The organism is Gordonia sp. NPDC062954, assembly GCF_044543825.1.
GTDB lineage: Bacteria > Actinomycetota > Actinomycetes > Mycobacteriales > Mycobacteriaceae > Gordonia > Gordonia tangerina.
This window is the reverse complement of the sequence record NZ_JBITWL010000001.1, coordinates 401,972-514,008: the sequence shown is the minus strand read 5'-3', so window position 1 is coordinate 514,008 and position 112,037 is coordinate 401,972. Positions and strand designations below refer to the sequence as shown.

Annotated in this window: 112 protein-coding genes (1 of these 112 cut by a window edge); 71 read left to right on the top strand and 41 right to left on the bottom strand. The window is 67.4% G+C overall.

The annotated features are described in order from the left end of the window. On the bottom strand, window positions 1-282 hold the 5' portion of the coding sequence (locus ACIGKQ_RS02430; RefSeq protein ID WP_396572145.1) for a hypothetical protein. 180 nt of this gene lie to the left of the window's left edge; the window shows 282 of its 462 coding nt (coding positions 1-282); the start codon lies at window positions 280-282; its stop codon lies beyond the left edge, outside the window. Further along, window positions 275-964 carry an RNA polymerase sigma factor gene (locus ACIGKQ_RS02425; RefSeq protein ID WP_235722774.1) on the bottom strand — a complete coding sequence of 230 codons (690 nt, stop codon included), beginning with the start codon at window positions 962-964 and terminating at the stop codon, window positions 275-277. Before ACIGKQ_RS02425 ends, ACIGKQ_RS02430 begins: the two co-directional genes overlap by 8 nt. 167 nt (window positions 965-1,131) lie before the next feature. Here ACIGKQ_RS02425 and ACIGKQ_RS02420 point away from each other — a divergent pair, with 167 nt between their 5' ends. From ACIGKQ_RS02420 to ACIGKQ_RS02390, 7 genes are read left to right on the top strand one after another with little or no spacing between them, the layout of a single operon-like run. Beyond that, window positions 1,132-1,623, top strand: a complete 492-nt coding sequence (locus ACIGKQ_RS02420) for an Asp23/Gls24 family envelope stress response protein (protein WP_235722409.1) — start codon at window positions 1,132-1,134, stop codon at window positions 1,621-1,623. After that, window positions 1,620-1,940 (top strand): hypothetical protein, encoded by a 321-nt coding sequence (locus ACIGKQ_RS02415; RefSeq protein ID WP_266061801.1) that lies wholly within the window; start codon window positions 1,620-1,622, stop codon window positions 1,938-1,940. Before ACIGKQ_RS02420 ends, ACIGKQ_RS02415 begins: the two co-directional genes overlap by 4 nt. A 17-nt stretch (window positions 1,941-1,957) precedes the next feature. Next, window positions 1,958-2,140: a DUF2273 domain-containing protein gene (locus tag ACIGKQ_RS02410; RefSeq protein ID WP_266061799.1), complete on the top strand. Its 183-nt coding sequence runs from the start codon at window positions 1,958-1,960 to the stop codon at window positions 2,138-2,140. After that, window positions 2,133-2,636, top strand: coding sequence for an Asp23/Gls24 family envelope stress response protein (locus tag ACIGKQ_RS02405; RefSeq protein ID WP_266061797.1), 504 nt, complete (start codon window positions 2,133-2,135; stop codon window positions 2,634-2,636). Before ACIGKQ_RS02410 ends, ACIGKQ_RS02405 begins: the two co-directional genes overlap by 8 nt. Further along, window positions 2,633-3,235: a DUF6286 domain-containing protein gene (locus tag ACIGKQ_RS02400; RefSeq protein ID WP_235722413.1), complete on the top strand. Its 603-nt coding sequence runs from the start codon at window positions 2,633-2,635 to the stop codon at window positions 3,233-3,235. The genes ACIGKQ_RS02405 and ACIGKQ_RS02400 overlap by 4 nt, the downstream gene beginning before the upstream one ends. Continuing rightward, window positions 3,232-3,789: an alkaline shock response membrane anchor protein AmaP gene (locus ACIGKQ_RS02395; protein WP_235722414.1), complete on the top strand. Its 558-nt coding sequence runs from the start codon at window positions 3,232-3,234 to the stop codon at window positions 3,787-3,789. The genes ACIGKQ_RS02400 and ACIGKQ_RS02395 overlap by 4 nt, the downstream gene beginning before the upstream one ends. Before the next feature lie 28 nt (window positions 3,790-3,817). Next, window positions 3,818-5,170 carry a WS/DGAT domain-containing protein gene (locus ACIGKQ_RS02390; RefSeq protein ID WP_235722415.1) on the top strand — a complete coding sequence of 451 codons (1,353 nt, stop codon included), beginning with the start codon at window positions 3,818-3,820 and terminating at the stop codon, window positions 5,168-5,170. Here ACIGKQ_RS02390 and ACIGKQ_RS02385 read toward each other — a convergent pair. Next, window positions 5,137-6,060 (bottom strand): hypothetical protein, encoded by a 924-nt coding sequence (locus ACIGKQ_RS02385; RefSeq protein ID WP_396572141.1) that lies wholly within the window; start codon window positions 6,058-6,060, stop codon window positions 5,137-5,139. The genes ACIGKQ_RS02390 and ACIGKQ_RS02385 overlap by 34 nt on opposite strands. 64 nt (window positions 6,061-6,124) lie before the next feature. Then, window positions 6,125-6,691 carry an HhH-GPD-type base excision DNA repair protein gene (locus ACIGKQ_RS02380; protein ID WP_235722417.1) on the bottom strand — a complete coding sequence of 189 codons (567 nt, stop codon included), beginning with the start codon at window positions 6,689-6,691 and terminating at the stop codon, window positions 6,125-6,127. Window positions 6,692-6,725: 34 nt separating this feature from the next. Here ACIGKQ_RS02380 and ACIGKQ_RS02375 point away from each other — a divergent pair, with 34 nt between their 5' ends. Continuing rightward, window positions 6,726-7,268 (top strand): hypothetical protein, encoded by a 543-nt coding sequence (locus tag ACIGKQ_RS02375; RefSeq protein WP_235722418.1) that lies wholly within the window; start codon window positions 6,726-6,728, stop codon window positions 7,266-7,268. Between the two features lie 121 nt (window positions 7,269-7,389). Next, window positions 7,390-8,910, top strand: a complete 1,521-nt coding sequence (locus ACIGKQ_RS02370) for a sugar porter family MFS transporter (protein WP_235722419.1) — start codon at window positions 7,390-7,392, stop codon at window positions 8,908-8,910. Here the strand turns inward: ACIGKQ_RS02370 and ACIGKQ_RS02365 are convergent, their stop codons facing one another. The 4 genes from ACIGKQ_RS02365 to ACIGKQ_RS02350 form a co-directional block, all read right to left on the bottom strand. After that, window positions 8,911-9,618 (bottom strand): lysoplasmalogenase family protein, encoded by a 708-nt coding sequence (locus ACIGKQ_RS02365; RefSeq protein ID WP_396572139.1) that lies wholly within the window; start codon window positions 9,616-9,618, stop codon window positions 8,911-8,913. It lies immediately after the preceding gene. Then, the gene (locus tag ACIGKQ_RS02360) at window positions 9,615-10,814 is read right to left on the bottom strand and encodes a lipase family protein (protein ID WP_396572137.1); all 1,200 of its coding nucleotides are present in this window, start codon (window positions 10,812-10,814) and stop codon (window positions 9,615-9,617) included. The genes ACIGKQ_RS02365 and ACIGKQ_RS02360 overlap by 4 nt, the downstream gene beginning before the upstream one ends. A 49-nt stretch (window positions 10,815-10,863) precedes the next feature. Continuing rightward, window positions 10,864-11,700 (bottom strand): hypothetical protein, encoded by an 837-nt coding sequence (locus ACIGKQ_RS02355; protein WP_372474967.1) that lies wholly within the window; start codon window positions 11,698-11,700, stop codon window positions 10,864-10,866. Between the two features lie 299 nt (window positions 11,701-11,999). Beyond that, on the bottom strand, window positions 12,000-12,776 hold the full coding sequence (locus tag ACIGKQ_RS02350; RefSeq protein ID WP_235722423.1) for a hypothetical protein: 777 nt from the start codon (window positions 12,774-12,776) through the stop codon (window positions 12,000-12,002). 382 nt (window positions 12,777-13,158) lie between these two features. On the opposite strand from ACIGKQ_RS02350, the gene ACIGKQ_RS02345 reads away from it, so the two are divergent. The 4 genes from ACIGKQ_RS02345 to ACIGKQ_RS02330 are packed head-to-tail and all read left to right on the top strand — an operon-like array spanning window position 13,159 to window position 17,211. Next, a complete protein-coding gene (locus ACIGKQ_RS02345) occupies window positions 13,159-14,175 on the top strand; it encodes a thiamine ABC transporter substrate binding subunit (protein WP_396572134.1) in 1,017 nt (338 codons plus the stop codon). Further along, entirely contained in the window at window positions 14,151-15,776 is a 1,626-nt protein-coding gene (locus ACIGKQ_RS02340) for an iron ABC transporter permease (RefSeq protein ID WP_235722777.1), read from the top strand. Before ACIGKQ_RS02345 ends, ACIGKQ_RS02340 begins: the two co-directional genes overlap by 25 nt. A 17-nt stretch (window positions 15,777-15,793) precedes the next feature. Then, window positions 15,794-16,810: an ABC transporter ATP-binding protein gene (locus tag ACIGKQ_RS02335; protein WP_396572132.1), complete on the top strand. Its 1,017-nt coding sequence runs from the start codon at window positions 15,794-15,796 to the stop codon at window positions 16,808-16,810. Beyond that, the gene (locus ACIGKQ_RS02330) at window positions 16,807-17,211 is read left to right on the top strand and encodes a (deoxy)nucleoside triphosphate pyrophosphohydrolase (RefSeq protein WP_235722428.1); all 405 of its coding nucleotides are present in this window, start codon (window positions 16,807-16,809) and stop codon (window positions 17,209-17,211) included. Before ACIGKQ_RS02335 ends, ACIGKQ_RS02330 begins: the two co-directional genes overlap by 4 nt. Before the next feature lie 23 nt (window positions 17,212-17,234). Here the strand turns inward: ACIGKQ_RS02330 and ACIGKQ_RS02325 are convergent, their stop codons facing one another. Then, complete coding sequence (locus ACIGKQ_RS02325) at window positions 17,235-17,672, bottom strand: VOC family protein (protein WP_235722430.1); 438 nt, start codon at window positions 17,670-17,672, stop codon at window positions 17,235-17,237. A 77-nt stretch (window positions 17,673-17,749) separates the two neighbouring features. Beyond that, window positions 17,750-17,926 (bottom strand): hypothetical protein, encoded by a 177-nt coding sequence (locus tag ACIGKQ_RS02320; protein ID WP_235722432.1) that lies wholly within the window; start codon window positions 17,924-17,926, stop codon window positions 17,750-17,752. Window positions 17,927-18,065: 139 nt separating this feature from the next. Here ACIGKQ_RS02320 and typA point away from each other — a divergent pair, with 139 nt between their 5' ends. The 7 genes from typA to cofG all read left to right on the top strand — a co-directional run bounded on the left by typA (window position 18,066) and on the right by cofG (window position 27,150). Beyond that, on the top strand, window positions 18,066-19,976 hold the full coding sequence (gene typA / locus ACIGKQ_RS02315) for a translational GTPase TypA (protein WP_235722433.1): 1,911 nt from the start codon (window positions 18,066-18,068) through the stop codon (window positions 19,974-19,976). Between the two features lie 44 nt (window positions 19,977-20,020). After that, window positions 20,021-21,952 carry an ABC transporter family substrate-binding protein gene (locus ACIGKQ_RS02310; RefSeq protein ID WP_396572130.1) on the top strand — a complete coding sequence of 644 codons (1,932 nt, stop codon included), beginning with the start codon at window positions 20,021-20,023 and terminating at the stop codon, window positions 21,950-21,952. Further along, window positions 21,949-22,845, top strand: coding sequence for an N-acetyl-1-D-myo-inositol-2-amino-2-deoxy-alpha-D-glucopyranoside deacetylase (gene mshB, locus ACIGKQ_RS02305; protein WP_235722435.1), 897 nt, complete (start codon window positions 21,949-21,951; stop codon window positions 22,843-22,845). The genes ACIGKQ_RS02310 and mshB overlap by 4 nt, the downstream gene beginning before the upstream one ends. Continuing rightward, window positions 22,845-23,219: a facilitated glucose transporter gene (locus tag ACIGKQ_RS02300; protein ID WP_396572128.1), complete on the top strand. Its 375-nt coding sequence runs from the start codon at window positions 22,845-22,847 to the stop codon at window positions 23,217-23,219. Before mshB ends, ACIGKQ_RS02300 begins: the two co-directional genes overlap by 1 nt. Window positions 23,220-23,285: 66 nt before the next feature. Continuing rightward, window positions 23,286-24,407, top strand: a complete 1,122-nt coding sequence (locus ACIGKQ_RS02295; protein ID WP_396572126.1) for an FO synthase — start codon at window positions 23,286-23,288, stop codon at window positions 24,405-24,407. Continuing rightward, complete coding sequence (locus tag ACIGKQ_RS02290; RefSeq protein ID WP_396572124.1) at window positions 24,404-25,909, top strand: flavin-containing monooxygenase; 1,506 nt, start codon at window positions 24,404-24,406, stop codon at window positions 25,907-25,909. Before ACIGKQ_RS02295 ends, ACIGKQ_RS02290 begins: the two co-directional genes overlap by 4 nt. Further along, window positions 25,906-27,150, top strand: coding sequence for a 7,8-didemethyl-8-hydroxy-5-deazariboflavin synthase CofG (gene cofG, locus ACIGKQ_RS02285; RefSeq protein ID WP_235722442.1), 1,245 nt, complete (start codon window positions 25,906-25,908; stop codon window positions 27,148-27,150). Before ACIGKQ_RS02290 ends, cofG begins: the two co-directional genes overlap by 4 nt. A 52-nt stretch (window positions 27,151-27,202) precedes the next feature. Here cofG and ACIGKQ_RS02280 read toward each other — a convergent pair whose 3' ends face one another. Together ACIGKQ_RS02280 and ACIGKQ_RS02275 are read right to left on the bottom strand one after the other, a co-directional pair. Beyond that, window positions 27,203-27,571, bottom strand: a complete 369-nt coding sequence (locus tag ACIGKQ_RS02280) for a rhodanese-like domain-containing protein (RefSeq protein ID WP_235722444.1) — start codon at window positions 27,569-27,571, stop codon at window positions 27,203-27,205. Window positions 27,572-27,576: 5 nt separating this feature from the next. Next, window positions 27,577-28,122 (bottom strand): cysteine dioxygenase, encoded by a 546-nt coding sequence (locus ACIGKQ_RS02275; protein ID WP_396572122.1) that lies wholly within the window; start codon window positions 28,120-28,122, stop codon window positions 27,577-27,579. Between the two features lie 295 nt (window positions 28,123-28,417). Here ACIGKQ_RS02275 and fdxA point away from each other — a divergent pair, with 295 nt between their 5' ends. After that, window positions 28,418-28,747 carry a ferredoxin gene (fdxA, locus tag ACIGKQ_RS02270; RefSeq protein ID WP_235722448.1) on the top strand — a complete coding sequence of 110 codons (330 nt, stop codon included), beginning with the start codon at window positions 28,418-28,420 and terminating at the stop codon, window positions 28,745-28,747. Between the two features lie 9 nt (window positions 28,748-28,756). Further along, complete coding sequence (gene dapC / locus ACIGKQ_RS02265; protein WP_235722449.1) at window positions 28,757-29,878, top strand: succinyldiaminopimelate transaminase; 1,122 nt, start codon at window positions 28,757-28,759, stop codon at window positions 29,876-29,878. Window positions 29,879-29,913: 35 nt separating this feature from the next. Here the strand turns inward: dapC and dapD are convergent, their stop codons facing one another. Then, window positions 29,914-30,882, bottom strand: a complete 969-nt coding sequence (gene dapD / locus ACIGKQ_RS02260) for a 2,3,4,5-tetrahydropyridine-2,6-dicarboxylate N-succinyltransferase (protein ID WP_235722450.1) — start codon at window positions 30,880-30,882, stop codon at window positions 29,914-29,916. 38 nt (window positions 30,883-30,920) lie between these two features. Here dapD and ACIGKQ_RS02255 point away from each other — a divergent pair, with 38 nt between their 5' ends. Then, on the top strand, window positions 30,921-31,598 hold the full coding sequence (locus ACIGKQ_RS02255) for a DUF6597 domain-containing transcriptional factor (RefSeq protein ID WP_266061770.1): 678 nt from the start codon (window positions 30,921-30,923) through the stop codon (window positions 31,596-31,598). An 8-nt stretch (window positions 31,599-31,606) separates the two neighbouring features. Here ACIGKQ_RS02255 and ACIGKQ_RS02250 read toward each other — a convergent pair whose 3' ends face one another. Further along, window positions 31,607-32,017 (bottom strand): VOC family protein, encoded by a 411-nt coding sequence (locus tag ACIGKQ_RS02250; RefSeq protein WP_235722452.1) that lies wholly within the window; start codon window positions 32,015-32,017, stop codon window positions 31,607-31,609. Between the two features lie 104 nt (window positions 32,018-32,121). Between ACIGKQ_RS02250 and dapE the strand changes: the two genes are divergently transcribed. The 9 genes from dapE to ACIGKQ_RS02205 all read left to right on the top strand — a co-directional run bounded on the left by dapE (window position 32,122) and on the right by ACIGKQ_RS02205 (window position 40,365). Beyond that, entirely contained in the window at window positions 32,122-33,225 is a 1,104-nt protein-coding gene (gene dapE, locus ACIGKQ_RS02245) for a succinyl-diaminopimelate desuccinylase (protein ID WP_396572119.1), read from the top strand. Window positions 33,226-33,243: 18 nt separating this feature from the next. Beyond that, window positions 33,244-34,077, top strand: coding sequence for a TIGR00730 family Rossman fold protein (locus ACIGKQ_RS02240; protein WP_235722453.1), 834 nt, complete (start codon window positions 33,244-33,246; stop codon window positions 34,075-34,077). Further along, entirely contained in the window at window positions 34,074-34,610 is a 537-nt protein-coding gene (locus ACIGKQ_RS02235; protein WP_235722455.1) for a TIGR00730 family Rossman fold protein, read from the top strand. Before ACIGKQ_RS02240 ends, ACIGKQ_RS02235 begins: the two co-directional genes overlap by 4 nt. 113 nt (window positions 34,611-34,723) lie before the next feature. Next, a complete protein-coding gene (locus ACIGKQ_RS02230) occupies window positions 34,724-36,520 on the top strand; it encodes a long-chain-acyl-CoA synthetase (protein ID WP_235722456.1) in 1,797 nt (598 codons plus the stop codon). A gap of 160 nt (window positions 36,521-36,680) precedes the next feature. Beyond that, on the top strand, window positions 36,681-37,544 hold the full coding sequence (gene folP / locus ACIGKQ_RS02225) for a dihydropteroate synthase (protein WP_235722458.1): 864 nt from the start codon (window positions 36,681-36,683) through the stop codon (window positions 37,542-37,544). After that, window positions 37,541-38,608, top strand: coding sequence for a glucosyl-3-phosphoglycerate synthase (locus tag ACIGKQ_RS02220; RefSeq protein ID WP_235722460.1), 1,068 nt, complete (start codon window positions 37,541-37,543; stop codon window positions 38,606-38,608). Before folP ends, ACIGKQ_RS02220 begins: the two co-directional genes overlap by 4 nt. A gap of 102 nt (window positions 38,609-38,710) precedes the next feature. After that, window positions 38,711-39,088, top strand: a complete 378-nt coding sequence (locus ACIGKQ_RS02215; protein ID WP_235722461.1) for a DivIVA domain-containing protein — start codon at window positions 38,711-38,713, stop codon at window positions 39,086-39,088. Window positions 39,089-39,277: 189 nt separating this feature from the next. Beyond that, a complete protein-coding gene (locus ACIGKQ_RS02210) occupies window positions 39,278-39,445 on the top strand; it encodes a DUF3117 domain-containing protein (RefSeq protein ID WP_076479797.1) in 168 nt (55 codons plus the stop codon). A 47-nt stretch (window positions 39,446-39,492) separates the two neighbouring features. Then, window positions 39,493-40,365, top strand: coding sequence for a putative RNA methyltransferase (locus tag ACIGKQ_RS02205; protein WP_372474969.1), 873 nt, complete (start codon window positions 39,493-39,495; stop codon window positions 40,363-40,365). Here ACIGKQ_RS02205 and glgA read toward each other — a convergent pair. Further along, window positions 40,344-41,510, bottom strand: a complete 1,167-nt coding sequence (glgA, locus tag ACIGKQ_RS02200; RefSeq protein WP_235722463.1) for a glycogen synthase — start codon at window positions 41,508-41,510, stop codon at window positions 40,344-40,346. The two genes, ACIGKQ_RS02205 and glgA, sit on opposite strands and share 22 nt — an antisense overlap. A gap of 113 nt (window positions 41,511-41,623) precedes the next feature. Between glgA and glgC the strand changes: the two genes are divergently transcribed. Continuing rightward, a complete protein-coding gene (gene glgC / locus ACIGKQ_RS02195) occupies window positions 41,624-42,838 on the top strand; it encodes a glucose-1-phosphate adenylyltransferase (RefSeq protein WP_235722465.1) in 1,215 nt (404 codons plus the stop codon). Between the two features lie 54 nt (window positions 42,839-42,892). Here the strand turns inward: glgC and ACIGKQ_RS02190 are convergent, their stop codons facing one another. The 3 genes from ACIGKQ_RS02190 to cofD are packed head-to-tail and all read right to left on the bottom strand — an operon-like array spanning window position 42,893 to window position 45,911. Continuing rightward, on the bottom strand, window positions 42,893-43,462 hold the full coding sequence (locus ACIGKQ_RS02190) for an NUDIX hydrolase (protein WP_235722467.1): 570 nt from the start codon (window positions 43,460-43,462) through the stop codon (window positions 42,893-42,895). Then, window positions 43,459-44,817 (bottom strand): coenzyme F420-0:L-glutamate ligase, encoded by a 1,359-nt coding sequence (locus tag ACIGKQ_RS02185; RefSeq protein ID WP_235722469.1) that lies wholly within the window; start codon window positions 44,815-44,817, stop codon window positions 43,459-43,461. Before ACIGKQ_RS02185 ends, ACIGKQ_RS02190 begins: the two co-directional genes overlap by 4 nt. Continuing rightward, window positions 44,814-45,911, bottom strand: coding sequence for a 2-phospho-L-lactate transferase (gene cofD / locus ACIGKQ_RS02180; protein WP_396572116.1), 1,098 nt, complete (start codon window positions 45,909-45,911; stop codon window positions 44,814-44,816). Before cofD ends, ACIGKQ_RS02185 begins: the two co-directional genes overlap by 4 nt. A 749-nt stretch (window positions 45,912-46,660) precedes the next feature. On the opposite strand from cofD, the gene ACIGKQ_RS02175 reads away from it, so the two are divergent. Continuing rightward, window positions 46,661-46,918, top strand: coding sequence for a WhiB family transcriptional regulator (locus tag ACIGKQ_RS02175; RefSeq protein WP_171011557.1), 258 nt, complete (start codon window positions 46,661-46,663; stop codon window positions 46,916-46,918). Window positions 46,919-47,007: 89 nt separating this feature from the next. Here ACIGKQ_RS02175 and ACIGKQ_RS02170 read toward each other — a convergent pair whose 3' ends face one another. Then, on the bottom strand, window positions 47,008-47,454 hold the full coding sequence (locus ACIGKQ_RS02170) for a metallopeptidase family protein (RefSeq protein ID WP_235722780.1): 447 nt from the start codon (window positions 47,452-47,454) through the stop codon (window positions 47,008-47,010). A gap of 255 nt (window positions 47,455-47,709) precedes the next feature. On the opposite strand from ACIGKQ_RS02170, the gene ACIGKQ_RS02165 reads away from it, so the two are divergent. The 3 genes from ACIGKQ_RS02165 to manA all read left to right on the top strand — a co-directional run bounded on the left by ACIGKQ_RS02165 (window position 47,710) and on the right by manA (window position 50,687). After that, entirely contained in the window at window positions 47,710-48,195 is a 486-nt protein-coding gene (locus ACIGKQ_RS02165; protein WP_396572114.1) for a DUF3499 domain-containing protein, read from the top strand. A gap of 121 nt (window positions 48,196-48,316) precedes the next feature. Continuing rightward, complete coding sequence (locus ACIGKQ_RS02160; RefSeq protein WP_266061751.1) at window positions 48,317-49,426, top strand: hypothetical protein; 1,110 nt, start codon at window positions 48,317-48,319, stop codon at window positions 49,424-49,426. A 4-nt stretch (window positions 49,427-49,430) separates the two neighbouring features. Next, entirely contained in the window at window positions 49,431-50,687 is a 1,257-nt protein-coding gene (gene manA / locus ACIGKQ_RS02155; protein ID WP_266061821.1) for a mannose-6-phosphate isomerase, class I, read from the top strand. Window positions 50,688-50,705: 18 nt separating this feature from the next. On the opposite strand, the gene eccE is transcribed toward manA, so the two are convergent. Continuing rightward, entirely contained in the window at window positions 50,706-52,409 is a 1,704-nt protein-coding gene (eccE, locus tag ACIGKQ_RS02150; RefSeq protein WP_266061748.1) for a type VII secretion protein EccE, read from the bottom strand. Between the two features lie 214 nt (window positions 52,410-52,623). Here eccE and eccB point away from each other — a divergent pair, with 214 nt between their 5' ends. Continuing rightward, window positions 52,624-54,117, top strand: a complete 1,494-nt coding sequence (eccB, locus tag ACIGKQ_RS02145; RefSeq protein ID WP_235722476.1) for a type VII secretion protein EccB — start codon at window positions 52,624-52,626, stop codon at window positions 54,115-54,117. Window positions 54,118-54,215: 98 nt separating this feature from the next. Here the strand turns inward: eccB and hpxO are convergent, their stop codons facing one another. Beyond that, window positions 54,216-55,376 carry an FAD-dependent urate hydroxylase HpxO gene (gene hpxO, locus ACIGKQ_RS02140; protein ID WP_235722782.1) on the bottom strand — a complete coding sequence of 387 codons (1,161 nt, stop codon included), beginning with the start codon at window positions 55,374-55,376 and terminating at the stop codon, window positions 54,216-54,218. A 129-nt stretch (window positions 55,377-55,505) separates the two neighbouring features. After that, on the bottom strand, window positions 55,506-56,147 hold the full coding sequence (locus ACIGKQ_RS02135) for a TetR/AcrR family transcriptional regulator (protein WP_235722478.1): 642 nt from the start codon (window positions 56,145-56,147) through the stop codon (window positions 55,506-55,508). A 108-nt stretch (window positions 56,148-56,255) separates the two neighbouring features. Between ACIGKQ_RS02135 and ACIGKQ_RS02130 the strand changes: the two genes are divergently transcribed. The 6 genes from ACIGKQ_RS02130 to nrdF all read left to right on the top strand — a co-directional run bounded on the left by ACIGKQ_RS02130 (window position 56,256) and on the right by nrdF (window position 62,264). Then, complete coding sequence (locus tag ACIGKQ_RS02130; protein WP_266061744.1) at window positions 56,256-56,825, top strand: NAD(P)H-dependent oxidoreductase; 570 nt, start codon at window positions 56,256-56,258, stop codon at window positions 56,823-56,825. A 555-nt stretch (window positions 56,826-57,380) separates the two neighbouring features. Further along, window positions 57,381-57,614, top strand: a complete 234-nt coding sequence (locus ACIGKQ_RS02125; RefSeq protein WP_235722481.1) for a redoxin NrdH — start codon at window positions 57,381-57,383, stop codon at window positions 57,612-57,614. Window positions 57,615-57,717: 103 nt separating this feature from the next. Further along, on the top strand, window positions 57,718-58,224 hold the full coding sequence (gene nrdI / locus ACIGKQ_RS02120; RefSeq protein ID WP_235722483.1) for a class Ib ribonucleoside-diphosphate reductase assembly flavoprotein NrdI: 507 nt from the start codon (window positions 57,718-57,720) through the stop codon (window positions 58,222-58,224). A 58-nt stretch (window positions 58,225-58,282) separates the two neighbouring features. Beyond that, complete coding sequence (nrdE, locus tag ACIGKQ_RS02115; RefSeq protein ID WP_235722484.1) at window positions 58,283-60,478, top strand: class 1b ribonucleoside-diphosphate reductase subunit alpha; 2,196 nt, start codon at window positions 58,283-58,285, stop codon at window positions 60,476-60,478. A gap of 33 nt (window positions 60,479-60,511) precedes the next feature. Then, window positions 60,512-61,288, top strand: a complete 777-nt coding sequence (locus tag ACIGKQ_RS02110; protein ID WP_308203667.1) for an NUMOD3 domain-containing DNA-binding protein — start codon at window positions 60,512-60,514, stop codon at window positions 61,286-61,288. 1 nt (window position 61,289) lies between these two features. After that, window positions 61,290-62,264, top strand: coding sequence for a class 1b ribonucleoside-diphosphate reductase subunit beta (gene nrdF, locus ACIGKQ_RS02105; protein WP_235722486.1), 975 nt, complete (start codon window positions 61,290-61,292; stop codon window positions 62,262-62,264). Window positions 62,265-62,310: 46 nt separating this feature from the next. On the opposite strand, the gene ACIGKQ_RS02100 is transcribed toward nrdF, so the two are convergent. From ACIGKQ_RS02100 to ACIGKQ_RS02085, 4 genes are read right to left on the bottom strand one after another with little or no spacing between them, the layout of a single operon-like run. Further along, the gene (locus ACIGKQ_RS02100) at window positions 62,311-63,108 is read right to left on the bottom strand and encodes a hypothetical protein (RefSeq protein WP_266061738.1); all 798 of its coding nucleotides are present in this window, start codon (window positions 63,106-63,108) and stop codon (window positions 62,311-62,313) included. Beyond that, window positions 63,105-66,050: a DEAD/DEAH box helicase gene (locus tag ACIGKQ_RS02095; protein WP_396572110.1), complete on the bottom strand. Its 2,946-nt coding sequence runs from the start codon at window positions 66,048-66,050 to the stop codon at window positions 63,105-63,107. Before ACIGKQ_RS02095 ends, ACIGKQ_RS02100 begins: the two co-directional genes overlap by 4 nt. A gap of 60 nt (window positions 66,051-66,110) precedes the next feature. Beyond that, window positions 66,111-66,869 carry an isocitrate lyase/phosphoenolpyruvate mutase family protein gene (locus tag ACIGKQ_RS02090; protein WP_396572108.1) on the bottom strand — a complete coding sequence of 253 codons (759 nt, stop codon included), beginning with the start codon at window positions 66,867-66,869 and terminating at the stop codon, window positions 66,111-66,113. Then, complete coding sequence (locus ACIGKQ_RS02085; protein ID WP_396572182.1) at window positions 66,856-67,818, bottom strand: ABC transporter substrate-binding protein; 963 nt, start codon at window positions 67,816-67,818, stop codon at window positions 66,856-66,858. The genes ACIGKQ_RS02090 and ACIGKQ_RS02085 overlap by 14 nt, the downstream gene beginning before the upstream one ends. A gap of 357 nt (window positions 67,819-68,175) precedes the next feature. On the opposite strand from ACIGKQ_RS02085, the gene ctaD reads away from it, so the two are divergent. From ctaD to ACIGKQ_RS02065, 4 genes are read left to right on the top strand one after another with little or no spacing between them, the layout of a single operon-like run. Beyond that, entirely contained in the window at window positions 68,176-69,960 is a 1,785-nt protein-coding gene (ctaD, locus tag ACIGKQ_RS02080; protein WP_396572107.1) for a cytochrome c oxidase subunit I, read from the top strand. A gap of 23 nt (window positions 69,961-69,983) precedes the next feature. After that, complete coding sequence (gene serB, locus ACIGKQ_RS02075) at window positions 69,984-71,213, top strand: phosphoserine phosphatase SerB (RefSeq protein WP_396572105.1); 1,230 nt, start codon at window positions 69,984-69,986, stop codon at window positions 71,211-71,213. 8 nt (window positions 71,214-71,221) lie between these two features. Next, complete coding sequence (locus ACIGKQ_RS02070; protein WP_396572103.1) at window positions 71,222-71,983, top strand: peptidyl-tRNA hydrolase; 762 nt, start codon at window positions 71,222-71,224, stop codon at window positions 71,981-71,983. Beyond that, window positions 71,980-72,441 (top strand): cupin domain-containing protein, encoded by a 462-nt coding sequence (locus ACIGKQ_RS02065; protein WP_235722503.1) that lies wholly within the window; start codon window positions 71,980-71,982, stop codon window positions 72,439-72,441. The genes ACIGKQ_RS02070 and ACIGKQ_RS02065 overlap by 4 nt, the downstream gene beginning before the upstream one ends. Window positions 72,442-72,452: 11 nt before the next feature. Here the strand turns inward: ACIGKQ_RS02065 and ACIGKQ_RS02060 are convergent, their stop codons facing one another. Next, entirely contained in the window at window positions 72,453-73,448 is a 996-nt protein-coding gene (locus ACIGKQ_RS02060; RefSeq protein ID WP_235722504.1) for an LLM class flavin-dependent oxidoreductase, read from the bottom strand. 151 nt (window positions 73,449-73,599) lie between these two features. Here ACIGKQ_RS02060 and ACIGKQ_RS02055 point away from each other — a divergent pair, with 151 nt between their 5' ends. Together ACIGKQ_RS02055 and ACIGKQ_RS02050 are read left to right on the top strand one after the other, a co-directional pair. Then, the gene (locus ACIGKQ_RS02055; RefSeq protein WP_235722785.1) at window positions 73,600-74,430 is read left to right on the top strand and encodes an ABC transporter ATP-binding protein; all 831 of its coding nucleotides are present in this window, start codon (window positions 73,600-73,602) and stop codon (window positions 74,428-74,430) included. Between the two features lie 62 nt (window positions 74,431-74,492). Beyond that, a complete protein-coding gene (locus ACIGKQ_RS02050; RefSeq protein ID WP_235722506.1) occupies window positions 74,493-75,308 on the top strand; it encodes an NUDIX domain-containing protein in 816 nt (271 codons plus the stop codon). A gap of 21 nt (window positions 75,309-75,329) precedes the next feature. On the opposite strand, the gene ligD is transcribed toward ACIGKQ_RS02050, so the two are convergent. Then, the gene (gene ligD / locus ACIGKQ_RS02045) at window positions 75,330-76,313 is read right to left on the bottom strand and encodes a non-homologous end-joining DNA ligase (RefSeq protein WP_396572101.1); all 984 of its coding nucleotides are present in this window, start codon (window positions 76,311-76,313) and stop codon (window positions 75,330-75,332) included. A 57-nt stretch (window positions 76,314-76,370) separates the two neighbouring features. Between ligD and ACIGKQ_RS02040 the strand changes: the two genes are divergently transcribed. Both ACIGKQ_RS02040 and ACIGKQ_RS02035 read left to right on the top strand, forming a co-directional pair. After that, entirely contained in the window at window positions 76,371-77,159 is a 789-nt protein-coding gene (locus ACIGKQ_RS02040; protein WP_235722509.1) for an enoyl-CoA hydratase/isomerase family protein, read from the top strand. Window positions 77,160-77,199: 40 nt separating this feature from the next. Beyond that, window positions 77,200-78,177: a class I SAM-dependent methyltransferase gene (locus tag ACIGKQ_RS02035; RefSeq protein WP_235722511.1), complete on the top strand. Its 978-nt coding sequence runs from the start codon at window positions 77,200-77,202 to the stop codon at window positions 78,175-78,177. A gap of 69 nt (window positions 78,178-78,246) precedes the next feature. Here the strand turns inward: ACIGKQ_RS02035 and ACIGKQ_RS02030 are convergent, their stop codons facing one another. Continuing rightward, window positions 78,247-78,606: a hypothetical protein gene (locus ACIGKQ_RS02030; protein ID WP_396572098.1), complete on the bottom strand. Its 360-nt coding sequence runs from the start codon at window positions 78,604-78,606 to the stop codon at window positions 78,247-78,249. A gap of 67 nt (window positions 78,607-78,673) precedes the next feature. Here ACIGKQ_RS02030 and ACIGKQ_RS02025 point away from each other — a divergent pair, with 67 nt between their 5' ends. After that, a complete protein-coding gene (locus ACIGKQ_RS02025) occupies window positions 78,674-79,897 on the top strand; it encodes a class I SAM-dependent methyltransferase (protein ID WP_396572097.1) in 1,224 nt (407 codons plus the stop codon). A 44-nt stretch (window positions 79,898-79,941) separates the two neighbouring features. On the opposite strand, the gene ACIGKQ_RS02020 is transcribed toward ACIGKQ_RS02025, so the two are convergent. Next, window positions 79,942-81,297 (bottom strand): PQQ-binding-like beta-propeller repeat protein, encoded by a 1,356-nt coding sequence (locus ACIGKQ_RS02020; protein ID WP_235722516.1) that lies wholly within the window; start codon window positions 81,295-81,297, stop codon window positions 79,942-79,944. A gap of 97 nt (window positions 81,298-81,394) precedes the next feature. Between ACIGKQ_RS02020 and ACIGKQ_RS02015 the strand changes: the two genes are divergently transcribed. After that, entirely contained in the window at window positions 81,395-82,141 is a 747-nt protein-coding gene (locus ACIGKQ_RS02015; RefSeq protein ID WP_235722518.1) for an acyltransferase, read from the top strand. Window positions 82,142-82,158: 17 nt separating this feature from the next. On the opposite strand, the gene ACIGKQ_RS02010 is transcribed toward ACIGKQ_RS02015, so the two are convergent. From ACIGKQ_RS02010 to ACIGKQ_RS01995, 4 genes are read right to left on the bottom strand one after another with little or no spacing between them, the layout of a single operon-like run. Then, window positions 82,159-82,824, bottom strand: a complete 666-nt coding sequence (locus ACIGKQ_RS02010; RefSeq protein WP_235722520.1) for an AIM24 family protein — start codon at window positions 82,822-82,824, stop codon at window positions 82,159-82,161. Window positions 82,825-82,833: 9 nt separating this feature from the next. Next, complete coding sequence (locus tag ACIGKQ_RS02005) at window positions 82,834-84,135, bottom strand: glycosyltransferase family 4 protein (RefSeq protein ID WP_235722522.1); 1,302 nt, start codon at window positions 84,133-84,135, stop codon at window positions 82,834-82,836. A 19-nt stretch (window positions 84,136-84,154) separates the two neighbouring features. Next, a complete protein-coding gene (locus ACIGKQ_RS02000) occupies window positions 84,155-85,729 on the bottom strand; it encodes a glycoside hydrolase family 57 protein (protein WP_235722786.1) in 1,575 nt (524 codons plus the stop codon). 17 nt (window positions 85,730-85,746) lie between these two features. Further along, window positions 85,747-86,514 (bottom strand): bifunctional 2-polyprenyl-6-hydroxyphenol methylase/3-demethylubiquinol 3-O-methyltransferase UbiG, encoded by a 768-nt coding sequence (locus tag ACIGKQ_RS01995; protein ID WP_235722524.1) that lies wholly within the window; start codon window positions 86,512-86,514, stop codon window positions 85,747-85,749. A gap of 198 nt (window positions 86,515-86,712) precedes the next feature. Between ACIGKQ_RS01995 and ACIGKQ_RS01990 the strand changes: the two genes are divergently transcribed. From ACIGKQ_RS01990 to ACIGKQ_RS01955, 8 genes are all read left to right on the top strand, one after another. Continuing rightward, window positions 86,713-87,498, top strand: a complete 786-nt coding sequence (locus ACIGKQ_RS01990; RefSeq protein WP_235722526.1) for an electron transfer flavoprotein subunit beta/FixA family protein — start codon at window positions 86,713-86,715, stop codon at window positions 87,496-87,498. Window positions 87,499-87,556: 58 nt separating this feature from the next. Next, window positions 87,557-88,513: an electron transfer flavoprotein subunit alpha/FixB family protein gene (locus tag ACIGKQ_RS01985; protein WP_235722527.1), complete on the top strand. Its 957-nt coding sequence runs from the start codon at window positions 87,557-87,559 to the stop codon at window positions 88,511-88,513. A 178-nt stretch (window positions 88,514-88,691) separates the two neighbouring features. Further along, window positions 88,692-89,573 carry a 1-acyl-sn-glycerol-3-phosphate acyltransferase gene (locus ACIGKQ_RS01980; RefSeq protein WP_266061714.1) on the top strand — a complete coding sequence of 294 codons (882 nt, stop codon included), beginning with the start codon at window positions 88,692-88,694 and terminating at the stop codon, window positions 89,571-89,573. Window positions 89,574-89,665: 92 nt separating this feature from the next. Beyond that, window positions 89,666-90,151: a DUF4334 domain-containing protein gene (locus ACIGKQ_RS01975; RefSeq protein WP_235722530.1), complete on the top strand. Its 486-nt coding sequence runs from the start codon at window positions 89,666-89,668 to the stop codon at window positions 90,149-90,151. A 6-nt stretch (window positions 90,152-90,157) separates the two neighbouring features. Further along, the gene (locus tag ACIGKQ_RS01970; RefSeq protein WP_235722532.1) at window positions 90,158-91,243 is read left to right on the top strand and encodes an NAD(P)-dependent alcohol dehydrogenase; all 1,086 of its coding nucleotides are present in this window, start codon (window positions 90,158-90,160) and stop codon (window positions 91,241-91,243) included. A 132-nt stretch (window positions 91,244-91,375) separates the two neighbouring features. Beyond that, window positions 91,376-92,584 (top strand): cysteine desulfurase family protein, encoded by a 1,209-nt coding sequence (locus ACIGKQ_RS01965; RefSeq protein ID WP_235722533.1) that lies wholly within the window; start codon window positions 91,376-91,378, stop codon window positions 92,582-92,584. Next, window positions 92,584-93,729, top strand: coding sequence for a tRNA 2-thiouridine(34) synthase MnmA (mnmA, locus tag ACIGKQ_RS01960; RefSeq protein ID WP_235722535.1), 1,146 nt, complete (start codon window positions 92,584-92,586; stop codon window positions 93,727-93,729). Before ACIGKQ_RS01965 ends, mnmA begins: the two co-directional genes overlap by 1 nt. After that, complete coding sequence (locus ACIGKQ_RS01955) at window positions 93,726-94,748, top strand: vitamin-B12 independent methionine synthase (protein ID WP_266061712.1); 1,023 nt, start codon at window positions 93,726-93,728, stop codon at window positions 94,746-94,748. Before mnmA ends, ACIGKQ_RS01955 begins: the two co-directional genes overlap by 4 nt. 46 nt (window positions 94,749-94,794) lie before the next feature. Here ACIGKQ_RS01955 and ACIGKQ_RS01950 read toward each other — a convergent pair whose 3' ends face one another. Further along, window positions 94,795-95,181, bottom strand: a complete 387-nt coding sequence (locus ACIGKQ_RS01950) for an MmcQ/YjbR family DNA-binding protein (RefSeq protein ID WP_235722536.1) — start codon at window positions 95,179-95,181, stop codon at window positions 94,795-94,797. A gap of 61 nt (window positions 95,182-95,242) precedes the next feature. On the opposite strand from ACIGKQ_RS01950, the gene ligA reads away from it, so the two are divergent. Next, window positions 95,243-97,321 carry an NAD-dependent DNA ligase LigA gene (gene ligA / locus ACIGKQ_RS01945; RefSeq protein WP_235722538.1) on the top strand — a complete coding sequence of 693 codons (2,079 nt, stop codon included), beginning with the start codon at window positions 95,243-95,245 and terminating at the stop codon, window positions 97,319-97,321. Between the two features lies 1 nt (window position 97,322). Here ligA and ACIGKQ_RS01940 read toward each other — a convergent pair whose 3' ends face one another. Beyond that, window positions 97,323-97,991 (bottom strand): amino acid-binding protein, encoded by a 669-nt coding sequence (locus tag ACIGKQ_RS01940; protein WP_396572094.1) that lies wholly within the window; start codon window positions 97,989-97,991, stop codon window positions 97,323-97,325. A 140-nt stretch (window positions 97,992-98,131) separates the two neighbouring features. On the opposite strand from ACIGKQ_RS01940, the gene ACIGKQ_RS01935 reads away from it, so the two are divergent. The 3 genes from ACIGKQ_RS01935 (at window position 98,132) to gatA (ending at window position 100,599) form a co-directional block, all read left to right on the top strand. Further along, complete coding sequence (locus tag ACIGKQ_RS01935) at window positions 98,132-98,722, top strand: antibiotic biosynthesis monooxygenase (RefSeq protein ID WP_235722547.1); 591 nt, start codon at window positions 98,132-98,134, stop codon at window positions 98,720-98,722. Between the two features lie 78 nt (window positions 98,723-98,800). Then, complete coding sequence (gatC, locus tag ACIGKQ_RS01930; protein ID WP_235722549.1) at window positions 98,801-99,115, top strand: Asp-tRNA(Asn)/Glu-tRNA(Gln) amidotransferase subunit GatC; 315 nt, start codon at window positions 98,801-98,803, stop codon at window positions 99,113-99,115. Then, window positions 99,112-100,599: an Asp-tRNA(Asn)/Glu-tRNA(Gln) amidotransferase subunit GatA gene (gatA, locus tag ACIGKQ_RS01925; protein WP_396572092.1), complete on the top strand. Its 1,488-nt coding sequence runs from the start codon at window positions 99,112-99,114 to the stop codon at window positions 100,597-100,599. Before gatC ends, gatA begins: the two co-directional genes overlap by 4 nt. A gap of 4 nt (window positions 100,600-100,603) precedes the next feature. Here gatA and ACIGKQ_RS01920 read toward each other — a convergent pair whose 3' ends face one another. Then, window positions 100,604-101,794, bottom strand: coding sequence for an alpha/beta-hydrolase family protein (locus ACIGKQ_RS01920; protein ID WP_235722553.1), 1,191 nt, complete (start codon window positions 101,792-101,794; stop codon window positions 100,604-100,606). Further along, window positions 101,791-102,435 carry a hypothetical protein gene (locus ACIGKQ_RS01915; RefSeq protein WP_235722555.1) on the bottom strand — a complete coding sequence of 215 codons (645 nt, stop codon included), beginning with the start codon at window positions 102,433-102,435 and terminating at the stop codon, window positions 101,791-101,793. The genes ACIGKQ_RS01920 and ACIGKQ_RS01915 overlap by 4 nt, the downstream gene beginning before the upstream one ends. Window positions 102,436-102,615: 180 nt before the next feature. Between ACIGKQ_RS01915 and ACIGKQ_RS01910 the strand changes: the two genes are divergently transcribed. From ACIGKQ_RS01910 to ACIGKQ_RS01900, 3 genes are all read left to right on the top strand, one after another. Then, on the top strand, window positions 102,616-103,881 hold the full coding sequence (locus ACIGKQ_RS01910) for a sensor histidine kinase (RefSeq protein ID WP_235722556.1): 1,266 nt from the start codon (window positions 102,616-102,618) through the stop codon (window positions 103,879-103,881). Between the two features lie 10 nt (window positions 103,882-103,891). After that, complete coding sequence (locus tag ACIGKQ_RS01905) at window positions 103,892-104,548, top strand: response regulator transcription factor (RefSeq protein WP_235722558.1); 657 nt, start codon at window positions 103,892-103,894, stop codon at window positions 104,546-104,548. 121 nt (window positions 104,549-104,669) lie between these two features. Then, a complete protein-coding gene (locus ACIGKQ_RS01900) occupies window positions 104,670-105,704 on the top strand; it encodes a 6-phosphofructokinase (RefSeq protein WP_235722560.1) in 1,035 nt (344 codons plus the stop codon). A gap of 9 nt (window positions 105,705-105,713) precedes the next feature. Here the strand turns inward: ACIGKQ_RS01900 and ACIGKQ_RS01895 are convergent, their stop codons facing one another. Beyond that, window positions 105,714-105,977, bottom strand: a complete 264-nt coding sequence (locus tag ACIGKQ_RS01895; protein WP_235722561.1) for a PspC domain-containing protein — start codon at window positions 105,975-105,977, stop codon at window positions 105,714-105,716. 145 nt (window positions 105,978-106,122) lie between these two features. Here ACIGKQ_RS01895 and gatB point away from each other — a divergent pair, with 145 nt between their 5' ends. After that, window positions 106,123-107,625: an Asp-tRNA(Asn)/Glu-tRNA(Gln) amidotransferase subunit GatB gene (gene gatB / locus ACIGKQ_RS01890; RefSeq protein ID WP_235722563.1), complete on the top strand. Its 1,503-nt coding sequence runs from the start codon at window positions 106,123-106,125 to the stop codon at window positions 107,623-107,625. A 65-nt stretch (window positions 107,626-107,690) separates the two neighbouring features. On the opposite strand, the gene ACIGKQ_RS01885 is transcribed toward gatB, so the two are convergent. Next, on the bottom strand, window positions 107,691-108,791 hold the full coding sequence (locus tag ACIGKQ_RS01885; RefSeq protein WP_287016791.1) for a PQQ-dependent sugar dehydrogenase: 1,101 nt from the start codon (window positions 108,789-108,791) through the stop codon (window positions 107,691-107,693). A 160-nt stretch (window positions 108,792-108,951) separates the two neighbouring features. Between ACIGKQ_RS01885 and ACIGKQ_RS01880 the strand changes: the two genes are divergently transcribed. Beyond that, window positions 108,952-110,139 carry a DoxX family membrane protein gene (locus ACIGKQ_RS01880; RefSeq protein ID WP_396572088.1) on the top strand — a complete coding sequence of 396 codons (1,188 nt, stop codon included), beginning with the start codon at window positions 108,952-108,954 and terminating at the stop codon, window positions 110,137-110,139. Between the two features lie 18 nt (window positions 110,140-110,157). On the opposite strand, the gene ilvD is transcribed toward ACIGKQ_RS01880, so the two are convergent. Then, entirely contained in the window at window positions 110,158-112,002 is a 1,845-nt protein-coding gene (gene ilvD, locus ACIGKQ_RS01875; RefSeq protein WP_235722571.1) for a dihydroxy-acid dehydratase, read from the bottom strand. Between the last annotated feature and the right edge of the window lie 35 nt (window positions 112,003-112,037).

The following is a 112,037-nucleotide window of genomic DNA, read 5'->3' as shown; positions in this document are numbered from 1 at the left end:
CACGTCGTCGTCCCCGTCGACCGTGACGAAGACCACGAGTCGCCCGATCGTGGATCGGATGCGGATGGACAGCAGCTGCTTGATGATTCGATCGCTCACCCGGACGCCGGGCTCATCGGTGGCGAGGGTGCGGGCCGGCCGTCGGACCCGGTCGAGGTTGGTGGAGATCGCGTCGATCAGACGGGTCACGTCCTCGTCGGGTTCGTCGAGGTCTCGACTCGCCTCCACCAGCCACGCGTCCGTCTCGTCGGAGTGCCCACCGTCGACGAATATGTCATTCACGGTTGCGCTCCTTCCCGGATGTTGTCGATCGGTCTGTGTTCCGTGGCGGTCTGGTTGTCGGGGGTTTCTCCGCATCGGGTGGGCCGCCGGGGCGCCAGGGTCGCAGCCGGATGGACAGATACCTCCTGCTGCGCTGCAGATGACCGCGGACGGACCCGGTGCTGGTCTGCAACACCCGGGCGATCTCGTCGAGCGACATCCCCTCGTTCTCGCGCAGCCACCACGCCGTGCGCGAGGTGGGCGGCAGGTTGCCGAGTTCGGTGCGCAATGCCTCGACCAACGAGGAGTGTTCGGCGACATCTGCGGGGAGGGGGCATGGGTCGGCGAGCGCCGCGAACTGCTCGTCGGCGGTGGGCAACTCGCGACGCCTGCGTCGGTAATCGGTGGTCCGACGGTGAGCGATGGCGAACATCCAGGTGCGAAAGGAACTGCGGAATGCGAAATCCGGCAGGCTCTTCCACGCATGCATCAAGGTCTCCTGGGCGAGATCCTCGGCGGTCTGGGGGTCGGGCACCATGCGTCTCAGATAGCGCAGCAGGCCGGGAGGGACGCGCGCCACCAACAGGCCGAAGGCCTCACGATCACCGACCGCGGCGGCTGCCGCCAACTCGTCGTCGGACATCGCCGTCAGTTCCAGCGGCGACGATGCGGGCCGGTGTGCCGTCGGCCCATGGCCATCCATGCCGGCCACTCGTGGGAACCTTGAACCATTCATGTGACCGGCATCACCAGAACTCGTGCGTGCACTTTCCGTTTCCACTGCGACTGACTCTATACACGGGCCACCGCCCGGGTACGCAGGTCGCGCACCGAAGAACGTGGTGGCCCCCGGAGAACGAAGGAGTTCGCATGTCCGACACGACCAGCCGCACCCAGTCCGCCACCATCGAGCGGGAGCGGCCGTCGGCCGCCACCGGCGGTGTCGGCACCAGCCTGGTGCACAAGGACCCGGCCGGCGATCGCGGGAGGACATCGATCTCCGACATCGTCGTGGCGAAAATCGCGGGTATCGCCACCCGCGAGATCGACGGCGTCCAAGATGTCGGCGGCGCTGCTGAGCGGGTGGTCGGCCGGGTCCGGGAAGCTTTGCCGGGCGCGACCACCAGCACCACTCAGGGGATTGCCGTGGAGGTGGGGGAACGGCAGGCAGCCGTCGACGTGTCGATCGTGGCCGACTACGGCGTGGCGATCCACCAGCTGGCCGCCGCCATTCGGCGCAACGTCATCACCGCCATCGAGCAGATGACCGGACTCGAGGTGACCGAGGTGAACGTCACGGTGCACGACATCCGCTTCGAGGACGACGACGAGGGCGTCGACGAGACCCCGCGCGTCCAGTGAGCACACCGGACGCGCAGGCGACAACCGCGGCCGGTGTGGTGGATGCCGTGACCGCCGTGCCCGGGGTCGCCGGATTGTACGGCGGGATCTTCGGCGAGATCGCCACCTATCTGCCCGGTCGACGGGTGAACGGCATTGTGCTGGAAGATGATTCGGCAGAGGTGCATATCCTTGTCGACGCGACCCACGACCTTCGTGAGGTCGCGTCGGCGGTGCGCGAGACGGTGCACGACCTGACCGGCGTCCCCACCGTCGTGACGGTCGAGGACATCAGCGTCAGGACCGAGCCGATCGATGCAGCCGATGGTGGGTTGTGATGGGGAAGGAGAACCAGATGCCACAGAACGCGGTGGTCGGCATGATCGCCGGCCTGCTGCTGGCGATAGCGGCGATCACCGGTGGTTTCGGTGGCTTCGTGCTCGCGCTGGTGCTCGGTGCGATCGGGGTGCTGGCGGGTCTGCAGCGCGACGGAGTGATCGATGTGCGGGACGTGGTACGGAGCCGCAACCGTGGTTGACCATGCCACCGCCCGCGGTGGCCTGGTCATCGCCGATCGCGTCGGTGAGAAGACCGCGGTCCGTGCGGCCCTCGGAGTCCACGGCGTCATCACCCACCGGACGACGCTCGGGTCGATGCTGTCCGGCTCGACGCCGGGCCGGGCCATCGCCGGTGGCGACTACCCGCAGGTCTCGGTGGACATGTCGGCGGCGACGCCGCGGGTGCAGGTGACGATCGCGGTGCGGTGGCCGTGCCGGCTCACCGATGTGTGCCTGATGGTGCGCGATGCGGTGACCCGCGATCTCGATCGGCTGACCGGACATCGACCGTCACGAGTGGACGTCTCCGTCGCGGCGGTGGTGAACGCCGCCGACATCGCCGCCACCGGTGACCCTCGTCGCGGCTACACCGAGCTGCCTCCGGTGCCTCCGGCGCCGAGGGAACCCGACCCGGCCCTCGACGATGCGGACGCAGACGCAAGGCCCGATGCCGAACGTCAGGAGGTACAGCGGTGACGACGCAGATGTCGGTTCCCGGCGAGCACAACCGCACGACCGCGGCCAAGACCGCCGACACTCACGACGCGAAGGTGTTCGCGCCGGCCGCGAATCCCACCGCGGTGGTGCCCGGTGTCCTGATCGGCGTCGCAATGCTCAGCCTCGCCGTGGTCGCCGTGCGCGACCTGCTCGTGGCGGCCGGCTGGATCTCCGGGCCCGGTTGGTTGACCACGGCCGCACTGTGGGTGGCCGACATCGACTGGTGGGACTGGATGTGGCCGGCGGCGGTCGCGTCGATCATCGTAGGCGGCGTGTTGCTCTGGCTCGCCGTGCGGCCCCGTCGGCGCACCCATCTGAGCGTCGCCGAGCACGAAGTGTTGTGGACCCGACGCGGTGATGTCGCACGGCGCTGCAGTGCTGCGGTCTCCGCGCTCGGCGGTGTGTCGCATGCGACGACCGTGGTGGGCCGTCGCACCGTGAAAGTGTCGGTCACGGTGCACGATTCGGTGGACCGATCGGTCATCGACCAGGTCGTGGGCGAGGTGTTGTCGACCATCGCCGCGCCGCTGCGTCGCAAGGTCAGAATCGTGAGCGCGCGCGGAGGTGATGAACGATGAACCGAAGGCCGGCGGTGTGGCACCGGCTCACAGTGGCGGTGATCGGTGCGCTGCTCGTAGCCGTCGGTGCGGGTGCGTTGCTGTGGCGAGCCGAGGTTGGTCCCGTACGGGACTGGATCGACCGGATCGATGCGGGATGGGCGGCGCGGACCGCCGAGACCGCCTGGTGGCCGGCGATCCTGGGCGCGGTGGCCATCGTCGCCGCACTGTGGGGTCTGCGGCTGCTCACGGCCACGGTCCGCCCCGGAAAGGTCGACGACCTCGTCCTCGACGGCAGCAATCGCTCCGGGGTGCTCACGGTGCCACCGAAACTGGTCGCGACCGCGGTCGGCGCCCAACTCGCCGCGAATCCGCTTCTCGACGGGGCGAAGGCCACGGCGACCGACGACCGCGGCCGAAAGATAATCCGGCTCACGGTCACGGCGCAACCGACGCGTTCCTATGACGAACTCGCCGGCGTCGTGGGCGATGCGGTGGACGAGATCCGCGACGCCCTCGAGGGTGCGCAGGTCCACGTGCAGGCCTTCATCCATCTGGAACCACACTCGAAGTGATCGGCGGCGGCCGTGAAGCTGCACGCCGATGAGCTACCGTGCGGGCATGCAGCGGATGGCACCGGCCGACGCTCGGACCTACTGGATGTCCGAGGCGATCCCCAACGATCAGTTCCTGGTGTATTCCTTTGCCGACCAGGGTGTCCCGCTCGACCGGTGGGCCGACGAGCTGCGCCGGCGATCGCGTGATGTGGCGGATCTGACCCGGCGCGTGCGCGATGTTCCGGCGGTACTGGATCGCCCGTTGTGGGTGACCTGCGGCGTGGACGACTCCCAGGTGCGACTCCATCGCGACGTCACGTCCTGGCCGGAGTGTCTGGACCGGATCGCGACCCTGATGTCGGCTCAACTGTCACCGACGAGGCATGCCTGGCGTGCCCACCTCTTGGGGCCGGTGACCACGCCGCGTGGGCGCGGTGTGGTGGTGGTCCTGCAGATCTGTCACGCGCTCGGCGATGGCAGACGTGCGGCCGACATCGCGCGAAAGTTGTTCGCTCCCGATGTTTTTCGTCCGAACGCGACGAGCCATACCGACGGTATGCCGCCTGCGGTCGCCGCCGGGGCGGCCGCCGCGATCGGTGGTGTGCTGCTGCCTGTGCGACTCGGCCGGATGATCTGGCGTGGCGGGTGCGCCTACCGGGCGGCTCGTCGTCGCCGGCCTACCGGGACGGCCGGATACCCGCCGACCGTGCTGAACCGTCCACCCGGCGACCGACGGAGCCTGCGGGTGATCGTTGTCGATCGGGATGCACTCCCGCGTGAGCACACCGTCACCGTCGGTGCCCTGACGGTGATCTCGATCGCCCTCGCGCGTCATCTCGGGATGCCCCGAGGTGGCATCGGGGCCGAACTGACCGTCGGCCGCAGCCGGCCGACGGCTGCGCGCAACAACTTCCGCAACGTCGGTGTCGACCTGCACCTCGAGATCGCGGACCCCGTCCGACGGTCGACGGCGATCGCCGCCGAGATCGCTCTCGCCCGCGACGCCGACGATGAACCCGCGCGGATCGCGCAGCGGCGCGCCGACGATGCGGTGCCGTCGATACTGACCCACTGGGGTGTCAGGCATTTCGACGTCGATCGCCGACCGGATCGGGTCACCGGGGTGACCGTGGTGTCCTCGGTCTACCGCGGCGCCGACGACCTCGCGCTCGGTGGTGGACGGGTTCAGTTCACCACCGGCTTCCCGGCACTGTCCCCGGCGCAGGGACTCACCCACGGCGTGCACGGGATCGGTGACACGGTGGCCATCTCGGTCACGACCAGTCCGGAGATCATGCCCGACGTCGACGGGTACATGGGCCTGCTCGACGAGGCGCTGACCCAGGTCGGCGGTGGCCGCGCTGGTCAGGACTCGTCGGGTTCGCCGCCGCGCGAGTAGCCGTTGCGCTCTGATCCGTCGGTGATCGCCGGATCGCCGTGTGGTGTCGAACCTCGTGAACCGCGCGTCAATCGCTTCGGCAGGCGGTCGGCCAGCCCACCGAGGGGTGCGACGGTCTGATTGAGCAGATCGACGGTCTGCGCCAACTCGTGCACGGTGTCCTGCATGGCCAGCAGGTTGGGGGCGAGCTGACCGATCACTTCAGTGAGTTCGGTGATCCGGTCCAGCGGACCCTCGGGCGCGATCGCGCGTTCGACCGCGCCGTTCTCGCCGACCAGTTGATCGAGCAGGCCGCCGTCGGCGGCCATCCGGTCGAGCACCCCACCGTCGGCGGTCACTTTCTCCATCACTCCGTCCGGCGCGGTCAGCTTGTCGACGATGCCGCCCTGCGATGTCAGCCGTTCGAGGATGCCCTCGTTCTCGGTGAACTGATCGACCACACCGCCGGGCCGGGTGAGTCGGTCGAGCGGTCCGTCCTTGGCGGTCAGCCGGACCAGGATGCCGCCCTCCTCGGTCATCTGCTCCAACAGACCGCCCTTGGCGGTGAGCTTCTCGAGTAACCCATCGGGGGCGGTCAGTCGGTCGATCACACCGTCGGGGTTCAACAGTCGTTCCAGGGGGCCGCCCGCGGCGAGGATCCGTCCGAACGGCCGGTCCGGCCCGAGAAGTTCGGCGAGTTGGTTGAGCAGCGCGATCGGTGTCCGTGAGCTGCCCAGTTCATCGCCGGACATCCCCAGCGCCGTGTTGACCTCGTGCTGGACGCTGTTGGCGGTCAGTCGGGCGATGGTGACAGCGGATTCAGCGGCGGTCAGTACCACGCCGGTCACGGCAAAGCCGAGTCGGAACGGCAACTCGATGACGCCGGGCGAACCGCCGTTGTTCTCAACCATGACCCTGACATTATGTGATGTCAGGTTCTGGCGGGAGGGGGCTTGGCAGATCCGGCGCGCCGATTCAGCCCTTCTTGGCTGCGGCCTTGGCTGCCTTCTTGAAATCGCGGACCTTCTGCAGCGACACCGGATCGGTGACGTCGGCCACCGATCGGAAACCGGCCTTGCCGTAGTCACCGACGACCTTGGTCCAGCCGGTCGGTTTCACGCCGAGCTGCTTGGCCAGCAGAGCGGTGAAGATCTTCGCCTTCTGATCGCCGAAACCGGGCAGGGCGCGGATGCGGTCGAACAGGTCGGCGCCCGAGGACGCCTCGGTCCAGATGCGTTCGGTGTCTGAGCCGTATTCGTCGACGACGACCTGTGCTAGGGCCTGGACGCGACCGGCCATCGACCGGCCGTAGCGGTGGATCGCCGGTGGGGTCGCACACAGATCGGCGAAGGACTCCGGGTCGGCGGCCGCGATCGCATCGGGCTCCATGGTGCCGAACCGATCGCGGATCTTGGCCGGCCCGGCGAAGGCGCGTTCCATCGGGAACTGTTGATCGAGCAACATCCCGGTCAGCAGCGCGAAGGCGTCGGTGGACAGCAGGGCATCGGCGGCCGGGTCCTGCGCAATCTGGAGATTCGCCATGGGGTCATCGTAGTTGGCCCTAGACTCTGGCCTCATGGGGATTGTGCGCAGGGGGCCGGGCAGCAGGGGTTGTGCACAGCGTGGGCGAACCCGCCGCTTCGCTGCTGCGGTGCTCGCCGTGGCCGCGGTGGTCGGCGGGGTGATCACCAACGGAGCGGGAGCCGCGCGGGCGATTCCCGAATACACCGATCCCAATCTCGTGACCACCCTGCGCTGCGACAGCGCGAACCCACTGCCGGGCCCGACCATCCCCATTCACGTCGATGTGTTCAACCAGATCCCGTTTCCGGCCGATGGTCTGCCCGGACCGGCGATCTCGCTGATCGCGTCGAACCGGGCACAGCCGGCAATCCTCGACTACACCATCGAGGTCCGGGTGTCCTGGCGCAACCTCGCCAGCGGCCGCAGCGGGACGGTCACCGTGCCGACCCGTGCGCGCACGGTCACCTGGCAGGTCGATCTCCACCCGGGTCCGGGGCCGGTCGCATTCACCATCCGGCAGAAGATCGGTGTGATGGCATTCGTGCCGATGGTCGGCGCGACCACGTCGACCTGCGCGGGCCGCGCCACGGCCTGAGAGAACGGATTTCGATACCAAATAGTGCGCGTAAATGCCCCGGCGCCGCGGGCTCGGACTAGTAGCCTGACAATCGCACTCCGCCTCGAGGTGGCGGAATTCGATGGTGAGGACACGGCAAATGGCGCAGTCGCACAACCCCGAGGCCGCTGAGCAACATACCGCGAAGGTCATCGGTGTCACGGTCGCCGCGGCAGTCGGCGGGTTCCTGTTCGGTTTCGACAGTTCGGTCGTCAACGGAGCGGTGGAGTCCATCGAGGACACCTTCGGCATGGCCGAACTGCTGACCGGTTTCGCCGTGGCCATCGCATTGCTCGGTTGTGCCCTCGGCGCCTGGTTCGCAGGTCGGCTCGCCGACGTGTGGGGACGCAAGCGCGTCATGCTGCTGGGATCGGCGCTGTTCATCATCAACTCGATCGGTACCGCATACACCCAGACGGTTCCGGACCTGTTGCTGTGGCGCGTCCTGGGCGGCATCGGCATCGGCATCGCCTCGGTGATCGCGCCGGCCTACATCGCCGAGATCGCACCCGCGCGCTACCGCGGCGCCCTCGGATCGCTGCAGCAACTCGCGATCACACTCGGCATCTTCGCGGCGCTGCTGTCGGACACGTTGCTGCAAAACGCCGCCGGAGGCCCGGAGAACGACCTCTGGTGGGGCCTGGAGGCGTGGCGCTGGATGTTCCTCGTCGGCGTCGTCCCGGCCGCCATCTATGGCCTGCTGGCACTGATGATTCCGGAGTCCCCGCGCTACCTCGTCGGGCGGCACCGCGACGAAGAGGCCGCGCGAATCCTCCAGGAGGTGACCGGCGAGCCCAATCCGCTCGACCGGGTCAAGGAGATCCGGATAACCGTCAAACGGGAGGCGCGGACGTCGCTGAAGGACATCCGCGGTCCGTCGTTCGGTCTGCATCCGCTTCTCTGGGTGGGTATTTGGCTGGCGATCTTCCAGCAGTTCGTCGGTATCAATGCGATCTTCTACTACTCGACCACGCTGTGGCAGTCGGTCGGCTTCAGCACCGACGAGGCATTCGTGACATCGGTGATCACCGCCGCCATCAACGTCGGGATGACGTTCGTGGCGATCCTGTTCGTCGATCGCATCGGTCGCCGCAAACTGTTGCTCAGCGGCTCGATCGGTATGTTCATCGGCCTCGTCATGGCCTGTATCGCATTCACCCAGGCGTCCTATCTCGACTCCGGCACCGTGGGTGACACGACCTGTACGCCGGGCAACACCAACGCCGATTGTCTTGCCCTGCCGGACCCGTGGGGCCCGGTCGCGCTGGTCGGGGCCAACGTGTTCGTGATCTTCTTCGCCGCCACCTGGGGACCGGTCATGTGGGTGATGCTGGGTGAGATGTTCCCCAACAGCATCCGCGGAGTCGCACTCGGTGTGTGCACCGCCGCCAACTGGTTGGCCAACTTCACGATCTCGATGCTGTTCCCGGAGATGAGCAAGACCCTTGGCCTGGGGTGGATCTACGGGTTCTTCGCCTTCTGCGCAGCGGCGTCGTTCTTCTTCGTGCGGTCCAAGGTGGAGGAGACCAAGGGGATGGAGCTCGAGGACATGGACGCGGCTGCCGCATCGCGCCTGTCCCAACTCGAGGCGATCCGGTCGGCCAAGGGCGGCGGTCGCTGATCAGTCGTCGTCGTTGTCCGGCTCGGAGCCGAGGCCGGTCAACAGCAGCCACTGTGCGGCGAAATAGCTTGCGAGCACCCAGGCCTCACCGGCTGCCGCGAGGCGCGGATTGTTGATGAGGTGACGTCGGTTGATGATCGTCAGGTCCGAGGCGAGAAAGAGCAGACCCCCGGTACGCATCGCCGATCGAGACGGGCGCATACCGGCGGCGGTGGCCGACATCAGCGCCAGGGAGTTGCCGTAACCGCCGAGTATCGGCAGCAGCCGCGGACGGTGCACCGCGAGGACGGTCGCGGATTCGGCGAGGACAGCGGTGCGGGCGAGGAGCCCCCGTCCAGATGGCCGTGCGCCGCGCCGCATCATCGCTGCCGTCAGGCACAACTGCGCGCCCGCGAACAGTGAGGCACCGAGCTGCAGCCGTCGATCCTTGTCGGCCGGTTCGTCGGCGAACTCCTCGAGCAACATGGCGCGATCGCCGGCGGCGGAGAAGGCCACCGCCCCGGCGAGTAGCGCATTGTCGGTTCCCGACCGAGTGCCCGCGTGCCGAGCGACGTCGACCCCGAGAAACAGCAGGGGAAGCGGTTTGGTGAGCGCTGCAGGCCGACGCCGGTGCGCTGCGCCGGCCACCGTGGCGGCGGTGGCCAGCGCCAGATAGGTGAGGGCGCGCCCGTCCGGCCGCCGAGTGAGACGCGGTTGGGAGGCCCTCACCGACCGGCCACGCGCGCGACGAACCATCGCATGTCGTTGTCGGACAACGCTTCGGACTGTTGTTGGTTGACCGCGAGATACGTGCGTGCGGTCACCCGGCGGTCGGCGTGCTGTGCGTCGTTGAGATACCGCAGCGACAGTGGCACGACGACATCCTGGTCGAACAGACTCTGCGTCATCATCACCGGCCGGGTGAATCCCTTGATCGGGATCATGTGGGTGCGGGAGACGACATCGAGCAGCTGGCCATTGCCCGACAACGGCTGGGGGAACAGCGATCCGAGGGTGGTGCCGGAGAACTCCGCGGTCAGGTCGTCGGCGCAGACCGCAGCAGCGCGATCGAGCCAGTGCCTACCGGAGTCGGTCAGGAACGCATCGAGATCGACCGATTCACGGGCGTTGCGGATCGCGCTGAGGGTGAACAGCACGGCGGACTCGACACCACTGGGCATGGTGCCGGTTTCGGGTCCGAGGCCGCCGATCAGTGTGTCGAACTCGACCGGGATGGACGACACGGCCGACCCGCGATAATCCAGCTTCGGTCCCTGCATGCGGGTGGCGGTGCGTGCGAGCTCGATGGCCGCGGCGGCGCCCTGGCCCTCACCGACTACAACCCAACGGCGACCGAGGTTCTCGGCGACATCGCGACTGGCCCGGACGGCATCGACGATGTTGCGCGAGGTGGTGTCTGTGTCGAAGTACTCCGGTGTGCCCTGCGTGCCCAATCCGGCGTAGTCCGGGGTCACCACGGCGTATCCGCGGTCGAGCCAGCGTGCGATCTCGTCGCTGTCGGCGCGGGTCGGTTGCGCTGACGGCGCACACCGGTCGGCGATGCCGCGGCTGCCGTGCGCCCACACCAGGATCGGCCAGCCGCCCGCTGGTGCTTTTCCGGCCGGCACCTCCACCGAACCGGTGGACAACCGTGGTTCCCGGTCGGTGCCGGTGCTCCAGTAGGTGAACGCGGCTCCGGAACCGGCAGTCGACGTCAGTCGGTGTTTGGGCAGGTCCCGGTTGGCGAACACCGACCCGGCGGCTCCCGCGGCCGGGGTGGCGCCGGGCGCACCCGCGGCGGTCGTCGGGGTGAAGACCGACGTCGCACCCAGCAGGAGGGCGGCGGCCGCGATGGGCAGTGCGGTGCGGGCGCTGCGAGTGGATCTCCGTCGGCGGATGGCGCGGCGGGGGTGAGGCGAGGACATGATGTGGCGGCTTCTCGTTGTCAAGGGGTGTGATCGTCCGAAGGGCCCGTCAGGCCTCGACTATGCCCACGGCGGGTAGGAAGTAGCAGGTGCGCCCGGCATGGTCGGCGGTTCCGTAGACGGCCGACAAGACGGTGCCGTTGCCGGTCTGCACCGGTGCCAGGCGGACCCCGGACAGCAGTGGCAGCGCCTTGAGGATCGGTGCGTCGCTGATCGGCTCGAGATCGGCGAATCCGCCCTGCAGGGTGGCCACGTTGAACCAGGCGATCTGCATCTTGGCGTCGGTTGTGCCGGCCGATGCCGGGACAAAGGCATACGCGGTCTGACCGTCATCGACGAGGTTCAGCTTTGGCAGGGTGATCCCGAACAGTTCCTCGAGCGGGGTCAGGGGTTCGGATGCCAGGGGCCATGGCCCTGGGACCGCGCCGGCGCCGGCGGTGACCAGCCCCAGCGGGTTGTCGTCGGTGGGAGTGGTGCAGAACGGCGCCACCGACGGGGTGAGTGGCTGTATGCCGAGGGTGCGCAGCAGCGCCATGGGGTCGGAGTCGGCTACCGGTGTCGCGGCACCGCGGACGGCGATCTGGTCGCTGGAGAGCTGGCCGACACTGGTCATGATGGCCTGCGCGGCGTCGAGTGCCATCCGGTCGACCCCGGCATCCTTCAGCAACCGCACGGCCGCCGCGAGTTCACTGTCGAAAGGGATGTCGGGCAGCGTCAGGGAATTCGGCTCTACCAGTGGCGCGGCTGCTGCGGGGGTCGCCAGAGCCGGTACACACAGTCCGGCAGCAGCTGCGACGGCAACGCCGAGCGCACCCGCTCGCAGACGGTACGGGCGACGACGGCGGCGTGTCCGCGCGCCGGCTCCCACCATGTCGCTGCCCACCATGTTCTCTCCTTCAACGATGCACGCCGCCGGGTCTCACCGGCGGTGTTACGAATGTGACAGATGTTGCTCAAGTTAAAAGAGAGCACGATTGACGGCGACGGAGCAAGTCGTGAGTCCGACCTGTGACATGGTCGCGATCATGGGGCGATCATCTGGCGGAGCGGATCGAACCCGCAGGTGGTGGACGTGTGGCGGTGATCACATGGTCCGTTGGGCACTACGACGACACCCCCGAGGACGTGAGTCCCGGGGGTGTCGAATGGTCGGGGTCGGTGACTATATGTGTCGCCGCCCGTGGGTCAGATGATGGCGAGGCCGATCGTCGGCACGATGGTGCAGCTGTTGATGCGTCCGTCGCTCTTGGTGGTGACGTCACCGTAGATCGTCGACACGATCCGACCCCTGCCGGTCTTGGCGATCCCGGTGAAGGTGCCCGGGCCGTCGGTCACATTGATCTTCGGGTTGCGCTTGAGCGGCTGCTGGCCGGTTCGGCCGTTGTCGATGTTGAGCCAGGTCACCCACAGCTTGCGATCGGGGTTGTTGATGGCCGGGCCGGTGCCGAGACTGGTGTAGACGTAACCGGCCTCACCGCGCTTGGGTCCCGGCGCGGGCGCATCCTGCGGACCGGCGGTGACCAACGCCCGGCCCAGCGAGTTGCCGCCGTCGGGACTGCCGTTGCCCTCCATGCAGCCGAATCCCAGCGTCGGATAAAGAAATTCCTGGATCTTCGGTGCATTGGGTCCCTGTGGGATCTCGGGCTCGCCGGGTTTGCGTTCCGCGGCCAGATGTCGCTGCGCTGCCACCCGTCCCGGCTCGCCGAGGAAGTCGATCACGTCCTGCCAGATCTCTTTGACCTTCGGCGGCAGACCGGGGGCGGCCGCGAGGGCTTTGGCCTGGTCGAGAAGCTGCGGGCTGATCTTGCCGTCCGGCCCCTTGGTGGCGACAGCGCCGATGATGGCGGGGGCGAAGGCGCCGAGCGAGTCGAGGACGCGCTGATCGACCTTGGGCTGTGCGGGTGCCGGCGCTGCATCGGCGACGGCGGGTACGGCCAGCGAGGTCGCCGCGACGAGGCTCATCGCCGCAACCGTGATCCGGCGTGCCGGGCGGCCGGCGTGGCTACGGGTGCGGGAGGAGCGCGGGCTCAGGAGTGCAGGCAAACGCACTGTTTCCGGTCCAATCGGTCGTCGGTGCGGGCCGGTTGTGGCCTGCACTCCGCGGTCAGTGACGGACGACGCAGATCGCGTCGCGCGTCATTCTATGCACCCGCCGACGACGGGCACCGTCCAGGGAGCCTAACGCCAAAGAATGTGACCAATGGTGTTGTTGATGCAATTGTTACTGATGGGGTTCGCTGTGGCAACGGTCGTGTAGTCGTGGAGTTACTGGTTAGATCGAGCAGTGGCCAGACGACGAGAGAGGTGGCCGTTCATCGTGATCGGTGTCCACAGACGCAGATACGTGACCAGGGCAGTCGCCGCAGTGGCAGCGGTGCTGACCGGTGCGACCGTGGTGGCCGGATGCGCCGACGACGCGGAGCCCGGCGCCGAGGTCACGTTGCTGACACACGATTCGTTCACCCTGCCGGATTCGGTGTTCGACACCTTCCGCCAGGAGACCGGATTGACCCTGAAGGTGGTCAAATCCGGAGATGCCGGCCAGCTCGCCTCGACCGTGTCGCTGACCCCCGGATCGCCCAAAGCGGATGCGGTGTTCGGCATCGACAACACCTTTGCCTCGCGTCCGATCGAGGCGGGTGCGCTCGAGCCCTACCAGTCGCCGATGGCGGCCGGCGGCGCCGCCGATTACGCGCTGCCCGATTCCGACAACGAACTGACCGCGGTGGACCGTGGCGATGTCTGCCTCAACGTCGACGACGACTGGTATGCCTCACGCGGTGAGGAACCGCCGACGAGTCTGCGTGACCTGCGTGACCCGAAATACGCGTCGCAGGCCGCCTTGCTCGATCCCGGTACCTCGTCGCCCGGACTCGCATTCCTGCTGACCACCATCGGGGTGTTTCCGCAGGGATGGCAGGATTACTGGAAGACGGTGACCGCAGGCGGTGCGACCGTGGTCTCCGGTTGGGAGATCGCCTATAACCAGCTGTTCTCCGCCGGTGAGGCGCAAGGCGACAAACCCATCGTGCTGTCCTACGCATCGTCGCCGGCCGCCACCCCGGGGACCTCGGCGCTCCTCGACAGCTGCTGGCGGCAGGTCGAATACGTCGGAATCCTCAAAGGGACCGACAATCTCACCGGCGCGCGAAAACTGGTCGACTTCATGCTCTCGCCGACGGTGCAGGAGGCCCTGCCGTCATCGATGTATGTCTATCCGGTGCAGAAGGGGACACCGCTGCCCGACGGATGGGTCCAGCGGGCCCCGGTGCCGTCCTGGACTGTCAGCCTCCCACCTGCCTACGTCGCGCAGAATCGGGAGGCGTGGCTGCAGGAATGGCGCGACGCCGTCGGGCGGTGACGGGCCGGCGTCTGGGCGTGTTCGCGCTGAGGTTGGTGCCCGCGGCTTTCATCCTGGTGTTCTTCCTGTGGCCGCTCGGTGCGCTCGTGCGACGCGCGGTCGAGGTGCGTTCGGGCGAGGGTATCGGTGCCTTGCTGCGTCGCACCAACGCCGTGGACCTGTTGGGCTTCACCCTGTTTCAGGCTGCCGCGTCCACCGTGCTGGCGCTGGTGGTCGCTGCGCCGATGGTGTGGCTGATCGCCCGTATCGACATCCCCGGCTCGCTGTTGCTGACGGTCGTGGTGACGGTGCCCTTCGTGTTGCCGACGGTCGTCGTCGGGGTCGCGTTCCGGGCTTTGCTCGATGGCCCGCTGGCCTTCGCTGACATCTCGTCGGGACTCTGGCCGATCCTGCTCGCCCACGCCTTCCTGAACGTCGCGGTGATCGCACGGGTGGTCGGGGCGGCGTGGCGGTCGGTGGACCCCCGGCTCGCCCAGGTCGCCCAGACGCTCGGCGCTTACCGGGCGCGCGCTTTCGTCGACGTGACCCTCCCACGCCTGCTCCCGGCGGTCGGCGCTGCCGCTGCGCTGGTCTTCCTGTTCTGTTCCACGAGCTTTGGGGTGATCATCATCCTGGGCAACGGGGAGATTCGCACTCTGGAGACCGAGATCTACACCCAGGCCGTCAGTTACTTCCGCATTCCGGAAGCGGTGACCCTGTCGATGCTGCAGATCGTCGTGGTGGTGGCCGCGCTGCTGCTGACCCGGCTGTTCACCGAGCCCGGCGGTTCGGGTCCCACCGCTGCGGCCGAGACCCGGGTACGGCCTCGGGGCAGGCAGTGGTTGCCGGTGTCCGCCGCTCTGGCGTGGGTCGCGGTGGTCCTGGTCGCGCCGCTGGCGGTCCTGGTGGTGCGTTCGGTACGCCCCGGAGCCGACGGGACCTGGACGCTGGCCGGCTACCGCGCGCTCAACGAATCGGTCAACGGCGTCACCCCGCTGGAATCGCTGCGCTACTCGTTGGTCACGGCCGCGCTCGCGATGGTGATCGCGCTGGTGGTCGGTCTCCTCGCCGCCATCGCGATGCATCGATCCACCGGGGCCTGGGCGGCAGCGGGGGGCGTCATTACTACCATTCCGCTCGGAATCAGCGCGGTGACACTGGGATTCGGCTATTTGATCGTGCTCGCGGCGTTGCCCCGGGAGGTGGCCGCATCGCCACTGGTCATCCCGTGCGTTCAGGCACTGATCGCCATCCCGGTGGTGGTACGGGTGGCGGTGCCCGCGCTCGAATCGGTGTCGTGGCGACTGCGGCAGGCCGCGATGACGCTCGGCGCGTCACCGCTGCGGGTGTTCTGGACCGTCGACCTGCCGATGATCGGACGGTCTCTGGGCGCGGCCGGCGGGTTCGCCTTCGTGATGGCGCTCGGGGAGTTCGGTGCGACGAGTTTCCTGGCGCGCGCCGACACCACCACGCTGCCGGTGCTGATCGGGTCCGCCCTGAACCGACCCGGCGCGGAGAACCTGGCCACCGCCATGGCAGCGTCCGTGGTACTGGTCGCCGTGACGACCCTGGCGGTGACGATCGTGGAGGCGCTGCGGCCGCGCCAGGGGGCGCTGCTCTGAGATGGTGGATCGCTGACATGCTGGAACTCGACAATGTGGCAGTGCGGTACGGATCGACCACGGTGATCGACGAACTCACCTGGTCGACGGGCACCGGCGGATCGGTGGTGACCGCATTGCTGGGTCCCTCGGGGTGTGGCAAGTCCACGCTCATCCGGGCCATCGCCGGACTGGAGCCCCTGACAACGGGGCGGATCATGTTCGATGGCCAGGACCTGGCCGACACTCCGGCGCATCGGCGTGACTTCGGGGTGGTGTTCCAGGATGGGCAGCTCTTCGGCGGGCGCAGTGTGGCCGCCAACATCGCCTACGGGTTGCGGATGCGTCGATGGCCCCGTCCAGCAATCCGGGTGCGAGTTGAGGAGATGCTCGAACTGGTCCGTCTCAGCGGGTTCGGGGAGCGTCGCGTGGAGGAGCTCTCCGGGGGCCAGGCGCAACGTGTCGCGCTGGCCCGGGCGCTGGCACCCCGCCCGCGGCTGTTGTTGCTCGACGAGCCACTCGCCGCGCTCGACCGGTTGCTGCGTGACCGGTTGGCCACCGAGATCAGAGACATCGTCACGAGCACCGCGACCCCGACGATCGTGGTCACCCACGATCACACCGAGGCCGCGCTGATGGCCGACTCGATCTCGGTGATGCGCAGTGGCGCGTTGGTGCAGACCGCCGCGCCGGCTGAGCTGTGGCTGAGCCCGAAGGACGAGTGGACGGCCCGGTTCCTCGGCGTGACCACCGTGCTGGCCGCCGAGGTCACCGACGGACGAGCGGTGACCTCGCTGGGGGAGGCCACCCTCGATCTCCCGGACGGACACGCGTCGTTGGGGCTACGGCCCGAGTCCGTGCGTGCCGTCGGTGTCGTCGGGGAGAGCCCGTCGTCCGGCGTAGTCGCGGCCGTAGCCGATCTGCCGGCCGGTCGCCGGCTGCGGGTGCAGGTGGGCCACATCGAACTCGATGCCATCACCTCGGATCGACTCGGCGTGGGCGACCGGGCCGCCCTCGAGCTGGTCGAAGAGCGGGTCGCGGTGATCGGCGAATGACCGGACACCGGATCGTGGTGGCCGGGGCGGTCCTGGACCGTGATCGATTACTGCTGGCGCAGCGGCGCTATCCACCCGACCTGGCGGGCCTCTGGGAGCTACCGGGCGGCAAGGTCGAGGCGGGGGAGAGCCCCGCGGACGCGCTGCGTCGAGAACTGCGTGAGGAGCTCGGGGTGACGATCGCGGTGGGCGCGGCGCTGCGCGAATCGGTCGCCTTGACCGGCGATCTCACGCTGGTCGCCCTGCGGGCGCGCATCGAGTGCGGCACCCCGCACCCCGCCGAACACGAGGCGCTGCGTTGGGTGGATGCGCCGGGCCTGCGACTGATGCACGACTCGGGTCGACTGGTACCCGCCGACAACGTGTGGGTGCCCGAACTGCTCGGCGACCTCGGCGGGTGAGATGACATCGATGCGGGCCAGGCTCACCCGCGGTTCAGCTCCTCGGCCAGCATCACGATGATGCCGCTGGGCCCCCGCACGTAAGTGAGCCGATAGCTGTCCCCATAGGTCCCCACGCCGCGCAGCGGGTGGCACCCGTGGCGAGCGGCGATCTGCAGTGCTTCGTCGAGGTCATCGACCGAGAACGCGACGCGGTGCATACCGATCTCGTTCGGACGCGTGGGTGCGGTCTCGATCGCGTCGGGGTGGATGTATTCGAAGAGTTCGAGACGCCCCAGGCCGTCGGGTGTCTGCAACATGGCGATCCTGGCGTGGTTGCCGTCGAGGCCGACGGCCGTGTCGGTCCATTCGCCGCTGACCGTGTCGCGACCGAGCACCTCGAGTCCGAGGTCGGTGAAGAATGCGATGGCCGCGTCGAGGTCACGTACGGCGATGGCGACGTTCTCGAGTTTGATGCCCATGCCCGGATCCTACGAGCGTCTCCCGTTGGTCCCTGAGGCGCGAGCTTGCGAGCGACACGAAGGGCCCTCGCACACCCTCAGGCCGCGCGCGCCCGCTTAAGGGCCTTGGTGAGCTGCTTCTTCGTCATCTGCGCACCGTCGAGTTTGCGCATCCGATGGACCACCACCGGGCACCGTACGCACCTGGTGGACTTGCGGCAGCATTTCTTCTTCGGCTTCAGCTCGGCGATGTCCGCCGGGTGGACCTTGCCCATGCGCCGGACATTAGCATGCCCTAACTTATCGGCCGACCCGGAGATGTGATCGCGATCTCAGCTTGTCGCCCGATACCCTGTACGCGTTGACTTGTCCACCGGTGATCGACCGGTCCCCATCGCAGTGAAAGAGAGCTCAGTGAGCGCTGTCCACAACTTCCGCAACGTCGCGATCGTCGCGCACGTCGACCACGGCAAGACCACGCTGGTCGACGCGATGCTGCGCCAGTCGGGGGTCTTCGGCGAGCGCGCCGAACTCGTCGACCGCGTGATGGACTCGGGTGACCTCGAACGCGAGAAGGGCATCACCATTCTCGCGAAGAACACCGCGGTCCATCGTCGCCAGCCCGACGGCACCGAGGTCGTCATCAACGTCATCGACACGCCCGGCCACGCCGACTTCGGTGGCGAGGTCGAACGCGGCCTGTCGATGGTCGATGGTGTGGTGCTGCTCGTCGATGCCTCCGAGGGTCCGCTGCCGCAGACCCGGTTCGTGATGCGCAAAGCACTCGCCGCATCGCTGCCGGTGATCCTGGTGGTGAACAAGACCGACCGCCCGGACGCGCGCATCCAGGAGGTCGTCGACGAGAGTCAGGATCTGCTGCTCGACCTCGCCTCCGACCTGGACGACGAGGCCGCTGCCGCGGCCGAGCTCGCACTCGAGCTCCCCGTGCTCTATGCCTCCGGCCGCGCCGGCGTCGCCAGCACCGAGCAGCCCGCCGACGGCGAGGTGCCGTCGGGGGAGAATCTCGACCCGTTCTTCGATGTGCTCCTCGAGCACGTTCCCGCGCCCAAGGGCGACCCCGATGCGCCGTTGCAGGCGCATGTGACCAACCTCGACGCGTCGGCGTTCCTCGGTCGCCTCGCCCTGGTCCGTATCCACAACGGCACCCTGCGCAAGGGCCAGCAGATCTCGTGGTGTCGTGAAGTGGACGGGGAGCCGGTCGTCGAGAAGGCGAAGATCACGGAGCTGCTGGCCACCGTCGGCGTGGACCGCGCCCCGGCCGAATCGGCCGTGGCCGGTGACATCGTCGCGGTGGCCGGTATGCCGGAGATCATGATCGGTGACACCCTCGCCGACCTCGACAACCCGGAGCCGCTACCGCGGATCACCGTCGACGAGCCGGCGATCTCGGTGACCATCGGCACCAACTCCTCGCCGCTCGCCGGCCGGGTGTCGGGCCACAAACTGACCGCCCGGATGGTGAAGTCGCGCCTGGACTCCGAACTCGTGGGCAACGTGTCGCTGCGGGTGCTCGACATCGGCCGTCCCGACGCCTGGGAGGTCCAGGGCCGCGGCGAGCTTGCACTGGCCATCCTGGTCGAGCAGATGCGACGCGAGGGCTTCGAACTCACCGTTGGCAAACCTCAGGTGGTGACCCGCAAGGTCGACGGCAAGGTGCAGGAGCCGTTCGAGCACCTGACCGTCGACGTCCCCGAGGAGTACCTCGGTGCGGTCACCCAATTGCTTGCCGCCCGCAAGGGCCGCATGGAGCACATGAACAATCACGGCACCGGCTGGGTCCGGATGGAGTTCATCGTGCCCTCGCGAGGCCTGATCGGGTTCCGCACCGACTTCCTCACCGAGACCCGGGGAACCGGCATCGCCAACGCCGTGTTCGACGGATACGACGCGTGGGCCGGCGAGATCCGCGCACGCCACACCGGATCGCTGGTCAGTGACCGCACCGGCAGCGTCACCCCGTTCGCGATGATCCAGCTCGCCGACCGCGGCACCTTCTTCGTCGAGCCGGGTGCCGACACCTACGAGGGCATGGTCGTCGGGATCAATCCGCGTGCCGAGGATCTCGACATCAATGTCACGCGCGAGAAGAAGCTGACCAACATGCGCCAGTCGTCGGCCGACGTGATGGAGACCCTCGCCAAGCCGATGCAACTCGACCTCGAGGGCGCGATGGAGTTCTGCGCCGCCGATGAGTGTGTCGAGGTGACGCCCGAGGTCGTGCGGGTGCGTAAGGTGCATCTCGACTCCTCGACGCGCGCCCGCGAGCGCTCGCGGGCGAAGTCGCGTGACCAGGCGGCCGGATAGCCGGCGCGTGTGCGCCCGGCGTCGATTCGCGCCGTGACGAGCTTGTGGGGGTGTTGTCGGTGAGTCGTTGGCAGGCGGGAGCGGGCCGCGTGAGACAGTCGGTTTCCGGTGGACGCAGGGTCCGGCTGCTGGCACTACTCGGCGCTCTCGCGCTGCTGGCGACGGCGTGTATGTCCAACCCGCCGCCGCCGGTGCGAGAAACCGCTCCACCGCCCACTCCGACCGAGTACCCGACCGAGAAGACGGTCTATGTCGCGACCGATTCGGTCGGTGGCGGCTTCAACCCGCACATCGGTGCCGATCAGGGCACTGTCACCACCGCGGTCGCGGCGATGACCCTGCCGAGCGCATTCCGGCCGGTCGCAACGCCGGAGGGAGTGGTGTGGCAACGCCAGGAGGCGTTGATCACCTCGGCCGAGGTCACCTCACGTGACCCGTTCACCGTGACCTATCAGATCCACACCGATGCCCAGTGGTCGGACGGGCTGCCGGTCACCGGTGACGATTTCTCGTATCTCTGGCAACAGATGTCGCGCCAGCCCAATGTGGTGGCGCCCGCGGGATACCGGCTCATCGACTCCGTGCAGTCGCGCGCAGGCGGTAAAGAGGTGCAGGTGACCTTCGCCCAGCCCTATCCGGCGTGGCGGCAATTGTTCACCGATCTGCTGCCCAGTCACGTGTTGCGGGGTGCTCCGGCCGGTTTCCAGACCGGTATGGACAGCGGGAAACCGGTGTCGGCGGGCCCGTTTGCGATCGTCTCCATCGACCAGACCCGCGACGAGGTGCGGTTGGCTCGCAACGACCGATACTGGATGGAACCGCCCAGTCTCGATCAGGTGGTGCTGCGACGTGCCGGCACCGCATCGCAGATGGTCGAGTCGGTGCGGACGGGCGACTCGGCGATCGCCGCGGTGCGGACCAGCCCGGCGACCACCGCCGAACTGTCGGCCGTTCCCGGTCTGATGACCCGCCGCAGCCCCACGTCGCGGGCTCTGTCGATCAGCGTCAACGCCCGCACCTCGACGATGCGTGCACTACCGATACGGCGTGCCGTGCTGGGAATGATCGACCCGGATCTGGTGACCCTGGCCGGTGCCGGGGACGACATCGTCACGCCGTTCGCCAACACCGTTTTCGCACCCACCGATCCCGGATACTTCCCGGTGGATCGTGTCCGGCCGACGGCCGATGAGATCGCCGGTCTGCTCGCCGACGAGGGTTACCAACGGGCAGCGCCCGACGAGGAGACCACTAATCCTTCCGGTGCTCCGTCGGCCTCGATGGGTGCGTCGAGCGCGCCCGCATCGCCCGCCGAGTCGGGTTCCGACGGCCCCAGCGCGTCCGACGGTGGCACCGAGGTGGAGCCGCTACCGGCCGGAATCGCCCCATACCGCAAGGACGGCGACGACCTGGTGATCCGGGTGGGCGCCATCAGCGGGGATCCACGATCCACCTCGGCGGCGGCCAACATCGTCGACCAGTTGCGCGGCCAAGGCGTCCGGGCAACGGTGCTCGCGCTGCCCAACAGTGAGCTCTACGGTGTCGCGCTGACCAACGCGCGTGTCGATCTCGTGGTGGGCTGGCAGGGCCTCGGCGTGCCGGCCGCGGCATCGCTGGCCTCCCAGGTCGACTGCGATCAACCCAAGCCGGGGACCGCGCCGTCACTGTCGACGCCGCCTACACCGGCCAGTGTGTCGCCGGGTCGCGAGGGCGCGGCCGACGACAGCTATGCGAGTAATGTCTCCGGGATCTGCGATCCGCAGCTCATCGGTCTGGCCCGCGAAGCGCTGTCCGCGCCGAACCCGATCCCACTGCTCACCGAGGCCGAGCCGTTGCTCGCCGCACAGTCGGTTTATGTGCCGCTGTATCAGGACAGCATGTTCGTCGGCCTCACCGACCAGGTCGTCGGGGTTCCGCTGTCCGGACCGATCCAGGTCGCCATCTTCGGCGACACGGTCGCCTGGGAGCAACGATGACCACCGACACCTCGCGGCGTTTGCTGCTGCTGCACGCGCATCCCGACGACGAGACGATCATGACCGGCGGCACCATCGCCCGTTACCTCGCCGAGGGCGTCGACGTGCGCGTGCTGACCTTCACCCTCGGTGAAGAGGGCGAGGTCATCGGCGACGAATGGGCGCAGCTGGCCGCCGACGGTGGAGCCGATCAACTGGGCGGATACCGAATTGCGGAACTGAGCAGCGCGCTGGCCGCGCTGAGTCCGGCTGGGCGACCGGCGCTGCGGCCGAGATTTCTCGGCGGAGCGGGGCATTGGCGGGACTCCGGCATGGACGGCGCACCGTCTGCGCAGCATCCGCGCGCGTTGGTCCGGGCCGGGTTCGACGATCTCGTCGACACCCTCGTCGACGAGATCGTGTCGTTTGCACCGCAGGTCGTCGTCACCTACGACAACGCGGGCACCTACGGCCACCCCGACCACAAACTGGTCCACGCGTCGACCGTGGCGGCCCTGCCACGGGTGCATGCTCGGATGGCCGGCGGGTCGCTGCCCGAGCCGGTGAAGGTCTACGAGTCGATCACCGAACGCTCCGCGCTGCGTTCCGGGTTGTCGGCGGCGGCAGGCCGGGTGCCGAACGGCTGGCGACTACCGGCAGCCGACGAGTTGCCCAGCCACCCCGACCACACCATCACCACCGAGATCGACGTCGGCGACGTCGTCGATCGCAAGGTTGCCGGATTGCGCGCACATGCGACTCAGGTGACCGTGGCGCCGTCCGGATCCGAATACGCGCTGTCCAACAACATCTTGCAGCCCGTCTTCGACCGGGAGCACTTCGTGCTGATCTCCGCGCGCCACCGGCCCGAGCCGGGGCGACGGGAGACCGACCTGTTCGCCGGGATCGACTGATGCGTCCCGTCGACCGCGCATTGCTGGCCTTGCTGGTGGTGAACGGCATCGTCGTCGGTGTGTTGTCGGTGGCGTTCGTCTACCTGCGTTTCGGCGGCATCGCGATCCCGGTGGCGGCGGTGCTCGCCGGGATCGTCAACGCGGTGTTGCTCTGGCTGGCTGCGGCCATCACCGACGGACCGTTGCGTTTCCTCCCGCTGCTGGCCTGGTTGCTGGTGCTGGTCGCCGGCGCGCTGCCCGGCCCGGGCGGCGATCTCGTGCTGGTGCCGGACGGAACGTTGGTGCTGCCCACCCTCGGTCTGCTCGCCATTGGCGCAGGCGTGCCCTTTCTGCTTGCCTGGACCCGGCGGTTGCCCGATCCCGACGACCGCTGAGCAGCGCCGGTCCCGGGCCCGTCGGGGCGTCGAGGCCGGTTCGCCGGGTGCGGTTAGAGTGAGGGAATGGTCCTGCGGGAGTGGGCTCGGGACGCGCACGCCACTGTGCAGGCCGTCCGGGCAGCTGTGCGTCACGTCGCCGACGATCCGTCGTCGCTCGGCGACGACGAGTGGCTAGCGTTGCTCGGTGCCTCCGGCGCCGAACTCGACGAGCTCTGCGCGCTGGCCGACGACGCCCGCCGGACGATCACCGGAGACGAGCTCACCTTCGTCGTCAACCGCAACCTCGACACCTCGGTCGTCGGCTCGGGTCGGCCCGACGTTCCCGATGTCAGCGATCTGGTCGTCGAGGCATGGGAATTGGGTGCCACCGAGATCTGCCTGCAGGGACCGCTGTCCGTCGACGCTCCCACCGACGGGTACCTGCGCCTGGTCGACACCATTCACGCGGCGGCCCCGCAAATGCATCTGCACGCCTTCCGCCCGCCCGAGGTGCGCGACGCCGCCACTCGGATGGGGGTGTCGGTGACCGAGTTCCTGCGCCGTGCACACGCGGCCGGACTCGGCTCCGTGCCCGGCACGGCCGCCCAGATTCTCGACGGCGACGTCCGTGCGCATCTTGCCGGTGGCGCCGCCCCACCTGTGGCCGAGTGGGTGTCGACCATCGAGGCGGCCCACCAGGTGGGAATGTTCTCGACGGCGACGATGCTGTATGGACACGTGGAGACCCCGCAGCATCAGCTCGACCATCTGCGTGCGCTGTGCGAGATGCAACGCCGCACGCGAGGGTTCAGTGAGCTCATCTTGATGCCACTGCTGCCCGAGAACGCCCCACCGCATCTGCGGGAGGTGGCCACCACGCCGGTCACCCGGCGCGAGACCCGAGCCGTGCATGCGGTGGCCCGGCTGCTCACCCTGGGCACCTTCGACCACATTCAGGTCGCCTGGACCAAACACGACGCCGACACCACCGAGGCGTTGCTGGGCGGCGGAGCCGACGACATCGGGGGCCTGCTCATCGACGGCGACCTGATGCCGGACGCCGGCCAGGAGGCCGGACGGGTACTGGGCGTCGACGCGATCGCCGACCTCGGCGCACGGCTGGGACGCAATCCTCGCCAGCGAACCACCGGCTATGCGGATCCGCCGGCGCAGCGATTGACACCGATACCCCAGGTTCGTCGGTGAGCAGGACGTCTACTGCCGAGCCGCTGGTGATCGACGTGGCCATCGTCGGTGCCGGATTCGCCGGCATCGGCATGGCCACGCAATTGGCGCGGCGCGGACGAGACTCGTTCGTCGTCCTCGAACGGGCCGGTGGCGTGGGCGGCACCTGGCGGGACAACACCTATCCCGGCATCGCCTGCGACATCCCGGCACATCTGTACTCCTTCTCCTTCCGGCCTCCGTGGGACTGGGCGACGCTGTATCCGCAGGGTGCCGAGATCCGCCGCTATCTCGAACAGACGGTTGTTGACGAGGGGCTGACACCGCACATCCGGCTCGGCTGTGAACTCCGCGATGCGCGATGGTCGGACGCCGAATCTCGTTGGGAGATCGAGACCAGCGCGGGTGCCGTGTGCGCGCGGGTGTTGGTGATGGCCGTCGGGCGACTGTCTGAACCGCACATACCCGACATCGACGGACTCGAATCCTTTACCGGCACAGTCGTTCACACAGCGCAATGGCGTGACGACCTGCTCGCCGGAGGCGAGCGGATCGGGGTCGTGGGTACCGGTGCCTCCGCGGTTCAGGTGATTCCGCACCTCGCTGCGGACGCCGAGGAGCTCGTCGTGTTCTCCCGCACACCACCGTATGTCGTGCCGCGTGACGATCGCCGGTTCACCGTCGAGGAACGAGCCGAACTCGCGGTGCCTGAACGTGCGCAGGCAGTCCGGCAGGACATGCTCGCCGACGCCGACCGGGCCTTCCGGCAGCGCCTGGGGTTGCGGCCCGACATCGATGCCATCCGCGAGCGCGCCTCGAGTCATCTCCGCCGGCAGGTCGCCGCCCCGGGCCTGCGCGCGGCGCTGACCCCGGACTACGAGATCGGCTGCAAACGCATCCTGCTCAGCGATGATTTCTACCCGGCGCTGCAACGGCCGAATGTGGTGTTCGAACCGAGCGCGCTCGACTCGGTCGTCGAGTGCAAGGCGCGCGCGGTCAGTGGACAGACCTACGACCTCGATGTGCTGGTGATGGCGACCGGTTTCGAGGCCACCCGGCTACCTGCCGCGGTACGGGTGCGGGGCCGCCACGGGGAGGTCCTGGACGACCACTGGTCGGCGGGCATGGTGTCATTCGCCTCCACGGCGGTCCACGGTTTCCCGAACATGTTCGTCCTCGACGGTCCGAATGCTGCCCTGGGACACAATTCGGCCATCTACATGATCGAGACGCAGTTGGATTATGTGGTGGGCGCTCTGGATCACATGGCGCGCAACGCCATCGACGCCATCGAGGTGACCGCGGCGGCCGAAGAGGCCTACACCCGGGAGATCGACGAGCGCAGCGCCTCGACGGTGTGGTTGACCGGATGCAACAGTTGGTACGTGGATCCCAGAAGCGGTCGGCTGACCCTGTTGTGGCCCGGCACCGCGGTGTCGTTCCGCGAACGCAACGGCACCTTCGATCCGACGCCCTATGAGATCGAATCCCGACCCGTCGACGAAGGAGGTCGATACCCGTGACAGACGAGACGATCGCCGATGCACTCGACGCCGCCCGTTGCGGCGCCGACCTCGATGAGACTCAGGCCGCCGCGTTGCTCGCCTGCTCCGGTGACGACTTGATCGCACTGCAGGAGATCGCCTCGCGGCTGCGTGACGACGGCCTCGCCGGGGCCGGACGCGACCGGCAAATCACCTATTCCCGAAAGGTGTTCGTCCCTCTCACCCGGCTGTGTCGGGATCGATGCCACTATTGCACCTTCGTCACCGTCCCCGGCAAACTCGCCCGCGCCGGGCAGGGCATGTACCTCGAGATCGACGAGGTACTCGAGATCGCCCGCAACGGTGCCGCGCTCGGGTGCAAGGAAGCACTGTTCACCCTCGGTGACCGCCCGGAGGATCGCTGGTCGCAGGCGGGTGAGTGGCTCGCCGCGCGGGGGCATGACTCCACCCTCGACTATGTCCGGGCGGCAGCGGTTGCCGTATTGCAGGAGACGGGTCTGCTCCCGCACCTGAACCCGGGGGTGATGAGTGCGGCCGAGATGCGGGCGCTGCGCCCGGTCGCGCCGTCGATGGGCATGATGCTCGAGACCACCTCGCGTCGGCTGTTCACCGAGAAGGGGCAGCCGCACTACGGCAGTCCGGACAAGGATCCGCGCGTGCGGCTGCAGGTACTGCACGACGCAGGGGCCGAACGCGTCCCGTTCACCACCGGCATCCTGGTCGGGATCGGGGAAACCCTCTCCGAGCGCGCCGAATCCATCATCGCGATCCGCGACATCCACCGGGCGCACGGACACATCCAGGAGGTCATCGTGCAGAACTTCCGCGCGAAGCCGGATACGGCGATGCGCGGCACCCCGGATGCCGAGATGACCGAATTCCTGGCGGCGGTGGCCGTGGCCCGTGTGGTGCTCGGACCGCAGATGCGAGTGCAGGCGCCGCCGAATCTGGTGTCGGCGCGGGAGTGTGCGGCGCTGATCGCCTCCGGTGTCGACGACTGGGGTGGCGTATCACCGCTGACGCCCGATCACGTCAACCCCGAACGCCCCTGGCCCAACCTGGACGCGCTCGCGGAGATCACCGCGGAGTCGGGCTACATACTCAGCGAACGCATCACCGCGCAGCCGCCGTACGTGCTCGCCGGTTCGGAGTGGATCGATCCGGGTCTGGCCGGGCACGTCGCCGCCATCGCCGACCCGTCGACGGGTCTGGCGGCCGACGTCCACCCGCAGGGCCGTCCCTGGCCGGCCGTCGCCTGATCTCGGCCCTCCCGCCGAGAAGAACCCGGCATCTCGCCGAGGAGGAGCGGGCTCAGTCGCCGTCGAGTGCGCGCAGCGCCTGATGACCACCGATGACATCGGTGGCCCGGTGCAAGCCGAGCTGCTGCAGCGATGCCGCGGCGAGGCTGGAGGTGTAGCCCTGCGAGCACAGGATGATCCAGCGCACGTCGTGATCGACCGCTTCGGGTAGGCGCGCGTCACTGGCCGGATCGCAGCGCCATTCCAGAACGTTGCGTTCGACGACGAGTGCGCCGTCGGCTTCACCTTCCGCGGCTCGTTGGCCGGCCGGGCGGATGTCGACCAGGACCGCGCCTGCCGCCACCTCCGCCGCGACATCGGCCGCCTCGATGCGGTGCAGGCCGCGACGCGCCGCGGCGAGCAGATCGTCGATGGTGGGCACGTCGATCACTCCGGTTGGTCGGTCAGCTCGGTCCGGGTCCGGCGTAATCGGCCCGGCTCGAGGACATCGTAGAAGGACATCGCCGTCAGCGGTGGGGAGTAGGCGTGCACACTCAGCGTCGGTTCGGTGGCCCCGGCGGTGCCGGCCGTCTGGCCGGGGTCATGGCGCTGCACATCGTGGACCCACCCCAGGGGGAACGATGCCTGATCGCCCGCGGCGAGCACCCGCACGGCGAGGTCCTGGCCGGTCCATCGGTACTCCCGCAGCGCCCCGGACAACACCGTCAGGGCGCCGATCGACCCCGTGTGGTCGTGCAGTTCGGTGGAACGGTCCGGGGTCCAGCTGATCAACCACAGGTCGAGCTCGTCGGTGGTCTCCAACCGTGCCGCCCAGCGCTCGATGGCGTCCCACTGTGGCGGGAGGAGGTGGTCGTAGACCCCGTCGAGGACGTCGGCCACACCCTGATCGGTGATCCGGCGCAGGTCTGCGGGCCGCAGCCGCGTCGGCAGCGTGGTGGTTCGGGTGCGCACTGGGTCGGCATGTGTGATCACGTGCACCAGAGTCGCGTCGGCGGGCCACGGCGTCGAGGATTGGACGCGCGCAGATCACAACGACGACAGAGTATGTGATCCGCATTACGTCTGAGCTCGTGGAACGGGGGCGGGTGTCGAACAGGGGGACGCCCGCCCGATACTCTTGGACACGGACTCATGTGTATGTGGCCCGTTCGTTCGGGGTCGCCGCGCGGTCCGTGATCCGGTGCGTTCAGCCCACGCACCGACCCCGGCGACGACACCGCGACCGCGATCGTTGCCGGGCCGCGAGTGTTTTGCAGCGAAGGAGAGTGTGGTGACCTACATCATCGCGGAGCCTTGTGTCGATGTCTTGGACAAGGCCTGCGTCGAGGAATGCCCGGTGGACTGCATCTACGAAGGTGGCCGGATGCTCTACATCCAGCCCGACGAGTGTGTCGACTGCGGTGCCTGCGAGCCGGTGTGCCCGGTCGAGGCGATCTTCTACGAGGATGATGTGCCCGACGAGTGGGAGCCCTACGTCAGCGCCAATGCCGACTTCTTCGACGACCTGGGATCACCGGGCGGTGCGAGCAAGGTCGGCAAGACCGAGGCGGACCCGGCGTTCATCAAGGGTCTACCGCCGATGAACGAAGAGGAATGAACTGACGCCGTGAGCACGTCTGGTTTCGCGACACGACGGCGGGTCAGCTCGGTGCTCCCGGACTTCCCGTGGGACACCATCGGCGCCGCCCGGGCGCGAGCCGCCGAACATCCCGGCGGCATCGTCGACCTGTCGGTCGGGACACCGGTCGATCCGGTCGATCCGGTGATCCGGGAGGCGCTGGCCGCATCCTCGGAGTTCCCGGGCTACCCGACGACAATCGGCACGTCTGCGTTGCGTACCGCTGCGGTCGGCGCCCTGGCCCGTCGGTTCGGCACCACCGGTCTCGACGAGTCGGCCATCCTGCCCGTGATCGGCACCAAAGAGGTCATTGCCGGCATGGTGTCGATGCTCGGTATCGGCGCAGGCGATGTCGTGGTGATTCCCGAGGTTGCTTACCCGACATACGAAGTCGGGGCGCTGCTGGCCGGTGCCACGGCGGTGCGGGCGGATTCGACCGTCGCGCTGGGCCCCACCTCACCTGCGTTGCTGTATATCAACTCGCCGTCCAATCCGACCGGCAAGGTGCTCGGCATCGATCACCTCCGCAAGGTCGTCGACTGGGCCCGTGACCGGGGCACCATCGTGGTCTCCGACGAGTGTTACCTCGGTCTGACGTGGGAGGGGGAGGCATACTCGATCCTCGATCCCCGGGTCAGCGGCGGCGATCACCGTGGTCTGATAGCGGTGCACTCCTTGTCCAAGGTCTCCAATCTCGCGTCCTATCGGGCGGGCTTCCTCGCCGGTGACCGAGAACTGATCGGTGAACTACTCGCCGTTCGCAAACATGCCGGGATGATCGTGCCGTTCCCCATCCAGGGGGCGATGGTCGCCGCGCTCGACGACGACGACCACGCGCACGCTCAACGCGAGCGCTACCGGGCCCGCCGCGAAGCGTTGCTCGCCGCGGTCACCTCGGCCGGCTTCCGGGTCGACCACTCGGAAGCCGGACTCTATCTGTGGGCCACCCGGGGCGAGGACTCACGAACCACTCTGGACTGGCTCGCCGACCGCGGCATCCTCGCGGCACCCGGCGACTTCTACGGTCCCGCGGGCGCGCAGCATGTGCGCATCGCACTCACCGCGACCGACGAACGCGTCGCCGCGGCCGCCGAACGTCTGAACCACTGAGGTGTGCCCGGTGCAAAACCGGGCACAGTCAGCGGTCAGTTGTTCTTGTGCAGCGCCTCGTTCAGGGCGATGCCGTCGCCCTTCCAAGGGACGACCTCCACGGCCCCGGTGAGGCTGTTGCGTCGGAACAGCAGGTTGGACTGCCCGGCCAACTCGCGGGCCTTGACCGCGGTGCCGTCCGGACCGGTGACCTTGGTTCCGGCCGTCACGTAGAGGCCGGCCTCGATCACGCAGTCATCGCCGAGGGGTATGCCGCAACCCGAGTTCGCGCCGAGCAGGCACCGCTTGCCCAGTGCGATGATCTCCTTGCCGCCGCCGGACAACGTGCCCATCGTGGAGGCACCGCCGCCGATGTCGGAGCCGTCGCCGACCACCACACCGGCCGAGATGCGACCTTCCACCATCGACGAGCCCAGCGTCCCGGCGTTGTAGTTGACGAAACCCTCGTGCATGACGGTGGTCCCGGGAGCGAGATGAGCGCCGAGACGGACCCGGTCGGCGTCCCCGATCCGTACGCCGCCGGGCAGCACGTAGTCGACCATGCGCGGGAATTTGTCGATGCTGTAGACGGTGACCGGACCGCGCGAGCGAAGGCGCGCGCGGGTGGTCTCGAAACCGTCGATGGGGCAGGGTCCGTGATTGGTCCACACGACGTTGGTCAGCAGGCCGAAGATGCCCTCGAGGTTGGTGCCGTGCGGTGTCACCAGACGGTGCGACAGCAGGTGTAGACGGAGATACACGTCGTAGGCGTCGATCGGCGCCGACGACAGGTCCGTGGTCGTGGTCTTCACCGCCACCGTCTTGACTCCGCGCGCGGCGTCCTCGCCGATCAGGTCACGCAGATCGTGTGGGACGGCGTCACCGTCGAGGACGACGGTCTCGCTCGTGGCGGGAGTGTTCAGTTCCGGCTCGGGGAACCAGACGTCGAGGACCACGCCCGGGTCAGCCGACCCGCCGTTGGTCACCGTGGCAATACCGGTTGCGAAAGCGCCGTTAGTCGTCACGGATGCACAGCCTACCGGGGGAGGGTGACACTCGATCGATGGCCGGGGCATCGACATCGGAGACCGCACGTGGTGCCGTGTGGTCGGCCGAACACGAGGTGGGGACGGCCGAGATCCTGCCGGACGGTTGCATGGATCTGATCTGGGACCGACGGCGTCTGCTGGTCGCCGGTCCCGACACCCACCCACACCAGCACGTCTGCGAGTCGGTCGAGCACATGGTCGGCATCCGGCTGGCGCCGGGCGTCGCGCCATGCGTGCTCGGCGTCCCGGCGTATGACGTTCGGGATCTGCGGGTCGATCTGACCGATCTCTGGTCGTCGGCGGAAGCGGCGCCCTGGCTCGACGCGCTCTGCGCCGCCGCCGAGCCGTCAGCGGTGCTGCGTCGACTCGCCGACACGCGTCGATGGGAGGTGCCCGGATGGGTCACTCCGGTCGCGGATGCGTTGGCGGGTGGTCGCCGCGTCGACGAGGTCGCCGGTCTGCTCGGTGGTACGACGCGCACCTTCCACCGCCATGCCCTGCGACATTTCGGCTACGGACCCAAAACGTTGCAGCGCATCCTCCGGGTACGTGCAGCGCGGGTCGACCTCGCTACGGGGGTCGAGCCGGCGCAGGTCGCGGCCGGCCGGCACTTCGCCGATCAACCGCATATGCATCGGGAGTTTCTCGACCTGGTGGGCCGCGGCCCGGATACCTTTCGGTGCGGCCCATAGCGCCCGAATCACTCGAGCGGGCAATAGAAGTCGACGGGATTGCCGTCGGGATCGCGGACCACGGCGTACCGCTGACCCCAGAATGCATCGAACGGTTCGTGGGCCGAAGAATGGCCGGCGTCGACGAGCCGCCGGTGCAGCGCGTCGACCTGCGCCGGCGAGGCGCACTCGAAGGCCACGGCCATGCGGTGGCCGCCGGACGGTTCGGTCCAGTCGGGGGTGAACGACGAGACGACATCGCGGGTGTCGAACATGATCCGCAACCCACCGGCAGTGGTGTCGGCATGCGGTTGGTTCTCTGCCCCCTCGGGGAATGTGAGACCGCACAACCGATAGAAGGCGAGAGCTGCGCCCATGTCGCGGGTGACGATGGACAGTGCGTTGAGCGCGGGAACCGGGGTGTCGTCGACAGAGGTCATGGCGGTGACGCTACTGCGGTCGGCGGTGAGGGTCTTGAACGTTTCGGACAATTGCTGCGGGTGGTGAGCGGTCGGTGAGCTCGGCCGACGGCTACGGTGATGGGGTGACTGCTGCCGACCTCGATCTACGCGCCGACCCGGTCGAGCTGACCGCGGCACTCGTCGACATCGCGAGCGAATCGGGCGACGAAGCCGCTATCGCCGATGCCGTGGAGAGTGCATTACGTTCCCAGGCAACCGGTTTCGAAATCGTCCGCGACGGCAACCGGGTTCTCGCGCGCACCGATCGGGGGCTACCGAGCCGAGTCATCCTGGCCGGTCATCTCGACACCGTGCCGGTGGCAGGCAATCTGCCGCATCGACGCACCACCGACGACGACGAGGGCGATGTGGTGCACGGCTGCGGCACTGTCGACATGAAGTCCGGCGACGCGGTGTTCCTGCATCTGGCTGCGACGTTGGTTGATCCGGCCCACGACCTGACGCTGATCTTCTACGACTGCGAGGAGATAGCTGCGAAGTACAACGGGCTCGGCGTGATCGAGCGGGAGCTACCCGACTGGTTACGCGGCGACGTTGCCATCCTCGGTGAACCGACCGGTGGACTGATCGAGGCCGGCTGCCAGGGCACCCTGCGGGTTCGGCTGTCGGCCTCGGGCGTCCGCGCACACTCGGCGCGGTCGTGGATGGGCGACAACGCCATCCACAAACTCGGTGGGGTGCTCACCACCCTCTCTCGCTACCGGCCGCGGACGGTCGACATCGACGGCTGTGAGTACCGCGAAGGGATGTCGGCGGTCGGACTCGGCGGTGGTGTCGCGGGCAACGTCGTACCCGACGCGGCGTATGTCGACGTGAACTTCCGTTTTGCACCCGATCGCAGCATCGAGCAGGCCCTCGCGCACGTGCGTGACGTGTTCGCCGACTCCATCGCTGATGCCGAACTCGGTGTCGAGGTCACCGACTCGGCCGCGGGCGCCTTGCCGGGGCTGTCGAACCCGGCCGCGGCCGCATTGGTCGAAGCTGCCGACGGCCGGTTCCGCGCCAAGTACGGGTGGACCGACGTCTCGCGTTTCTCGGCGCTGGGCATCCCGGCGGTCAACCTCGGGCCCGGAGACCCGAGTCTGGCCCATCGCGTCGACGAACGCGTTCCGGTGAGTCAGATCGGCCAGGTCGCAGATCTGCTGCGTGCGTTCCTGTCCGGCTGACCGATAGGGAGATCTTCGATGGCGCGCACCGAGTACGACTCCGAATACAACTCAGGCGAGACGGGTCCTCGTGGCTCCGACAATCCGTCGGCGGACCTGGAGACTTGCTACGTGGGCCCGATCCGGGTCCGCCGGGACCCCGGCGAGGCGTCCGAGACCACCGACCGACGCCTGCTCGAGTGGGTGGATCCGCGCGATCGTGACCTACGTGCCGAGCGCACCATGCGCGACTCCTGGCGAGTACTGCGAATCCAGTCGGAGTTCGTGGCCGGGTTCGACGCGTTGAGCGAGGTGGCCGAGGCGGTCACGGTCTTCGGGTCGGCCAGGTTGGTGCCCGGTAGCGCCGAGTTCGATCTGGCGATCCGGCTCGGACGGGCGCTTGGGGAGGCCGGCTACGCGGTCATCACCGGTGGCGGTCCGGGCGCGATGGAGGCAGCCAATCGGGGCGCCTGGGAGACCGGCGCGCAGAGCATCGGGCTCAACATCGAGCTGCCGTTCGAGCAGCACCTCAACGAGTGGGTCGACGTCGGCATGAACTTCCGCTACTTCTTCGTGCGTAAGACGATGTTCGTCAAGTATGCGCAGGCCTTCGTCTGTCTGCCCGGCGGCTTCGGCACTCTCGACGAAATGTTCGAGGCGCTGACGCTGGTCCAGACCAAGAAGGTTGTGCGATTCCCCATCGTGCTGGTCGGGCGGGAGCACTGGGCGGGCCTGCTGGACTGGATGCGCGAGGTTCTGCTGGCCAAAGGGATGATCTCCACTGACGACCTCGACCTGCTCCACCTGGTCGACGAACCCGCCGAAGCGGTCGAGATCATCGCCGCTGCGGCTGCCGGGCGGGGTGGTCGATGAGCGCGATCTGTGTGTACTGTGCGTCCGGCCCGGTCGATCAGAGCTTTCTCGATCTCGCCGCCGACCTGGGGACCGCGATCGCCGACGCGGGACACACGGTGGTGTCCGGGGGCGGCAACATCTCCATGATGGGCGCGCTCGCGGAGGCGACGCGGGCCGCCGGCGGTAGGACCGTCGGCATCATCCCGCGTGCGCTGATGGAGCGCGAGGTGGCCGATCTCGGTGCCGACGAATTGGTGGTCACCGACACCATGCGCGAACGCAAGCGATTGATGGACGAGCGGGCCGACGGCTTCATCACGCTGCCGGGCGGGATCGGAACCCTCGAAGAGCTTTTCGAGACCTGGACCGCGGGATATCTCGGGATGCACGCCAAACCGGTGGTGCTGCTCGATCCGGTCGATTTCTATGCGCCGTTGCTCGGCTGGCTGGATGATCTGTGTGGGCGTGGCTTCGTCTCCCGCCGCGCGTTGGACCGCCTTCTCGTCGCCCAATCCATACCGACCGCCATCCAACTTGCTACTGCTCGGTAAGGTAGGGCGCACGGCGTGTCCACGTGCGTATGGTGCGCGCCGCAGACCAGCGAGAACGCCGAACAACGCGAACATCGAGCGGCGTCAACACAAAGATGTGGAGTAGAGATCTGATGCCGAGCAGTGACACCCACACGGACACCTCCGCGGCCGAGCCGGTCGGCCTGGGGGACCTGGCCCGGGGCGTGGTCAAGATGGCGCCGCATGCGCTGAACATGATCAAGCATGCGCCGGGACTCATCCACCGTCCGCCGCAGGCGAAGCGGACCATCGGCTCGATCTTCCAGAAGCACGCGGCCGCTCACCCCGATCGACCGTTCATCCGGTTCGAGGGTCGGTCGATGACCTACGGCGAGGTGAACCGCCGGGTCAACAGGTACGCATCCTTGCTGACCGACAACGGCGTCGGCACCGGTGATGTTGTCGCGATCCTGTCGAAGAACAACCCGACCGACCTGATGCTGATCCTGGCCACGGTGAAACTCGGTGCCGTGGCGGGCATGCTGAACTACAACCAGCGCGACAAGGTGATGGCGCACAGCGTGTCACTGCTCGAGGCCAAGGTCCTCGTGCACGACCCGGACTGCGCCGAGGCTTTCGGGTCGATCCCGGCCGACGTGCAGCCGCCGCACGTTTTCGATTTCGCCGAGTTCGACGCGGCGTCCGCGGACGGCAGCGAGGACAATCCCGCGGTCACCGAGGAGCTGCCGGCGTCGACCAAGGCGTTCTACATCTTCACCTCGGGTACCACCGGTATGCCCAAGGCGAGCGTGATGAGCCACAACCGCTGGCTCGCGAATCTTTCCGGGATCGGCGGACTGGCAGTGCGCCTGCGCCACAGCGACACCATGTACGTGCCACTGCCGCTGTACCACAACAACGCGTTGTCGGTCGCGCTCGGCTCGGTCCTCGCATCCGGGGCATGTATTGCGATCGGCCGGTCGTTCTCGGCATCGAAATTCTGGGATGACGTCATCCTGAACCGGGCGACGGCCTTCTGCTATATCGGAGAGCTGTGCCGATACCTGTTGGCGCAGCCGGAGAAGCCGACCGATCGCCGGCACGCGGTGAAGGTCATCATCGGCAACGGGATGCGGCCGGAGATCTGGGACGAGTTCGCCGAGCGGTTCGGCATCGACCGCATCGTCGAGTTCTACGGCGCGAGCGAACTCAACGTCGCCTTCGTCAACGCCTTCAGTGTGAAGCGCACCGCCGGATTCTGTCCGTTGCCGTACAAGATCGTCGAATACGACGACCACGGCGAACCCCGCCGCGATGCGAACGGGCGTCTCACCAAGGTGGGCAAGGGTGGCACTGGTCTGCTCATCGCCGAGATCAGCGAACGGGTGCCGCTCGACGGCTACACCGATTCCGAGGCGACCGAGAAGAAGATCATCCGCGACGCGTTCAAGCCGGGCGACGCCTACTTCAATTCGGGCGACCTGGTGCGCGATCAGGGATACGCACACATCGCCTTCGTCGATCGGCTGGGTGACACCTTCCGATGGAAGGGCGAGAACGTGGCCACCACGCAGGTGGAAGGTGCCCTCGACTCCTTCGGGGCGATCGCCCAGTCGGTGGTGTACGGCGTGGAAGTGCCCGGCACCGACGGCCGCGCGGGCATGGCCGCGGTCAAACTGCGCGAGGGCGCCGATCTGGACCAGGGTGAGCTCGCCGCGCACCTGTACTCACACCTGCCGTCCTATGCGGTGCCGTTGTTCATCCGGGTGGTCGACGATTTCGAGCAGACCTCGACCTTCAAGAACCGCAAGGTGGAGCTGCGTGACGAGGGCTACTCCGACACCGGCGACGACCCGCTGCACGTGTTGGCCGGTCGCGACAAGGGGTACGTCGAGTTCTATGCCGACTATCCCGATGACGTCGCGAACGCGAAGGCGCCGAAAGGCTGAACCGCTCCCTGCCGGTCGAGTAGGTGTCGAGCGTTCGGTGGGTGTTGTTCTGCTGGTCGAGTTGGTGACGAGCGTCGTGTTCGGTGGGTGTTGTTCTGCTGGTCGAGTAGGTGACGAGCGCAGCGAGGAGCCGTATCGAGACCCTCGTTACCCTGGCACCATGCTCTCCACGCTGTGCGGCAAGTCCGTCGCCACCGACCGGGCCCTGGTGATGGCCATCGTGAACCGGACGCCCGATTCCTTCTACGACCGGGGTTCGAGCTTCACCGACACGGCGGCCCAGGAGCGGATCGAGCAAGCGGTGGCCGAGGGCGCCGACATCATCGACGTCGGTGGCGTCAAGGCGGGGCCGGGCGACGAGGTGGACGTGGCCACCGAGACCACCCGGGTGGTGCCGATGATCGGCTGGATCCGGGAGCGTTTCCCCGAGGTGTTGATCAGCGTCGACACCTGGCGGAGCGAGGTGGCCGAGCAGGCTTGCGAGGTCGGAGCCGATCTGATCAACGACACCTGGGCCGGCGCCGATCCGGCGTTGGTGAAGGTGGCGGCCGCACACCGTGCCGGCATCGTGTGTTCGCACACCGGAGGCGCCACCGTACGGACCCGTCCACATCGGGTGGCGTACGCCGATGTGGTGGCCGATGTGGTGGCCGACGTCACTGCAGCCGCCCGTCGAGCTGCCGATGCGGGGGTGCCGCGTGATTCGATCGTGATCGATCCGACACATGATTTTGGCAAGAACACCCATCACGGGCTTGCCTTGTTACGCCAGGTGAACGTTCTTGTTAATACCGGCTGGCCAGTGCTTATGGCGCTGAGCAACAAGGACTTTGTAGGGGAGACTCTGGGTGTGGATCTCGATGAACGGCTGGAGGGAACCCTGGCCGCGACCGCTCTGAGTGCCGCTGCCGGCGCCCGGATCTTTCGCGTCCACGAGGTTGCCGCCACCCGTCGCGTGGTCGACATGGTCGCTGCCATCGCGGGAACACGCCCACCCGCCCGAACAGTCAGGGGACTCGCATGACCAAACAGGTTCGTCGAACCCAACAACAACGTCGGCCGGCTCGTGCCGGGGGTCGCACCGCGACCGTTGCCAACAATCGGGACAAAACCACCATGTGGCCGACTCCCGCGGACACCATGGGTGCCAAACAGCGGTGGTCTGCCACCAACACCTGGGAACAGCCGGACTGGACCATCGACGAGTTGGTGGCCGCCAAGGACGGGCGCACAGTGTCTGTGGTGCTGCCGGCGCTGAACGAAGAAGAGACCGTCGCCGACGTCATCGCGTCGATTCGGCCGTTGTACGGCACGCTGGTCGACGAACTGATCGTGCTGGACTCCGGGTCCACCGACGCGACCGCCGAGCGCGCCCGGGAAGCCGGCGCCACGGTGGTCAGCCGCGAACAGGCGGTACCCGGTCTCGAGCCCGTCAAGGGCAAAGGAGAGGTGCTCTGGCGGTCGATCGCGGTCGCGACCGGCGACATCATCGCCTTCGTCGACTCCGACCTCATCGACCCCGATCCGATGTTCGTGCCGAAGATGCTCGGCCCATTGCTCGTCGACCCGAAGATCCAGTTGGTGAAGGGGTACTACCGGCGGCCGCTTCGGACCGGCGGCCAGCAGGATGCCAACGGCGGCGGACGGGTCACCGAGTTGGTCGCGCGTCCGCTGCTCGCGTCCCAGCGTCCCGATCTCACCGGAGTTCTCCAGCCGCTCGGCGGTGAGTACGCCGGTACGCGCGAACTCTTGTCGTCGGTGCCGTTCGCGCCTGGCTACGGCGTCGAGATCGGGCTGTTGATCGACACATTCGACCGCTACGGACTCGACGGCATCGGCCAGGTGAATCTTGGCGTGCGGACCCACCGGAACCGTCCGCTGATCGAGCTCGGTGTGATGAGTCGGCAGATCGTGGGAACGCTGATGCGGCGCTGCGGAATCGAGGACTCGGGGATCGGACTGACCCAATTCACCGCCGAGCCCGACGGTTCGTTCACCCCGCACACCACCGAGGTCTACCTCGAGGATCGACCACCCATGAGTTCGATTCTCGTCGAGGAGTCCGACGACGCGGAGATGGCGTCCTAGCACGCCCCAGGTGACATACGCCCCTGGTGACAACGAGTACGCCTCTACGGGGTCGATGACCGTCGGGGCACGCGCGGCAGGCTGTCTGCCACTATTGGTGCCATGCAGACGATGTTGCTGTATCTGCTGATCATGGCCGTGGTGGTCGCGGCGGTGTTCGCCGTGGTCTGGTTCGTGTTCGGCCGTGGTGAGGAGGTGCCGCCCATCGACCGCGGTACCACGCTGACTCGGTTGCCGCGTGCCGGCATCACCGGCGATCACGTTCGCGGCCTGGTCTTTCGGCAGACCCTGCGCGGGTACTCGCCGTCGGAGGTGGACTGGGCGATGGAGAAGCTCGCCCGTGAACTCGACGAACTGCGCGGCGTCGTGCTCGACCTGCAGGCACGCGAGGAAGCCGACATGCCGAGCGTCAACGGCATTCCGGGCCACTCCGTCGCGGCCGGCCCAGAGGTCGACGAGCCCCGATCAGACAGGACGTGATCGACGCGTCGATCATCCGATCGGACCTCCGTGCCGGGCGTCGAATGGGCGTTTTCGGCACGTCGCCGCAGAGTGCGCGGGTGATCATCTCGCCACCACGTATCATTGTCCTGGCACCTGTGGCAGTCCGATCGCTGCGCCGGGTGTCGTTCCACACGGTGTGGCGGATGCTCTGAAAGGAGTTCGAGAATGGCGGCGATGAAGCCACGTACTGGGGATGGCCCCCTCGAAGCGGCCAAGGAGGGACGTGGAATCGTTGTCCGGATTCCGATCGAGGGCGGCGGGCGCCTGGTGGTCGAACTGAGTGCCGACGAGGCTGCCGCCCTCGGCGAGGAACTGCGCGGGGTCACCGGCTGAGTCGATCAGCTGATCGGCAGGTTCCGCTGCGCGTCGTCGAATCCGCGTTGCGGTGCCCGGTCTGTTCCGTCGCACTCGAGGTCGCCGACGACGACCGATCCCTGATCTGTGTGACGTCACATCGATTCGACATCGCCCGGCAGGGGTATGTCTCGCTTCTCGACGGTCGCTCGACACCGCATCGCTCCGACACCGCTGCCATGGTCGGCGCGCGACGGCGGGTGCATGAATCCGGGCTCTTCGACCCGGTCTTCCGAGCGGTCGCCGATGCCGCGTGGCCGGTACCCGGAAGCGACCTCGAATCGAACCGACCGCCGATGGTGCTCGATGCGGGCGCCGGAACCGGCCACTACCTGGCCGCGACTCTCGCCGGCTCGGACGAGTTGTGGGGCATCGGACTGGACCTGTCGAAGTTCTGTGCCCGTGCCATCGCTCGTGGACACCCGCGTGCCGCCGCTGTGGTCGCCGACGTCTGGCGTCCCCTGCCGATCCGCACCGCCTCGGTGGGTGCGGTGCTGTCGGTGTTCTCCCCCCGCAACATCGACGAGTTCGCCCGGGTGCTGCATCCCGGCGGGGTGTTGGTGGTGGTGACACCCAACGCCGATCACCTCGGCGAGATCGTCGGACCGATGGACATGTTGGGCATCGCCGACGACAAGGACCGACGACTGCGCTCGGCACTCGGCGACCGTTTCGAGGTCATCGCCGAACACCCGGTGGCGCACCGCCGCGAGCTCGATGCGGCGGGCATAGGCGACCTGGTGAGCATGGGTCCCTCCGCATTCCATCGCACCGCCGACGAGATCGCGTCAGCCGCCGCGGCGATGACCGAGATCTCCGGGCCCTGCGGGGTGACGGTGTCGGTCACGGTGACGGTCTGTCGGCCGACGACCGGTGATCACCGCAGGGTGAGCCGGTAGACCTCGAGCGTCTGCTCGGCGATCGATGCCCACGAGAACTCGGCCTGCGCACGTTCGCGGCCGGCGGTGCCCATCGCCTCGGCTTCGGCCGAATCGGAGACGACGGCGTTGACCGCCTCGGCCAGGCCCATCTCGAACGCGCGGGGATCGACCGGGTCGTAGGGCACCAGGCGCCCGCTGACGCCGTCGCGCACCACCTCCGGGATTCCGCCGACGGCAGAGGCCACCACGGCGGTCCCGCACGCCATCGCCTCGAGATTCACGATGCCGAGCGGTTCATAGATCGACGGACACAGAAAAACGTGTGCGGCGGTGAGGATCTCGCGAATTCGCGGCTGAGGCAGCATGTCGCGCACCCAGAAGACGCCGTCGCGGGACGTGGCCAGTTCGGCCACCGCCGCTTCGATCTCCGCGCCGATCTCCGGGGTGTCGGGAGCGCCTGCGCACAACACCAACTGGATGTCGGGATGGAACTGGTGGGCCGCTGCCACGAGATGTGCCACGCCCTTCTGACGGGTGATCCGCCCGACGAAGGCGACGATGGGACGGCTCGGGTCCACCCCGAGTCCGGTGAGCGCCGATTCCGGTCCGAACGGATCGTCCACCGGGAACCAGCTCGTGGTGTCGATACCGTTGCGCACCACGTGAACCCGTTCGGGGTCGAGCCGAGGGTAGGTGTTGCACACGTCGGTGCGCATCCCCGAGCTGACCGCGATCACCGCGTCGGCGTACTCGACCGCATTGCGTTCGGCCCAACTCGAGACGCGATAGCCGCCACCGAGTTGTTCGGCCTTCCATGGACGCATCGGCTCCAGTGAGTGCGCGGTGAGCACATGCGGAACCCCATGCAGCGCAGCCGAGAGGTGGCCCGCCAGGCCCGTGTACCAGGTGTGCGAATGCACCAGGTCGGCGCCATGCGCCCCGATCGCCATCCGCAGGTCCGTGGACAGCGTGGTAATCGCCGCGTTGGCCCCGGCCAGACCCGGATCGGGCTGATAGACCTGCGCGGTTTCCCGGTCGGCGCCCATACAGTGCACATCCACCGTGGTGAGTGCGCGCAGATGTCTGACGAGCTCTGTGACGTGTACGCCGGCGCCGCCGTACACCTCGGGTGGATACTCCCGGGTCATCATCGCCACCCTCATGCGCACGACGCTAACCGGATCATCGCCGGCTCGCCATCGGTGTGGCGAAACTCGGCTTCGGGAGAGGGCCATTCGCCTAGCCGCGACGTTCGATGCCCGTTAAGTTGGAGCATGTGAGATCACAGCCGCACGTGCTCGGAATCGTTCTCGCAGGCGGCGAGGGGAAGCGCCTGTACCCCTTGACGATGGATCGCGCCAAACCGGCGGTTCCGTTCGGCGGCTCGTACCGGCTGATCGACTTCGTGCTCTCCAATCTGGTCAACGCCGGCTATGAACGGATCTGTGTTCTCACGCAGTACAAGTCGCATTCACTTGACCGTCACATCTCGCAGACCTGGTTCTCCTCGGGCTTCCACGGTGAGTACATCACCCCGGTGCCCGCGCAGCAGCGGCTCGGGCCACGCTGGTATACCGGCAGCGCCGACGCGATCTTCCAGTCGATGAATCTCATCAGCGACGAACGGCCCGAGTACATCGTCGTCTTCGGCGCCGACCACGTGTACCGGATGGATCCCTCGCAGATGGTCGAGGCCCACATCGATTCCGGTGCCGATGTCACCGTCGCCGGCATCCGGGTGCCCCGCGCGGAGGCGACCGCATTCGGCTGCATCGACTCCGATTCGACGGGACGGATCACCCGATTCCTGGAAAAGCCTGCCGAGCCGCCGGGCACCCCCGACGATCCCGAGGTCACCTTCGCGTCGATGGGCAACTACGTGTTCACCACCGATGCGCTGGTGGACGCGATCCGCGCCGACGCCGCCGACTCGGATTCCGACCACGACATGGGCGGCGACATAATCCCCGCCTTCGTCCGCCGGGATCGCGCCTATGTCTACGACTTCAAGGACAACGAGGTACCCGGGGAGACAGAGCGGGACAAGGGCTACTGGCGAGACGTCGGTACGCTAGACGCCTTCTACGACGCACACATGGATCTCGTGTCCGTACACCCGGTCTTCAACCTCTACAACCAGCGGTGGCCGATCCGTGGCGAGACCGTCAACCTGCCGCCCGCCAAGTTCGTCCAGGGGGGAACGGCCCAGGATTCGGTCGTTGGTGCGGGTTGCATCGTGTCGGCCGGCACCGTCAGCGACTCGGTGCTGTCGGCGAACGTGGTGATCGAAGACGGCGCGATCGTCGAGGGCAGTGTGCTGATGCCCGGTGTGCGGATCGGTAAGGGAGCGGTCGTGCGCCACGCGATCCTCGACAAGAACGTGACGGTCGGCGAAGGCGTAGCGCTCGGCGTCGATTCCGAGTCCGACCGAGAGCGGTTCTCGGTGAGCAGCGGTGGTGTCGTAACCGTGGGCAAGGGCTTCCGCGTCTGACGCAGCACGCGGGAGTTCACCGACGCATCGCCACCGTTACCGCTGCCGTCGGCGTCACCGCATCGCGGCGAGGCCCCGGTCGATGAGGATCGGGACGTCGACGGTGTCCGTGTCCGCGGGGAGGGCATCGATCGGCCACCATGCCAGGTCGACCGACTCGTCGCTGCGGATAACCGGTGGCGGATCTCCGTCGGAGGTCGGTTCGGTGATGGCGGCGTAGCGCACGTCGAGGTGGCGTGTGGCTACGCCGAGCGAGCAGGTGATCGGATGGGTATGCAGATGGACCGGCATCGGCGAGAGTCGCAGGGTGGCGATACCGGATTCCTCGATAGCCTCCCGACGCGCGGCATCGGCGATCGTCGTGTCGTCCGGCTCACAGTGCCCGCCGAGCTGAATCCACTTACCCACGCGCGGGTGCAGGGTCAGTAACACATGGCGCAGGGACGCGTCGAACACGATCGCCGACGCGGTGATGTGGCCGGGTTCGCTGGCACGCAGGCACCCGTCGGGGGCTGCGGCCAGGAATGCGAGATACGTGTGGCGCAGGGAGTCCTGTTCGGCATCGGGGGCGGCCCACGAGCGTAGGGCCTGCTCGGTCGAGGCCTTCAACGACGGTGCGCTCATCGCTCGATCACCAGTCCCGTGGTGTCGGCCGGTGCGCGGGTCGGGCTCTCGGTCGCGGGCCGCCCGACGGCGACGGCGCCCAACGGCTCCCACCCGTCGTCGAGGTCGAGAGCCCGGCGCACCACTTCGGGGGCGAAGATCGTCGACCCGATCCAGCAGCTACCGATCCCGCGCACCGACAGCGCGACCAGTAACGCGTTCACCGCGCCGCCGGCTGCGACGGTGAACATCGTGTGTTCGGCAGCGTTGCGTCGCGCATCCCGATACTCGTGAGCCCCGTCGGGAACCAGGAACGGTATCACCAGTTCCGGTGCGTCGTACAGGATCTGACCGCGGCCCAGACGTTTGGCCACCGACTCCGGTGACTTCGCGTCGCTCTCGAGATCGATACGCCAGGCCTGTCTCATCTCGTCGAGCAGGTGTGCACGGCGGTCGCCGGACCGCACCCACACGAAGCGGACGGGATGGGTGTGGTGCGGGGCCGGGGCGGTCAGCGCATCCGCGAACGCGGCGTGCATGATCTCGCTCTCGACGGGTTCGGGCGCAAAGGAACGCACCGATCGGCGGGTCAGCAGTGCCTCGCGCCGTCCGAGTTCGATGGCCTCGGCGGTGCCGAGTCGGAACAGGTCCTCTTCGGCGGGGCGGACCAGGTCGGCCGCCCGCGAACCGTCGTCGACAGGATGCAGGCCACGGATGACGGCGATGGGCATCCCGCCGAGTTTGCCCTTGACGAGATCGGCGGCGGCGGCGATCTCGTCGGCAACGGCGATGTCGGTCACGATCAGCGGATTGCCGTGCGCATCGACCGACCCGTCATAAGGGTGAGAGACGGCGACCCCTGCCGACCCGATCGCGACATCGGTCTGGCCGTTGCGCCACGCCCGACCCATGGTGTCGGTGACCACCACCGCCACGTCGAGATCGGCCAGCTCGTGGATGCGCCGTCGTAGTCCGGCCGCGCTGAGGTCCGGGTCGACGGGCAGCAGCGCGAGCTGATCGGTCGCGACATTCGAACCGTCGACGCCGGCGGCGGCCTGGACGAGACCGTTGCGGTTCTCCGTGATCAGCGTGCGGTTCTTGCGAGCCAGCACGCGAACCGATTCGGCGTCGATGAGTCGTCGGCGCAGAGCGTCTCGCTCGTCGGGGTCGGTCGGCGCATCGACCATGCGTCCCTCGACCTTGGAGAAGATCTTGCTGGTCGCCACGATCACGTCGCCGTCGGCGAGCCAGGGCGCCGCTGTGAGCAATTCGGCGGCGACGTCCATGCCCGGCCCGAACTCGCCGAGGCCGGTGACCGGCCGGATCTCGAGTCCGCCGCTCGCGCCGTGGTCGGGTCGACCGGTGCCGGCGGTCATGCGGGTCCGCCAACGGAGCCGTCGTCGAGGTCGGGAGTGCCGACTCCGACGAGTGCGCACGCATCGCGCACCATCTGCGCGGTGGCGGCGGGATCGGTCATCAGCAGGGGAGCCGAGCCGATGGTGATCCCGTCGACGGCGGCCCGGTCGCCCTCGGCCACCAGCCAGCCGTCCAGGATTCCGTTGCCGCTGCGAGCGCCGTAGTGGGCCGCGATCGCCTCCGCCGAGGTCTCCACGCCGATCACCGACAGACATTCGTCGGCCATCCCACGCAGGGGCCGGTTGTCGATGACCGGCGAGATCCCGACCACCGGTGCGGGCGTGGTCCGGAGCGCACTTCGGATGCCGGGCACACTCACGATGGCGCCGATGCTGACCACCGGGTTGCTGGGCGCGAGCAACACGACGTCGGCGTCGGCGATCGCCTCGGCCACTCCCGGCGCGGCTCGGGTGTCGTCGGTACCCACCTGCGCGAACCCGAAGGTGGGTATGCGGGCGCGGTGGCGCACCCACCATTCCTGGAAATGAATGGCCACGCGCTCACCTTCGTCACCGTCGGGTTTGGCCACCACCACATGGGTCTCATGTCGGTCGTCGGTGGCCGGCAGCAAGCGCACCCCGGGCTGCCAACGCCGGCACAGGGCTGCGGTCACGTCGGACAGTCGATAGCCCGCGTCCAGCATCTGCGTGCGGATCAGGTGTGTGGCGAGATCGCGGTCACCCAGACCGAACCAGTCGGGGTCGGCGCCGTAGGCGGCCAGCTCTTCCTTGGCGTGCCACGTCTCGTCGACCCGGCCCCAACCGCGGGCGGTGTCGATTCCGCCGCCGAGGGTGTACATGCACGTGTCGAGGTCAGGGCAGATACGCACCCCGTGCATCCAGGCATCGTCGCCGACGTTGACGACTGCGGTCACCGAATGCGTACCGGCGCCGGCGCCGGGATGTGGCGGGCTACCGATGACGTCGCCGTCTGCCGTGTCCCGGTGCGAGGGCTGCTCGGCCGGATCAGGAAAGGGGGTGGGCCCGAATACCTCCCGCACGCCGGAGAGAAACCGCGCGCCACCGACACCGCCCACGAGGACCGTCACTTTCACCTCGTTCACTCTAGGCCATGTCTCCCAACGCCCTTGGCGGGCGTTGGCGGCTGTCACATGACTGACGCGTCGTCGGCGATGCATCGCGAACGCGCTGCGAGGACGCGAAGTCCGAGGTCACCGTCGGTACGCCGATGACGTGGCGACCGGGTGGCATTGGGTTCGCTACCATGGGTGGCACTCTGGGGGGAGGGGATCGGCGATCTGTGAGATTGCAGATCCCCACCGACCCGGTCCGTGTCGGACCGAGAGATCCCGAAGACTGGTGGTATGAAGGAATCTTTCGGTTTAACTTGACCGCGGTGGCCTCGGCCGTGTGTAATCACATCAGTGTCATTCCGGGTTTCGAGATCGAGAATCGATGGAGCGCAAGGCTTTCGCTCATATGTTCGAAGAGCCCGGTGGGGGTTGGCCCCGGACACGCGGTGAGATCGACGGTGTGGGCAGATGCGGCGGAGCGGCAGGGTGGCCGGCCGCATCCGGCGGTAACTGGAACTGACAGACTCTCGAGCTAGGAGGCGCCGACGATGGCTTTCGAAAACCCGATCGGCAATCCCCTTGAACCACGCAATATTTCCGATCAACACAGCCCTGCCGCACCGATCGATCGGGCGGAAGAGCTCGCCGGTGCCGAGGTGGGCGTCAATCCCATTGGAATGCCCGGCGATTCATTCATGTCGCCGATCATCGGTGTGGATTCCGCTGAGCCGGTAGAGAATTCGCCGTGGCCTCAGCGTCGCCACCTCTCCTTGGTGCCCAACGATTTCGATGATCTCTTCGACGCGGTCGAGGAACAGTGGCAGGACCGCGCGCTCTGTGCGCAGACCGATCCGGAGGCGTTCTTCCCGGAGAAGGGCGGGTCCACCCGCGAGGCCAAGCGCATCTGCCAGGGCTGCGAGGTCAAGTCGGAATGCCTCGAGTACGCGTTACACAACGACGAGCGGTTCGGCATCTGGGGCGGTCTCTCCGAGCGTGAGCGCCGCCGCCTCAAGCGCGGCATCATCTGAGGGTCCGCCGGTCCGCTCAGCGGGCCGAACAGTAGGGCGGTCACAGCTGGTGCGGTGTCACCGAGTGCTGTTCACCGTCACGGCGCCGATCACTCCGGCCCGCGGTCGACAGTGTCCTCATCGACGCCGAGGTGGGTCGCCACCTGCTGCACCAGGACTTCGTGGACGAGTTCCAGCAGATCGGCGCCACGCTTGGCGCGGATCTCCAGTGGTCGCCGAAACAATATGATCTGGGCCCGCGTGGGCTGACCGGTCACGTCGACGCCGGCCGGGATGAGTCGAGCCAGCGGTATGGCCCCGTCGGCGGTGACCTCGTCGGGCCACTGGATCGACTCAGGGTCGCGCGGAAGCATGCGGGGGATGTCGTCGACGGCGATGTCGAGCCCGATGAGCTGTTCGTGCCAGTGCGCATCGATCTCCGCGAACGCTTCGAGAGCGGTCACGTCGAACGAGTCGGATCGGCTGGCGAATGCCGGCACGGATTGGGGTAACAGCGGCGAACGCAGGCCGCGTCCACGGCGGTCGCGGACCCCGATTCGCCGACCGGATCGCCGTGTGGGTGCCCCGGACCGAGACTCCGCGGCCCGGCCGCGGGTTTGGTTCAGCCGACCCCGCGCGTCCTGCCCGCGGCCGCGCGGATCGTCGCCACGGCCACGCGAGGGGCGGGGAGCATCGAAGCGCATGTCGAGAGTGTAGGTATTTGTCACGTCGGTGTCTCGGGTGAGGTGTCTTTGGGCGTGCGCGCGTGTCGCCACCGGCGCGCAAGGCCCCGCGGGGATAACCTCGACTGCGTGAAGCTCCCCCGACAGTGCTGCAGGCCCGGCTGCGCCCGTTCCGCGGTGGCTACCCTGACCTTCGTCTACGCCGAGTCGACCGCGGTGATCGGACCGTTGGCCAGCAGCGCCGAGCCGCATTCGTGGGACCTGTGTGACGAACATGCCCGACGGATCACCGTGCCACGGGGCTGGGAGATGTTGCGCAGCGAGAGCGGCTTCTCCGCGCCGGTCGCCGAGGACTACGAGCTCACCGCGCTGGCCGAGGCGGTCCGTGAGGTCGGCGGCGCCGACCGTGTCGATGTGACACCGGGATTCCCCGATCTGTTCGATCCCCTCGACGACACGCGGCCGCCGGGCCGACATCGTCGCGGACGTCCCGGGGTGGCGTCATCGGAACCGTCACCGTCGGCCGATGAGCCCGCACGTCGCTCGCCGCATTCCGCACGGCCACGACCGGGACGTCGCGGTCACCTACGGGTGCTGCCCGATCCCATCGACTGATCGGGGTGCGCGGCGGCAGCCGTACCGGTCCATTCGCGTCGGCCTGCGTGGGGTCGCAACGTGGCGCTCGGGTCGTCGGCGAAGTGGTTGACGAGTCGGCTCCGTGGTTAATCTAGATGGCATGCGCACCGGTTCCCTCGACCTCGATGACGTCGAGGAGTTGATCGATGCCGACGTGGACGGATTGCTGCCGACGGTTGCCCTGGCGGGCGCCCAGGTGCGTGCGGTCGCGGAGGCGCAGCGTGAGGGAGTGTTGGAGCCCCTCAAGCAGTTGCGTCCGCGCAGCGTCGTGATCGTGTGCTCGCCCACCGGGGCCGCTGCGCCTGCGGCCGCCCTGGTGACCGCGGCCGTCGGCGCGCGCGTCGACGTGCCGATCGTCTGTGCCTCGGTACTGCCGGGCTGGATCGGTCCGCTCGACGTGGTGGTGATCGCCGGTGACGACGCCGGCGACATGATGCTGGCCGACGCCGCAGCCCGATCGTTGCGCCGCCGCGCGGAGGTCGTGGTCGCCGCCCCGATCGAGGGTCCGTTGCGGGAAGCGCTGGGTGGCAACGGTATCGATCTGTCGCCGCGCGTCGGCGTGGACCCGCGTTTCCGGTTCCCGGGGTTTGTCGCGGCGCTGTTGGCCGTCGTGGTCTCGCTGTCGCAGGTGCGGTTCACCGGTCGCGCTCCCGGGCTGGCCGACCTCGCGGACGCCATCGACGCCGAGGCCGGAGCCAACCATCCGCGTCAGGAGAGTTTCCACAACCTTGCCAAGGCGATCGCGGGACGACTCGATGGCCGGTCGATCCTCTGGGTCGGCGACTCCGCGGCAACCGCGGTGGTGGCCGCGCAGGCGTCCCGGGCGCTGGTGGCTCTGGCGGGCGTGATCTCTGCGACCGCCGAGATCGGTGACGTCATGCGGCTGCATCGGGAGTTCTCGGCACGCACCGGATCGGCCCCCACCGATTCAATCTTCTACGACCCGGACTTCGACGGTCCGGCAGCGGAGGCGCCACCGCGGGTCATGGCGGTCACCACGCCGGCGCGCGACTGGTATCTGCGCAGGCGGCTCGACGGGATCGGCGATCTCGACGTGCTGACCGGCGAATCGGGCACCCCGACGCCACCGAGCCCGACGCAGATGCCCGATGAGGCGGCCGCCGACGCACCCGCAGACATCGAAGCGTTGCTCGTACTGGTGTTGCGGATCGAGATGGCCGCAGTCTATCTCCGGCTGATCAGGACCTGAGGTGATGAGAACCCTGGAAGGCGTGGTGCGGCCCTACGCGTGGGGGTCGCGGACCGCGATCGCGTCGATGCGAGGCAAGGCGGTGCCGTCCCCGCATCCGGAGGCCGAGTTGTGGTTCGGGGCTCATCCGGCCGGACCGGCGTCCTGTCTCGGCGCGGACGGTCAGATCGACGTCGACTTGCTGACGGCGATCCAAGCAGACCCACCCGGGATGCTGGGTCAACACACGATCGACCGATTCGACGGTAGGTTGCCGTTCCTGGTAAAGGTCCTCGCGGCCGAGGAACCGCTGTCGTTGCAGGCGCATCCGAGTGCCGACCAGGCGCGCGACGGCTTCGAGCGCGAGAACGCACAGGGCCTGCGACTCGATGCCTCAGATCGCAACTATCGCGACCCGTGGCACAAACCCGAACTCATCGTGGCGCTCACCGAGTTCGAGGCGTTGGCCGGTTTCCGCGATCCGGGTGCGACCGTGGACTTGCTGCGAGAACTGCAGGTCGCTGAACTCGATCCGTATCTCGGTATGTTGGCCGGGCAACCGGATTCCGAAGGTCTACGCGCCCTGTTCACCACATGGCTGACCCTGCCCGACGCGTCCATCACCACCCTGGTGCCCGCGGTGCTGGCCGCGGCGGTAGAACTCCTCAGCTCGGGACGGCCGAGGTTCGCCGCGGAGCTGCGCACCGTGCTGGAACTCGGCGAGGTCTACCCGCGAGACCCGGGAGTCCTGGCGTCCTTGCTGCTCAATCGGATTCATCTCGAGCCGGGGGACGGACTCTACCTGCCCGCGGGAAACCTGCACGCGTATCTGCGGGGGACCGGGGTGGAGATCATGGCGAACTCCGACAACGTGCTCCGCGGTGGATTGACACCCAAACACATCGACGTCCCCGAATTGCTGCGCGTGCTCGATTTCACACCCGCCGCCGTGGATGATCTCGTGCCTGCGGTACACACCGTCGGCGCCGAGCGCATCTATGTGACCGCCGCTCCCGAGTTCCGGTTGTCGCGGGTGGAGCTCGACGGCACCGGCCTGCTGTATGCCTCCTCGATCTGTTTCGACATGCCCGGTCCACAGATCCTGACCGTGCTGACCGGTTCGATCGAGGTCCGTCCGATGGGTGGCCGGCCCATCACGGTTCGGGCCGGGCAGGCGGTCTGGATCGCCGACTCCGAGCCCGATGTGGTGGTGCACGCATCGTCGTCGCGTGCGGTGTTCTTCCGGGCACTGGTCCCGGTGAGTGCGGGGCGCGAGCAGTAGCGCCGCGCCAGCGCTTCGCTACCGCCCCAGCATCTTCCATTCGTCGGGGGTCGCAACCATCGTGACGGCCACTCGCTCGTTGGCCGTGGTGACCGAGATGTCCTGGGGCGCCCGCGGGTTCTGCCGGAGGATGACCGCTGCGTCGGGGACTAGGTCCGTCACGCGTGGGTCGTCGGGTGCGAGAACCGTCAGATGCGTGGTGTGGGGTTCGGCCGGCGGCGGGGTGAGTCCGTCGTAGACCGCCACCCGGTGCCCGAGCGGGGCCTGGACCCGGTCGGAGCTCAATGCGAGTCGCCGCAGATCGCCGACCTGGGCGATCAGGTTGTGCCAGTGGGCCGGTCGCACGGAGTGCACGGTGACCGCAGCGCCGATCGCGATCGCCCGCAGGATCACCTGACCGACCACCTGTGGTCCAGCGCAGAGCGCCACCGCCCGGACGTCGGGACCGAGCAGCGGTACCGCGACGGCTCGCCCGCTGTGGTCGGCACCAACAAGTTGTCCACATCCGCCGGCCGGTATCCGCATCGACCGCAGCAACGCGAGGGCGTCGTCGCCGTGAGCGCACCGGAGGCGGCGATCGAGCCTGCCGGGTACGGCAATCGGCAGACTGGCTGCCAGAGCGTCGAATTGGTGTCCCTCCAGCACGGTCAGACCTGCCGGGAGCGGATCGGCCGTTCGGCCCGCCGTCGGCAACTCGGCGAATCGCACCATGCCGCTGACCTCGAGTGCGCGCTCGGCATCATGGCGCAGGCGCACCGTCGTGGTGGTCGACAACGCGGTGTTGACCCAGATCGTCGACATGACGGACGCGAGTAGGTCCGGGTCGATGAGCGCGCTACGAAACCGCAGTTCGCCTGCGGCGATGGAATCCCACTCCTCGCCCATGTCGTCGATCGGTGCGCCCTCGGACAACTGGGTGGTGACCGTGGTGATCTCGGCGGCGTTGAGGATCGAGACGCGCAGGCCGCTCTCCGAGAGCCGGTTGGCCACGCGGCGAGTGCTGATCGTCGCCGTGCGCAGGGCGCCGACGGCACCTCCGCCACGACGCGCCACCGCGTCGGCGCAATCGAGGGGGTTGAGGCGGAGCACGACCAGCACGGAGCGGTGCGCCGTCGCCGCCAGCGGGCCCAGGGTGCGGTGGTAGGTCTGCGCGATCGTGCCGCCGCCCCAGCTACGCACGCCGTGGCTGATCACCTCGATCGAATCCAGTCGGATGTCGAACGGGTTGATGCACTCGGCGAGCGCATCCAGTGGCACCACCTGGCCGGTCGGGTCGTTCACCGCGGCCCCGGCCGGGGTCAGATAGGTCACCGCAGGCGTTGCGGGCGACACCCGGAGCACGGTGATCAGTGTGTCGCCCACCCACCGGGCGCCGATGGTGTCGGTCACCGACGTCGGTGTCCGCAGGGGGGTGCGGCCGGTCTGTGGTCCGGCCGGAATGTCGAAGGACGCCGGAACGAGGTCGGCGGCGCCCCGCTGTGCCCGCGCCCAGCGGAAGCCGATGCGGTGCGACCAGGCAGCGACCATCGACCTGCGCCCACGCAGCGGGATCAGTGCGAGTGAGGCGAGTGCGGCGAGTATCAGCGCGATCGCACCCAGCGTGGACCCGCTGACGGCCCATCCGACGAGTCCGGCGGCGAGGACGGTCTCGATCAGCACCAGGGTGCCCAGCGGCAGGCCACGACGGTGCCGGTGTGCGCCCGCGGGATGATCGGTGTCCACGCGCGCCGCCGACCGTGTCGCCCCCGCGCTCGTCGCAGTCGGTGGCGGTGCGCCCCGCATCACCATGGAACCCCCCTCAGTTCTCCGGGTGACAGGCACGACACCCGCGGAAACGTATCGGCTACGCTACTACGCGGCGAATCGTCGGTGACCACGTGATACTCGGTGAGGCGAGGATGAGCCGTGTCTGCCACGCAGTCGGAATGGGGGAACGATGGCCCGGCAGCTGACCACCAGGGCGCAGGTGAACGGTTACCGTTTCCTGCTGCGCCGTCTGGAACATGCGCTGGTGCGGCGGGACGTGCGGATGCTGCACGACCCGATGCGCTCGCAGATACAAGCACTACTCGTCGGTACCGTACTGGGCCTGCTGGTCCTGGGTGGTTGCGGGGTGTGGGGGCTCATCCGGCCACAGGGCTCGGTGGGCGACGCGAAGATCGTCGTCAGCAAGGATGGCGGCGGCAACTACGTCGTCATCGATGACACCCTGCATCCGGTCCTCAATCTCGCGTCGGCTCGGTTGATCACCGGCAGCAGTGAGTCGCCTGCGTCGGTCAGCGACGGCAAACTCGCGTCATATCCGCGCGGACCCTTACTCGGTATCCCCGGCGCGCCCGGCGCGTTGCCGTCGTCGGGCCACCCCGGCGAGTCGTTCTGGACCGTCTGCGACACCGCGGCCGTCTACCCGAACGTCTCCGGAGAGTCGATCACTCTCACCGTCATCGGGGAGCGACCAGTGCTCGGCGGAGCGATCGACTCCGCGGACAGCGATGACGCGGTCATGGTGACCACCGGTGGCGAGACCTACCTCGTGTACACGGTGATGCGTGATGGCACGCCGCGCACGGTGCGGGCAGCCGTGGACACCGACAGCGTTCCGGTGATGCGTGCGTTGGGCCTCGAGGGGGTCGCGCCGCGTGAGATGAGTGCCGGACTACTGAACAGTTTCCCCGAGGTCGACCCGATCGAGGTGCCCGACATCAGCGGTGAAGGTCGGCCCGGGGGAATGCGCGACGACGACATCCGCGTGGGCTCGGTGGTGAAGTCCGTCGGCATCGACGATCAGACGAGCTACTACGTCGTGTTGCGGGACGGTGTGCAACAGATCACCGAGGCGACCGCAGAGATCCTGCGTCTCGCCGATCGCGACGGCACCGCTCCCGTCCAGACGGTGGCGCCGGGGGAGATCGCGGCCACGCCGACGTCCGCACGCCTACCTGTCGACGACTTCCCCGATCGCGCACCGAATCTGGTGGATGTCGACACCGGTGGCACGCTGTGTCGATCCTGGTCGCGCGGTGCGGATGATCCCGCGGCGACCACCGGGTTCCTGATCGGTCGGACGTTGCCCCTACCCGACGGTGCCGAGCCGGTATCCCTCACCTCGGCGGACGGTCCGGGCCCGGGCGTCGATCAGGTGTACCTCCGTCCGGGCACCGGTGAGTACCTCCAGGTCACCGGCGCCGAACCGGACAGCGAACGCGTCGAATCACGGTTCTTCGTCAGCGATTTCGGGATTCGCTTCGGGGTGGCCGATGCCGAAGCCGGGCAGATCCTGGGATTGGGTGAGCGTCCCATGCAGGCGCCATGGTCGGTGATCTCGCTGCTGGCCGCCGGTCCGTCCTTGTCCCGGACCGCCGCGCTGGTGTCCCACGACGGCATGGTGCCCGATCAGGACGGCCGGGCCATCGCCGACCCCGGCAACTGACCCACCGTCGGCAAACTGCCAACTGAACCTGCGCGTCGACTGGGCGCTGTTATCCGTTGACTGGGCGCTGTTTTCGGTCGACTGGGCGCGGCTGCCGTTCAGGACGTCAGTGGGCCGCCGACGATGTTGGAGACGATGCCGCGGATGATCCGGGTCCCGTCTTCGGAGCGCAGCTCGTCGTACCAAGCGGCAGTCGCCGCCGGATCCTTGGCGTGGGTCACGTCGCACCGCCGGCGCGCGCGCAGGACGAGATCGCCGGCCCGCTCGGTGCGCGACGACTCGTAGGCGGCCAGCGCTGCGTGGACATCGTCGCGGTGCTCTGTGAACGCGAACTGAAGTGCCACTGCGTCTTCCATCGCCGAACAGCCGCCCTGTCCGATGTCGGGAGTGGTGTTGTGGGCGGCGTCGCCGAGCACCGCGACCCGGCCCTTGACCCAGGTGTGAAACGGATCGAGGTCGAGGATCTCGACGCGATTTGTGGTCGCCGGGTCGAGCTTCTCGATAAGCCGCTGGACCCCGGGGGCCCAACGCGCGAAATTGTCCGCGAGGACCTCGCGCGCGGTACCGCGTTCGTAGGGTTCACCTTCTGGCATCGTCACATCGAAGAAGAAGTAGAAGCGATTGTCGGCGATGGGCATCACCGACACCCGCTTTCCGTCGCCCACGTAGGTGGTCCACTCGGTGGCCGGCCCGATGGCCTCATCCACCTCGACGAGACCGTTGAAATTGACATAGCCCGCATATCGGCGTTCCACCGGTCCGCCCAGGACATATTCGCGCGTCAGGGATTTGGCACCGTCGGCGCCGATGACGATGTCGCCCGTGGCGGTGGTGCCGTCGGCGAACTCGACCGTGGCCTGCGTGGGGCCGTCGGCGACACTGACCATCTTCTTGCCGAAGTTGATGTCCGCCATGCCGTACGCGGTCATCAGCATCATCTGCAGCTCGGCCCGGGCGACGGGGTACGGGCGCTGCCCGACCTCATCGATCAGTGGTTGCATGCTGAAGCGGCACATGGTTTCGCCGGTGAACCCGTCGACGTAGGACATGGAGTCGACGATGCCGCCGAGCGCCGCTGTCTGTTTCTCGAGTCCGAGGTGGTTGAGGCATTTGACGCCGTTGGACCAGACCGAGATCGCGGCGCCCACCGGCTTGTTCTCGGTCACCTGTTCATAGACCTCGACCTCGTGACCGATCTGCTTGAGCGCGATGGCAGCGCTGAGTCCGCCCATTCCGGCGCCGATGATGACAGCCTTCACCTCGTGGGGTCCCTTCTCTCCGGTATCGCCATCCGTGCGGGGCCGGGGCGACAGGTCAGTCAAGGCTATGACGGTTGCCGCACCACCGCAGAACGGCCGAGGTGACCGCGGGCTCCGTGAACGTGGGGGTCAGTCGCCGGTCACGCCGCGCGCCAGGGTGCGGACCATCTCTTCCCACTCGGCGGTGATGGTCTCTAGGTCGAGGCCGGCGACTTCGACGAGATGCTTGACCGCCGCCGCATTCAACGGAGACTGCACCGCGACCGAGATGACGTCGAGGCGATCGCCGAATCCCAACTGATGCAGCAAGATCTGGACATGGCGGTTGGACGCCGACCACACCGGGTGGTTCATGAAGTCGCCGCCGGCGCCGCCGGCCTCGAGCAGGATGTCCAGATGGCTCGAGGTGAGCTTGAGCCGGGCCCGGCCATAGGCGAGCAGGCGATCCAACGGGGGAGCGCCCGGCCCCAATGGTTGCGGCCCGGAGATGTAGGCGCGCTGGATCTCCGACTCTGAATGATCGAGTAGCGCGAACATCAGGCCCGTCCGGCTGCCGAAGCGCCGGAACACGGTGCCCTTGCCGACACCTGCTTCGCGGGCGACCGCGTCCATCGTCACGGCGGCGGCGCCGTGATTGTCGATGAGGTTCTGGGCCGCCGCGAGCAGCAAGCGGCGATTCCGCGCGGCATCGGCCCGTTCGGTGTCCGCCCGTTCGCCGACGCCGACGGACATGCTCAGAGGTATGAAACCGCCGTCGGGACCGTTCGACACAGTGACGAGGGTAACGGTTCGGGCGGATCGGGAATCGGTGGGATCGGCCTGCCGTTTGATACTTCGAATGGCTAACCATCGAGTGCGTGGATAACAGGAGGAGCGTCCATGAGCGAACGCAATGTGGAGATCGTGGCGCTGGTGGGCAGTCTGCGCCGCGAATCGATCAACCGAGGTCTCGCCCAACTCGCCGCCGACAAGGCTCCGGCCGGCATCACCGTGACCGTGGTCGATGGTCTGGGCCGGCTGGCGTTCTACAGCGAGGACGACGACCCCTCCATCGAGTCAGGTGCGACTCTGCCCGACGGCGTCACCGGGTTGCGTGAGGCGGTCGCTGCGGCCGACGCCGTGCTGCTGGTCACCCCGGAGTACAACGGCACCATGCCCGCGGTGTTGAAGAACGCCATCGACTGGCTCTCGCGCCCGTACGGTGCCGGTGCCCTGTCGGGCAAGCCGGTCGGCGTGATCGGCGCGGCATTGGGCCGGTTCGCGGGTACCTGGTCACGTGAAGACACCCGTAAGTCCGTGAAGATCGCTGGCGGCCACGTCGTCGAGGAGGTCGAGTTCGGGCTGCAGACCTCCTCGATGTCCGACGACGGACTCGCCGACGCGGAGCTCGTCACCGGGGTGGTGGACGCGGTTCGCCGTCTGGCCGATGAGGTGTCGGTGTCGGTCTGATCAACCGATGGTGACGATGCGCCGCCGCGAGCAAGGGCTCGCGGCGGCGTTGGTCGTTTGCGGGGTTGTGGAGTGCCGTGGGACACCTTGTGGACTGCCGGGGGACAACATGTGGACGACACGCCGGACACGCCCGACTTCACGATCTCGTATGCCTGCGACCTGCGACTTTCACGAATGTTATTCACAACCTCTAGTGGTGGTGCGAATTGTCAGCCACTAGGTGTAGTGTTTGGGAGACCGGCAGGGCGGATTACCTACACGAATGTGATTCTGCGGAAAGCGCCTCGAAGACGGTGATATAGGTCACCATCTTCACGTTGGGAAAGTGCGGCCACCGCACTGCGTTGAAGACAGATGTAGAGCGTGAATGCAGATGTCGAGCGCGAAGGTGGCGGGTTCGGTTTCCTCTGACAAGGGCCGAACGGTGACGGCCCGGATGGGTCGATGCCGGCGACATGGTGGACACCCGGGCAGCGGTGGACGCCACAGCACACACGACGACCAGACCAGCCTGATCCAACAGACGCATCGAACCGCACGAGGAGAACTTTGATGGCCATCACCGTCTACACCAAGCCCGCCTGCGTCCAGTGCAACGCCACCTACAAGGCCCTCGACAAGCAGGGCCTGGCTTACGAGGTGGTTGACATCAGCACCGACGATGAGGCGCGCGACTATGTGATGGCGCTCGGTTACCTGCAGGCCCCCGTGGTGGTCGTCGGCGACGAACACTGGTCGGGTTTCCGCCCGGACCGCATCAAGGCCCTCGCCGCATCGGCTGCCTGATCCCCCTCTGTCGGCCTGATGGGGAAGTCGGGTTCGATCATGGTGCGATCGGGGTAAGCGAGATCACGAGGTAGCACACGAGTCAGGAGTTTGGAGGTCGATCGTGACCCAGGCCTCGAATCCCGACGCTTCGGTCCGGGCGTCCCACCCGGCGCCACTGATCGTCTATTTTTCCTCGGTGTCGGAGAACACGCATCGATTCGTCGAGAAGCTCGGATTGCGCGCGCAGCGTATCCCGGTCCTCGGCGATCCTGCGGTGTTCACCGTCGATGAGCCGTTCGTGCTGGTGCTGCCCACCTATGGCGGTGGCAAGGCGACCGGCGACCGATCCGGGTACGTGCCCAAGCAGGTCATCAAGTTCCTCAACAACATCCACAACCGCTCGCTGATCCGCGCCGTCATCGCGGCCGGGAACACCAACTTCGGCGAGGAGTTCTGTCTCGCCGGCGACATCGTCTCGCGGAAGTGTCGGGTGCCCTATCTCTATCGGTTCGAGCTGATGGGCACTGTCGACGATGTCGAGCGGGTACGGGACGGGCTGGCCGATTTCGCGCTGAGCTCGGCGTTCACCCATCCGGACCGGGACGCGCTGAGCGTTTCGCGCGCCTGAACTGTCAGACCCCACGAGTACCGTTTCGCCCACAATCATCTAGCTGCAGGAGTCTTTCGTGTCGCCAACCGCCGCACCCGTCTCGGACACCGCCTCGGCCAGCAAGTCCGGAGTGCATCCCGGCCCGTCGGGGCACGAACCCGGCGAATTGGACTATCACGCGCTCAACGCGATGCTGAACCTGTACGACAGGGACGGCAACATCCAGTTCGACAAGGACCGCGAGGCGGCCAACCAGTACTTCCTGCAGCACGTCAACCAGAACACGGTCTTCTTCCATGACCTCGACGAGAAGCTCGACTACCTGCTCGAGGAGAACTATTACGAGCCCGAGGTCCTCGCGAAGTACGACCGCGAGTTCGTGAAACTCCTGTTCGGGCATGCGTTCTCGAAGAAGTTCCGATTCCCGACGTTCCTCGGCGCGTTCAAGTACTACACCAGCTACACACTGAAGACCTTCGACGGCAAGCGGTTCCTGGAACGCTTCGAGGACCGGGTGTGCATGGTCGCGCTGACGCTGGCCGACGGTGACACGGCGCTGGCCCGTCATCTCGTCGACGAGATCATCGAGGGGCGTTTCCAGCCGGCCACCCCGACCTTCCTCAACTCGGGTAAGAAGCAGCGTGGTGAGCCGGTGAGCTGCTTTTTGCTTCGCATCGAGGACAACATGGAATCCATTGGGAGGTCGATCAATTCGGCTCTCCAGCTCTCCAAGCGCGGCGGAGGAGTGGCGCTGCTGCTGTCCAACATCCGTGAGCACGGCGCGCCGATCAAGAAGATCGAGAACCAGAGCTCGGGCGTCATCCCGATCATGAAGCTGCTCGAGGACTCGTTCTCCTACGCCAACCAGCTCGGCGCGCGCCAGGGCGCCGGCGCGGTGTATCTGCACGCCCATCATCCCGACATCTACCGCTTCCTCGACACCAAGCGGGAGAACGCGGACGAGAAGATCCGTATCAAGACGTTGTCGCTCGGCGTGGTGATCCCCGACATCACCTTTCAGCTCGCCAAGGACAACGACGACATGTACCTGTTCAGCCCGTATGACGTCGAGCGCGTCTATGGAGTGCCGTTCGCCGACGTGAACGTGACCGACACGTACCACGAGATGGTCGAGGACAAGCGCATCCGCAAGACCAAGATCAAGGCCCGCGAGTTCTTCCAGACCCTCGCCGAGTTGCAGTTCGAGTCGGGCTACCCGTACATCATGTTCGAGGACACGGTGAACCGGGCCAACCCGATCGACGGCAAGATCACCCACTCCAACCTGTGCTCGGAGATCCTGCAGGTCTCCACCGCGTCAGAGTTCAACGACGATCTGTCCTACTCGCACATCGGTAAGGACATCTCGTGCAACCTCGGGTCGCTCAACATCGCCAAGGCGATGGACTCACCCGACTTCGGGCAGACCATCGAGACCGCGATCCGCGGTCTCACCGCGGTCAGCGATCAGACCTCGATCACCTCGGTGCCCTCGATCGAGAAGGGCAACAACGACTCCCACGCCATCGGCCTCGGTCAGATGAATCTACACGGCTACCTGGCCCGCGAACGGATCTTCTACGGCAGCGACGAAGGTGTCGACTTCACGAACATCTACTTCTACACGGTGCTGTTCCACGCGCTGCGGGCGTCGAACAAGATCGCGCGTGAACGTGGCCATGCCTTCGGCGGCTTCGAGAAGTCGAAGTACGCCAGCGGGGAGTTCTTCGACAAGTACACCGAGAAGGTGTGGGAGCCGGAGACCCAGAAGGTACGCGACCTGTTCGGCCAGGCCGGAATTCACATTCCCACCCAGGACGACTGGCGGGAGCTGAAGGCCGCCGTGCAGCGCGACGGTATCTACAACCAGAATCTGCAGGCCGTCCCGCCGACCGGATCGATCTCCTACATCAACCACTCGACCAGCTCGATCCACCCGGTGGCCGCGAAGATCGAGATCCGCAAGGAAGGCAAGATCGGCCGCGTCTATTACCCGGCGCCGTACATGACCAACGACAACCTGGAGTACTACCAGGATGCGTATGAGATCGGGTACGAGAAGGTCATCGACACCTACGCCGCGGCGACCCAGCACGTCGACCAGGGGCTGAGTCTCACCCTGTTCTTCAAGGACACCGCCACCACCCGCGACGTCAACAAGGCGCAGATCTACGCGTGGCGCAAGGGGATCAAGACGCTGTATTACATCCGTCTGCGTCAGCTCGCTCTCGAGGGGACTGAGGTGGAAAATTGCGTTTCCTGCATGTTGTGACAGCCTGACCAACTGTTCGTGGATGGTGTGACCATGACAATCGCGAAGTACGGTGTCATATACGGAGTCCGCTTGCGGCCAGAGTACGACTATCGCTATATCGGGCTTACAACCAAGACTGCGTCCAGACGCTTACAGCAACATTTCAAGGTTGCTGCAGCTGGCCGAAAGACTCCGTTCTACGACTGGCTGCGAAAGCAAGATCGCGACAATGTAATAGCCGATGAGCTCGATTGGATCGACGGACTGGACGACTTGGGGCAGGCTGAAATCGCGTGGATTGCCTACCTACGTCGTGACGGTCAGCCGTTACTCAATCTGGCCTCCGGGGGGCTGGGTCCTACCGGCGTTGTATGGACCGAAGAGATGCGCGAAGCAGCTCGAATTCGGTCAACCGGTCGGAAGGGAGTAAGTCGGTTCGCACAAGAAAATCCATTCTTCGGGCGAACGCACTCGGACGAACAGCGAGCGAAGTGGTCAGTCGAGCGACGAGGTTCCATTACAGGAGCGGCCAACCCGAACTTCGGTAAGTTCGGGATCGACCATCCAGGCTACGGACACACGATGTCTGCCGAATCCAGGCAGCGTCTCTCCGAGCAGCGACGAGGCTCGGGGAATCCGAACTTCGGACGCCGAGCGAGCGATGAGACACGTGCCAAGACGTCGGCAACTCGAAAGGGACGACCGCAGCCATCCAGCAAGCGAAGTGCTCACACTCGCTATCACACGAACAAAGGCGTGTTCAAAGACACTTGTCGATACTGCGTTGAGGACGCGGCCACAACAACGAATGAAGAAAGCGGAAGTTGAAATGCCTGAGAAACTGAAGCTCGTCGACCGCGTCTCCGCGATCAACTGGAACCGCGTCCCCGACGAGAAGGACGCCGAGGTCTGGGATCGCCTCACCGGCAACTTCTGGTTGCCGGAGAAGGTGCCGGTGTCCAACGACATCCAGTCGTGGCACACCCTCACCGAGTACGAGAAGCAGCTGACGATGCGGGTCTTCACCGGCCTGACGCTGCTGGACACCATCCAGGGCACCGTCGGTGCGGTCTCGCTGATCCCGGATGCGACCACGCCGCACGAGGAGGCGGTGCTCACCAACATCGCATTCATGGAGTCGGTGCACGCCAAGAGCTACAGCTCCATCTTCTCCACGCTGTGCTCCACCAAGGAGATCGACGAGGCGTTCCGCTGGTCGGAGGAGAACGAGCAGCTGCAGCGCAAGGCGCAGATCGTCATGGATTACTACCGTGGCGACGACCCGCTCAAGCGCAAGGTCGCCTCCACGCTGCTCGAGTCGTTCCTGTTCTATTCCGGCTTCTATCTGCCGATGTACTGGAGCAGCCGCGCCAAGCTCACCAACACCGCCGACCTGATCCGGCTGATCATTCGCGACGAGGCCGTGCACGGCTACTACATCGGCTACAAGTACCAGCGCGGTCTCGAGGTGCAGAGCCCCGAACGTCGCCAAGAGCTCAAGGACTACACCTTCGAGCTGCTGTTCGAGCTCTACGACAACGAGTCCGACTACACCGAGGCCCTCTACGACGAGGTCGGCCTCAGCGAGGACGTCAAGAAGTTCCTGCGCTACAACGCCAACAAGGCGCTGATGAACCTCGGCTACGAGGCGATGTTCCCCAGGGACGAGACCGACGTGAACCCGGCGATTCTGTCGGCGTTGTCACCCAACGCCGACGAGAACCACGACTTCTTCTCCGGCTCGGGCAGCTCGTATGTCATCGGTAAGGCCGTCAACACCGAGGACGAGGACTGGGACTTCTGACACCTTGCGTCTTGTAGTACGGACCGGCGATTTTCGCCGGTCCATACTACGAAATCGGGCGGTCGCGGATGCGGTCGTAGAGATCGTCGAGCAGGTCGATGGCCTCGCCGATGTCGCCAGGCGCGATACCCGAGGCGCGCAACGCTTTGCGGAGCGCATCGGCATCGAGGTCCATGATCGGGTTCATCCGCCCGGGAGTGGGCAGCGGCGGCAGCGTGGCGTTGGTGCCGTAGAAGTCGACGGCCGGAACCACCGCCGTGTCGCGGTCGGCCGCCGGTGAGTCGTCCGCCGGCGCCGTGGCTTCGCTTGCCGCGGCCAGCAACTGCACGGTGTCGGTACCCATCACGGTGAGCAGGGTCGCGGCACTGCGGTCGATCTCGGCGGCCACCTCGTAGGCGACGCACAACACGTGTATGCACCGCGGTGACTCATCCGGACACGTGCAGTCGGCGGCGATGTCGGCCGACTCGGTCGGCATGATCAACTCGCCGATCGCCGACGGTTGCTCCCCGCGCGTCAATGCCATCAGCTCTCCGGTCGCGTCGTTCGTACGCAACAGGGCGACCACGGTCGCCGGATCGACGGCTCGCATGGTGAGGGTCACCTCGAACGGGTCGAGCTGACTACCACGCACCGATGCGGTCACGCGGGCCACGCCGATCTGCAGGCGCTCGGCGTGGTGGTCGCGAAAGTACCGCCGCGCCTGAGTGATCCGCCGATGATCCGCATCGCCGGTGTGCGCGCCCTCGACGACGTCGACAAAACTACGGCCCCACCGGGTCGCGCCATACGCGCGAGCCGCCGAGGCCCTGGGCGTCCGACGTTGACTGCCGCGCGGGCTCACTCGCTGACCGCCTCGTCGCGCAGTGCGAACAGGTCGAACAACTCGTCGTTGCCGAGCTCGGTCAACCAGGTCTCGCCGGACCGCACCGTCAGTCGCGACAGCTCACGCTTGGCGGAAATCATCTCGTCGATCCGCTCCTCCAATGTCCCGACGCACAGGAATCGGTGCACCTGGACGCGCTGATGTTGGCCGATCCGGTAGGCACGATCGGTGGCCTGGTCCTCGACCGCGGGATTCCACCAGCGATCCACATGCAGCACATGGTTCGCGGCCGTCAGGTTCAGTCCGGTGCCCCCGGCCTTGAGGGTGGCGATCAGGGCCGGCGGACCGTCGCCGCTCTGGAAACGGGCGACCATCGCATCGCGGTCGATGCGGTTGATGCCACCGTGCAGCACCGGAATATCGGTGCCCAGCGATTCGGCGAGCCAGGATGACAACAAATCACCGAACGCCGCGAACTGGGTGAACACCAGCGCCCGATCGCCTTCGGCCGCCGCGGTGGAGAGAATGTCGAGCACCAACTCGACCTTGCCCGACCGGTGCCTGCCACGACGCAGCATCGCGGACCCGTCGGCCAGATAATGCGCCGGATGATTGCACACCTGCTTGAGTCGGGTCAGTGCGGCAAGGATGTTGCGCCGACGGATGGTGCGTTGCTGTTTGCTGCGCAGCGCCTCCATCAGCTCGTCGATGACCGCGCGGTACAGCGCCGCCTGCTCGAGGCTGAGGTTGGCACGCACCGTGATGTCGGTCTTCTCGGGTAGATCGGTGATGATCGACGGATCGGTCTTCTCGCGTCGAAGGATGAACGGTTGCGTCAATGCGTTGAGGCGCCGCAGCGCGGCCGGGTCGCGATCGCGTTCGATGGGTTCGGCGAACCGGGCGCGGAACCGCGATGCCGACCCCAGCATGCCCGGATTGACCAGATCGATCACTGCTCTCAGGTCCTCCAGCCGATTCTCCACCGGCGTCCCCGTGAGCGCGATCCGGTGCTCGGCGGGGAAGCCCCGCACGGCCTTCGCTGCTTTGGTGGCCACGTTCTTGAGATGCTGTGCCTCGTCGACGACGATCCGGCGCCAGGTCCGCTGGCCGAGGATCTCCCGGTCCCGGGTGGCGATGGCGAACGTGGTGAGCACGACGTCCGCGCGGGCGAGAACCTCGCCGATCGTCGCGTGCCCCGCGCGCGACGTCCCGTGATGGACCACCACCCGCAGATGCGGTGCGAAGCGTTCGATCTCCCGTTCCCAGTTCCCGACGACCGACATCGGGCAGATGACCAGCGTGGGACCGGCAGCAGGCGCGGGCTCGGCTCGATCGTGATGATCGCCTCTCTCATGGCACAGAAGTGCGATTATCTGGATCGTCTTGCCGAGGCCCATATCGTCGGCCAGCACCCCGCCGATCCGATGGTCGGACAGGTAGGCCAGCCATTCGAGTCCGCGGTGCTGGTACGGCCGCAATTGTGCGCACAGCGTCGCCGGCGGGGGCAGCTCCGCGGGCCGCAGCCGACCGCCGGCCGCGATGTCGTCGAGCCATGCCAGGCCGTCGATCGAGGTGACCGGTACCGGTACGGAGTCGACGACGAGATTGAACAACTCACCCATGTCGGCCGGATGGTCCGATGTGCCGTGCGCACGTTGGCCGAGGATGAACGCGGCGGCCCGGTGCAGGGCACCTCCTTCGGCGCGAACCCAGGTGCCGCGGATCTTGACGAGGTCGCCTTGACGACGGGCGAGGTCGGTGAGATCGGCCTCCGACAGGGTCATCGCCTCGGGTGTGTCACCCAGGGCCAACCGCCATTCGAACTCGTCGATCTCGGCGACGCCGATCTGCGCGGCGCGCCCGGTGCTGGTGGCCACCGGCCGGGCGCGCAGCCCCAGCGTCGGGCGCACCTCGGCCACTGTCCGGGGCAGCAGCACCGGGCAGCCGGCCTCGGTCAACGCGGCAGCGCCCTCGACGAACAGCTTCTCTACGGTGGGTGTGGTCAGCAGGAAGTCGAGGGAGTGCCGGTCGGGTTCTGCCTGTGCCAACTCGGGAAAGGCGCGGACGGCGGTGGCGAGGCCACTGGTGACACGATCGAGTTCGTGCTGGTCGAGATGCTGCGGTTCCACCGCGTGGATGCGACCGTCGGCATGGCGACGGCACACCTGTAGACGCCACAGGGTGGGCTGATCGGCGGCCCGCCGGGTGGCGTACTCCACATCATCGTCGTCAGGTTCGTGCAGGCGCAGTATCAGCATCGAATCATCTTGCGGTGCAGCCTGATTCCATTGCATCCAGGCCGACTGCGCCATGTGTAGTCGAGATCGCATCGATGGTGATAGCGGCGGTGGTTCCGTGGCCAGTGCTCGTATCAGCCATGCCGCGGGGGGATCGTCGGCGATCAACGGCCCGGCGGCCGCGATTCGGCCGCGACACTCGTGGTCGACGAGTTCGGCGATCATGTCGGTGATCGCCTCGGCGCCACCGTTGGCCGCGACCAACCCTGGTGCGGCCGCCGCCACCACAGCCAGCCAACTGCGCCATGCCGGCGTCGGTACCGACTGCCAACGCAGAAGCGATTCGCCGGCGATGTCGGCGACGCCGGGGGCCACCGAACCGGCGGCGACCGATCGGCGGACGCCGTCGAGTAGATACCGATACCACGCGATCTCGCCGCTGACCGGGTACGGGCGGGTCAGATCGAGCAGTGCGACCGCCGACGACGTGCTCAAGGTCATGCTGCTGATGAACTCACGGCCGGAGCCAGGCCCGGTGATCGTGATCTCCCGCCGAGAACGCCGCCGTGCCAATTGATCCCCGATCGCCTCGGGAAGGTCGTCGGGCCCGACATCGGATCGCGACCACCACAGTGCCAGTCCTACCCCCGGTCGCCACAGCGCATGCAGGGGCAGGGCACCTGGGTGCCCGGAGGAAGTGGTTCGGTGTGTATCGACTGGCATGACAAATCACCGATGAGCCTAATCGCTCCGTCGGACATGCTCGCCCCGACGCCGGCCGCCTCAGCGCCAGGCTGTCAACAACTCGCGAGCCCGCTCGGCCAGGCTCATCTGCCACAGCGGGCCAAAACTGACGCGTCCGACGCCGAGTCCCGCGAGATGTGCCCGATTGTCCTGCGCGGGATGACCGATCGCGTTGACCGGTAACGGCAACTCCGCCGCCAGGCGACGGTGGACGTCGTCGCTGTGGAAGCCCACCGGATACAACGATCGTGCCCCGGCCTCGGCGCACAGCCGGAGCCGGGAGATGGCAAGGTCCACCCGGTCGGACTCCTCGCCGACCTGTTTGAGGAACACGTCGGTGCGGGCGTTGATCACCACCGCGACACCCGCGGCGTCGGCGGCGGCCCGCAACGCTGCCACCAGGTCGGCGTGTTCGGTCGCCGACCGCAGCCGACCACCTTCGGAGTGGACGGTGTCCTCGATGTTGAGGCCGACGGCCCCGGCCTCGAGCAGACCGTCCACGAGACGCGCGGGCTCCTCGGCATAGCCTGACTCGATGTCGACGGAGATCGGGATCTCGACCGCCGCGGTGATCTGACGCACCCGGGTGAGCAGTTCGTCGAAGGTCATTCCCTCGTTGTCGGCACGACCGATCGAGTCGGCCACCGGATGACTGCCGACGGTCAGCGCGGCGAAGCCGGCGTCGGCGGCGATGTGTGCCGACCAGGCGTCCCACACGGTGGGGAACACACCGGGATCGCCGGGACGGTGTAGATCCAACAGGGTCTGGGCGAGCTGGGCGAGGTCACGAGTTGCCATCGAGGGATCCCTTCAGGTCGTTGAGCACCAGCCAGGCGGCCGCGAGGCCGGAGGAGCGATACCAGATGTCGTCGTTCACCGACAGCACCCGTTTCCAGGTCGGTGCGCCCATGTCCAGCCAACGATCGCTGAGCAGGACGTCTTCTCCGTGCGCCTGACCCTCGTCGCCGACGAAGCTGACGTAGATCAGGTCGGCGTCGGCATCGGTGAAGTTCTGATCGGTCACCGTGAACGATCGCGGTGAGCGCTGCGGCTCCGGTCGTTGTACTCCGACCATCGATAAGATCTGACCGGCGAAACTGTCGGTGCCCGCGATCATCTCCGAGTCTCCGGTGAACCGGACCAGCGACACCTGGTTGTGCGCGGCGTCCATCCGACGGCCGGTTTTGCGGGTCTCGGTCCGGAACTCCTCGAGGAGTCGGGTGGCGCTCTCGCTGCGCCCGAGCGCGTCGGCGACCGCCTGGAACTGCGCCTGCCAATCGCCTTCGGTCGGGATTGTCACCACGCGGGCATCGGCGAAGGCCTCGGCCGACGCCGCCGATCGGTCGGTGGTGAGCACGACGTCGGGATCCGTCTCGCCGGCCGCCGCCGGGTCCGGCGAGGTGCCGATGGTCGGGACCGATCCGAGTTGCGGGCCGAGGTAGGTGGGTATCGAGCCTTCGTCGGACGTCACCGCGACCACCTTGGGGCCGATGCCGAGCGCGCAGATCGGGTCGAGCAGGCCCGGGTCGGTCACCGCGATGCGGGCGACGTCGGTCTGCCCGGGATCGGGTGCGGTCGGTGCCAGGCAGGTGCGTGTCAGATCGCGATCGGCGTTGACGATGTTGACCTCGGCGACCCGTGTGGTCACCGTTGAGATGGGTGACCCGTCGGGCGTCGTCAACGGTTGCTCGCCAGCACACGCGGCCAGTGCGCCGGCCAGCAGAACCGTCACCGCGGTACCGACCACGCGCGGAACTCGCCGGGTCCACGAGGCTCGATGGCGGCCGGTCGGAAGCGGGGTCACCACACTGCGATGCACGCGATCACGCTAGCACCGGCGGACCCGTCGACCACCCGCGGCGGATCCGGTCGGTCCCGACGGGTGCCCATGCGCTCGCCAGCGCGCCGCGCGTCGGCCTCCTCGGGCTCACTGACCTGCGGCTACAGTGGGTCGAAGAGCTCGAATACGACAGATCGTAGGACCCACTCGGCCGCCGTCTGTATGAGGGTTTAGGATCAGTTACCAGCGCTCGTTTTGTTCATGTGGCGACCGCGGGGAAGTGGTAGGTGACCGACCCCGGCGGTTGCGCAACGAGGAGGATCTGTGACCGCGGTTGACCAGCCCACCACGCAAGTGGCTCCAGTGCGTCCCTTTCCGGAGCGCTACCAGCCCAAGGGTTCGTTCATCTACAAGCTGATCACCACCACCGATCACAAGCTGATCGGCATGATGTACATCACCGCCTGCTTCGCCTTCTTCCTGATCGGCGGACTGATGGCGCTGCTGATGCGTGGTGAGCTCGCCCACCCGGGTATGCAGTTCCTGTCGACGGAGCAGTTCAACCAGCTGTTCACCATGCACGGCACGGTGATGCTGCTGCTGTATGCCACCCCGATCGTGATCGGTTTCGCCAACTTCGTGCTGCCGCTGCAGATCGGCTCGCCCGACGTCGCCTTCCCGCGGCTCAACGCGTTCGGCTTCTGGTTGTTCGTCTTCGGTGCCTGTGTCGCGCTCAGTGGCTTCTTGCTCCCGGGCGGTGCCGCCGACTTCGGCTGGACCGCATACACGCCACTGACCGACGCGATCCACTCGCCGGGCTACGGCGCGGACCTGTGGATCATGGGTCTGGCCGTCGGTGGCCTGGGCACCATCCTCGGTGCGGTGAACATGGTGACCACGGTCGTCTGTCTGCGCGCGCCCGGTATGACGATGTTCCGGATGCCGATCTTCACCTGGAACATCCTGGTCACCAGCGTGCTGATCCTGCTGGTCTTCCCGCTGCTGACCGCCGCACTGATGGGCCTGGAGGTCGACCGCCAGTTCGGTGCTCACCTCTACGACCCGGCCAACGGCGGCGTCATCCTCTGGCAGCATCTGTTCTGGTTCTTCGGACATCCCGAGGTCTACATCATCGCGCTGCCGTTCTTCGGAATCGTGTCCGAGGTCTTTCCGGTGTTCGCGCGCAAGCCGATCTTCGGCTACTCCGGTCTGATCTATGCGACGCTGGCCATCGCGGCCCTGTCGGTCGCGGTGTGGGCGCACCACATGTACGTCACCGGTGCGGTGCTGCTGCCGTTCTTCTCCTTCATGACCTTCCTGATCGCGGTGCCGACCGGTGTGAAGTTCTTCAACTGGATAGGCACGATGTGGCGCGGTCACATGACGTTCGAGACACCGATGCTGTTCTCGGTGGGCTTCATCGTCACCTTCCTCTTCGGTGGTCTGACCGGTGTGCTGCTGGCGAGCCCGCCGCTGGACTTCCACCTGTCCGACAGCTACTTCGTGGTCGCGCACTTCCACTACGTACTCTTCGGCACCATCGTGTTCGCGACCTACGCCGGCATCTATTTCTGGTTCCCCAAGATGACCGGGCGCATGCTCGACGAACGACTCGGCAAGATCCACTTCTGGCTGACGTTCATCGGCTTCCACACCACCTTCCTGGTGCAGCACTGGCTGGGTAACGAGGGCATGCCGCGCCGTTACGCCGACTACCTTCCGTCTGACGGGTTCACCACGCTGAACATCATCTCCACGGTCGGTGCGTTCATCCTGGGTCTGTCGACACTGCCGTTCCTGTGGAACGTCTTCCGTAGCTACCGCTACGGCGAGGTCGTGACCGTCGACGACCCGTGGGGCTTCGGCAACTCGCTCGAGTGGGCCACCAGCTGCCCGCCGCCGCGGCACAACTTCACCGAGCTGCCCCGGATTCGTTCCGAGCGTCCGGCGTTCGAGCTGCACTATCCGCACATGATCGAGCGGATGCGCGCCGAGGCGCACGTCGGGGCCGGTCACAACTCGGGCAAGGACCGCCACATGGAAGACGCGCGGCGTAGTCCATTGACGGTCGGCGACCACGAGGGTTCGCCGGACCCGGATCCACGCTGACGCGCCCGCGCTCTGCGAAGCACGTGGTCAACGAATCGAGCGACACCACAGTTCTGATCACCGTCACCGGACCGGATAAACCCGGCGTCACCTCGGTGCTGATGGGTGCGCTGGCCGGTCAGCAGGTCAGCCTGCTCGACGTCGAACAGGTGGTGATCCGCGGCCGCCTCACGCTCGGCGTGCTGGTGTCGGCCTCCGGCGATGCCGAGGAACTCCAAGACGTCGTCGAACAGGCGATGGCCTCGATAGGGATCGACGTCATCGTGGAAGTGGGCGCAGCCAGTGCCGGTCGACGTCCGTCGAGTCACGCGGTCGTGGTGCTGGGAAGTCCGGTCACCGCGCGCGCATTCCGGGCGTTGGCCGGAGCGCTGGCGAAGCAGGGCGTCAACATCGACTCGATCCGAGGCGTGGCCGACTATCCGCTCACCGGACTCGAGCTGATGGTGAGCACCGGACGCGACGACGTGGCAGCCGATGCCGCATTACGTAAGGGCCTCGCCGCGGTCGCGGCCGATCACGGCGTCGACATCGCGGTGGAACGCGGCGGTCTGGCACGACGCGCCAAGCGGGTCATCGTCTTCGACGTCGACTCCACCCTGATCCAGGGCGAGGTCATCGAGATGCTCGCGGCGCGTGCCGGCCGCGAAGCCGAGGTGGCGGCGGTCACCGAGGCCGCGATGCGCGGCGAACTGGATTTCTCTGAATCGCTGCATCAGCGCGTGGCTGTGCTCGCCGGACTCGACGCCAGCGTCATCGACGACGTCGCGAGTTCGCTGGAGCTGACGCCGGGCGCACGCACCACCATCCGTACCCTGCACCGGCTCGGATACCACTGCGGTGTGGTCTCCGGCGGCTTCCGACAGGTCATCGATGGCCTGGCGCACGAACTCGAACTGGACTTCGTGCGGGCCAACACGCTCGAGATCGTCGACGGCAAACTGACCGGCCGGGTGATCGGCGAGGTAGTCGACCGGGCCGGCAAAGCGAAGGCGTTGCGGGCGTTCGCCGATCAGGTCGGGGTCGCCATGGAGCAGACCATCGCGGTGGGCGATGGTGCCAACGACATCGACATGCTCAGCGTGGCCGGCTTGGGGATCGCCTTCAACGCCAAACCTGCGTTGCGTGAGGTCGCCGACGCCGCGCTGAGTCACCCCTTCCTCGATGCGGTCCTGTTCATCCTCGGTGTCACCCGCGACGAGATCGAGGCGGCCGACGCCGCCGACGGGGTGCTGCGTCGAGTACCGCTCAGCTGACGGCCGTCATGCCGGAGAATCTCGCGATCATCGGCGGCGTTGACGATCCGTTCGACGACGCATTCCGGCGCCTGCAGACCTATGTCGGCGGCGGTGCGGATCCGGCGGACCCTGCCGACGTGCTGGCCATGCAGATGGTGTTGCGCATCGAGAAGACCGAGCCACCGGCGCGTGCGGACGTACTGATCGCCGCGGCGCGCGCCGTCGCGTTGTTGTGTCTCGACGATCGTTGCGGTGGCGACGGCCCCTGGGCGACGCCGATGGACGACTGGTGTGCCGCCCGCATCCGGAAGATCGCGCGGCGTGCTCGAGGTGCACAATGGGCTGCGGCGCAAGAAGTCTGGGGTCTGACTGTGACCGAGGGCGGGGCACAGGCACGCGCGCTGGTACCCGGGCGGGTGGGGGATGTTGATCGCCGGATCTCGCGCCTGCAGATCGGCGGCACGGACCTGCCAGGTGAGCTCTCGTCAGACCCGGATCACGCGGGGGTCGTCCTCTGGCTCAACCCGGGAGTGACGATGACCGTGGGCAAGGCGGCCGCACAGGTGGGGCACGCGGCGATGCTCGCGGTGAAGCTGATGGAACCAGAGCAGGCACGCTCCTGGCGGAGCGCGGGCTGTCCGTTGACGGTCCGCGCGGCCACCCCGCAGTCGTTCGCAGCACTGCTCGACGCCGATGCCCGCGGTGACGCGGTGGCGGTGCGCGATGCCGGGTTCACCGAGATCGCGCCCGGTTCGGTGACGGTGATCGCGGAGGTGATCGATTCATGAACGAGCACCTGCTACCGCCGTGGGCGCGCGAACTGGGCCTGGTGGCGCATCCGGAAGGCGGCTGGTACCGAGAGACCTGGCGCAGCCCGGTGACCGTGCCCGCCGGCGTCCTGCCGCAGAGCTATTCGGGCGACCGCGCTGCGGCCACGGCGATCCTGTTCCTGCTGTTGCCGGGAGAACGGTCGGCGTGGCACGCCGTCAGAAGCACCGAGCTGTGGCTTTACCATCGGGGATCACCGGTCCTGCTCGAACTCGGCGGCGACGCCGAGGAGCCGAGGACACCGACCGGGATCGTCGTCGGTTCCGATGTCGCGAATGGGCAGCAGCCCCAAGCCGTGGTGCCCCCGGCGACGTGGCAACGCGCGCGGCCGGTCGGGGATGAACCAGCGCTGGTCAGTTGCGTCGTGTCACCCGGCTTCGACTTCGCCGATTTCCGCCTGGCCGGACCCGGGGTCTGACACGCCGGTGGTCAGTCACCAGCCGCCGACAACGCTCGTGCTGGCGCGATATGGGCCAAGGTGTTGAGCCAGACGTCGCGATCCGGGGCGATCGACGCGACGATGAGCTCGTCGGCGTGCGCATGGCCGGTGAACCAGTCCAGGTAGTCGGTGACCTGCGCCGGGGTGCCGACGCCGGAGTACGTCATCATCGCCTCGATCTGCCGACCTTGCGGCATGTCGAGCACCATATCGGCCTCCTCGTCGGAGAACCGGCGATCCCGGGCGAACAACGCGTTGACCCGGGCCCGCTTGGCCTTGCGGAGCTGTTCGGCAGCCACGGCCTCGTCCTCGTCGGCGATCACACACACCCCGGCGATCACGTACGGAGCGTCGAGCTGCTCGGACGGTTGGAACTCCCGTCGATACAGGGCCACCGCCTCTTCCAGCGCCTGCGGGGCGAAGTGCGATGCGAACGCGTACGGCAGCCCCAGGGCGGCGGCCAACTGCGCGCCGAACAACGACGACCCGAGGATGTAGAGCGGGATGTCGGTGCCGGCGCCGGGAGTGGCATTAACGCCCTCGACCCGGGAGCGGCCGCGCAGATATGCCTGCAGCTCCAGGACGTCGGAGGGGAACCGATCCGCCGAAGCCATGCTCCGACGAAGGGCGGCAAACGTCTGTTGGTCTCCGCCGGGCGCGCGGCCCAACCCCAGGTCGATGCGCCCGGGATGCAACTCGGCGAGTGTGCCGAACTGTTCGGCGATGGCCAGCGGCGAATGGTTGGGCAACATGACCCCGCCCGCGCCCAGTCGGATGGTTTCGGTGTGTGCGGCGATATGCGCGATCAGTACCGCCGGCGCGGCCGAGGCGATACTGGACATGTTGTGGTGCTCGGCGTACCAGATGCGTCGGTAGCCCCAGGCCTCGGCGCGCTGCGCCATGTCCACGCTGGCGGCAAAGCTCTCACCGACCGTTTCACCGGAGCCGACCTGAGCCAGGTCGAGGATGGACAAGTCAACACTCATGTCCTTCTCAAGGCGGCGGTCCCGTCGGGTATTCCACGCTGCCCGATTGTGTTCTGCCCGAGGATGTGTCGCCCTGCTCACGACGGGTACGCGAGACGTGGTGCACGATAGGGGGGTGACGAAACCGAGTGATCGCAGTGGCGCCGACGACGTGTACGAATCCGATCCCGATCTCTTGGTCGACTTCCGCGATGTCACTCTCGTGCGGGGTGGCAACACCCTGGTGGGCCCGGTGACCTGGCAGGTGGAGCTCGACGAACGCTGGGTGATCATCGGGCCCAACGGCGCGGGCAAGACGTCGCTGATGCGGCTGGCCTCGGCGCAGGAGCATCCCACCTCGGGCACCGCGTTCGTGCTCAACGAGCAGCTCGGCAGAGTGGAGGTGCGCGAGCTGTCCACCCGGATCGGAGTCTCGAGCGCGGCGCTCGCCGAGCGGGTGCCGCCGAACGAGATCGTCAGCGACCTGGTGATCTCCGCCGGCTACTCGGTGGTCGGGCGGTGGCGGGAGAGCTACGACGACATGGATCGTGGCCAGGCCGTGGAATCGCTGGAATCGATGGGTGCCGAGCATCTGGCGGACCGGAGCTTCGGCACGCTGTCCGAGGGGGAGCGCAAACGCGTGCTCATCGCACGCGCGCTGATGACCGACCCCGAGCTGTTGCTGCTCGACGAACCGGCCGCGGGCCTCGACCTCGGGGGCCGCGAGGAACTCGTGGATCGGCTCGGGCGTCTCGCCGCGGATCCGGAGGCGCCGGCGATGGTGCTCGTGACCCATCACGTTGAGGAGATCCCGGACGGGTTCACCCATGCGATGCTGCTCTCCGAGGGGGAAATAGTGGCGCAGGGACTACTCGACGACGTGCTCACCAGTGAGAATTTGTCGACCGCGTTTCGGCAGCGCATCACTCTGAGCCGACCGGGCGGCCGGTACTTCGCCCGCCGTGCGCGGCGGGCCGGCGGGCATCGGCGCGCAGCCGGTTGACCCGAGGGCGTTACTGTCAGGGGAATCGGACCACCGATTACGTCAGACAGGAGACGACCATCATGAGTTCATCGCAGCCGACCGAACCCGCCCCGCTGCGAGACGCCGCCACGGTGGTCCTCGTACGAGACACCGCCGACGGGCCTGAGGTCTTCCTCCAGCGTCGAGTGCAGCAGATGGCCTTCGCCGGCGGCGTCACGGTTTTTCCCGGTGGGGGCGTCGACCCGCGCGACGCCGAAGCGGATATCGACTGGACGGGGCCCGGCGCCGACTGGTGGGCCCACGCGTTCCACACCGACGAACAGACCGCGCAATCTTTGGTGTGCGCGGCGGTCCGCGAAACGTTCGAGGAGTGTGGTGTCCTGCTGGCGTCCCGGCCCGACGGCTCATTTCCCGATCCGGACAGCTTCGGCGCCGAACGGACCGGCCTCGTGGACAAGTCGTTGTCGTTCGCGCAGTTCCTCCGCGATGCCGGACTCAGTCTGCGGGCCGACCTGCTGCGCCCGCTGGCGCACTGGATCACCCCGATCATCGAGAAACGTCGATATGACACGCGGTTCTTCATCGCCGCACTGCCGTCGGGGCAGACCGCCGACGACAAGACCTCCGAGGCCGAGGTGGCCGGGTGGGCCACCCCGCGCGCTGCGCTCGACCTCTGGGTCGCCGACAAGCACGTTCTGTTGCCGCCGACCTGGGCGCAGCTGACCCATCTCAGTGAGTTCGGCTCGGTGACCGAGATTCTCGCCGCCGAGCGCGAGGTGGCGGCCATCGAACCGTCGGTGGAGCCGGGTGCGGGTCTTGCCGGCCTCAAGTTCGACGGCTCGGAGCGCTATTTCGCCGTCGCTGCCGAGCGGAAGGTACCCGGATTGAGTCGGTGACGGGTTATCGCGTCCGCGCGATCACCGATCCATATCGATGACGTCGGGCTCATCGGTTCCGACGCCGATGTCGTCGCGGTCGGCCCATTCCAGCAGCGTGTCGAGGCGGTGGGCGACGTCGTCGATCTCGGCGTGCAGGTCGCCGATCTCGACGAACCGTTCCGGCATCGTCGCGATGGTGAAGTCGTCCGGAGCGATGTCATCGATCTCGTCCCACCTGATCGGTGCGGACACCGTGCCGCGCGGGTTGCCGCGCACCGAGTAAGCCGAGGCCATCGTGTGATCGCGGGTGTTCTGGTTGTAGTCGACGAACACCGCGGTCGGGTCGCGATCCTTGCGCCACCAGGTGGTGGTGACGTCGTCGGGTGCGCGTCGCTCAATCTCGCGGGCGAACGCCAGGGCGGCCCGACGTACGTCGGCGAAGCCCCACTCTGGTTCGATTCGTACATAAATATGCAGGCCACGGCCGCCCGAGGTCTTGGGGAAGCCGCGCATCCCGAGTTCGTCGAGCACTTCTTCGACGACGTGGGCGACCCGCTGGATGCGAGAGAACGGGCAATCGGGCATGGGATCGAGGTCGATCCGCCACTCGTCGGGGGACTCAAGATCGTCGCGTCGGGAGTTCCAGGGATGGAACTCGACGGTGGACATCTGCACCGCCCAGATCACACTGCCCAACTCGGTGACACATAGTTCGTCGGCGGTACGGCCGAACCGCGGAAACCAGAGTTCGACCGTCTCGAGCCAGTCGGGCGCACCGGCCGGAATGCGCTTCTGGTGCACCTTCTTGCCGTCGACCCCTTGGGGAAATCGGTGCAACATGCATGGTCGTTCGCGTAGCGCGCGGACGATGCCGTCGCCGACTGCCAGGTAATACTCGGCGAGGTCACGCTTGGTTTCGCCACGCTCGGCGAAATACACGCGCTCCGGACTGGACAGCCGGATGATCCGGTCACCGACCGGCAGTTCGATCGGTTCACCGGCATCGTTCGAGGCCTTGGCCATGGACCAACTGTATGGCCTCCGCACCCGGTCGCGACGGACGAACGGTAGCCTTCGACCATGGCTGAGTTCGTCACACTCGAGACATCCGACGATCATCCCGGAGTCGGCACCATCCGGTTGAACCGTCCGCCCATGAACGCGCTGAACCGGCAGGTACAGAACGAACTCGCGGCTGTTGCCGACGAGGCGACAGTGCGCGACGACATCAAGGCCGTCGTCATCTACGGCGGGCCGAAGGTCCTCGCCGCTGGTGCCGACATCAAAGAGATGAACGAGATGACCTACGCCCAGATGAGCAAGGTGGCCGGCCGCCTGCAGTCGGCGCTGGGTGCCATCTCGGAGATCCCTAAACCGACGGTCGCGGCCATCACCGGCTACGCACTCGGCGGTGGGCTCGAGGTGGCACTCGGCGCCGACCGGCGCATTGCTGGCGACAACGCCAAGCTCGGCGTGCCGGAGATCCTGCTGGGTGTGATCCCCGGTGGCGGCGGAACCCAGCGGCTGGCGCGGCTGATCGGTCCGGCCAAGGCCAAGGACATGATCTTCACCGGGCGTTTCGTCGCCGCGGATGAGGCGCTGGAGATGGGGCTCGTCGACGAGGTCGTGGCACCCGACGACGTCTACGACACCGCACTCGCCTGGGCGGGACAGTTCGCCAACGCAGCAGCCATCGCACTCGCCGCCGGCAAGAAGGCCGTGGACCAGGGACTCGGAGTGGATCTCACCACGGGTTTGAAGATCGAGGAGCAATTGTTCGCGGCGCTGTTCGCGACCGAGGACCGCGCGATCGGCATGGCGTCGTTTGTCGAGAACGGCCCCGGCAAGGCGGCATTCACCGGCAAGTGAGCTCCTTTCGCCCCCGCCCCACCATCAGGAGAACCCACACATGACCACCGACGTGACCCCGGGGACCGACCCCGAACCCAACCCGCACGCCACTGAGGAGCAGGTGCGCGCCGCCCTGGCCGACACCAAGCTCGCGCAAGTGCTTTACCACGACTGGGAGGCCGAGACCTACGACGACAAGTGGTCGATCTCCTACGACGAGCGCTGCATCGACTATGCGCGCGGCCGATTCGACGCGGTCGCCGCAGATCAACCACTGCCGTATGAGCGGGCCATGGAACTCGGTTGCGGCACCGGTTTCTTCCTGCTGAACCTGATGCAGTCGGGGGTCGCCACGAAGGGATCGGTCACCGACCTGTCGCCGGGCATGGTGAAGGTCGCCCTGCGCAACGCGGAGAACCTCGGGCTCGACGTCGACGGCCGAGTGGCCGATGCCGAGCGAATCCCGTATGACGACAACACCTTCGATCTCGTCGTCGGCCATGCCGTGCTGCATCACATCCCGGATGTCGAACAGGCCTTGCGGGAGGTACTGCGGGTGCTGAAGCCCGGTGGGCGTTTCGTGTTCGCCGGCGAACCCACCACCATCGGTGACTTCTACGCACGCTGGATGAGTCGCGCCACCTGGGCAGCGGCGACCAACGTGACGAAACTGGGGCCCCTGAAGTCGTGGCGCCGACCGCAGGAGGAACTCGACGAGTCGTCGCGAGCGGCCGCGTTGGAGGCCGTCGTCGATATCCACACTTTCGATCCGGCCGATCTCGAACGAATGGCACGCAGCGCAGGCGCGACCCAGGTCGACACCGCCACCGAGGAGCTCGCCGCCGCGATGCTCGGTTGGCCGGTACGCACCTTCGAGGCGGCCGTCCCGCCCGGCAAGCTCGGCTGGGGCTGGGCGATGTTTGCCTTCAACGGGTGGAAGCGACTGTCCTGGCTGGACGAGAAGGTCCTCCGGAAAGTGGTGCCGCCCAAGTTCTTCTATAACGCGATCGTCACCGGTATCAAGCCGGGTGGTTGACCACCGGTCGGGTACCGCGCAGAACGTTCCCCACACCTGCGGCAGGTGTGGGGAACGTCTCGCGTGGTGTCAGTTGTCGACGGGATTGAGGGTCGACGACGCAACCGGGACTCCGAGCACCGTGTTGATGGCACGGTAACCGTCCTGGGTCTTGATCATGACGAGGCGGCTGACCGGTGGTATCTCCGCGTATCCACCGGTCGGGGTGTGGGTGAGAGCAAGGGGTGTCCCGGCCGGGCCGATGAGCTCGTCGCCGACGACCCGATAGATCTGACACGGTCCCGGCTCAACCGAACTGCCGTAGCGGGTCTGCACACAGAATTCGTAGGTGCCGTCCTCGACCTGTGCGTGTGCGGGTCCGGAGCCGGCGGCGAGTGCAGTCCCGGCTACGGCGGCAGCGAGAAAGGATACGGCTACGGAACGTCTCATGGAACGGATCTTTCCTTAGGCTAACCTAACTCGTAACTCGTCGGTTCCTCGGGAAAGATGGTGGTCGATGGGATATCGATTCACGGACGATGATGTGTCGTTCCTGCGGTCGCGTCACGGCGCCGAGGCTCTCGCGAGTGCGTCTGCGCTGGAGCTGTCTGCGTCGTCGATGCTGCGTGACGTCGCCGACCTCCGTGCGCGATTCGCGCCGCGCGACGGCGCCATCGTCGAAACCGTGTTGTGTCGTCGACGGGGGAAGACGAAACTACGTGTCGCCGAACGGATGTTGTTCACGGAGGACGCAGTGCAGCAGGCGACCGCCTCTCCGGTCGCGGCGCACCGCGCGACGGAGATCGCGGCACGCCATCCCGGTGCAGTGGTACACGACGTCACCTGCTCGATCGGCGCGGAAATGATGGAACTTGCTGCACAACCACAGATCTCGGGTGTCATCGGCAGCGATCTCGACCACACACGTCTCGCGATGGCGCAGCACAACACGGGCCTCGACGGTCCGCCGGCCACCCTACTCGTCGCCGACGCGCTCTCGCCGACCTCGACCGCCGATGTCATCGTCGCCGATCCGGGCCGGCGCTCGGGCGCCGGACGGGTGTTCCGGCTCGACCAGCTCACGCCGCCGCTGCTCGACGTGTTGACAACGTATTCGGGGCGTCCCCTTGCGGTGAAATGTGCTCCGGGACTTGACTACCAGACGTTGCGGGACCTGTACGGCTTCGACGGGCAGGTGCAGCTCTCGTCGCTCGACGGCGCAGTCCGTGAGGCATGTCTGTGGACCGACCGTGACGGTGAGCCGCGCCGCCGTGCCACCGTGATGCGCACCGAGCCGGATGGTTCCGTGCAGTCCTACGAGGTCACCGACGCCGATGCCGACGACATCGGCGGCGGCGAGGTGGGGGAGTGGATCATCGATCCCGACGGTGCCATTGTGCGTGCCGGTCTGGTGCGTCATTACGCTCGGCGCCACGGTCTGTGGCAGCTCGATCCGCAGATCGCGTACCTGACCGGGACTCGAGTCCCGTCGGGTGAACGTGGTTTCCGCGTCCTCGAGGCGTGCGGCGTAGCGGACAAGGAGTTGCGACGTCGCCTTGCCGCCTACGACTGTGGCACCCTCGAGATCCTCGTTCGCGGACTCGACGTGAACCCCGACGAGCTACGAAAACGGCTCAAACTCAAGGGTGCACGCGCGCTGGCCATTATTCTCACGAGGGTAGGGCGTCGTGGTGTCGCCTACCTGTGTGAACCGGGCGTGCGAACACCTGGCCTCATCTAGGCTGCGACGCCGGAGCGGCCCGCCACGCCATCGTGTTCCCGGCCCTACCGGCTTTCGATCGATGCCTTGCTGTCGAAGAAGTAGACCTTGCCGATATTGGTCGCGGTGGCGATCTGGCCCCACGGCGATACCGCGACTCCGGTGGCGAATCCGACGGATTCGGGCAGGGGCAGCGTGCGCATGGTGGTGCCGTCCGCTGCGGAGACCTCCGTGAGCGACAACGAGTCCTTGCCCTCGTCGCGCACCACCGTCCATGCGGTGTCCTGGTCGGTCAGGGTGGACAGGCTGACCACAGCGAGATCGTCGCGCTGCCACACCTGTTCGGCGTGATCACCGGCATCGCGCAGCAGGGTCAACGGTGCGCCGAGAACGCCCGTGGGGATGATGAGCCCGTCGGGTGACACGCTCATCGTCGCGAAGCCGTAACCGCCGTTGTCGTACGTCCACCGGGTGGCGCCCGACGCCGCGTCGATGGCCACGATCCGGCCGAGGCGACTGAACGCGTACACGGTCGAACCGTCTGCCGACAGCGTCGGCGCCCCGATCACACCGCCCGGCACATCGGCATGCCAGATCTCGCGCATCGTGCGCCCACCGTCCTCGGTGGCGTAGCTCATCGCGCGGATCTGCGAGGCGATGGCACCCTGCGGCCAGAAGTTCACGAAGAAGCGTTCATTGGCGGTGTCCACCGCCGGGGGTGCGGGGATGGCGCAGCGCGGTCCGTTGGTGACGCATTCGCCGAACCCGAAGGTCGGGTCGTCGGGGTTCATGTCCGTACGCAACCGGACCTCCGGCGCGGTGAAGTCGCTGGTCTGCGAATTCAGCAGCAGGAGTTGACCTTGGGTGGTCGCCACCAGAACCTCGCCGGGAGCGGCGAACTTCGCCGACAGCGGCACCCCGATCATCGGCATCCGCCAGCGGATCGCGCCACCGGCGCTGAACGCCAGGAACATCGACTCCTCACCGACGTACGGTTGATCGAACTGGTCGACGAGCAACGAGTTCACCTCGGTGCCCGTCCGCATTCTCTTGCAGAAGTTCTTGCGGCCGTTGCGCGGATCGAGGATCAGCAGGTTGCAGCCGTTCGCGGTGCTCGATGTGACACCCACGTTGCCGTTGCCGGAGATGGTGAGCGGTGCGGTCACCGGGCCGCCGGTGGGGCGCGTCCAGCTCAGTTCGAGATCTTCGGGCACCGCGGGATAGGCGAAGTTGGAGTTGGCGGCGTTGCCGCCATAGCTCGACCATCCCGCGCTCGCCACCGAGCGGATGTCGATGTGGCCGTCCGAACACGAGGTCACCAGCACCGCCACCACACTCGCCAGGATCGTCGCGACGATCATCGGCGTGCGGCGTGCGTTCTCGGTGCGAGCACCCTCACCCACCGGGGCTGCTGCAGCCATCGGCGCTCCTGTTCTGGTCGCGGTTGCCCCGTCGGTCGACGTGCCAGTCTCAGAGCCTAACGTGGGCCCGAACGGTTCTCGATTAGGGTTTGTCGACATGACCACGATGTGGAATGCCTCCTACCGCTCGCGCCTGCGGGCAGGGCGCCGGCGTGATCCGGCGCAGGCCCGTTTCCTCACCCTCGACTCGTTGCGCTGGGTGAAGCGCAATCGTGCCTACACCCCGTGGTACCTGGTTCGTTACTACCGGCTGGCGCGATTTCGGCTCGCGAACCCCCACGTGGTGCTGCGGGGCATGGTGTTTCTCGGACGCAACGTGGAGATCCATGCGACCCCGGAGATGTCACGGCTGGAGATCGGCCGCTGGGTCCACATCGGGGATGGCAACTCGATCCGTTGTCATGAGGGCAGCCTGCGCATCGGCGACAAGACCGTCTTCGGCTGCAACAACGTGGTGAATTCGTACCTCGACCTCGAGATCGGCGGGTCCACCCTGATCGCCGACTGGTGCTACATCTGCGACTTCGACCACAAGATGGACGACATCACGTTGCCCATCAAGGATCAGGGCATCGTCAAGGGACCAGTGCGCATCGGCCCGGACACCTGGGTCGCGGCGAAGGTGTCGGTGCTGCGCAACACGATCGTGGGCCGGGGATGTGTACTCGGCTCACATGCGGTGGTGCGTGGGGTGATCCCGGACTATTCGATCGCCGTCGGCGCCCCGGCACGGGTCGTGAAGAATCGTCAGGACGATTGGGCGCAGTCAGCGCAGCAGCGGGCCGAACTCGAGCGGGCATTGGCCGACATCGAACGCAAGAAGGCGCAAACACACGATTCGTGAGCCCGATGCCCCCGGGGTCAGTGAGCTCCGGGTGCCACACCTTCACTCGGTTGGACGACGACGAACCCAGGTCCGTGGAACGCCAGCTGAAACGATTCCCCGGAGCCGCGACCGATCAGCGAACCGAGCTTGAAGTCGTTCTTCAGGCCCGGGGACAGGGTGCTCGACCAGCACACCGCCGCCTGCGGGTCGACAAAGGTGGGCTGAACCGAGCAGTCGAGGATCATCGGCGGTCCATCGCTGGCGATTCCGACGGTGCCGTGGCCGCCGAGAGTCAGGTTGAACAACCCGCCGGCGAGCATGCCGGCGTTTCCGATCGAGGTGATCTTCCAGTCGAGAGACGCGTCGAAGGCGAGCAGACTCGACGTGTTGATGGTGAGGGAGTCGCCCTCGAGGTCGATGGTGAACACAGTGCTGTTGGATCGGGCGAAGAAGACCTCGCCCTGCCCGCGCACCCGCATCAGTTGCCCACCCTCGTTGGTGACCGCCTTCTTCAGAAAGTTCGACATCGACCCCGAGCCTTCGTGGGCGAAGTCGAACTGACCTTGATAGGCCACCATCGCACCCTTGGCGGCCAATGCCTCCGGGCCGAAGCCGAGTCGCAACATCTTGTCCGACTGCAAGGTCCAGCGCTGCGCGCTCTGCTTCTCCTGGTTGACCTGATCGAAGATGGGACTGCGCACGATGACTCCTCAGCTGTCGGGTGCGGTGTCGGCGCTCACTGTCGGTTGTGCAGGATCACGCTCGGGCAACGGTCGTTGCGGGATGTGTGGTCTACCGACCGGATGACGAACGCGTCGTTTGGCGGCGAGATACACCCCGGCGGTCCGTTCGGCCACCTCCGCCCAGGAGAACTCGACGGTGAGTCGTTCCCGTGCACGGCGAGCGCGTACGGCTGCCGCGGCCGGGTCCGCGAGACCCGCCCGCACGGCAGCGGAGAGCCCGGCGATGTCACCGGGTGCGAAGGTGAGCCCGGTGGTGGGATCCGACACCGCCTCACCCAGGCCGCCCGCCGACGACACGATCAGCGGGATACCGGTGGCCGCTGCCTCCAGAGCCACGATGCCGAACGGCTCATATCGACTCGGCAACACGATGGCGGCACATCGGTGCATCAGATCCACGAGTCCGTCGTGGTCGACGGCGCCGAGGAAACGTACCGACTTGGCGACCCGGTGGCGTCGGGCCTCGTCGACCAGCCAGTCCAGCTGAGTGCCGGTGCCGGCAACGGTCAGGGTGGTGCCGGGGTGGGTGCGCCGGATGCGGGGCATCGCGGCGATGAGATCCTGCACCCCCTTCTCGTACTCGAGGCGGCCCGCGAACAACAGCTCGGGCGGTCCGGATACCGGTGGCCGCGGGGCGAACGGCCAGGTGCGGATGTCGATGCCGTTGTGGATCACCGACACATCAGCGATGTCCGGACCGAAGAGGCGACCGACCTCGTCGCGCATCGACGTCGAACAGGTGATCAGCGAATCCGATTCGTGCGCAAGCCACCACTCCACCGAATGCACCTGCCGATTGGTTGGCCCGCTCACCCAGCCGCTGTGCCGGCCGGCCTCGGTGGCATGGATCGTGGACACCAGGGGGACGTCGAAGAACTCGGCCAGGGCCACAGCCGGGTGGGCGACGAGCCAGTCATGAGCGTGCACCACATCGGGTACCCACGGTGATGCGCCGGTCAAATCTCGGCGTCCGCCGAACGCGGTCATGCCGGCTCGGATCAGCGCATGTCCCATCGCCAGGGTCCAGGCCATCATGTCCTGGCCGAAATCGAACTCCGGCGGATCCTCCGCGGCGGCGATCACCCGAACGCCGTCGGTCCGGGTGTCGGTGGTGGGGTGGCTGACCGCGTCGGTGCCCGTGGGGCGCCGCGTCAACACCACCACATCGTGGCCGGCGAGTGCGAGTTCGGTGGTCAGCTGATGCACATGCCGACCGAGGCCACCCACCACGACCGGTGGGTACTCCCACGAGACGATCAGCACCCTCATCTGGCATCCCCCATCGCGCTCACGCGCCCGAGCCACCCGGCGGCGTGGCGGTGTACAGTCGCCGCGCGTCCAGCCCGGCGAACAGATTGTCGGCCCGAGACCAGTTGCGGGCGAGTCGCTCGGCGAGGTCGACCCGGCCGCGGAGTGCGGCGTCGCAGATCTCCCGGGTTGCGTGCGCATGTTTGTGCGCCCGTTCCACAGCGTAATGCGCAGCCGTGTCCTTGGAGACCATGAACGGCCAGTCCGATGACACCGTGAGCAGCGTCTCCCGCACGATCTGATCGGCGACGCGGTTGCGTCCGCCCCGATACCCGGCGCCCGCGCCGAGGGCCACCGGCTCGATCAGCTTGTCCACCGCCGCCAACGCGGTCTCGGTGACCTCGGCGTTGAGCGCCACCAGGTGGTCGACCTGGGGACCGTTCCAGACGCGCCAATCCTTGCCCGATCCCCACGACGATGCGGCCAGATCCACGGGGGCACCCACGAGACCGTTCCGTCGCGCGGAGTCGAGGGTGCCGACCCGGATGCCGGCCTGCGGCAGGCGGTGCAGCACCCGCTCGAGCCAGACCGGACCCTCGTGCCACCAATGTCCGAACAACTCGGTGTCGAACGCGGCCACCACCAGTGCGGGACGGCCCAACCGAGCCGATTCGTCGATGAGCCGACGACGTACGTGGTCGACGAAATCATCGACGTGTCGGTCGATGATCGGGTCCACGCCTGCGGGGTCGTAGGGTTTCTTGTCCTCGGCGGCCACCGTGCGTCCGGTCACCCGGGCCGGTTTGAGGCCGGTCAGGTGGTCGTAGGTATGAAAGTCCCGGTACGCGGCGTGCCCCGGATAGCCCGATCGGGGTGACCACACCCGGTAACTGACGGCCAGGTCCCGGCCGAATGCGACGACGTCGGAGCCGCCGACAGGTCGGCCGAGGGCGGTGTCGCCGCGGAGCGTCGGCCCGTCCACCATGAAGTGTCCGACCCCGGCTGCGGCGTACTCGGTTTCCATTCCGGGGGCGAAGGCGCATTCCGGGGCCCAGATCCCGGCCGGGTCGATGGCCCAGCGTGTGCGCGCGTCGGCCAGCCCCTCGCGTAGCGAGAACTGGCGCAGCCGGCCGTCGAGCAGCGGGGCGAACGGGTGGGCCAGCGGCCCGCCCAGGATCTCCACGACTCCCGCCGATGCCAACGCGCGGATCTGCGGGCTGCCGCCGTGGCGCCAGTGCATCTCGAAGTCGGTGAGGGCGGCTCGGGAGGCACGGAATTCCCGGGTGCCCAGATCGCGGCGGGTCCGGTCACCATCGGCCGCGGCCGCCGTGGCCCGCAGATGCCAGTCCGCGAGCCACTCGTGCATCGAATTGGTGCACTGCGGGTCGTCGAGCTGCGCGGCCAACACCGGTGTGATGCCCAGTGAGAGTTGGTCGGTGGCACCGGCATCGGCGAGGCGGCGCAGCATCGCGAACAGCGGCAGATACGAACCGGCCCACGATTGGTACAGCCATTCCTCGCCGACCGGCCAGCGGCCGTGGTTGGCCAGCCATGGCAGGTGCGAGTGCAGCACCAGGCAAAACTGTCCCGGAACCGGTTGCGCGGACGAGGTCACGTCGACGGTACTGCGGGTCACGGTCGTACGGCGACAGCGAGGAGGTCGAGACTGGCGTCGATGTCCACCTCAGGTGCCGCCGCATCGCGGATCTCGAAGTCGGTCAGGCGGATTGCGGCCACATCGGCAACGAGCTCGGCAGGCCACTGCTGACCGGCCAGCGCACGGTCGATCTGAGCATCGATCACCGACCCACCCCATTTCGCGTCGAGCGCGCCCAGTTCGGCGCCGTGGTACACCCCGTGCATCGACTCCACGGCGAGTCCGCCCTCGATCAGCAGTTCGCGTAGCTCCGTGGCGTCGAGCTCGCGGGTGTGGAACGGATTGAGCGGGGTATCACGGCCCGGCGAGAAGGTGATGCGATTCGGGGTGGAGATGAGCAGTCGCCCACCCGGTCGCAGGACCCGGCGACACTCGGCGACGAACGCGCCCTGATCCCACAGGTGTTCGATCACTTGGAAATTGATCACCACGTCCACCGAGTCGGCGGGCAGCGGCAGATCGATCAGGTTGCCCTGGTGCACCGTCAGGCCGGGGTAGCGGCGACGGGTGTGGGAGACCGCGGCCTCGTCGTAGTCGACGCAGACCACCGACCGCGCCACCTCGGCGAGCATCGCCGCGCCGTAGCCCTCGCCGGAACCCGCCTCGAGTACATCGGCACCTGCGCAGCGATCGAGGACGTGGGCGTAGGCCACCTCGTGCCGCCGGAACCAGTAATTCTCCTCGGCGATCCCTGGGACGGTCCGCTCGCCGGTCACCGCGAGGGTGTCGTGTGACTCGCTCATCCCCACGACAGTAGTAGGTGGGCATCCCCACTCAACGTTCATGCTTGCCGCGACCGCCGCCGCAGCCGATCGGCCCGCGCGTTATGTGAGGTAGGCGATGTTTTGTGCCAACCGAGCAGACGCTAAAGTAGGGGAGACCGATAGCAACTTACTGGGCAGTAAGATGTTGAAACCGACGCAGGAGGTCGACGCAGACCCATGACAAACATTGTCGTTCTGATCAAGCAGGTTCCTGATACGTGGTCCGAGCGCAAGCTGACCGATGGGGATTTCACCCTGGACCGTGAGGCCGCCGACGCCGTTCTCGACGAGATCAACGAGCGCGCGGTCGAGGAGGCCCTGAAGATCAAGGAAGCCGACGGCGGCGAGGTCACCGTGATGACCGCCGGCCCTGAGCGCGCCACCGAGGCCATCCGCAAGGCGCTGTCGATGGGTGCCGACAAGGCGATCCACATCAAGGACGATCAGATGCACGGCTCCGACGCCGTCCAGACCGCTTATGTGCTGGCCCGTGCGCTCGGCACGGTCGAGGGTGTCGAGCTGGTCATCGCAGGCAACGAGGCCACCGACGGCCGCGTGGGTGCGATCCCGGCGATGATCGCCGAGTACCTGGAGCTCCCGCACCTGACTCATCTGCGCAAGCTCACCGTCGAGGGCGAGACCCTCAAGGGTGAGCGCGAGACCGACGACGGCATCTTCCACATCGAGGCCGATCTCCCGGCCATCGTGAGCGTGAACGAGAAGATCAACGAGCCGCGGTTCCCGTCGTTCAAGGGCATCATGGCCGCGAAGAAGAAGGAAGTTCAGGTCGTCACCCTCGCCGAGATCGATGTCGAGGCCGGCGACGTGGGCCTGGAGAACGCCGGCAGCCAGGTGACCGCCTCCGCTCCGAAACCGCCGAAGACCGCCGGTGAGCGCGTCAGCGACGAGGGCGATGGTGGCACCAAGGTCGCCGAGTACCTGGTGTCGCAGAAGATCATCTAGTCCGCACGGGCCCTGACATCACCAGCGACAACCCAGACATTCAGGAGATAGAAGAAACATGGCTGAAGTACTCGTGCTCGTGGAGCAGGACGCCGAAGGCGCCCTGAAGAAGGTCACCAGCGAACTCATCACCGCCGCCCGTGCGCTCGGCACCCCGTCGGCCGTCGTGGTCGGCAAGCCGGGATCGGCCGACGGTATCGTCGACGGTCTCAAGGAAGCCGGCGCGGAGAAGATCTACGTCGCCGAATCCGACGATGCGGCGGCCTACCTCGTCACCCCGCAGGTCGACGTGCTCGCGTCGGTCGCCGAGCAGGCCTCGCCGGCCGGCATCCTGGTCGCGGCCACCCCGGACGGCAAGGAGATCGCCGGACGGCTGGCCGTGCGCTTGGGCTCGGGCGTGCTCGCCGACGTGGTCGACGTCAAGGAGGGTGCGGTGGGTATCCACTCCATCTTCGGTGGCGCATTCACCGTCGACGCCCAGGCCAAGGGCGACGTCCCGGTCTTCTCGGTCCGTCCGGGTGGCGTCGAGGCGGCTCCGCAGGCCGGTGCCGGCGAGCGCGTCGACGTCGAGGTCCCGGCGCAAGAAGACGGCGTCGTGAAGATCACCAAGGTGGAGCCGAACGTCGGTGGCGACCGTCCGGAACTCACCGAGGCCTCGATCGTGGTCTCCGGTGGCCGTGGCGTCGGCAGCGCCGAGAAGTTCTCGGTGATCGAGGAGCTCGCCGATTCCCTCGGTGCCGCCGTCGGCGCATCGCGTGCCGCGGTGGATTCCGGGTACTACCCCGGTCAGTTCCAGGTCGGTCAGACCGGTAAGACGGTGTCGCCGCAGCTCTACGTCGCGCTCGGCATCTCCGGTGCCATCCAGCACCGTGCCGGCATGCAGACCTCGAAGACCATCGTCGCGGTCAACAAGGACGAAGAGGCGCCGATCTTCGAGATCGCCGACTACGGCGTCGTCGGCGATCTGTTCAACGTCGCACCGCAGCTGACCGAAGAGGTCAAGAAGCGCAAGTGAGGTTGATCGGCTCACGAAGCTGAGCCAAGCGAACCCCGGTGGCCCCCGATGTGTCGATACCGACACGTCGGGGGCCACCGTCGTCTACCCGGGGCGAGTGCCGGGTGTTCACCACGCGCGCACCGACACGCAACGTCGATGTGGCGATCAGGTCGTTCGACGTCGGTGTCATCAGGTCATGACCATCACGTCGAGTCCGCCCGCCGAACCGGTCGTCGCATTGCCACCGCTCGATGCGCCTGCGCTCACCGTCGTCGGGTCGAAGCATGCGTGGTACCCCGACAGCGCGTGTGGGGATCGGTGCCGCCAACTCGATCCGGCCGAAGCGGGCGGATATCTGCTCGTCGCGATCCGGCTGACGGGTTTGTTCGCCATGGTCGTGCTGCTCGCCCTGACCGGGCCGCTGGCGGCGGTGTGTCCGCGCCTGGTCCGTCGTCGGTACCTCGTGCGGGCCGCCCGCGCACTGCTGTGGTCGATCGGTGTGTCGGTGCGCGTGGACGACCGCCGCCCGTTCGTGGGTGGCACGCGTGGTCTCATCGTGGCCAATCACACGTCGTTCCTGGACATCTTCGCGCTCGCCGTGATCTGCCCCGCGCACTTCGTGGCGAAATCCGATGTCGCCGCGATGCCGGTGATCTCGGGGATCGCCCGCCGACTCGGCGTCATCACGATCGACCGTGCGGCGCTGCGCCGCCTGCCGGCCACCGTGGCCGAGGCGGTGGAGCGACTCCATCGCGACAGTTCCGTGGCGGTGTTCCCCGAAGGCACGACGTGGTGTGGCCGCGAGGCCGGTCGGTTCCGCCCGGCCTTCTTCCAAGCGGCCATCGACGCCGGTGTGCCGATCATCCCGGTTCATCTGCGTTTCACCGCCCACGACGGCTCGGTCACGGCAGCGGCCAGCCTGATCGGAGACGACTCGCCGTTGGACACGCTGCGCCGGGTGCTGGCCGTGCGCGGTCTCGTCGTGCGGGCCACCGTCCACGAGGCGCAGCTACCCGATGCCGACCGTCGTGCCCTGGCACTGCGCTGCGAGCGGCTGGTCTCCGGGGCCGCAGGTTGAGATGAAATCGTTGATATATCTCATATATGTTGTATCCCGAACGCACGACGACCCGTCGGCGTGGTGATCCAACATCAGGAGGACTGCGAGCAATGACGTCCGCACCGGCCCTGTCCCGCGCTGAGGCGCAGAAGCGATTCGCCGCCCTCGTCGCCGCCACCGGCGTCGTCGACGATGCCGAACTCGACGCAGTTTGGGCGGCACTGGAGACCATGCGCCCCGAAGAGATGTTCGGTGCGTGGAAGGGAGGAGAGTTCACCACCGGCCATCCGGTCAACGGCATGCTCGAGAAGGCCGGCTGGTATGGCAAGACCTTCGTCTCCCGCAGCGATGTCCAGCCGCTGGTGTGCCGTGGTGAGGACGGAAAGCTGTTCTCCGACAAGAAACTCGGCAAAGGCGAAGCGAGTCTCTGGGCCATCGAGTTCCGCGGTGAGGTGACCGCGTCCATGGTCTACGACGGTCAGCCGGTCATCGACCACTTCAAGCGCGTCGACGCCAACACCGTGATGGGCATCATGAACGGCAAGGGTGGTGTCGTCGACGGCCGGCACCTCTACTTCTATCTCGAGCGGGACTGAGCGCCGGTGCAGATCGACGCCGCGGTCGTCTCCACCCCGGGCGGCCCCTTCGAGGTGATGCAGATCGAGATGGACGAGCCGCGCGCCGGCGAAGTACTGGTACAGATGCGGGCGGTCGGTATCTGTCATACCGATCTCGGCATGAAGGCGACCTGGTCACGGCGTCGCCTGCCGCAGGTCTTCGGGCATGAGGGCGCCGGGGTGGTGGCCGCGGTCGGACCGGATGTCACGGGCCTGCAGGCCGGGCAGACGGTGAGTCTCACCTTCCGCAGCTGCGGGCGGTGCGGCCAGTGCACGAGCGGTCACCCGGCGTACTGCACGGCCGGACTCAACATGGCCGGCCGACCCGATGGCTCCCCGACGTTGCGGCGGGGTTCCGACCCCGTCTTCGGTGGATTCTTCGGCCAGTCGAGCTTTGCGACCTACGCGATGGCCCACGCCGACAACGCGATACCGGTACCGGCCGATGTTCCGGCCAGTGTCGCGGCACCGTTGGGGTGTGGTGTGCAGACCGGGTACGGCACCGTCACTCAGGTGATCCGTCCGGCGCCGGGCTCCACGGTGACGGTGTACGGGGCGGGCAGTGTCGGGCTGTGCGCGGTGCTCGCCGCCGTCCGCGCCGGTGCCGACGTGGTGGCGGTGGATCCGATCGCCCGACGCCGGGAACTGGCGGAGAAGTTCGGCGCAATCGGGAGCGTGGATCCCGCCGCGACCGACGATGTGGCCCGCGCAGTGCGGTCGATCCATCGGCGCGGTACCGATCACGGCATCGACACGACCGCCCGGCAGGATGTCGTCGCGGCGGCGGTGCAGGCCGCCGAACCCCGCGGCGACATCGCGCTCGTCGGGATCGGCCGCACCCTCGAGTTCGACGTCATGAGCGTTCTCTACAAAGGACTGACGATCCGCGGCGTCATCGAGGGTGATGTGGTCGCGGCCGACATCATCCCGGAACTCGCCACCCTCTATCTCGCCGGGGAACTGCCGCTCGACGAGCTCATCACGACCTACCCGTTCGCCGACATCGAGCGGGCCGCGGCCGACTCGCTGACCGGCACGACCGTCAAGCCGGTGCTGCTGTTCGACTTCTGACGCGCGGACGCCCACCGGCGCTCCGGCGGTGGGCGAGTCCCACCGACAGCCGCCCGGCTCGTGTCGATCACCTCACTGTCGGATCGTGCGGGAATTGGTGGGCCGTCGATGCGCGTTTATCCTTGCTGAGACATGTCCACGCCATCCCGAGCCCCAATCTACCTCGATCACGCTGCGTCGACCGGCATGCTGCCGGACGCCATCGAGGCGATGACCGCTGTCTTCGCGCAGCCGGGCAACGCGTCGTCGCTGCACGGGTCGGGCCGATGGTCGCGTCGCCGACTCGAGGAGGCACGCGAATCGGTGGCCGCGTCGGTGGGGGCCCGACCCTCGGAGGTCATCTTCACCGGTGGGGGTACCGAGGCGGACAACCTCGCTCTGAAGGGGATCTACCGGGCGCGGCGGCGAGCCGATGGCCGTCGGCGCCGGGTCATCGTGTCCGCGGTCGAACATCATGCCATCCTCGATCCGGCCCTGTGGTTGTCGGACGTCGAGGATGCCGAGTTGGTGATCGCGCCGGTGGATGGCGAGGGTTTCGTATCACCGTCGTGGCTGCAGGCCGAGCTGGCCGAGCATGCCGACGAGACCGCGGTCATCTCGGTGATGTGGGCTAACAACGAGGTCGGCACGATCGAGCCGATAGACGAGCTCGCCGCCATCGGGGCGGAGTTCGGGGTTCCGGTCCACTCCGATGCCATCCAGGCGGTCGGCCACATCCCGGTCGATTTCGGTGCCGCCGGGCTGGCCGCGATGAGTCTCGCGGCCCACAAGTTCGGTGGGCCCCAGGGCGTCGGCGCCTTGCTGCTGCGCCGCGACGTCGATTGTGTCCCGCTGCTGCACGGAGGCGGGCACGAGCGTGACGTGCGCTCGGGTACGCAGGATGTGGCCGGCGCGGTCGGCATGGCGGCGGCATTGCGCTGGTCGACCGACCATCTCGAGACGAACATCGAGTCCGTGACGGCGCTGCGCGAGAAGCTGTTCGCCGGGCTCCTCGCGTTGCCCGGCACCACCGCCAACGGTCCGCGCGACCAACGCCGCCTGCCCGGCAATGTGCACGTCTCCTTCGACGGCTGTGAGGGGGATTCGCTGCTGATGCTGCTCGACGCCAACGGTGTCGAGTGTTCCACCGGATCCGCGTGCACCGCAGGCGTGGCACAGGCCAGTCACGTGTTGTTGGCCATGGGACTCGACGTCCCGACTGCGCGCGGGTCACTGCGCTTCTCGCTGGCCCCGACGTCGACAACTGCCGACGTCGACGCGGTCGGCGAGGTCATCGGCCAGGTCGTGAACCGCGCTCGTGCGGCCGGCCTGGTGTCATCACCGAGTGGAGAGGTCAGCTGATGCGCGTACTCGCCGCGATGAGTGGTGGCGTCGACTCCTCGGTCGCCGCTGCCCGCGCCGTCGACGCCGGACACGAGGTGGTCGGCGTCCACCTGGCACTGTCGAGCGCTCCAGGTGCGCTGCGCACCGGATCGCGTGGCTGCTGTTCGCGGGAGGACGCGTCCGACGCGCGTCGTGTCGCCGACGTTCTCGGCATCCCGTTCTATGTCTGGGATTTCGCCGACCGGTTCAAAGACGACGTGATCGACGAGTTCGTCGATGCCTACGCAGCCGGTCAGACCCCGAACCCGTGTCTGACATGCAACGAGAAGATCAAATTCGCCGCATTGGCTCAGAAAGCGGTGGCGCTGGGGTTCGACGCGCTCGCGACCGGACATTACGCGCGCCTGGCCGACGGTGAGCTCCGGCGTGCGGTCGACGAGGACAAGGACCAGTCCTATGTGCTCGCTGTGTTGACCGCCGAGCAGCTGGCACGAGCGATGTTCCCGGTGGGGGACACACCCAAGAGCGGGATCCGTGAGGAGGCGGCCCGCCGTGGACTGGCTGTCGCCGAGAAACCGGACTCCCACGACATCTGCTTCATCCCGACCGGAGACACGCGCGCCTTCCTCGGCGCACGGATCGGCATCCGGCCGGGGGCGGTGGTCGACGCCGACAGTGGTGAACGACTCGCCGACCACAAGGGCGTGCACGGCTTCACCATCGGCCAACGCAAGGGACTCGGCATCGACGCACCGGCCGCCGACGGGCAACCGCGGTACGTGACCGATATCGATCCGACCTCGGGCACGGTGACAGTCGGTTCGGCCGCCCACCTCGATGTCTGGTCCATCACCGCCGGTCGCGCCGTGTGGACATCCGGAGTGGTGCCCGACGGGCCAATCGACGTGATGGTGCAGGTACGCGCCCACGGCGGTCTCGCCCCGGCCCGTGCGACCCCGATATTCGCCGACGACGAACCCGCGATCGAGATCGCCCTCGCCGAACCTCTCACCGGCGTGGCGCGAGGTCAGGCCGCAGTGCTCTACGCACCCGACGCGCAACACGGTGACCTCGTACTGGGTTCCGGACGAATCCGTGCCACCGACTCCGATCCCGCGTCCGGCGCCCCCGACGCACGGGTTCCGGCCGGCGCCCACCGGTGAACGCAGCCGAGAGAATCCAGCTCGGCGGTACCGGGACCGGCATCGGCTCGATGCCCGGCACCGACGCCCGCGAGGCAGCGGCCGTTGTGAACGGTGAACTCGACCTCGCCCATCTCGTCGAGCTGCCCGCCCGTGGCGTGGGCGCCGACATGATCGGACGAATGGCCGCAGTCCTCGTCGATCTACCCATGGATGCCGACACCTGGGGCTACCGGCTCGGGTCACGGGGCGCGGGGTCGGCCCGGCGTGCCCGCGATCATCTGCAGGCCGACCTCGATGCCGTCGAGGAGATCTGGGACGCTGCAGGATTCATCGGTACCTCGCGCCCCTTCAAAATCCAGGTCTGCGGGCCTTTCACCCTGTCGGCGTCGGTCGAACTGCCGTCCGGTCACAAGGTGCTGCGCGATCGCGGGGCGTGGCGAGACGTGGTCGCGTCGACCGCGGAGGGGACCCGCGAGTTGGTGGGGGAGGTGACCCGCCGGCTCGGGGCCGAGATCATCGTGCAGCTCGACGAGCCGATGGTCGGCCAGGTCATCGACGGCGCGGTGGTACCGCTGACCCGATTCGACACCATTCCGGCGGTCCCGGTCGTCGAGGTCGTGGATGCGTTGCGCGGGCTGATCGACGTCGTCGACTGTCCGGCCATCGTGCACAGCTGCGCCGCCCCGCGCTGGGACCTCATCACGCGCATGCCCGGAGTCGGTTGGTCACTTGATGTGACCAGCGTGACGAGTGACGATCTCGACGGGCTCGGGATGCTGCTGGACCGCGGTGACATGTTGGTGGCTGGTGTAGTGCCCGGCACCGGCGGGGATCGCCGCGTGCGAGCCGAGACCGTCGCCACCCGCCTGGCCACCCTCGTCGACCGCATCGGGCTACCCCGAAAAGTGTTGTCGGACAGCGTTGTGGTCAGCCCCACCTGTGGGTTGGCCGGGGCCGAGCCGGGTTGGGCGAAGGCGGCGCTGGGGGTCTGTGCGGCGACCGGCGAACTCCTCGGCACCGATCCCGAGGCGCTGTGATCGGAGCCACCGCACGCGCTCCGAGGCGCCAGACGGCGACCCAGATTCAGCGCGCGTCGAGTTCGGCGACGGATCTCGCGGGCGCGATCTGGCGGTAGCTGGCGTCGAGCAATTCGGTGACCTCGGTCCAATCGGTCCTCTCGTCCAGCAGCATCCCCAGCCAACCGGCCGGCCCGAGGTAGGCGGGCAGGTAGAAGCGCGGATCGGCGAGCAGCGCCTCGCGTTCGGCCGGGTCGGCGACGAACAGCACCGACTGGTCATGGCGTTCCCGACTGCCCTTCACACTGCCGCCGTAATTGCCGAACATCTTGGGGCATCGGAACGTCGGGCGCCCGTGCGCGATGACCTCGGTCGTGTGGGGCAGTGCCAGCGCGATCTCGCGAATCCGTCCCAGGTACGGGTCGTCGTCGGAGAACATGATCGGATGCGGCATGGGCTCAGCCTAGAACGATCGGCACTGCGGATGTGTCGGACACCTTCGATACGCTCGTGACGTGGCAGAACAAGGCAACCCCACCGACGCCGGCGGTGACCTGCGTGAGCAATGGACGACTCTCGCCGACGAGATCCGCGATCACCAGTTCCGCTATTACGTCAAGGACGCGCCGATCATCTCCGACGGCGAATTCGACCGGTTGCTGCGACGACTGCAGGAACTCGAGGACGCGCACCCGGAACTGACCAGCCCGGATTCGCCGACGAAGCTGGTCGGTGGAGGCTTCTCCACGGCGTTCACCCCGGTCGACCATCTGGAGCGGATGCTGTCGCTGGACAACGTCTTCGATTCCGACGAGATGCGCGCCTGGGTGGATCGTGTGCACGTCGACACCGGCGGTCACGGTGAGTTCCTGTGTGAGCTCAAGATCGATGGCGTGGCGCTGTCGTTGGTCTACGTCGACGGAACGCTGACCCGGGCGGTCACTCGCGGGGACGGACGCACCGGCGAAGACGTGACACTCAACGCGCGCACCATTGAGGACGTACCGCGTCGGCTCACCGCCGCCGAGGGCTTCCCGATCCCACACGAACTCGAGGTGCGCGGTGAGGTGTTCTTCCGCGTCGAGGATTTCGAGGCGCTGAACGCCTCACTGGTCGACGACGGTAAACCTCCCTTCGCCAATCCGCGCAACTCGGCGGCCGGTTCTCTGCGTCAGAAGAATCCACAGGTCACCGCCCGGCGGCGACTGCGGATGATCTGCCACGGCATCGGCCACACCGAGGGGTGGCGCCCCGCGTCGCTGCACGATGCCTATCTGGCGCTGGGAGCGTGGGGGCTGCCGGTGTCCGCCCATACCACCAAGGTGGCCGGCGCCGACGAGATCCTGGACAAGATCGCCTACTGGGGCGAGCACCGCCATGACGTGGAACACGAGATCGACGGCATCGTGGTGAAACTCGATGACGTTGCGCTGCAGCGGCGCCTCGGTTCCACGTCGCGCGCCCCACGCTGGGCGATCGCCTACAAGTACCCGCCGGAGGAGGCGACCACCACTCTGCTCGACATCAAGGTCGGGGTGGGGCGTACCGGCCGGGTGACCCCATTCGCGTTCATGGAGCCGGTACTCGTCGCCGGCTCCACGGTGTCGCGAGCGACTCTGCACAACGAATCCGAGGTGCGGCGCAAAGGGGTGCTCATCGGCGACACCGTCACCATCCGTAAGGCCGGCGACGTGATTCCTGAGGTCCTCGGTCCCGTCGTCGACGTTCGCGACGGCAGTGAGCGAGAGTTCGAAATGCCCGCGCACTGCCCGGAATGCGGCACCGCGTTGCGTCCGGAGAAGGACAGCGATGTCGACATCCGCTGCCCCAACGCCCAATCGTGCCCGGCGCAGCTGCGCGAGCGGCTGTTCCATCTCGCCGGCCGCGGTTCCTTCGACATCGAGGCGCTGGGATATGAGGCAGCCACGGCGCTGTTGTCTTCCGGTGTCCTGACCAATGAAGGAGACCTCTTCTCGCTCACCGCAGACGACCTCACCAGGACCGATCTTTTCCGCACGAAGGCCGGAGCACTCTCCGCCAACGGCAAGCGACTACTCGCCAATCTCGACGGCGCGCGAAAGGTACCGCTGTGGCGCGTGCTGGTCGGGTTGTCGATTCGGCATGTGGGTCCCACCGCAGCTCGTGCGCTGGCCACCGAATTCGGTTCGCTGCAGGCAATCGAAGACGCGTCCACCGACCAGTTGGCCGAGGTCGAGGGGCTCGGTATGACCCTCGCGCAGAGCATCAACGACTGGTTTGCCGTCGACTGGCACCGCGACGTCATCGAGAAGTGGCGCGCGGCAGGCGTTTCCATGGAGGACGAACGCGACGACTCGATCGTCCGGACGTTGACGGGCAAGACCATCGTGGTGACCGGGTCTCTCCAGGACTACTCGCGCGACGGCGCCAAGGAGGCCATCCTGCAACGTGGCGGTAAGGCGTCGGGGTCGGTGTCGAAGAAGACCGATTACGTCGTCGTCGGAGACTCACCGGGCACCAAGGCCGCCAAGGCCGAACAGCTCGGTGTCCCGATCCTCGACGAGCAGGCGTTCACCCATCTTCTGCAGACCGGTGAAGCACCAGAGGCCGAGTGAGTCAGCTGTCGGCGCGCAGCACGGTGCTGACGATGCCGGTGAGATAGCCGAGTCGGGCGATCTCGGAAGGACGGAAGTCCGGGCCGCCGATACGGCCGAGCAGAACCGCTCGTGCGCCGTCCCCCAGCGGCGCGGCCGCCAGGCGCGTGTCCATCTCCTGCCATGCCTCAGGCACCCAGTCGGCGGTGGAATCGAGTTGCGCGGCTCGATCGATGGGCAGCCAGTCCGCCCGGGTGAGTGGTGTCTCCGGCGCGCCGGAGCTGCCGAACAGCTGCAACACCCCGTTGCTGGCGCTGGTGATCACCATTGCCCACGAAACCCGCAGGACGCGCGGTGCGTTGTCGACGAGGACCTGCAGCTTGTGGTCGTCGGTGGTCGCGACCTGATCGACGAGCTCCAGTTCGCGGTGGGTGTCGAGAACCCCCGCATACGGTCGGATCGAGTCGACGCGCACCCCCTTGAGCTTTTCGGCCGCCGTGATCAGACCGTCCGGTAGCGAACCGGGCGCGATGTCGACGACCAGATCGTCGACGGCATAGCCCTCGCCGCGTTCGACCACTTCCAGCGACAGGATGTCGGCGCCCACCGAACCGAGCTGGACGGCGAGCAGTCCGAGACTGCCCGGGCGGTCCTCGAGGTACACGCGCAGCAGGTACGACACGCGGCTCATTGTTGCACCGAGGTGTGACCACCGTGTGACGAGAGGGGGCCGCGGCCGGTCTGCGCAGGTGCCGTGGGCGCAGGCCCACCGCGCCGCCGCGCGGGTGCGCGAGTACTGCGCCGGTGATGGTCGGGGGTCACGATGATGTCATGGCAACCGACGACACAGGCGCCGCAGCAGATCAGCCCCAGATCTCGACCCAGGTCACCGCATCAGTCGCCCGCCGGATCGAGCCGGGGCGTGAGCACGACTTCGTGAGTTGGACCGATGCGGGCATCGCGTTGGCGCGAACGTTTCCGGGATTCCTCGGTGGTGGCTGGCTGCGCAACTCCCGAATCGATGACGAGTACTACGTGGTCTATCGGTTTGCCGACGAGAAGACCATGGACGACTGGGTGTCCTCACCAGTGCGCAAGGCCTGGCTGTCGCGAGGTGAGGGCGTCGCGGTGGAGTATGCGACGCACCGCTTGTCGGGCATCGAAGGCTGGTTCGAGCCGCAGCAGCACTTGACCCACGCCGTCCGGGTCGCCGGGGCGGCGCCGCCGCGGTGGAAACAGGCGATCACGATCTGGCTCGGATTCTTCCCGATGTCGTTGCTCATCAATGTGGTGGTGGTCAGCCGAATCGACGGGCTCCCGCTGGTGCTCACCACGCTCATCGCCACGCTGATCAACACGCCGATCATGGTGTATGTCGTGTTGCCGTGGATCACCGTTCGATTGGCTCGGTGGCTGCACTGAGCACCGCGTCACGCGCGCGCAATCGACTCCCATAGGCTGGTGGGGCACACCTGAGCACTCGGCGAGAAAGGACCTGGCATGTCCAGCGGATCGGAGTCGGCCATCTCCCGGGAGGAGGTCGCGCACCTGGCTCGGCTGTCCCGGCTTGCGCTGACCGATGAGGAACTCGATCAGTACGCCCAGCAACTCGACTCGATCCTGGCTCATGTGGCGCAGGTGTCCGAGGTCGCGGCCGACGATGTGCCCGGCACCGCACACCCGGCCGAGCTGGCCAACGTGTTGCGCCCCGACGTGGTGGTCCCCGGCCTGACCACCGATCAGGCGCTCTCCGGTGCGCCACGTGTGGAACAGGACCGGTTCGCCGTCCCGCAGATCCTCGGGGAGGAACAGTGACATCAGCCCGCACCGCCGGCGAGATCACCGGGCTCTCGGCCGCCGACCTCGCCGCCAAGATCTCAGCGCGTGAGCTGTCGTCGGTGGAGGTCACCCAGGCCCATCTCGACCGCATCGCCGAGGTCGACACCGACCTGGGCGCCTTCCTGCACATCAGCAGCGCTGAGGCGTTGGTCGCCGCCAAGGCCGCCGACGACGCCATCGCCGGAGGCGAGGCGCCTTCGCCACTCGCCGGTGTCCCGATCGCGCTGAAGGATGTGTTCACCACCACCGATGCGCCGACGACCTGCGGTTCAAAGATCCTCGAAGGCTGGGTGCCGCCGTATGACGCCACGGTGACCGAGCGGCTCCGGGCGGCCGGCATCCCAATTCTCGGCAAGACGAACATGGACGAGTTCGCCATGGGTAGCTCCACGGAGAACTCGGCCTATCAGGTCACCCACAATCCATGGGACACCGACAAGATCCCCGGTGGATCCGGCGGCGGCAGCGCGGCCGCACTCGCGTCGTATCAGGCGCCGCTGGCCATCGGCACCGACACCGGCGGCTCCATCCGGCAGCCGGCGGCGGTCACCGCCACGGTGGGCGTCAAACCCACCTACGGCACCGTGTCCCGTTACGGCCTGGTGGCTTGTGCATCGTCGCTGGATCAAGGTGGTCCATGCGGCCGGACGGTCCTCGACACCGCGCTGTTGCACGAGGTGATCGCCGGCCATGACCCGCGCGATTCCACGTCGATCGACGCGCCCGTCCCCGACGTGGTGGCGGCCGCGCGGTTCGGTGCCGAGCAGGATCTGACCGGTGTGCGCATCGGCGTGGTCACCGAACTGCAGGGTGAGGGCTATCAGTCCGGTGTCCTGGAGTCGTTCCGGGCAGCGCTGCAAGTGCTCACCGACCGCGGCGCCGAGGTGGTCGAGGTGTCGTGCCCGCATTTCAGCTATGCCCTCGGCGCCTACTATCTGATCCTGCCGTCTGAGGTGTCATCGAACCTCGCTCGTTTCGATGCGATGCGGTACGGGCTGCGCGTCGGCGATGACGGCACACACAGCGCCGAAGAGGTGATGGCGATGACCCGCGACGCCGGCTTCGGTCCAGAAGTCAAGCGGCGCATCATGATCGGCACCTACGCGCTGTCGTCGGGCTATTACGACGCCTATTACGGTCAGGCCCAGAAGGTGCGGACCCTGATCGCGCGCGACTTCGCTGCAGCCTACGAGAAGGTCGACGTCCTGGTTTCGCCGACCACCCCGACCACGGCGTTCGCGTTGGGGGAGAAGGTCGACGACCCACTTGCGATGTATCTGTTTGATCTGTGCACCCTGCCGGTGAACCTGGCCGGAGTGGGCGCGATGTCGGTGCCGTCGGGTCTGTCGGCCGACGACGGCATGCCCGTCGGCCTGCAGATCATGGCCCCCGCGCTGGCCGACGACCGGCTGTATCGGGTGGGCGCCGCCTACGAGGCGGCGCGCGGGCCGATCGAGTAGCACATCACGAGGACAGACTCCCGGTGCCCTGTTCGAGACCGTAGCGGTGCCCGACGCCGGGGGCTCCGTCGAGCGCTCCGAGCAGGTCGGCCGAGGTCTGAAGGAACCCGATGAGCGGCAGCCAGGGTGGTTGTGGCGCATCACGTCCGACGGCCCGGGTGTCGTGTGGTGGCCGGGATGGCCGCCACAGCAACGACACTGACCATCGGGGAATCGGGTCGGTGCGGTTGGCCACGATGATGCGGCGACTCCCGATCCCGGGACGTCGGGCCACCGAATCCCCTGGCACGCCCACGAGGACGGTCTCGGCGAGGTCGCCGGGATGAGTGCGGTCGGCCCATGAACGGGCCGCCTCGGCACCCACCGCGCCGAGGCTCTGTCCGTAGATGTGGATCTGCGGTCGTTGCGGCGGCGGACGTGTGCCGGTCCGGTGGAGGACGGCCCGCAGCAGTGTGATCGTGGTTCGTCCGGCCGCTGCCCGATCGGCAACGAAGGTCTGCCACGACGGGCGAGCCGAATACTGCATCGCCAGCACCGCGACGTCGCCGGCGAATCGCTCGCGGTAGCCGTGGACCGCGGCCTCGTCGACCCATCCGGAACCCGTTGGCACCGCGATCACCACGGCCCGCCGGTCCAGTCCGCCGGCCCGCACCCACCGGGCCACCAGCTCGTCGCTGCGATGAGTCACCGATGCACCGTCGGCGTCGGCGTAGAAGACGTCGGCGGGCACGTCGGGTCGGCGGTCCGCCGGTTCATCGGCCGTGGCCGCGGGCAGCATGCCTGTGGCGAGAGCGGCGACCATTGCGAGTAATAACGTTGTGGTGCGCGGCAACCACACGATCATCACGAAGGCGAGCAGGCCTGCCGCGACCGACGCGGCTGCCCAGCCGAGGCCAACGGCGGGCATACCGAGAGCGCCGCGTAATCCGTTCTGCCAGGACATGCTGAGAAGCGCCGCGCAACTGGTCGCGCCGAGGGACGCGGCCGCGGTTGCCGCCGTCGGGGCAGGCCGGGCCGGCGATCTGCGGGTTGCCAGCAGCGCGCACACGGTGACGACGGCGACGCACCCGGCCGTGAGTGCAGCCGACACCGCCGCTGGTCGGGGCAGTCCGGATGGCCACAGCGCTGCGATCGCTGCGAGGCCCGCCGCCACCGAGACCACCGGGTGCGGCCCGCGAGCCCCGGGCGCGGTCACCGCGCACCGCGCTCGTGCAGGGCCGCCCAGCCGCGGCCGACGCCGGATGTGACGATCGCAGCGGTTGATTCGGTCGGTGCCGGCGGGCCGTCGAACTGCCGCCAGGTGTTCAGCCGCAGCCCGAGATCGGCGGCGGTCGCGGCGGCCTGACACAGCGGAGACGTGCACGCCGTATGCATCCGCTGGACCAACATCCGGTCCAGTCGCAAGCGCGCCCAGCCGCCGAGGCGATGACCGGTTCGGTCAGCGAATCTCAGCACGTCGTAACCGAAGTCGTGGGAGCGGCAGAGCACTTCGAAGCGCTGTGGCAGCGCGATCGGGGACGAACACCCACCAGCGGGGTCCACCGGATAGCCCGCCTGCATCTGTGGGCGATACCCGAACATGGCGACGAAGCCCGACGGTGTCTCGGCGGCCGCGCGATACTGCCGACCGCTCGTCAGATGCCACACGATCCGGCCGGCGGTGCTCGTCAGGTCCTCCGGCGCGGGGGCGCTCGCGGTCGGTTCCCGCGCGGCGTGCACAGTGCTCGGGTGGGCCGACGCCGGACCGTAGCCGACTCCGAGAACTATTGCCGCCGAGAGCAAACCGGCGATCAGTCGTTGGCTTGGTCGGCTCGGCCGCCGATGCTGTCGTTTCATGTGCTCGACGCTAGGAATCGGCCTCGCCGCCCCACATCGGCCGAATCGGTGATCACCCCGACCATCGCGAGATCGTCACGTGATGCGGTTCCTCATCCCGGCGAGTGAGCGTGGAATCCCCCGAAAGTATGAGGACGTGCGGTCCCGCGCGCCCTACGGTGAGTGGACGAGGTGATGGAGATGTTTCGAACAGTGCGAAGGCTGACGGGCCGGGCGGCGACGGTGGCGCTGCGGGAGGTGGCCGAACATCCGGCTGCCCGCGACCCGGCCGTGCAACGCTACGTGCGGTCCCCGATGAACTGGTTCTTTCTGTTTGTTGCGGCGGTATTGTTCTCGGTGTCGTGGCCCACCTTGTCATTGACGCATTCGGTACCGGCGTATGCGCAGCCGGTTGTCGCGGCCTTCGCCGCGCTACCGGTGGCGCTGGTCTACTGCGCGCCGGTGGCAGGGTGGGCCGTGTCCGTGGTGTCGGCTCAGCTGATCGGGCTGCTGATCCCGACGGTCAACGGCTGGCCGTGGTCGGTTCAGGTCGTCCACATCATCTCGTTGCTGGTGTTGACCTTCGCCGCGTATCTGCGGTGCACGTTGCGTTGGATTCCGGTGGTATGGGTCAGTACCTGCATCGTCTTCGTGCTGGCGGCCCCCGCCGACGCCCGCGGTGGCTGGGTGTTCGGGCTGACTTTCGGTGCGGTCGTCGTCGCGCTGATCCGGGTGCTGGCCAGGTCGCGCCGCCAACTCGCTGTCAGCACCGAGCAGAAGCAGGTGGTCGAATCCCAGAAGGCGATCCTGCAGGAGCGGACCCGAATTGCTCGTGATCTGCATGACGTTGTGGCCCATCGAATGTCGGTGGTCGTGGTGATGGCGCAGACGGCTCGTTACCGGCTGGTCGACGTCAGCGACGAGGCGGCGGCGGAGTTCGAGGCGATCGCTGTGTCAGCTCGCGCATCGCTCGACGAGGTGCGCCAGATGCTCGGCGTGCTCCGTACCGACGGGGAGTCGACTGCCGCACCCAATCCGGATCTCGACGATCTCGGTTCGCTCGTCGACCACACCCGGCTGACCGGCGCGACAGTGGATCTTGTCGACACCGTCGCCCACGAGAAGATCAGCGCAGCAGCGGGTCTGGTCATCTATCGGATAGTGCAGGAGAGCCTGGCCAATGCGACCCGACATGCGCCGGGTTCGACAGTGCAGATCTCGATACTCCCGGCGCAGGTGGGGGTCATCGAGGTGTGTGTGCGCAACACCGCACCGACCGCCGAACCCGTGCGTCTGCCGGGTGCGGGCACCGGCATCGTGGGCATGGTCGAGCGTGCCGCGGCGGTGGGCGGCGCACTCACCGCCGAGCCCACCGCCGACGGCGGGTTCGCGGTACGTGCGTTGATCCCGGACCACCCCGGAAACATGGTGGCTGCCGTCGGGTCGGCGGTGGGTGCGAGCGAATAGGCTTATCCGCGTGGCTGTCACGGTGGTGGTTGTCGACGATCAGGCAATGGTGCGGCAAGGATTCTCCGCGCTGCTTGGGGCGCAACCGGACATCTCCGTCCTCGGCGACGCCGCAGACGGTGTCGCCGCCGTCGAGCTGTGCGCCCGGGTCCGGCCGGACGTGGTGTTGATGGACGTGCGCATGCCCCGCAAGGACGGCCTGCGCGCGGCCGAGGAGATCCTCCGCGCGTCGGCCGGACGCGAGGGCGCCACCCGGGTACTGATGCTGACGACCTTCGACATCGACGATTATGTCTACGAGGCCCTGCGCATCGGTGCGTCGGGCTTCATGCTCAAGGACGCACCCGCCGATGAACTCGTCCGTGCTGTGCGGGTCGTCGCCGATGGCGAGGCGCTGTTGGCTCCGTCGGTCACCCGGCGGCTCATCGAAGAGGTGACCGCACGCAGATCGCGCACACCGCGCAGCCGCGCGGCCGACCAACTCACCCCGCGGGAACGGGAGGTGCTCGACCTCGTCTCCGACGGACGGTCCAACGGAGAGATCGCCGGCCGGCTCTACGTCTCCGAACAGACCGTCAAGACCCACGTCAGCAGTGTGCTGAACAAACTCGGTCTGCGCGATCGCGCCCAGGCGGTGGTGTTCGCCTACGAGAACGGGCTGAAGTGAGGACACCGGAAGTTCACTCTTCGACCTCACGACGCGGACGCGACACCCGGCGCAGGCCCGCCCGGACCACTAGATTGGCAGGGGTAGGTGTCTGCAGGGTCGACAGGAAGGTCTCAGGGCGATGGCCAAGAGGTTCGGCATTCTCACCAGCGGCGGTGACTGCCCGGGACTGAACGCGGTGATCCGCGGCGCAGTACTCAAGGGCGAAACCGTCTATGGACACGAGTTCGTCGGCTTCAAGGACGGCTGGTACGGGCTGGTGTACGGCGACATCATGGAACTCGATCGCTCCACGGTTCGCGGATTGTCCCACGAGGGTGGAACAATCTTGGGTACCAGCCGGTTCGGGCCGTATCAGGAACCCGACGGCGGCGCGGAGAACATCAAGAAGGTGATGAAGAACCTCGGCATCGACGGTGTCATCGCCATCGGTGGAGAGGGCACCGCGTCGGCATCGCGACGGCTGTACGAGGACGGCATCAACATCGTCGGCGTTCCCAAGACCATCGACAACGATCTCGACGCCACCGACTACACGTTCGGATTCAACACCGCGGTGGAGATCGCCACCGAGGCCATCGATCGCCTGCGCACCACCGGCAACTCGCACAAGCGGTGCATGGTCCTCGAGGTGATGGGACGGCACGCCGGTTGGATCGCCCTCTACTCCGGCATCGCCGGCGGCGCGCACGCGATCCTCATCCCTGAGCAGCCCGAGAGCCTCGATCAGATCTGCGCCTGGGTCACCCACGTCAAGAACCGTGGTCGTGCCCCGATGGTGGTCGTCGCCGAGGGATTCAAGTTCCCGGACATGGATGAGGCCTATTCGGTGAAGGGGCTCGACGGCTTCAACCGTCCGCGCCTCGGCGGTATCGCCGAGGTGCTCGCCCCGCTCATCGAGGAACGTACCGGTATCGAGACGCGCGCCACGGTGTTGGGTCACATCCAGCGGGGCGGTGTCCCCACGGCATTCGACCGGGTCCTCGCGACCCGACTCGGTATGGCGATCACCGACCTCTGCGCCGACAAGGGGTGGGGCAAGATGGTGGCGCTCAACGGCACCGACATCGTGCGCGTCGATTTCTCCGATGCGCTGGCCAATCAGAAGTCGGTGCCCGCCGATCAGTACCAGGAGATCCGGGTCATCTTCGGTTGACCCGACGGGTCAGCGGGTTGCGGGTGGCGTCGCCGGGTAGACCGGCGGTGTCGACGGTTGCGCCGGTTGCGCCGGTTCGCGCGGGATGATGAGCCACAGCACCAGGTACAACAACACCTGCGGGCCGGGCAGCAGGATCGACGCCACGAAGAGCACCCGGATCACGGTGACATCCCAACCGAAGCGCTTGGCGATACCGCCGCACACTCCGCCGAGCCAGGCGTCGTCGCGTGAACGCATCAGTCGGGTGGGAGCCGGAGTCGTGGTGGTCATGGTTGTTCCTTTCGTCTGACATCGACGCTACGGATTGCTCGTCCCGGTCGCATCGGGGATGACCCTGATCTCCACCCGGGTTCGCATCGCTTGCGTCCGACGACCCGGGGGGCCGACGGATCACGGGAGCAATAAGATGGCATCCATGACTGCCGCTGCCACCGAACTGCTCGACTACGACCAGGTCATCGCAGAGTTCGACCCCGTCCTCGGCCTCGAGGTGCACGTCGAACTGGGCACCGCGACCAAGATGTTCTGCGGCTGCCCGACCGCGTTCGGTGCCGACCCGAACACCCAGGTGTGTCCGGTGTGCATCGGCCTGCCGGGGTCGCTGCCCGTCGCGAACGTCAAGGCCATCGAGTCGGCGATCCGGATCGGGCTGGCGCTCAATTGCAGTATCCGGCCGTCGAGCGTGTTCGCCCGCAAGAACTACTTCTACCCCGATCAGCCGAAGAACTATCAGATCTCCCAATACGACGAACCGATCGCCTACGACGGCCACCTGGAGGTGCTGCTGGGAGACGGCACCCCGTGGCGGGTGGAGATCGAGCGTGCGCACATGGAGGAGGACACCGGCAAGTCCTTGCACATCGGTGGTTCCGGCCGCATCCATGGGGCGAGTCATTCACTGCTCGACTACAACCGGGCCGGCGTTCCGCTGGTGGAGATCGTGACCAAGCCCATCGTCGGCGCCGGTGAGCGTGCACCGGAGATCGCCCGTGCTTACGTGTCGGCTCTGCGAGATCTGCTCAAGGCCCTCGACGTCTCCGATGTCCGGATGGATCAGGGCTCGCTGCGCTGCGACGCCAACGTCTCGTTGATGCGCAAGGACGCAACCGAGTTCGGCACCCGCACCGAGACCAAGAACGTCAACTCGCTCAAGAGTGTCGAGGTGGCGGTGCGTTACGAGATGCAGCGGCAGGCCGCGCTGCTGCTCGCCGGGGGCGAGGTCGTGCAGGAGACCCGGCACTTCCATGAGGCCGACGGCACGACGTCGGCGGGACGTCGCAAGGAGACCGCCGAGGACTACCGCTACTTCCCCGAGCCCGACCTGCCACCGGTCGCTCCGGACCCGTCGTGGATCACCGAGCTGGGTACGACGTTGCCGGAGATGCCGTGGGTGCGCCGCGCCCGTATCCAGGACGAATGGGGTGTCTCCGACGAGGTGATGCGTGACCTCGTCAACGTCGGCGCGATCGACCTGGTGATCGCGACCGTCGACGCCGGCGCCGGCGTGGAAGCCGCCCGCGGGTGGTGGGTGTCGTTCCTGGCGCAACAGGCCAACACCCGCGGTACCGAACTCGCCGACCTGCCGATCACTCCGGCGCAGGTGGCGCGGATCATCGGCCTCGTCGACGAGGGCAAGCTCACCACCAAACTCGCTCAGCAGGTAGCGGTGGGGGTGCTCGACGGCGAGGGCGAGCCGGATCAGGTGGTGGCCGATCGCGGCCTCGAGGTGGTGCGCGACGATTCGGCTCTGCAGAAGGCGGTCGATGATGCCCTGGCCAACAACCCCGACATCGCCGACAAGATCCGCGGGGGCAAGGTCGCTGCGGCCGGCAAGATCGTCGGCGACGTGATGAAGGCCACCCGCGGTCAGGCCGACCCGGCTCGGGTCAAGGAACTCGTCCTGGCCGCCTGCTCCTGAGCGCGCCCGCTCAGGAGCAGACTGCGTCCGGCAACGGGGTGCAATCTGCCGGCGAGGCTACCCGGTCAGGTCCGGTCCTCGGTCGACGACGGCGGCAGCCAGCGGACCACGCGGTCGTCGGTGCTGACCGGCTCACCCGAGGTGCGGTTCACCGTGGCGAACTGGATCACACCGTTCTCGAGCGCCACCATCCGACCCAACGCGCCGTAGCGCTTCTCCAACACCACTGCGGGTGGGGTGATCGCCGGCTTCTCCCGAGTCGGTTCGGTGAGTGCCTCGATGTGCTGGGTGCGAGTCGTCGAGACGAAGATGGCACCGGAGGTGACCGCGCAGCCGGCGATCTGCGGGCGGTCGGGCCACGTCCACAACACCTTCGGGCCCGATGGCTCCAGGACCTGGATGCGATCCTCGGTCGCGGTCTGGTCGGCGACATAGAGCGAGCCGGTGGTGGCGCTCGGACACAGGGACACATTCGAACCGAAACCCGAGGCCAGGATTCGCGGGCGCGGGTTTGCGCCCGAACTCAGCGACGTCACCGACAGGATCTTGCCCGCCAATGACGAGGGATCATTGGCGGCGGCCGGGTTGCCGGCGTCGCCGGTCGCGACCACCAGCTCCGTCGGGGACCTGAAGAACATCGCGCCCATGTTCCCGCTGGCACCCTTGGGAATACCCACCAGGATCGGTTTGGGCACGTCGCCCGGTGCCAGGCGCACCACCCGATTGTCCGACGCGGTGGTGATCAATGCGTAGATCAACCGGTCCTGGTCGTACGTGGGGGAGAAGGCGAAGTCGATCAGTCCGCCGTCGCCGGATGCGTCGACCGGCGCTGTGGCCAGAACACGCTGCGGTCCATAGCGTTTGGTGGTGATGATCTTTCCGGTGGTGCGTTCGGCCACCACGGTGACCTCACCCTGATCGTCGCCGGGCATCACCGCTGCGGTGGACTGCAGGCAGGTGGCGATCACCGCCGGGTCCGGGTCCACACACGGACCGGGGGGCGGTGGTACCGGTGGTTCGGTGGGGGAGGGACGGGGCTGTTGCTGCTGCGCCGGTGACTCGTTGTTGGCGCTGAACGCACCGGCGTCCTTCGCGCGATCCTGCTCGGTGAAATCGGCACATCCACTCGCCGCCAGCATCAGCACACCGAGCACCAACAGAGTGATCAGGCGACCGGGGCGGGTGCGGGCCGATGCGGTCGACCGCTCGCGGTCGTGTTCTGACCTCGGCCACCCCATACGCATGGCGTCCAGCGTAGGCGATCGTTTCCGACTCACCGCGCGCTGCTCGAGGCGACCAACGGTGTTGGCGCCTACAGTCGGAACCGTGAGCGAACGTGACCCAGCCGCAGGCGGCGGCTCCAGTCCGTACGACGAACCAACGGGCGAGATCGATCTCGGGGCGGCCGCATCCGGGCGCCGCCGGCCGGTTCCCACCGAGGATCGCGACACCTTCTATGACCGGCACGCTGCGGCGGGTCGCAAGCGGGTCGATGATCTCGATGACATCGCACCCGACGAGGTACAGACCCGATCTGTGTCGACGCCGACAAATCCCGCCCCGGCCGACCCGGAGTCGGCAGACCCGACCCCGGCCGATCCGACCCCGGCCGATCCGACCCCGGCCACTGAGGCCATCGACCGTCGACCGGCGGGGGCGGTGGATCCCCGGCCGCCGGCCGCAGAGGATCCGACCACCCCGATCGTCGCGCAGGCCCCGACCCTCGGCGACGCAGGCGCGCCCACCACCGCCTTCGGTGCGTCCGCGGCACCGCGGACCACCGCGTATGCGGCCGAGCCGGCCGGCGACGACCGAGCCGATCCGTATCCGACGCCGGAGACCTCGCCGATCGCGGAGCCGTACCCCGTCGGCGACAGCTACCCGACCGGTGATGAACGTCTGCGGTCGGTGGAAGAGGATCTCGCCGACTCTGAGCGGCGCGCTCGACGGGGCACCATCGACCTCGGCCTGCTGCTGCTTCGGGTCGCGGTGGGACTCATCGCGATGGCACACGGAGCGCAGAAACTGTTCGGGTGGTGGAACGGCCCGCGACTGTCGGGCTTTCAGGACATGCTGGTCAACGCGCCCAATCCGGCGATCGGCTTTCAGGACGACGCCGCGCGGCCCCTTGCCATCGTCGGCGCGCTCTCGGAGACCCTCGGTGGGTTGATGCTGGTGGTCGGGCTGTTCACCCCGCTGGCGGCGTCGGCGGTGCTCGGTGTGATGCTCGTGGCCGCGGCATACAAGGCCACTCTGGCCGGTGGCGTATGGTTCTTCGCCTCCGGTGGCGGGGGAGCCGGGATCGAATACGAACTGCTACTGGCGGTGTGCGCGGCGGTCATCATCCTGACCGGTCCCGGCCGGATCTCCGTCGATGCACCACGCGGTTGGGCGCGCCGACCCGCGTGGGGGTCGCTGGCGCTGCTGGTGGTCGGCGTGGGCGCCGCGGTCGCCGTGTGGCTGCTGTTCAACGGGACCAACCCGTTCGAGTCACCCGGCAATCCCACCGGCTGAGCGCCCGCTGCCGGTCGGTCAGTCGACGACGCGCACCGCGCCCCGATCGGCCGAGGTGGCCAGCTTCGCGTAGGCACGCAGTGCGGTGGTGACCGGTCGCTGTCGGTCCTTGGGCTGCCACGGTCGCTCGGACGCCTCCATCTTCGCGCGGCGCTCGGCGAGCACGTCGTCGTCGACGAGCACCTCGAGGCGCCGGGTCCGGACGTCGATCAGGATCGGGTCCCCATCCTCGACGAGCCCGATCGCGCCACCCGATGCCGCCTCGGGCGACATGTGTCCGACCGAGAGCCCCGACGACCCGCCGGAGAACCGGCCGTCGGTGATCAACGCGCACTTACGACCCATGCCGGTGCCCTTCATGAAGGCGGTGGGGTGCAGCATCTCCTGCATACCGGGTCCACCGGCGGGCCCTTCGTACCGCACTACGAGCACCTCGCCGGCCTGGATGGTCTTCGACAGGATCACCTGCACGGCGTCCTCTTGACTCTCCACGACGCGCGCGGGCCCCTGGAAATGCCAGAGTTCCTCGTCGATGCCCGCAGTCTTGAGCACCGCGCCGTCGGGCGCCAGATTGCCGCGCAGCACACACAGACCGCCCTCGACGGTGTAGGCGTGCTCGAGATCGCGGATACAGCCGCCGGCCGCATCGGTGTCCAACGACGTCCACCGGTTCGCCGTGGAGAACGGGGTGGTGGTACGCACACCGCCGGGCGCCGCGTGGAACAGCTCGACGGCCGCGTCGATCGCCGTGCCGCCGCGGATGTCCCAGTCATCGAGGAACTGCCCGATCGTCGGGCTGTGCACGGTTGCGGCGGTGTCGTCGAGCAGACCGGCCCGGCGCAGTTCGCCCAGGATCGCGGGGATTCCACCGGCGCGATGCACGTCCTCCATGTGGTAGTCGGAGTTCGGTGAGACCTTCGACAGGCACGGCACGTTGCGACTGATCTCGTCGATGGTGGAGAGGTCGAAGTCGGTGACCTCGCCCTCCTGCGCGGCGGCAAGGATGTGCAGGACCGTGTTGGTGGAGCCGCCCATCGCGACATCGAGCGCCATCGCATTGCGAAATGCGGTGGGGGTGGCGATGTTACGGGGCAGCACCGAACTGTCGTCGTCGCGGTACCAGCGCAGGGCCGCTTCGACGATCACGGTGCCGGCACGTTCGAAAAGCGCGCGGCGGGCCTCATGGGTGGCCAGCGTGGATCCGTTGCCGGGCAAGGCCAGGCCGAGGGCCTCGGTGAGACAGTTCATCGAGTTGGCGGTGAACATGCCCGAGCACGATCCGCAGGTGGGGCACGCCGATCGCTCGACCTCGGACAAGCCCTGCTCATCGACGGCGCTGTTCGCCGACGCCGAGATCGTGGTGATGAGATCCGACGACGGGTGGGCGACTTCGCCGACCACCACGGCCTTGCCGGCCTCCATCGGTCCACCCGACACGAACACCGTCGGGATGTTCAACCGCATCGCGGCGTTGAGCATGCCAGGAGTGATCTTGTCGCAGTTGGAGATACACACCAGTGCATCGGCGGTGTGGGCGTTGACCATGTACTCGACGGAGTCGGCGATGATCTCGCGACTCGGCAGGGAGTAGAGCATTCCGCCGTGCCCCATCGCGATTCCGTCGTCGACGGCGATCGTGTGGAACTCACGCGGCACCCCGCCCGCCGCGCGCACCGCGTCGGCGACGATCTCGCCGACGTCCTTGAGATGCACGTGGCCGGGTACGAACTGGGTGTAGGAGTTGGCGATCGCGACGATCGGCTTGCCGAAGTCATCGTCGGTCATACCTGTGGCCCGCCACAGAGACCGGGCTCCTGCGGCCTCGCGGCCGACGGTGGTGGTTCGGGACCTCAGAGCTGGCATCGCTGTTTCCTTGTGTCGACATGTCCGCCTGGACT

What these genes read in the sequence shown, in the direction of transcription:
- ACIGKQ_RS01990 (WP_235722526.1), top strand. Translation starts at nt 86,713, where the DNA reads ATGACAAACATTGTCGTTCTGATCAAGCAGGTTCCTGATACGTGGTCC.
- ACIGKQ_RS02050 (WP_235722506.1), top strand. Translation starts at nt 74,493, where the DNA reads ATGAGTTCATCGCAGCCGACCGAACCCGCCCCGCTGCGAGACGCCGCC.
- glgA (WP_235722463.1), bottom strand. Translation starts at nt 41,510, where the DNA reads ATGAGGGTGGCGATGATGACCCGGGAGTATCCACCCGAGGTGTACGGC.
- ACIGKQ_RS02420 (WP_235722409.1), top strand. Translation starts at nt 1,132, where the DNA reads ATGTCCGACACGACCAGCCGCACCCAGTCCGCCACCATCGAGCGGGAG.
- ACIGKQ_RS02425 (WP_235722774.1), bottom strand. Translation starts at nt 964, where the DNA reads ATGGATGGCCATGGGCCGACGGCACACCGGCCCGCATCGTCGCCGCTG.
- ACIGKQ_RS02070 (WP_396572103.1), top strand. Translation starts at nt 71,222, where the DNA reads ATGCCGGAGAATCTCGCGATCATCGGCGGCGTTGACGATCCGTTCGAC.
- nrdF (WP_235722486.1), top strand. Translation starts at nt 61,290, where the DNA reads ATGCCTGAGAAACTGAAGCTCGTCGACCGCGTCTCCGCGATCAACTGG.
- ACIGKQ_RS02410 (WP_266061799.1), top strand. Translation starts at nt 1,958, where the DNA reads ATGCCACAGAACGCGGTGGTCGGCATGATCGCCGGCCTGCTGCTGGCG.
- ACIGKQ_RS02215 (WP_235722461.1), top strand. Translation starts at nt 38,711, where the DNA reads ATGCAGACGATGTTGCTGTATCTGCTGATCATGGCCGTGGTGGTCGCG.
- gatC (WP_235722549.1), top strand. Translation starts at nt 98,801, where the DNA reads ATGTCCAGCGGATCGGAGTCGGCCATCTCCCGGGAGGAGGTCGCGCAC.
- ACIGKQ_RS01915 (WP_235722555.1), bottom strand. Translation starts at nt 102,435, where the DNA reads ATGAAACGACAGCATCGGCGGCCGAGCCGACCAAGCCAACGACTGATC.
- ACIGKQ_RS02090 (WP_396572108.1), bottom strand. Translation starts at nt 66,869, where the DNA reads ATGGCAACTCGTGACCTCGCCCAGCTCGCCCAGACCCTGTTGGATCTA.
- ACIGKQ_RS02325 (WP_235722430.1), bottom strand. Translation starts at nt 17,672, where the DNA reads ATGGGCATCAAACTCGAGAACGTCGCCATCGCCGTACGTGACCTCGAC.
- ACIGKQ_RS02040 (WP_235722509.1), top strand. Translation starts at nt 76,371, where the DNA reads ATGGCTGAGTTCGTCACACTCGAGACATCCGACGATCATCCCGGAGTC.
- mshB (WP_235722435.1), top strand. Translation starts at nt 21,949, where the DNA reads ATGACCACCGACACCTCGCGGCGTTTGCTGCTGCTGCACGCGCATCCC.
- ACIGKQ_RS01935 (WP_235722547.1), top strand. Translation starts at nt 98,132, where the DNA reads ATGGCAACCGACGACACAGGCGCCGCAGCAGATCAGCCCCAGATCTCG.
- ACIGKQ_RS02395 (WP_235722414.1), top strand. Translation starts at nt 3,232, where the DNA reads ATGAACCGAAGGCCGGCGGTGTGGCACCGGCTCACAGTGGCGGTGATC.
- mnmA (WP_235722535.1), top strand. Translation starts at nt 92,584, where the DNA reads ATGCGCGTACTCGCCGCGATGAGTGGTGGCGTCGACTCCTCGGTCGCC.
- ACIGKQ_RS01940 (WP_396572094.1), bottom strand. Translation starts at nt 97,991, where the DNA reads ATGAGCCGCGTGTCGTACCTGCTGCGCGTGTACCTCGAGGACCGCCCG.
- ACIGKQ_RS01975 (WP_235722530.1), top strand. Translation starts at nt 89,666, where the DNA reads ATGACGTCCGCACCGGCCCTGTCCCGCGCTGAGGCGCAGAAGCGATTC.
- ACIGKQ_RS02065 (WP_235722503.1), top strand. Translation starts at nt 71,980, where the DNA reads ATGAACGAGCACCTGCTACCGCCGTGGGCGCGCGAACTGGGCCTGGTG.
- ACIGKQ_RS02020 (WP_235722516.1), bottom strand. Translation starts at nt 81,297, where the DNA reads ATGGCTGCAGCAGCCCCGGTGGGTGAGGGTGCTCGCACCGAGAACGCA.
- gatB (WP_235722563.1), top strand. Translation starts at nt 106,123, where the DNA reads ATGACTGCCGCTGCCACCGAACTGCTCGACTACGACCAGGTCATCGCA.
- ACIGKQ_RS02095 (WP_396572110.1), bottom strand. Translation starts at nt 66,050, where the DNA reads ATGCCAGTCGATACACACCGAACCACTTCCTCCGGGCACCCAGGTGCC.
- ACIGKQ_RS02320 (WP_235722432.1), bottom strand. Translation starts at nt 17,926, where the DNA reads ATGGGCAAGGTCCACCCGGCGGACATCGCCGAGCTGAAGCCGAAGAAG.
- ACIGKQ_RS02185 (WP_235722469.1), bottom strand. Translation starts at nt 44,817, where the DNA reads ATGACCGCCGGCACCGGTCGACCCGACCACGGCGCGAGCGGCGGACTC.
- ACIGKQ_RS02355 (WP_372474967.1), bottom strand. Translation starts at nt 11,700, where the DNA reads ATGGTGGGCAGCGACATGGTGGGAGCCGGCGCGCGGACACGCCGCCGT.
- ACIGKQ_RS02005 (WP_235722522.1), bottom strand. Translation starts at nt 84,135, where the DNA reads ATGAGGGTGCTGATCGTCTCGTGGGAGTACCCACCGGTCGTGGTGGGT.
- ACIGKQ_RS01950 (WP_235722536.1), bottom strand. Translation starts at nt 95,181, where the DNA reads ATGCCGCATCCGATCATGTTCTCCGACGACGACCCGTACCTGGGACGG.
- manA (WP_266061821.1), top strand. Translation starts at nt 49,431, where the DNA reads ATGAGAACCCTGGAAGGCGTGGTGCGGCCCTACGCGTGGGGGTCGCGG.
- ligD (WP_396572101.1), bottom strand. Translation starts at nt 76,313, where the DNA reads ATGGCCAAGGCCTCGAACGATGCCGGTGAACCGATCGAACTGCCGGTC.
- ACIGKQ_RS02385 (WP_396572141.1), bottom strand. Translation starts at nt 6,060, where the DNA reads ATGGTTGAGAACAACGGCGGTTCGCCCGGCGTCATCGAGTTGCCGTTC.
- ACIGKQ_RS02220 (WP_235722460.1), top strand. Translation starts at nt 37,541, where the DNA reads ATGACCAAACAGGTTCGTCGAACCCAACAACAACGTCGGCCGGCTCGT.
- ACIGKQ_RS02190 (WP_235722467.1), bottom strand. Translation starts at nt 43,462, where the DNA reads ATGAGCGCACCGTCGTTGAAGGCCTCGACCGAGCAGGCCCTACGCTCG.
- ACIGKQ_RS02230 (WP_235722456.1), top strand. Translation starts at nt 34,724, where the DNA reads ATGCCGAGCAGTGACACCCACACGGACACCTCCGCGGCCGAGCCGGTC.
- ACIGKQ_RS01895 (WP_235722561.1), bottom strand. Translation starts at nt 105,977, where the DNA reads ATGACCACCACGACTCCGGCTCCCACCCGACTGATGCGTTCACGCGAC.
- ACIGKQ_RS02250 (WP_235722452.1), bottom strand. Translation starts at nt 32,017, where the DNA reads ATGACCTCTGTCGACGACACCCCGGTTCCCGCGCTCAACGCACTGTCC.
- ACIGKQ_RS02255 (WP_266061770.1), top strand. Translation starts at nt 30,921, where the DNA reads ATGGCCGGGGCATCGACATCGGAGACCGCACGTGGTGCCGTGTGGTCG.
- ACIGKQ_RS02035 (WP_235722511.1), top strand. Translation starts at nt 77,200, where the DNA reads ATGACCACCGACGTGACCCCGGGGACCGACCCCGAACCCAACCCGCAC.
- ACIGKQ_RS02030 (WP_396572098.1), bottom strand. Translation starts at nt 78,606, where the DNA reads ATGAGACGTTCCGTAGCCGTATCCTTTCTCGCTGCCGCCGTAGCCGGG.
- ACIGKQ_RS02295 (WP_396572126.1), top strand. Translation starts at nt 23,286, where the DNA reads ATGGTCCTGCGGGAGTGGGCTCGGGACGCGCACGCCACTGTGCAGGCC.
- ACIGKQ_RS02335 (WP_396572132.1), top strand. Translation starts at nt 15,794, where the DNA reads ATGCTGGAACTCGACAATGTGGCAGTGCGGTACGGATCGACCACGGTG.
- ACIGKQ_RS02240 (WP_235722453.1), top strand. Translation starts at nt 33,244, where the DNA reads ATGGCGCGCACCGAGTACGACTCCGAATACAACTCAGGCGAGACGGGT.
- folP (WP_235722458.1), top strand. Translation starts at nt 36,681, where the DNA reads ATGCTCTCCACGCTGTGCGGCAAGTCCGTCGCCACCGACCGGGCCCTG.
- ACIGKQ_RS01980 (WP_266061714.1), top strand. Translation starts at nt 88,692, where the DNA reads ATGACCATCACGTCGAGTCCGCCCGCCGAACCGGTCGTCGCATTGCCA.
- ACIGKQ_RS02235 (WP_235722455.1), top strand. Translation starts at nt 34,074, where the DNA reads ATGAGCGCGATCTGTGTGTACTGTGCGTCCGGCCCGGTCGATCAGAGC.
- ACIGKQ_RS02025 (WP_396572097.1), top strand. Translation starts at nt 78,674, where the DNA reads ATGGGATATCGATTCACGGACGATGATGTGTCGTTCCTGCGGTCGCGT.
- ACIGKQ_RS02160 (WP_266061751.1), top strand. Translation starts at nt 48,317, where the DNA reads ATGCGCACCGGTTCCCTCGACCTCGATGACGTCGAGGAGTTGATCGAT.
- ACIGKQ_RS01965 (WP_235722533.1), top strand. Translation starts at nt 91,376, where the DNA reads ATGTCCACGCCATCCCGAGCCCCAATCTACCTCGATCACGCTGCGTCG.
- ACIGKQ_RS01900 (WP_235722560.1), top strand. Translation starts at nt 104,670, where the DNA reads ATGGCCAAGAGGTTCGGCATTCTCACCAGCGGCGGTGACTGCCCGGGA.
- ilvD (WP_235722571.1), bottom strand. Translation starts at nt 112,002, where the DNA reads ATGCCAGCTCTGAGGTCCCGAACCACCACCGTCGGCCGCGAGGCCGCA.
- ACIGKQ_RS02360 (WP_396572137.1), bottom strand. Translation starts at nt 10,814, where the DNA reads ATGTCCTCGCCTCACCCCCGCCGCGCCATCCGCCGACGGAGATCCACT.
- ACIGKQ_RS02110 (WP_308203667.1), top strand. Translation starts at nt 60,512, where the DNA reads ATGACAATCGCGAAGTACGGTGTCATATACGGAGTCCGCTTGCGGCCA.
- ACIGKQ_RS02380 (WP_235722417.1), bottom strand. Translation starts at nt 6,691, where the DNA reads ATGGCGAATCTCCAGATTGCGCAGGACCCGGCCGCCGATGCCCTGCTG.
- ACIGKQ_RS02390 (WP_235722415.1), top strand. Translation starts at nt 3,818, where the DNA reads ATGAGCTACCGTGCGGGCATGCAGCGGATGGCACCGGCCGACGCTCGG.
- ACIGKQ_RS02330 (WP_235722428.1), top strand. Translation starts at nt 16,807, where the DNA reads ATGACCGGACACCGGATCGTGGTGGCCGGGGCGGTCCTGGACCGTGAT.
- ACIGKQ_RS01910 (WP_235722556.1), top strand. Translation starts at nt 102,616, where the DNA reads ATGTTTCGAACAGTGCGAAGGCTGACGGGCCGGGCGGCGACGGTGGCG.
- ACIGKQ_RS02370 (WP_235722419.1), top strand. Translation starts at nt 7,390, where the DNA reads ATGGCGCAGTCGCACAACCCCGAGGCCGCTGAGCAACATACCGCGAAG.
- ACIGKQ_RS02130 (WP_266061744.1), top strand. Translation starts at nt 56,256, where the DNA reads ATGAGCGAACGCAATGTGGAGATCGTGGCGCTGGTGGGCAGTCTGCGC.
- ACIGKQ_RS02340 (WP_235722777.1), top strand. Translation starts at nt 14,151, where the DNA reads ATGGCGCGACGCCGTCGGGCGGTGACGGGCCGGCGTCTGGGCGTGTTC.
- ACIGKQ_RS02060 (WP_235722504.1), bottom strand. Translation starts at nt 73,448, where the DNA reads ATGAGTGTTGACTTGTCCATCCTCGACCTGGCTCAGGTCGGCTCCGGT.
- ACIGKQ_RS02015 (WP_235722518.1), top strand. Translation starts at nt 81,395, where the DNA reads ATGACCACGATGTGGAATGCCTCCTACCGCTCGCGCCTGCGGGCAGGG.
- ACIGKQ_RS02125 (WP_235722481.1), top strand. Translation starts at nt 57,381, where the DNA reads ATGGCCATCACCGTCTACACCAAGCCCGCCTGCGTCCAGTGCAACGCC.
- ACIGKQ_RS02300 (WP_396572128.1), top strand. Translation starts at nt 22,845, where the DNA reads ATGCGTCCCGTCGACCGCGCATTGCTGGCCTTGCTGGTGGTGAACGGC.
- ACIGKQ_RS02375 (WP_235722418.1), top strand. Translation starts at nt 6,726, where the DNA reads ATGGGGATTGTGCGCAGGGGGCCGGGCAGCAGGGGTTGTGCACAGCGT.
- eccB (WP_235722476.1), top strand. Translation starts at nt 52,624, where the DNA reads ATGGCCCGGCAGCTGACCACCAGGGCGCAGGTGAACGGTTACCGTTTC.
- ACIGKQ_RS02350 (WP_235722423.1), bottom strand. Translation starts at nt 12,776, where the DNA reads ATGAGCCTCGTCGCGGCGACCTCGCTGGCCGTACCCGCCGTCGCCGAT.
- ACIGKQ_RS02210 (WP_076479797.1), top strand. Translation starts at nt 39,278, where the DNA reads ATGGCGGCGATGAAGCCACGTACTGGGGATGGCCCCCTCGAAGCGGCC.
- ACIGKQ_RS01995 (WP_235722524.1), bottom strand. Translation starts at nt 86,514, where the DNA reads ATGAGCGAGTCACACGACACCCTCGCGGTGACCGGCGAGCGGACCGTC.
- ACIGKQ_RS01985 (WP_235722527.1), top strand. Translation starts at nt 87,557, where the DNA reads ATGGCTGAAGTACTCGTGCTCGTGGAGCAGGACGCCGAAGGCGCCCTG.